The organism is Comamonas faecalis (assembly GCF_039538025.1).
GTDB lineage: Bacteria > Pseudomonadota > Gammaproteobacteria > Burkholderiales > Burkholderiaceae_C > Comamonas_C > Comamonas_C faecalis.
This window is the reverse complement of sequence record NZ_BAABBP010000002.1, coordinates 1-111741: the sequence shown is the minus strand read 5'-3', so window position 1 is coordinate 111741 and position 111741 is coordinate 1. Positions and strand designations below refer to the sequence as shown.

Annotated in this window: 106 protein-coding genes, 2 tRNA genes, 3 pseudogenes and 1 riboswitch (1 of these 112 only partly in view); of the genes and pseudogenes, 58 read left to right on the top strand and 53 right to left on the bottom strand. The window is 68.3% G+C overall.

The window, feature by feature from the left end; all coding sequences use genetic code 11:
* From cysD to ABD767_RS01660, 5 genes are all read right to left on the bottom strand, one after another.
* On the bottom strand, positions 1 to 629 hold the 5' portion of the coding sequence (gene cysD / locus ABD767_RS01680) for a sulfate adenylyltransferase subunit CysD (RefSeq protein WP_103043635.1). Its footprint begins 304 nt before the window's first position; the window shows 629 of its 933 coding nt (coding positions 1–629); the start codon lies at positions 627 to 629; its stop codon lies beyond the left edge, outside the window.
* Positions 630 to 744: 115 nt separating this feature from the next.
* On the bottom strand, positions 745 to 1593 hold the full coding sequence (locus ABD767_RS01675) for a phosphoadenylyl-sulfate reductase (protein ID WP_103043636.1): 849 nt from the start codon (positions 1591 to 1593) through the stop codon (positions 745 to 747).
* On the bottom strand, positions 1590 to 2009 hold the full coding sequence (locus tag ABD767_RS01670) for a DUF934 domain-containing protein (protein WP_103043637.1): 420 nt from the start codon (positions 2007 to 2009) through the stop codon (positions 1590 to 1592). Before ABD767_RS01670 ends, ABD767_RS01675 begins: the two co-directional genes overlap by 4 nt.
* An 11-nt stretch (positions 2010 to 2020) precedes the next feature.
* Positions 2021 to 3805 carry a nitrite/sulfite reductase gene (locus tag ABD767_RS01665; protein ID WP_103043638.1) on the bottom strand — a complete coding sequence of 595 codons (1785 nt, stop codon included), beginning with the start codon at positions 3803 to 3805 and terminating at the stop codon, positions 2021 to 2023.
* 191 nt (positions 3806 to 3996) lie between these two features.
* Entirely contained in the window at positions 3997 to 5625 is a 1629-nt protein-coding gene (locus tag ABD767_RS01660) for a peptide chain release factor 3 (RefSeq protein ID WP_103043639.1), read from the bottom strand.
* Between the two features lie 136 nt (positions 5626 to 5761).
* Positions 5762 to 5843: riboswitch (S-adenosyl-L-homocysteine riboswitch) on the top strand.
* A gap of 77 nt (positions 5844 to 5920) precedes the next feature.
* On the opposite strand from ABD767_RS01660, the gene ahcY reads away from it, so the two are divergent.
* From ahcY to ABD767_RS01640, 4 genes are all read left to right on the top strand, one after another.
* On the top strand, positions 5921 to 7348 hold the full coding sequence (ahcY, locus tag ABD767_RS01655; RefSeq protein WP_103043640.1) for an adenosylhomocysteinase: 1428 nt from the start codon (positions 5921 to 5923) through the stop codon (positions 7346 to 7348).
* Positions 7349 to 7519: 171 nt separating this feature from the next.
* Positions 7520 to 8521: an SAM-dependent methyltransferase gene (locus ABD767_RS01650; RefSeq protein WP_103043641.1), complete on the top strand. Its 1002-nt coding sequence runs from the start codon at positions 7520 to 7522 to the stop codon at positions 8519 to 8521.
* The gene (metF, locus tag ABD767_RS01645; protein ID WP_103043642.1) at positions 8518 to 9351 is read left to right on the top strand and encodes a methylenetetrahydrofolate reductase [NAD(P)H]; all 834 of its coding nucleotides are present in this window, start codon (positions 8518 to 8520) and stop codon (positions 9349 to 9351) included. The genes ABD767_RS01650 and metF overlap by 4 nt, the downstream gene beginning before the upstream one ends.
* A 70-nt stretch (positions 9352 to 9421) precedes the next feature.
* Complete coding sequence (locus tag ABD767_RS01640; RefSeq protein ID WP_344867855.1) at positions 9422 to 10726, top strand: type III PLP-dependent enzyme domain-containing protein; 1305 nt, start codon at positions 9422 to 9424, stop codon at positions 10724 to 10726.
* A 19-nt stretch (positions 10727 to 10745) separates the two neighbouring features.
* Here ABD767_RS01640 and miaB read toward each other — a convergent pair whose 3' ends face one another.
* Positions 10746 to 12074 (bottom strand): tRNA (N6-isopentenyl adenosine(37)-C2)-methylthiotransferase MiaB, encoded by a 1329-nt coding sequence (miaB, locus tag ABD767_RS01635; protein ID WP_103043643.1) that lies wholly within the window; start codon positions 12072 to 12074, stop codon positions 10746 to 10748.
* A gap of 107 nt (positions 12075 to 12181) precedes the next feature.
* Positions 12182 to 12562, bottom strand: a complete 381-nt coding sequence (locus ABD767_RS01630) for a hypothetical protein (protein WP_103043684.1) — start codon at positions 12560 to 12562, stop codon at positions 12182 to 12184.
* 195 nt (positions 12563 to 12757) lie between these two features.
* Between ABD767_RS01630 and ABD767_RS01625 the strand changes: the two genes are divergently transcribed.
* Complete coding sequence (locus tag ABD767_RS01625) at positions 12758 to 13654, top strand: pirin family protein (protein ID WP_103043644.1); 897 nt, start codon at positions 12758 to 12760, stop codon at positions 13652 to 13654.
* A gap of 50 nt (positions 13655 to 13704) precedes the next feature.
* Here ABD767_RS01625 and ABD767_RS01620 read toward each other — a convergent pair.
* The 5 genes from ABD767_RS01620 to ABD767_RS01600 all read right to left on the bottom strand — a co-directional run bounded on the left by ABD767_RS01620 (position 13705) and on the right by ABD767_RS01600 (position 18397).
* Positions 13705 to 13781, bottom strand: a tRNA-Met gene (locus tag ABD767_RS01620).
* A 41-nt stretch (positions 13782 to 13822) separates the two neighbouring features.
* On the bottom strand, positions 13823 to 14602 hold the full coding sequence (locus tag ABD767_RS01615) for an enoyl-CoA hydratase (protein ID WP_103043645.1): 780 nt from the start codon (positions 14600 to 14602) through the stop codon (positions 13823 to 13825).
* A gap of 40 nt (positions 14603 to 14642) precedes the next feature.
* Complete coding sequence (locus tag ABD767_RS01610; protein ID WP_103043646.1) at positions 14643 to 16427, bottom strand: M61 family metallopeptidase; 1785 nt, start codon at positions 16425 to 16427, stop codon at positions 14643 to 14645.
* 82 nt (positions 16428 to 16509) lie between these two features.
* Positions 16510 to 17232 (bottom strand): thioredoxin fold domain-containing protein, encoded by a 723-nt coding sequence (locus tag ABD767_RS01605; protein ID WP_103043647.1) that lies wholly within the window; start codon positions 17230 to 17232, stop codon positions 16510 to 16512.
* A 40-nt stretch (positions 17233 to 17272) separates the two neighbouring features.
* The gene (locus tag ABD767_RS01600; protein WP_103043648.1) at positions 17273 to 18397 is read right to left on the bottom strand and encodes an FAD-dependent monooxygenase; all 1125 of its coding nucleotides are present in this window, start codon (positions 18395 to 18397) and stop codon (positions 17273 to 17275) included.
* Between the two features lie 97 nt (positions 18398 to 18494).
* Between ABD767_RS01600 and ABD767_RS01595 the strand changes: the two genes are divergently transcribed.
* Positions 18495 to 19355: an MOSC N-terminal beta barrel domain-containing protein gene (locus ABD767_RS01595; protein ID WP_103043685.1), complete on the top strand. Its 861-nt coding sequence runs from the start codon at positions 18495 to 18497 to the stop codon at positions 19353 to 19355.
* Between the two features lie 47 nt (positions 19356 to 19402).
* Entirely contained in the window at positions 19403 to 20497 is a 1095-nt protein-coding gene (gene ychF, locus ABD767_RS01590) for a redox-regulated ATPase YchF (RefSeq protein WP_103043649.1), read from the top strand.
* A 29-nt stretch (positions 20498 to 20526) separates the two neighbouring features.
* Here ychF and ABD767_RS01585 read toward each other — a convergent pair.
* Positions 20527 to 21249, bottom strand: a pseudogene (locus tag ABD767_RS01585) (hypothetical protein).
* A gap of 126 nt (positions 21250 to 21375) precedes the next feature.
* Between ABD767_RS01585 and rarD the strand changes: the two are divergent.
* Positions 21376 to 22272 carry an EamA family transporter RarD gene (gene rarD, locus ABD767_RS01580; protein WP_103043686.1) on the top strand — a complete coding sequence of 299 codons (897 nt, stop codon included), beginning with the start codon at positions 21376 to 21378 and terminating at the stop codon, positions 22270 to 22272.
* Between the two features lie 51 nt (positions 22273 to 22323).
* Here the strand turns inward: rarD and ABD767_RS01575 are convergent, their stop codons facing one another.
* Entirely contained in the window at positions 22324 to 22848 is a 525-nt protein-coding gene (locus ABD767_RS01575) for a YqaA family protein (RefSeq protein ID WP_344867842.1), read from the bottom strand.
* Between the two features lie 109 nt (positions 22849 to 22957).
* Here ABD767_RS01575 and dusB point away from each other — a divergent pair, with 109 nt between their 5' ends.
* From dusB to purH, 3 genes are all read left to right on the top strand, one after another.
* Positions 22958 to 24019, top strand: a complete 1062-nt coding sequence (gene dusB, locus ABD767_RS01570; protein ID WP_103043650.1) for a tRNA dihydrouridine synthase DusB — start codon at positions 22958 to 22960, stop codon at positions 24017 to 24019.
* Positions 24016 to 24255, top strand: a complete 240-nt coding sequence (locus ABD767_RS01565; protein WP_103043651.1) for a helix-turn-helix domain-containing protein — start codon at positions 24016 to 24018, stop codon at positions 24253 to 24255. The genes dusB and ABD767_RS01565 overlap by 4 nt, the downstream gene beginning before the upstream one ends.
* 97 nt (positions 24256 to 24352) lie before the next feature.
* Positions 24353 to 25954 carry a bifunctional phosphoribosylaminoimidazolecarboxamide formyltransferase/IMP cyclohydrolase gene (purH, locus tag ABD767_RS01560; RefSeq protein ID WP_103043688.1) on the top strand — a complete coding sequence of 534 codons (1602 nt, stop codon included), beginning with the start codon at positions 24353 to 24355 and terminating at the stop codon, positions 25952 to 25954.
* A gap of 98 nt (positions 25955 to 26052) precedes the next feature.
* Here the strand turns inward: purH and hemL are convergent, their stop codons facing one another.
* Together hemL and thiD are read right to left on the bottom strand one after the other, a co-directional pair.
* Complete coding sequence (gene hemL, locus ABD767_RS01555; RefSeq protein WP_103043652.1) at positions 26053 to 27366, bottom strand: glutamate-1-semialdehyde 2,1-aminomutase; 1314 nt, start codon at positions 27364 to 27366, stop codon at positions 26053 to 26055.
* Complete coding sequence (gene thiD / locus ABD767_RS01550; protein ID WP_103043653.1) at positions 27350 to 28264, bottom strand: bifunctional hydroxymethylpyrimidine kinase/phosphomethylpyrimidine kinase; 915 nt, start codon at positions 28262 to 28264, stop codon at positions 27350 to 27352. Before thiD ends, hemL begins: the two co-directional genes overlap by 17 nt.
* A 221-nt stretch (positions 28265 to 28485) precedes the next feature.
* On the opposite strand from thiD, the gene ABD767_RS01545 reads away from it, so the two are divergent.
* The 12 genes from ABD767_RS01545 (at position 28486) to ABD767_RS01490 (ending at position 43086) form a co-directional block, all read left to right on the top strand.
* Positions 28486 to 28890: a response regulator gene (locus ABD767_RS01545; RefSeq protein ID WP_425549880.1), complete on the top strand. Its 405-nt coding sequence runs from the start codon at positions 28486 to 28488 to the stop codon at positions 28888 to 28890.
* Positions 28890 to 29255 (top strand): response regulator, encoded by a 366-nt coding sequence (locus tag ABD767_RS01540; protein WP_103043655.1) that lies wholly within the window; start codon positions 28890 to 28892, stop codon positions 29253 to 29255. Before ABD767_RS01545 ends, ABD767_RS01540 begins: the two co-directional genes overlap by 1 nt.
* A gap of 103 nt (positions 29256 to 29358) precedes the next feature.
* A complete protein-coding gene (locus ABD767_RS01535) occupies positions 29359 to 29886 on the top strand; it encodes a chemotaxis protein CheW (RefSeq protein WP_103043656.1) in 528 nt (175 codons plus the stop codon).
* Positions 29887 to 29959: 73 nt separating this feature from the next.
* Positions 29960 to 32227, top strand: coding sequence for a methyl-accepting chemotaxis protein (locus ABD767_RS01530; protein WP_103043657.1), 2268 nt, complete (start codon positions 29960 to 29962; stop codon positions 32225 to 32227).
* A gap of 30 nt (positions 32228 to 32257) precedes the next feature.
* Positions 32258 to 38089, top strand: a complete 5832-nt coding sequence (locus ABD767_RS01525; protein ID WP_103043658.1) for a hybrid sensor histidine kinase/response regulator — start codon at positions 32258 to 32260, stop codon at positions 38087 to 38089.
* Between the two features lie 95 nt (positions 38090 to 38184).
* Positions 38185 to 38808, top strand: coding sequence for a YqgE/AlgH family protein (locus tag ABD767_RS01520; RefSeq protein WP_103043659.1), 624 nt, complete (start codon positions 38185 to 38187; stop codon positions 38806 to 38808).
* Positions 38805 to 39218, top strand: coding sequence for a Holliday junction resolvase RuvX (ruvX, locus tag ABD767_RS01515; RefSeq protein WP_103043660.1), 414 nt, complete (start codon positions 38805 to 38807; stop codon positions 39216 to 39218). The genes ABD767_RS01520 and ruvX overlap by 4 nt, the downstream gene beginning before the upstream one ends.
* Positions 39218 to 39745 (top strand): bifunctional pyr operon transcriptional regulator/uracil phosphoribosyltransferase PyrR, encoded by a 528-nt coding sequence (pyrR, locus tag ABD767_RS01510; RefSeq protein ID WP_103043661.1) that lies wholly within the window; start codon positions 39218 to 39220, stop codon positions 39743 to 39745. The genes ruvX and pyrR overlap by 1 nt, the downstream gene beginning before the upstream one ends.
* Before the next feature lie 2 nt (positions 39746 to 39747).
* The gene (locus ABD767_RS01505) at positions 39748 to 40710 is read left to right on the top strand and encodes an aspartate carbamoyltransferase catalytic subunit (RefSeq protein WP_103043689.1); all 963 of its coding nucleotides are present in this window, start codon (positions 39748 to 39750) and stop codon (positions 40708 to 40710) included.
* Between the two features lie 31 nt (positions 40711 to 40741).
* A complete protein-coding gene (locus ABD767_RS01500) occupies positions 40742 to 42040 on the top strand; it encodes a dihydroorotase (protein WP_103043662.1) in 1299 nt (432 codons plus the stop codon).
* Positions 42041 to 42088: 48 nt separating this feature from the next.
* Positions 42089 to 42448, top strand: coding sequence for an arsenate reductase (glutaredoxin) (arsC, locus tag ABD767_RS01495; RefSeq protein WP_103043663.1), 360 nt, complete (start codon positions 42089 to 42091; stop codon positions 42446 to 42448).
* A 5-nt stretch (positions 42449 to 42453) separates the two neighbouring features.
* Positions 42454 to 43086: a glutathione S-transferase N-terminal domain-containing protein gene (locus tag ABD767_RS01490; RefSeq protein WP_103043664.1), complete on the top strand. Its 633-nt coding sequence runs from the start codon at positions 42454 to 42456 to the stop codon at positions 43084 to 43086.
* On the opposite strand, the gene lhpI is transcribed toward ABD767_RS01490, so the two are convergent.
* The 8 genes from lhpI to ABD767_RS01450 all read right to left on the bottom strand — a co-directional run bounded on the left by lhpI (position 43087) and on the right by ABD767_RS01450 (position 49958).
* Positions 43087 to 44028: a bifunctional Delta(1)-pyrroline-2-carboxylate/Delta(1)-piperideine-2-carboxylate reductase gene (gene lhpI / locus ABD767_RS01485; RefSeq protein WP_103043665.1), complete on the bottom strand. Its 942-nt coding sequence runs from the start codon at positions 44026 to 44028 to the stop codon at positions 43087 to 43089.
* Between the two features lie 24 nt (positions 44029 to 44052).
* Positions 44053 to 44757 carry an amino acid ABC transporter ATP-binding protein gene (locus ABD767_RS01480; RefSeq protein WP_344867992.1) on the bottom strand — a complete coding sequence of 235 codons (705 nt, stop codon included), beginning with the start codon at positions 44755 to 44757 and terminating at the stop codon, positions 44053 to 44055.
* 102 nt (positions 44758 to 44859) lie between these two features.
* Positions 44860 to 46137, bottom strand: coding sequence for an FAD-dependent oxidoreductase (locus ABD767_RS01475; protein WP_103043667.1), 1278 nt, complete (start codon positions 46135 to 46137; stop codon positions 44860 to 44862).
* 21 nt (positions 46138 to 46158) lie between these two features.
* Entirely contained in the window at positions 46159 to 46878 is a 720-nt protein-coding gene (locus ABD767_RS01470; protein WP_344867826.1) for an ABC transporter permease, read from the bottom strand.
* Positions 46878 to 47594 carry an ABC transporter permease subunit gene (locus ABD767_RS01465; RefSeq protein WP_103043668.1) on the bottom strand — a complete coding sequence of 239 codons (717 nt, stop codon included), beginning with the start codon at positions 47592 to 47594 and terminating at the stop codon, positions 46878 to 46880. Before ABD767_RS01465 ends, ABD767_RS01470 begins: the two co-directional genes overlap by 1 nt.
* A 35-nt stretch (positions 47595 to 47629) precedes the next feature.
* Positions 47630 to 48385, bottom strand: coding sequence for a transporter substrate-binding domain-containing protein (locus tag ABD767_RS01460; protein ID WP_103043669.1), 756 nt, complete (start codon positions 48383 to 48385; stop codon positions 47630 to 47632).
* Positions 48386 to 48477: 92 nt separating this feature from the next.
* The gene (locus ABD767_RS01455) at positions 48478 to 49392 is read right to left on the bottom strand and encodes a MurR/RpiR family transcriptional regulator (protein WP_103043670.1); all 915 of its coding nucleotides are present in this window, start codon (positions 49390 to 49392) and stop codon (positions 48478 to 48480) included.
* 143 nt (positions 49393 to 49535) lie between these two features.
* Positions 49536 to 49958: a winged helix-turn-helix transcriptional regulator gene (locus ABD767_RS01450; RefSeq protein WP_103043671.1), complete on the bottom strand. Its 423-nt coding sequence runs from the start codon at positions 49956 to 49958 to the stop codon at positions 49536 to 49538.
* A 167-nt stretch (positions 49959 to 50125) separates the two neighbouring features.
* On the opposite strand from ABD767_RS01450, the gene ABD767_RS01445 reads away from it, so the two are divergent.
* The 5 genes from ABD767_RS01445 (at position 50126) to ABD767_RS01425 (ending at position 56359) form a co-directional block, all read left to right on the top strand.
* A complete protein-coding gene (locus ABD767_RS01445) occupies positions 50126 to 51187 on the top strand; it encodes an ornithine cyclodeaminase (protein WP_103043691.1) in 1062 nt (353 codons plus the stop codon).
* 152 nt (positions 51188 to 51339) lie between these two features.
* Positions 51340 to 52833 (top strand): Do family serine endopeptidase, encoded by a 1494-nt coding sequence (locus ABD767_RS01440; protein WP_103043692.1) that lies wholly within the window; start codon positions 51340 to 51342, stop codon positions 52831 to 52833.
* Between the two features lie 90 nt (positions 52834 to 52923).
* A complete protein-coding gene (locus tag ABD767_RS01435) occupies positions 52924 to 53586 on the top strand; it encodes a response regulator (RefSeq protein ID WP_103043672.1) in 663 nt (220 codons plus the stop codon).
* Positions 53583 to 54968: an ATP-binding protein gene (locus ABD767_RS01430; protein WP_103043673.1), complete on the top strand. Its 1386-nt coding sequence runs from the start codon at positions 53583 to 53585 to the stop codon at positions 54966 to 54968. The genes ABD767_RS01435 and ABD767_RS01430 overlap by 4 nt, the downstream gene beginning before the upstream one ends.
* Positions 54965 to 56359, top strand: coding sequence for a phospholipase D-like domain-containing protein (locus ABD767_RS01425; RefSeq protein WP_103043674.1), 1395 nt, complete (start codon positions 54965 to 54967; stop codon positions 56357 to 56359). Before ABD767_RS01430 ends, ABD767_RS01425 begins: the two co-directional genes overlap by 4 nt.
* Here ABD767_RS01425 and ABD767_RS01420 read toward each other — a convergent pair.
* Positions 56356 to 57153, bottom strand: coding sequence for an IclR family transcriptional regulator domain-containing protein (locus ABD767_RS01420; protein ID WP_103043675.1), 798 nt, complete (start codon positions 57151 to 57153; stop codon positions 56356 to 56358). The genes ABD767_RS01425 and ABD767_RS01420 overlap by 4 nt on opposite strands.
* A 92-nt stretch (positions 57154 to 57245) precedes the next feature.
* Here ABD767_RS01420 and ABD767_RS01415 point away from each other — a divergent pair, with 92 nt between their 5' ends.
* From ABD767_RS01415 to ABD767_RS01395, 5 genes are all read left to right on the top strand, one after another.
* On the top strand, positions 57246 to 57941 hold the full coding sequence (locus ABD767_RS01415; RefSeq protein ID WP_103043676.1) for a 3-oxoacid CoA-transferase subunit A: 696 nt from the start codon (positions 57246 to 57248) through the stop codon (positions 57939 to 57941).
* Between the two features lie 21 nt (positions 57942 to 57962).
* On the top strand, positions 57963 to 58607 hold the full coding sequence (locus ABD767_RS01410; protein ID WP_103043677.1) for a 3-oxoacid CoA-transferase subunit B: 645 nt from the start codon (positions 57963 to 57965) through the stop codon (positions 58605 to 58607).
* Positions 58608 to 58668: 61 nt separating this feature from the next.
* Positions 58669 to 59871 carry a 3-oxoadipyl-CoA thiolase gene (pcaF, locus tag ABD767_RS01405; protein ID WP_103043693.1) on the top strand — a complete coding sequence of 401 codons (1203 nt, stop codon included), beginning with the start codon at positions 58669 to 58671 and terminating at the stop codon, positions 59869 to 59871.
* Positions 59868 to 60581: an SDR family oxidoreductase gene (locus ABD767_RS01400; protein ID WP_103043678.1), complete on the top strand. Its 714-nt coding sequence runs from the start codon at positions 59868 to 59870 to the stop codon at positions 60579 to 60581. The genes pcaF and ABD767_RS01400 overlap by 4 nt, the downstream gene beginning before the upstream one ends.
* Positions 60582 to 60651: 70 nt before the next feature.
* Positions 60652 to 61656 carry a tripartite tricarboxylate transporter substrate-binding protein gene (locus ABD767_RS01395; protein WP_103043679.1) on the top strand — a complete coding sequence of 335 codons (1005 nt, stop codon included), beginning with the start codon at positions 60652 to 60654 and terminating at the stop codon, positions 61654 to 61656.
* Between the two features lie 80 nt (positions 61657 to 61736).
* On the opposite strand, the gene ABD767_RS01390 is transcribed toward ABD767_RS01395, so the two are convergent.
* Positions 61737 to 61811 (bottom strand) — tRNA-Arg (locus tag ABD767_RS01390).
* Between the two features lie 127 nt (positions 61812 to 61938).
* Here ABD767_RS01390 and ABD767_RS01385 point away from each other — a divergent pair.
* The gene (locus tag ABD767_RS01385) at positions 61939 to 62301 is read left to right on the top strand and encodes a PilZ domain-containing protein (RefSeq protein WP_344867815.1); all 363 of its coding nucleotides are present in this window, start codon (positions 61939 to 61941) and stop codon (positions 62299 to 62301) included.
* Between the two features lie 31 nt (positions 62302 to 62332).
* Here ABD767_RS01385 and ABD767_RS01380 read toward each other — a convergent pair.
* Both ABD767_RS01380 and ABD767_RS01375 read right to left on the bottom strand, forming a co-directional pair.
* Positions 62333 to 62543: pseudogene (locus ABD767_RS01380) on the bottom strand (TOBE domain-containing protein); the annotation flags it as partial.
* Positions 62538 to 62942, bottom strand: a pseudogene (locus tag ABD767_RS01375) (TonB-dependent receptor); the annotation flags it as partial. The pseudogenes ABD767_RS01380 and ABD767_RS01375, both read right to left, overlap by 6 nt.
* A 96-nt stretch (positions 62943 to 63038) precedes the next feature.
* On the opposite strand from ABD767_RS01375, the gene ABD767_RS01370 reads away from it, so the two are divergent.
* Complete coding sequence (locus tag ABD767_RS01370) at positions 63039 to 63503, top strand: hemerythrin domain-containing protein (protein ID WP_344867813.1); 465 nt, start codon at positions 63039 to 63041, stop codon at positions 63501 to 63503.
* Between the two features lie 114 nt (positions 63504 to 63617).
* Here ABD767_RS01370 and ABD767_RS01365 read toward each other — a convergent pair whose 3' ends face one another.
* The 8 genes from ABD767_RS01365 to ABD767_RS01330 are packed head-to-tail and all read right to left on the bottom strand — an operon-like array spanning position 63618 to position 73096.
* The gene (locus tag ABD767_RS01365) at positions 63618 to 64019 is read right to left on the bottom strand and encodes a pyridoxamine 5'-phosphate oxidase family protein (protein ID WP_146031486.1); all 402 of its coding nucleotides are present in this window, start codon (positions 64017 to 64019) and stop codon (positions 63618 to 63620) included.
* A gap of 33 nt (positions 64020 to 64052) precedes the next feature.
* Complete coding sequence (locus ABD767_RS01360; protein WP_103045643.1) at positions 64053 to 68009, bottom strand: translocation/assembly module TamB domain-containing protein; 3957 nt, start codon at positions 68007 to 68009, stop codon at positions 64053 to 64055.
* 5 nt (positions 68010 to 68014) lie between these two features.
* Complete coding sequence (locus ABD767_RS01355; RefSeq protein ID WP_103045639.1) at positions 68015 to 69892, bottom strand: BamA/TamA family outer membrane protein; 1878 nt, start codon at positions 69890 to 69892, stop codon at positions 68015 to 68017.
* Between the two features lie 29 nt (positions 69893 to 69921).
* Entirely contained in the window at positions 69922 to 71109 is a 1188-nt protein-coding gene (locus ABD767_RS01350; RefSeq protein WP_103045638.1) for a VWA domain-containing protein, read from the bottom strand.
* A 6-nt stretch (positions 71110 to 71115) separates the two neighbouring features.
* Positions 71116 to 71409 carry a hypothetical protein gene (locus ABD767_RS01345; protein WP_103045637.1) on the bottom strand — a complete coding sequence of 98 codons (294 nt, stop codon included), beginning with the start codon at positions 71407 to 71409 and terminating at the stop codon, positions 71116 to 71118.
* Positions 71406 to 71624, bottom strand: a complete 219-nt coding sequence (locus tag ABD767_RS01340) for an addiction module protein (RefSeq protein WP_103045636.1) — start codon at positions 71622 to 71624, stop codon at positions 71406 to 71408. Before ABD767_RS01340 ends, ABD767_RS01345 begins: the two co-directional genes overlap by 4 nt.
* 24 nt (positions 71625 to 71648) lie before the next feature.
* The gene (locus tag ABD767_RS01335) at positions 71649 to 72248 is read right to left on the bottom strand and encodes a GNAT family N-acetyltransferase (RefSeq protein ID WP_103045642.1); all 600 of its coding nucleotides are present in this window, start codon (positions 72246 to 72248) and stop codon (positions 71649 to 71651) included.
* A gap of 5 nt (positions 72249 to 72253) precedes the next feature.
* Positions 72254 to 73096, bottom strand: coding sequence for an AAA family ATPase (locus ABD767_RS01330; protein WP_103045635.1), 843 nt, complete (start codon positions 73094 to 73096; stop codon positions 72254 to 72256).
* 105 nt (positions 73097 to 73201) lie between these two features.
* On the opposite strand from ABD767_RS01330, the gene ABD767_RS01325 reads away from it, so the two are divergent.
* Positions 73202 to 73861 carry a c-type cytochrome gene (locus tag ABD767_RS01325; protein ID WP_103045634.1) on the top strand — a complete coding sequence of 220 codons (660 nt, stop codon included), beginning with the start codon at positions 73202 to 73204 and terminating at the stop codon, positions 73859 to 73861.
* Positions 73862 to 74033: 172 nt separating this feature from the next.
* On the opposite strand, the gene ABD767_RS01320 is transcribed toward ABD767_RS01325, so the two are convergent.
* The 13 genes from ABD767_RS01320 to ABD767_RS01260 all read right to left on the bottom strand — a co-directional run bounded on the left by ABD767_RS01320 (position 74034) and on the right by ABD767_RS01260 (position 88310).
* The gene (locus tag ABD767_RS01320; protein WP_103045633.1) at positions 74034 to 74678 is read right to left on the bottom strand and encodes a protein phosphatase CheZ; all 645 of its coding nucleotides are present in this window, start codon (positions 74676 to 74678) and stop codon (positions 74034 to 74036) included.
* Between the two features lie 2 nt (positions 74679 to 74680).
* The gene (cheY, locus tag ABD767_RS01315; protein ID WP_103045632.1) at positions 74681 to 75067 is read right to left on the bottom strand and encodes a chemotaxis response regulator CheY; all 387 of its coding nucleotides are present in this window, start codon (positions 75065 to 75067) and stop codon (positions 74681 to 74683) included.
* Positions 75068 to 75151: 84 nt separating this feature from the next.
* Positions 75152 to 76090 carry a flagellar motor protein MotB gene (motB, locus tag ABD767_RS01310; protein WP_103045631.1) on the bottom strand — a complete coding sequence of 313 codons (939 nt, stop codon included), beginning with the start codon at positions 76088 to 76090 and terminating at the stop codon, positions 75152 to 75154.
* Positions 76091 to 76107: 17 nt separating this feature from the next.
* Complete coding sequence (motA, locus tag ABD767_RS01305; protein ID WP_103045630.1) at positions 76108 to 76968, bottom strand: flagellar motor stator protein MotA; 861 nt, start codon at positions 76966 to 76968, stop codon at positions 76108 to 76110.
* A gap of 153 nt (positions 76969 to 77121) precedes the next feature.
* The gene (locus ABD767_RS01300) at positions 77122 to 77844 is read right to left on the bottom strand and encodes an RES family NAD+ phosphorylase (protein ID WP_344867798.1); all 723 of its coding nucleotides are present in this window, start codon (positions 77842 to 77844) and stop codon (positions 77122 to 77124) included.
* Positions 77841 to 78215, bottom strand: a complete 375-nt coding sequence (locus tag ABD767_RS01295) for an antitoxin Xre-like helix-turn-helix domain-containing protein (RefSeq protein ID WP_344867796.1) — start codon at positions 78213 to 78215, stop codon at positions 77841 to 77843. Before ABD767_RS01295 ends, ABD767_RS01300 begins: the two co-directional genes overlap by 4 nt.
* A 101-nt stretch (positions 78216 to 78316) precedes the next feature.
* Positions 78317 to 78919 carry a methyltransferase domain-containing protein gene (locus ABD767_RS01290; RefSeq protein ID WP_103045629.1) on the bottom strand — a complete coding sequence of 201 codons (603 nt, stop codon included), beginning with the start codon at positions 78917 to 78919 and terminating at the stop codon, positions 78317 to 78319.
* A 41-nt stretch (positions 78920 to 78960) separates the two neighbouring features.
* Entirely contained in the window at positions 78961 to 79758 is a 798-nt protein-coding gene (locus ABD767_RS01285) for a TylF/MycF/NovP-related O-methyltransferase (protein ID WP_103045628.1), read from the bottom strand.
* Positions 79759 to 79763: 5 nt separating this feature from the next.
* Entirely contained in the window at positions 79764 to 83414 is a 3651-nt protein-coding gene (locus ABD767_RS01280; protein WP_103045627.1) for a glycosyltransferase, read from the bottom strand.
* A 285-nt stretch (positions 83415 to 83699) separates the two neighbouring features.
* On the bottom strand, positions 83700 to 84548 hold the full coding sequence (locus tag ABD767_RS01275) for a flagellin N-terminal helical domain-containing protein (protein WP_344867791.1): 849 nt from the start codon (positions 84546 to 84548) through the stop codon (positions 83700 to 83702).
* A gap of 181 nt (positions 84549 to 84729) precedes the next feature.
* Complete coding sequence (gene fliD / locus ABD767_RS01270; protein WP_344867789.1) at positions 84730 to 86115, bottom strand: flagellar filament capping protein FliD; 1386 nt, start codon at positions 86113 to 86115, stop codon at positions 84730 to 84732.
* A gap of 90 nt (positions 86116 to 86205) precedes the next feature.
* On the bottom strand, positions 86206 to 87054 hold the full coding sequence (locus tag ABD767_RS01265; protein ID WP_344867787.1) for a flagellin N-terminal helical domain-containing protein: 849 nt from the start codon (positions 87052 to 87054) through the stop codon (positions 86206 to 86208).
* A 410-nt stretch (positions 87055 to 87464) separates the two neighbouring features.
* Positions 87465 to 88310, bottom strand: coding sequence for a flagellin N-terminal helical domain-containing protein (locus tag ABD767_RS01260; protein WP_344867785.1), 846 nt, complete (start codon positions 88308 to 88310; stop codon positions 87465 to 87467).
* 366 nt (positions 88311 to 88676) lie between these two features.
* On the opposite strand from ABD767_RS01260, the gene fliS reads away from it, so the two are divergent.
* Both fliS and ABD767_RS01250 read left to right on the top strand, forming a co-directional pair.
* Positions 88677 to 89078 carry a flagellar export chaperone FliS gene (gene fliS, locus ABD767_RS01255; protein ID WP_103046463.1) on the top strand — a complete coding sequence of 134 codons (402 nt, stop codon included), beginning with the start codon at positions 88677 to 88679 and terminating at the stop codon, positions 89076 to 89078.
* 50 nt (positions 89079 to 89128) lie between these two features.
* The gene (locus ABD767_RS01250; protein ID WP_103046462.1) at positions 89129 to 89452 is read left to right on the top strand and encodes a flagellar protein FliT; all 324 of its coding nucleotides are present in this window, start codon (positions 89129 to 89131) and stop codon (positions 89450 to 89452) included.
* Between the two features lie 197 nt (positions 89453 to 89649).
* Here the strand turns inward: ABD767_RS01250 and fliE are convergent, their stop codons facing one another.
* A complete protein-coding gene (fliE, locus tag ABD767_RS01245; protein ID WP_103046461.1) occupies positions 89650 to 89964 on the bottom strand; it encodes a flagellar hook-basal body complex protein FliE in 315 nt (104 codons plus the stop codon).
* A gap of 202 nt (positions 89965 to 90166) precedes the next feature.
* Between fliE and fliF the strand changes: the two genes are divergently transcribed.
* The 13 genes from fliF to fliR all read left to right on the top strand — a co-directional run bounded on the left by fliF (position 90167) and on the right by fliR (position 101335).
* On the top strand, positions 90167 to 91912 hold the full coding sequence (fliF, locus tag ABD767_RS01240) for a flagellar basal-body MS-ring/collar protein FliF (protein WP_344867779.1): 1746 nt from the start codon (positions 90167 to 90169) through the stop codon (positions 91910 to 91912).
* Positions 91913 to 91945: 33 nt separating this feature from the next.
* Positions 91946 to 92941, top strand: a complete 996-nt coding sequence (gene fliG / locus ABD767_RS01235) for a flagellar motor switch protein FliG (protein ID WP_103046460.1) — start codon at positions 91946 to 91948, stop codon at positions 92939 to 92941.
* Positions 92942 to 92953: 12 nt separating this feature from the next.
* Positions 92954 to 93715 (top strand): FliH/SctL family protein, encoded by a 762-nt coding sequence (locus ABD767_RS01230; RefSeq protein ID WP_103046459.1) that lies wholly within the window; start codon positions 92954 to 92956, stop codon positions 93713 to 93715.
* The gene (gene fliI, locus ABD767_RS01225) at positions 93705 to 95117 is read left to right on the top strand and encodes a flagellar protein export ATPase FliI (protein WP_103046458.1); all 1413 of its coding nucleotides are present in this window, start codon (positions 93705 to 93707) and stop codon (positions 95115 to 95117) included. The genes ABD767_RS01230 and fliI overlap by 11 nt, the downstream gene beginning before the upstream one ends.
* An 11-nt stretch (positions 95118 to 95128) precedes the next feature.
* Positions 95129 to 95596 carry a flagellar FliJ family protein gene (locus ABD767_RS01220; protein ID WP_103046457.1) on the top strand — a complete coding sequence of 156 codons (468 nt, stop codon included), beginning with the start codon at positions 95129 to 95131 and terminating at the stop codon, positions 95594 to 95596.
* A 628-nt stretch (positions 95597 to 96224) separates the two neighbouring features.
* On the top strand, positions 96225 to 96806 hold the full coding sequence (locus ABD767_RS01215; protein WP_344867775.1) for a flagellar hook-length control protein FliK: 582 nt from the start codon (positions 96225 to 96227) through the stop codon (positions 96804 to 96806).
* Between the two features lie 227 nt (positions 96807 to 97033).
* A complete protein-coding gene (locus ABD767_RS01210) occupies positions 97034 to 97609 on the top strand; it encodes a flagellar basal body-associated FliL family protein (protein ID WP_103045968.1) in 576 nt (191 codons plus the stop codon).
* Between the two features lie 38 nt (positions 97610 to 97647).
* Positions 97648 to 98652 carry a flagellar motor switch protein FliM gene (gene fliM / locus ABD767_RS01205; protein WP_103045955.1) on the top strand — a complete coding sequence of 335 codons (1005 nt, stop codon included), beginning with the start codon at positions 97648 to 97650 and terminating at the stop codon, positions 98650 to 98652.
* Positions 98653 to 98680: 28 nt separating this feature from the next.
* Positions 98681 to 99127 carry a flagellar motor switch protein FliN gene (fliN, locus tag ABD767_RS01200; RefSeq protein WP_425549883.1) on the top strand — a complete coding sequence of 149 codons (447 nt, stop codon included), beginning with the start codon at positions 98681 to 98683 and terminating at the stop codon, positions 99125 to 99127.
* On the top strand, positions 99111 to 99485 hold the full coding sequence (locus ABD767_RS01195) for a flagellar biosynthetic protein FliO (RefSeq protein ID WP_103045956.1): 375 nt from the start codon (positions 99111 to 99113) through the stop codon (positions 99483 to 99485). Before fliN ends, ABD767_RS01195 begins: the two co-directional genes overlap by 17 nt.
* Before the next feature lie 16 nt (positions 99486 to 99501).
* A complete protein-coding gene (gene fliP / locus ABD767_RS01190; protein WP_103045970.1) occupies positions 99502 to 100284 on the top strand; it encodes a flagellar type III secretion system pore protein FliP in 783 nt (260 codons plus the stop codon).
* Complete coding sequence (gene fliQ / locus ABD767_RS01185; RefSeq protein WP_103045957.1) at positions 100281 to 100550, top strand: flagellar biosynthesis protein FliQ; 270 nt, start codon at positions 100281 to 100283, stop codon at positions 100548 to 100550. The genes fliP and fliQ overlap by 4 nt, the downstream gene beginning before the upstream one ends.
* A gap of 20 nt (positions 100551 to 100570) precedes the next feature.
* Positions 100571 to 101335, top strand: coding sequence for a flagellar biosynthetic protein FliR (fliR, locus tag ABD767_RS01180; protein WP_103045958.1), 765 nt, complete (start codon positions 100571 to 100573; stop codon positions 101333 to 101335).
* An 11-nt stretch (positions 101336 to 101346) separates the two neighbouring features.
* Here the strand turns inward: fliR and ABD767_RS01175 are convergent, their stop codons facing one another.
* The gene (locus ABD767_RS01175) at positions 101347 to 101985 is read right to left on the bottom strand and encodes a response regulator (RefSeq protein WP_103045959.1); all 639 of its coding nucleotides are present in this window, start codon (positions 101983 to 101985) and stop codon (positions 101347 to 101349) included.
* Complete coding sequence (locus ABD767_RS01170; protein WP_103045960.1) at positions 101982 to 103133, bottom strand: hybrid sensor histidine kinase/response regulator; 1152 nt, start codon at positions 103131 to 103133, stop codon at positions 101982 to 101984. The genes ABD767_RS01175 and ABD767_RS01170 overlap by 4 nt, the downstream gene beginning before the upstream one ends.
* A 100-nt stretch (positions 103134 to 103233) precedes the next feature.
* Between ABD767_RS01170 and ABD767_RS01165 the strand changes: the two genes are divergently transcribed.
* From ABD767_RS01165 to ABD767_RS01135, 7 genes are all read left to right on the top strand, one after another.
* Positions 103234 to 103683, top strand: coding sequence for a hypothetical protein (locus tag ABD767_RS01165; protein ID WP_103045961.1), 450 nt, complete (start codon positions 103234 to 103236; stop codon positions 103681 to 103683).
* 55 nt (positions 103684 to 103738) lie between these two features.
* Positions 103739 to 104101, top strand: a complete 363-nt coding sequence (locus ABD767_RS01160; RefSeq protein WP_103045962.1) for a response regulator — start codon at positions 103739 to 103741, stop codon at positions 104099 to 104101.
* A gap of 41 nt (positions 104102 to 104142) precedes the next feature.
* Positions 104143 to 106281 carry a chemotaxis protein CheW gene (locus ABD767_RS01155; protein ID WP_103045963.1) on the top strand — a complete coding sequence of 713 codons (2139 nt, stop codon included), beginning with the start codon at positions 104143 to 104145 and terminating at the stop codon, positions 106279 to 106281.
* A 25-nt stretch (positions 106282 to 106306) separates the two neighbouring features.
* Positions 106307 to 106792 carry a chemotaxis protein CheW gene (locus ABD767_RS01150; protein WP_103045964.1) on the top strand — a complete coding sequence of 162 codons (486 nt, stop codon included), beginning with the start codon at positions 106307 to 106309 and terminating at the stop codon, positions 106790 to 106792.
* Positions 106793 to 106889: 97 nt separating this feature from the next.
* On the top strand, positions 106890 to 107744 hold the full coding sequence (locus ABD767_RS01145) for a CheR family methyltransferase (RefSeq protein WP_103045971.1): 855 nt from the start codon (positions 106890 to 106892) through the stop codon (positions 107742 to 107744).
* 9 nt (positions 107745 to 107753) lie between these two features.
* On the top strand, positions 107754 to 108491 hold the full coding sequence (gene cheD / locus ABD767_RS01140; RefSeq protein ID WP_103045965.1) for a chemoreceptor glutamine deamidase CheD: 738 nt from the start codon (positions 107754 to 107756) through the stop codon (positions 108489 to 108491).
* A 28-nt stretch (positions 108492 to 108519) separates the two neighbouring features.
* Positions 108520 to 109626, top strand: a complete 1107-nt coding sequence (locus ABD767_RS01135) for a chemotaxis-specific protein-glutamate methyltransferase CheB (RefSeq protein WP_103045966.1) — start codon at positions 108520 to 108522, stop codon at positions 109624 to 109626.
* Here ABD767_RS01135 and ABD767_RS01130 read toward each other — a convergent pair whose 3' ends face one another.
* Positions 109627 to 111516, bottom strand: coding sequence for an ATP-binding cassette domain-containing protein (locus ABD767_RS01130; protein WP_103045967.1), 1890 nt, complete (start codon positions 111514 to 111516; stop codon positions 109627 to 109629).
* Positions 111517 to 111741 lie beyond the last annotated feature (225 nt).

The window sequence follows — 111741 nt, the reverse complement described above, 5'->3', positions numbered from 1 at the left end:
CGCTCGCGCTCGATGTACTGCCACACGTCCAGCTCGGTCCAGTTGCTGATCGGGAAGACGCGAAAGTGCTCGCCCGGGGCGATGCGGGTGTTGAACAGCGTCCACAGCTCGGGGCGCTGCGCCTTGGGCTGCCACTGGCCGAAGCCGTCGCGGTGGCTGAAGATGCGCTCCTTGGCGCGCGCCTTCTCCTCGTCGCGGCGCGCGCCGCCGATCAGCGCGTCAAAGCGCAGCTCCTCGACGGCTTCGAGCAGCGTGACCGACTGGTGGGCGTTGCGCGGCTCGTCCTCGCGCGCCAGGCGCACCGTGCCGCGCGCCATCGAGTCCTCGACGCTGCGCACGATCAGCTCGGCGCCCAGCTCGGCGGCGCGCCGGTCGCGAAAGGCCAGCACTTCGGGGAAGTTGTGGCCGGTGTCGATCATCAGCAGCGGAAACGGCAGGCGGCCGGCGCCAAAGGCCTTTTCGGCGCAGCGCAGCATGACGAGCGAGTCCTTGCCGCCGGAGAACAGCAGTGCCGGGCGCTCGAAGCTGGCGGCGACCTCGCGCAGGATGAAGATGGTCTCTTCCTCCAGCGCGTCCAGGTGGTGGTTGCTGACGGTGGCCAGCAGATGGGGCTCGGTGCGGGCGTTCATAAAGTGTTGTCCGTGATCGATGGCGAAGGTGTGGCTGCGGCATGTGCCTGCGGCTTGGCTTGCCGCTTGACGTGCAAGCCGCATTCGCGAAGGTTGTTGGTTTGGCTGCGGCCGGTCACTGCGTGCCCTTCACGCCGCCTGCGGCGGCATGAGCCTGCGCCGAAACAATGCCCTCGGTCGCTGCGCTGCGCGCATCGCCTGCGCCTTGCGGCGCCGAACGCCGCTTGACGTGCAAGCCGCATTCGCGAAGGTCATTGTTTTCCCACCACCAGCGGCCTGAGCGGGGGTCTTCGCCCAGCGTGACCGGGCGGGTGCAGGGGGCGCAGCCGATGCTGGGGTAGAACTGGTCGTGCAGCGGGTTGGTGTCCACCTTGTGCCCGGCCACGTAGTGCCAGACGTCGCCCTGCGTCCAGTGCGCCAGCGGGTTGAACTTGGTGCGCGCCTCGCTGGTGTCGACCAGGGGCGCGGCGCCGCGTGCGGTGGACTGCTCGCGGCGCAGGCCGGTGATCCAGCCCTTCTTGCCGTCGAGCGCGCGCGCCAGCGGCTCCATCTTGCGGATGTCGCAGCACAGGTGGCGCAGTTGCACGCTTTCGTAGAACGCGTCCTGGCCGTGCGTGCGGATGTAGTCGCGCACCGCGTCGGGGCGGGGGTGGTAGACGGTGACCTGCACGCCGTCCTGCGCCTGCAGGCGTTCGAGCAGCGCCAGCGTCTCGGTGTGCAGCCGCCCGGTATCGAGCACGAAGACGGGGATCTGCAGACCCAGCTGCTGCGCGATGTGGGTGATCACCATGTCTTCCACGCCCAGGCTGTTGGCCTGCACGACGGTGCCCAGCGCCGCGGCCTGGCGCAGCGTGTCCTGGGCTTGCTGCAGTTTGCGGCCGTAGTCGCTGCTGGCCTTGGCAAACAGCGCAACAGCCGAGATCTGCACCAGGCGGTCGAGCGTGCTGGCAAAGGCGGCGTTCATGCCGCCTCCCACAGCGCGGCCTCGGCTGCCTGGCGGGCGAACAGCGGGCGCGGCTCGCTCACGTCGCCCTGGTAGAAGCTGGCGTAGCGCGCAAACTGGCGCTGCGCGGCACTGGCCTGAACGCCCTCGGCGAGCACCGCGCTGGAGAAGCCGCTGCGCTGCATGTGCACCAGCTGGTCGATCAGCACGTCACCGGTGGCGCGGATGTCGCCGGCGAAGTGGTAGCGCCGGCGCAGCAGCACGGCCTGGGTGTAGGCGCGCCCGTCGGTGAACTTGGGGAAGTGCAGCTCGACGCGCTGCACGCCGTCCAGCGCGCCGCTGGCCACCAGCTCGGCGATGTCCGCGTCGTTGGCGATCGGCAGGGTGTGTGGTGCGTCCGGCTCGGCGCTGACTTCGTCGTTGGCGATGATGTGCATGGCGATTCCTCTCAGATTTCCAGGGCTTCTTCCCGGGGATGGCGTGCGGCGTTGGCCGCTTCCTTGAATGGCTGGTGGCCGATGCGGCGCAGCGCGTCGATGAACGACTCGCCGCTCTCGCGCAGCTGGCGGTAGGTGGCGAGCAGCGCCTCGACGACGTCGGGCACCTCGGCGGCGGTGAACGCCGGGCCGACGACCTTGCCGCCGACGGCGGGGCCGGACTGCGTGCTGCCGTCGGCGCCGCCGAGCGTGACCTGGTACCACTCCTTGCCGTCCTTGTCGACGCCGAGCACGCCGATGTGGCCGCTGTGGTGGTGGCCGCAGCTGTTGATGCAGCCGCTCATGTGCAGGTCGATGGGGCCTATGTCCAGCTGCTCGTCCAGGTCCTGGTAGCGCTCGAGCACGGCTGCCGCGATGTGCAGCGTGCGCGCGTTGGCCAGCGAGCAGAAGTCGCCGCCGGGGCAGGCGATCATGTCGCTGATCAGGCCGATGTTGGGCGTGGCCAGGCCCAGCTTGTACGCCGCCTGGTACAGCGCCGGCAGGTCGGCCTCGAACACCCAGGGCAGAAGAAGGTTCTGCTCGTGCGTCAGGCGCGCCTCGCCGGCGGAGAACTGCTCGGCCAGGTCGGCCAGCGCCTCCATCGTCTGCGCGTCGGCGTCGCCCGGCGCAAAGCCGGGGCGCTTGAAGGACAGCATCACGGTCTTCATGCCCGCCAGCTTGTGGCCGCGCACGTTCTGCGCCAGCCAGCGCAGGAACAGGGAGCCTTTGGGGTCGATGTTGCTGACCACATTGGCCGGCGCCAGCGGCGGCACGACGAAGTGGCGCGCCACGCGGTCGAGCTCGGCCTGGGTGATGGTGTGCGGCGCGCCGTCCAGCTCGGTGATTGCCTGGAACTCTTTTTCGACCGCATCGATGAAGGCCTGGCCCTCGGCCTTGACCAGGATCTTGATGCGCGCCTTCCACTTGTTGTCGCGCCGGCCATAGGCGTTGTAGGTGCGCACGATGGCCTCGATGTAGTTGAGCAGCTGCGGCCAGGGCAGGAAGTCGCGCACCACGGTGCCGGTGATCGGCGTGCGCCCCATGCCGCCGCCGACCAGCACGGTGAAGCCCGTCTCGCCAGCGTCGTTCAGCCTGCCTTGCAGGCCGATGTCGTACCAGCGCAGCGCGGCGCGGTCTTCCTGCGCGCCGTTGAACGAGATCTTGAACTTGCGCGGCAGGTAGCTGAACTCGGGGTGCAGCGAGCTCCATTGGCGGGTGATCTCGGCGAATGGGCGGCAGTCGACGATGCTGTCGGCGGCAATGCCCTCCCAGGCGTCGCAGTTGATGTTGCGAATGTCGTTGCCGCTGGTCTGGATGCCGTGCATCTGCACGCTGGCCAGCAGCTCCATCACGTCGGCGGCCTTGGACAGCGGGATCCAGTTGAACTGGCAGTTGGTGCGCGTGGTGAAGTGGCCGTAGCCGTAGCGCAGCTTGGGCGCGGCAAGCGTGGCGCCCGGCTGCGACGCTTCCAGCGCGTCCTGCGTGGCCTGGGCGTGGGCCAGCAGCTCGGGATCGGGCCGGTCGTATTCACGGGCGATGCGCGCGAGCATGCGCAATTGCGTGCTGCTGATCTCGCCATAGGGCACGGCGATGCGCGCCATCGGCGCGTAACGCTGGATGTACCAGCCGTTTTGCAGGCGCAGCGGCAGCAGCTGGTCTTCACTCAGCTGGCCCTGCTCCCAGCGCTGTAGCTGGTCGCGGAATTGCTGGGCACGCAGCGTGACGAACTGCTGGTCGAATTCTGTGTATTGGTACATGGCGGAAATCCCTGGGCAAGGCCGCTTTTGTACCTGGGATGCTTTTAAGAATCCAAGATTAAATGCTCATATTGATATAACGATTGCCGAAAATGCCCTCCGGTCATCACTGGTGCGCCCAGCAAAAAACGGCCCGTGCGGGCCGTGGGTTGTGGCGCAAAGCAGACGCGGGTGCCTGCTGCCGTATGCGCTCAATGCATGTTGCCCAGCGCCAGCCCCGCATGCTCGCGCAGCGGATGGAAGTGGATCTTCGGAAAGCGCTCCTGCGCCAGGCGCACGTCATACGGGCTGGTGCACAGATAGGCCAGGGTGCCCGCCGCGTCGTGCGCCAGGCGCAGCGGGTAGGCGTTCTCGAATTCGCGCAGCTCGGCCGGCGTGTCGGCGGTGATCCAGCGCGCGCCGGTGTACTGGCAGCCTTCCAGGCGGATGTCGCAGTCGTATTCGGTCTTCAGGCGGTGCTGCACCACCTCGAACTGCAGCTGGCCCACGGCGCCAAGCAGCATGTTGCCGCCGGCGTCGGGCTTGAAGACCTGGATCGCGCCTTCCTCGCCCAGCTCCATCAGGCCTTGCTGCAGCTGCTTGGAGCGCAGCGGGTTCTTCAGCACCACGGTCATGAACATCTCGGGCGCGAAGAAGGGCAGGCCGGTGAATTGCAGGCTGGGGCCGTCGGTGATCGAGTCGCCCAGCTGCACGCCGCCGTGGATGGTGAAGCCGATGATGTCGCCGGCGTAGGCCTCGTCGACCGCCTCGCGCCGCTGGCTCATGAAGGTGACGACGGAAGTCGGGCGCAACTCCTTGCCGGTGCGCTGCACGCGCATCTTCATGCCCGGGGTGTATTTGCCGCTGGCCACGCGCACGAAGGCGATGCGGTCGCGGTGGTTGGCGTCCATGTTGGCCTGCACCTTGAAGACCACGCCGGCAAAGCCTTTGTCCTCGGGGTGGATCGTGACCTGCTGGCGCTCGCGGTTGACCTCCTGGAAGGCAATGCGCGGGCCGGGCGGCGGCGACATGTCGACCACGGCGTTGAGCACTTCCTGCACGCCAAAGTTGTTCACGCCCGAGCCGAAGAACACCGGCGTGAGCTTGGCGGCCAGGAATTGCTCATGGCTCCATTCGCTTGATGCGCCGACGGCCAGCTCCATGCTCTCCAGCGCCTCGTCGAACGTGCGGCCAAAGCGCGCGCGCAGCGTGTCGGTTTCGCTCAAGGGGATGACCTCGAAGTCCTGCGGACGCTTTTCGCTGCCGGCCTCGAACACCGTCATGCTCTGCGTGCGCAGGTCGATGATGCCGCCGAACTGCTTGCCCTGGCCCACGGGCCAGGTCATGGGGCAGCAGGGCATGCCGAGCTCGCGCTCCACCTCGTCCAGGATGTCCAGCGGGTCGCGCACCTCGCGATCCATCTTGTTGACGAAGCTGATGATGGGCGTATCGCGCTGGCGGCAGACCTCGATCAGGCGGCGGGTCATTTCCTCCACGCCGTTGGCGGCGTCGATCACCATCAGCGCCGAGTCGACCGCGGTGAGCACGCGGTAGGTGTCCTCGGAAAAATCCTTGTGGCCGGGCGTGTCCAGCAGGTTGATGACGTGGTCGCGGTAGCTCATCTGCATCACGCTGGACGCGACCGAGATGCCGCGCTGCTTCTCGATCTCCATCCAGTCGGAGGTGGCGTGGCGGCTGGCCTTGCGGCCCTTGACGGCGCCGGCGATCTGGATGGCGCCCGAGAACAGCAGCAGCTTTTCCGTCAGCGTGGTCTTGCCGGCGTCGGGGTGGGAGATGATGGCAAAGGTGCGGCGGCGCCGGGTCTCGGAAGCGTAGGACACGATCGGTTCAGTGGGGCTGTGCCGGGGTGCGATGGCGACACGCGGCAAAAATGAAAAGCGGGGCGGCGGCCCCGGCGGTGGGGCATGATTTTACGGTGCCGGGCCCGGCGTGGGGCGCGCCGGTATAATCCACGGCTTTTCCGAGGAGCGTTGCAGCGTCCCCAGTTTCGGCGGGGCGTGAGGCTCGGAACCCATTCTTGCAACGACGCTCACCCACGCCAGTCCTGTGCGGTGAGCGGTATCTTCCATTTCCCCAGGCGCGTGGTTTTTCCATTCTTCGCAGAAGGACGCCACCATGAGCGCAGCATTCAAAGCCCACGACTCGGCCATTGCCGACATCACCCTGGCCGACTGGGGCCGCAAGGAAATTCGCATCGCCGAAACCGAAATGCCCGGCCTGATGGCAGTGCGCGAGGAATTTGCCGCAGCGCAGCCCCTCAAGGGCGCGCGCATCACCGGCAGCCTGCACATGACGATCCAGACCGCCGTGCTGATCGAGACGCTCAAAGCGCTGGGCGCCGACGTGCGCTGGGCCTCGTGCAACATCTTCTCCACGCAGGATCACGCCGCCGCCGCGATTGCCGCCACCGGCGTGCCGGTGTTCGCCATCAAGGGCGAATCGCTGAAAGACTACTGGGACTACACGCACGCCATCTTTGAATTCGGCCCCAAGGGCGCTGAGGGCGAAGGCCCGAACATGATCCTGGACGATGGCGGCGACGCCACCATGCTGATGCACCTGGGCCAGCGCGCCGAGAAGGATCTGTCGGTGCTGGCCAACCCGGGCAGCGAGGAAGAAAAAATCGTCTTCGCCGCGATCCGCGCCAAGCTTGCCCAGGACCCCACTTGGTACAGCCGCAAGAGCGCGCAGATCATGGGCGTGACCGAGGAGACGACGACGGGCGTGCACCGTCTGAACGAGATGTCGGCCAAGGGCCAGCTCCTGTTCCGCGCGATCAACGTCAACGACTCGGTCACCAAGAGCAAGTTTGACAACCTCTACGGCTGCCGCGAATCGCTGGTGGACGGCATCAAGCGCGCCACCGACGTGATGATTGCCGGCAAGGTGGCCTGCGTGGCGGGCTATGGCGACGTGGGCAAGGGCTCGGCCCAGGCGCTGCGGGCACTTTCCGCCCAGGTCTGGGTGACCGAGGTCGATCCCATCAACGCGCTGCAGGCGGCGATGGAGGGCTACCGCGTGGTGACCATGGAATACGCGGCCGACAAGTGCGACATCTTCGTGACCACCACGGGCAACCGCGACGTCATCACCTTCGAGCACATGCAGGCCATGAAGAACGAGGCCATCGTCTGCAACATCGGCCACTTCGACAACGAGATCCAGGTTGCGCAGCTGGAAGAACACTGCCAGTGGGAGGAGATCAAGCCCCAGGTCGATCACGTCATCTTCCCGTCTGGCCGCCGCATCATCCTGCTGGCCAAGGGCCGCCTGGTGAACCTGGGCTGCGCCACCGGCCACCCGAGCTTCGTGATGAGCAACTCGTTTGCCAACCAGACGCTGGCGCAGATCGAGCTGTACACGCGCCCGGATGCGTACCAGGCCGGCAAGGTCTACGTGCTGCCAAAGATCCTCGACGAGAAGGTGGCGCGTCTGCACCTCAAGAAGGTCGGCGCGCAACTGACCGAGCTGACCGACGCGCAGGCCGCCTATATCGGTGTGAGCAAGGCTGGGCCGTACAAGAGCGAGACCTACCGCTATTGAGGTACTGCTCCCTCCCCCGCTGGGGGAGGGTTGGGGTGGGGGCTGGCGGCGTTGACCGGGCTGGCCCATCCCGGCCTTCCCTCAAAAGGGGAAGGGGTGAATGCAAAACCATGGCTGCTTGTGCTTGCTGGACAAGCGCTGCGGCCCATTTGATTCATAAAGGACAGCGCCATGCGCGCCGATGTTTTCCTGGTCGAAGGCGGCCACGCCGCGACCCGCTCGCAGGCCCAGCGCCTGATTGCCGCCGGCGTGCAGTGGCGCCTGGCCGAGGGCCTGCCCTGGAACAAGGTTGCCAAGAACGGCGACGACATTCCCCGGGGCGCCCAGCTGCAGTTGCTCGATGATTCCGAAACCCGCTACCTCTCGCGCGGCGGGCTCAAGCTTGAAGGTGCGCTGGCCGCCTGCGGCCTGCAAGTGACAGGCCTGCACTGCCTGGATCTGGGCCAGAGCACCGGCGGCTTCACCGACTGCCTGCTGCAGGCGGGCGCCGCCCAGGTCGTGGGCGTCGATGTCGGCCAGGGCCAGCTGCACGACAGGCTGCGCCAGGACGTGCGCGTGGTTGCTGTCGAAGGGCTGAACGCGCGCCACCTGACGCTGGACGCGCTGCTCGACGCCTGCGAGGAAGCGCTGGGCGAGCGCGTCGAGCTCGACCCCGACGACAACGACACCCTGCCCGAGGCGCCCTATGCATGGATGCGCAACGGCGGCATGGTCGACGACGACTACGACGACAGCCGCGACGCCAAGGAGCACGAGATCGAGGCCTTCAAGGCCGAACGATCCGCCAAGGCCCAGGCGCGCGCCGAGGGCCAATTGCCCACGCAGCGTCGGCGCCGTGCGGATCGCCGCGAAGTGCAACTGCCTATGGCCTTCGACCTGGTCACCGGCGACCTGTCCTTCATCTCGCTGACCCTGGTGCTGCCGGCGCTGGTGCCGCTGCTGGCGCCGGGCGGTGACCTGCTGATGCTGGTCAAGCCTCAGTTCGAGTTGCAGCCGGGCCAGGTCGGCAAGGGCGGCATCGTGCGCGACGCAAGCCTCTACCCGCAGGTCGAGCAGCGCATCCGCAGCGCTTGCGCGCAGTCCGGCCTGCAGGTCGTCGGCTGGCACGACAGCGCCATTGTTGGCGGCGACGGCAACCGCGAATTCTTCATACACGCCAGGAGGGCCGCATGAGCCTGCCGATCAGTTTCGAGTTCTTTCCCCCCAAGACCCCCGAAGGCGCCGACAAGCTGGGCGTCGTGCGCCAGCAGTTGTATGCGCTTTCGCCGCAGTTCTGCTCGGTCACCTATGGCGCCGGCGGCTCCACGCAGGAGGGCACGTTCGCCACGGTGCGCGCCATCCTGGCCGAGGGGCAGGATGGCGCGTCGCACTTCTCGTGCATCGGCGCCACGCAGGACGGCGTGCGTGCGCAGCTGGCCGAGCTCAAGGCCATGGGCGTCAAGCGCCTGGTGGCGCTGCGCGGCGACCTGCCCAGCGGCTATGGGATGGGTGGCCACTTCCAGTACGCCAGCGATCTGGTGGCCTTCATCCGCGCCGAGACCGGCGACGACTTCCACATCGAAGTGGCCGCCTACCCCGAGGTGCACCCCCAGGCGCGCTCGGCCGACAGCGACCTGCAGGCCTTTGCCACCAAGGTGCGCGCGGGCGCCAGCTCTGCCATCACCCAGTATTTCTTCAACGCCGATGCGTACTTCCGCTTCGTCGACGACGCGCGCCGCCTGGGGCTGGACGTACCGGTCGTGCCCGGCATCATGCCCATCCTGGGCGCCACGCAGCTGCTGCGCTTCTCAGACGCCTGCGGCGCCGAGGTGCCGCGCTGGATCCGCCTGCGCCTGCAGGGCTTTGGCGATGACGTGGCCAGCATCCGCGCCTTCGGCCTGGACGTGGTTACCCAGCTGTGCGAGCGCCTGCGCGCGGGCGGTGCGCCGGCGCTGCACTTCTACACGATGAACCAGAGCGGCGCGACGCAGGCGCTGTGCCAGCGCCTGGGACTGGGCGCGTAGCAGCGATCGGGCCCGGCGCTGCGCAGCGGCGATGCACAATGGCCGGCTCATCCTGATGGAGAGCCTTTTCATGACCGCCGCCGACGCCACACTGCCCATTCAGCCGCTGACCGACCGCCTCAAGGGCTACCCGCTGGGCGCATCGCCTTGCGCGCCGGCGGACATCGGCGCGCGCGGCTGGAACGTGCTGGCCGGCGACCTGCCGCTGCCGCTGGCCGTCCTCAGGCGCAGCGCGCTGGAGCACAACCTGGCCTGGATGCAGGACTGGGCCAGCCGGCGCGGCCTGTGGCTGGCGCCGCACGGCAAGACGACGATGTCGCCCCAGCTGTTTGCGCTGCAGCTGCAGGCCGGCGCGTGGGGCCTCACCTTTGCCACGGTCGCGCAAGTCGCCATTGGCGTGCAGGCGGGCGCGCGCCGCATCGTGATCGCCAACCAGGTGCTGCAGGCGGCCGACCTGGACGGCCTGGCGCGGCTGCGCGCGGCGCACGCCGACCTGCGCGTGTGGTTTCTGGTCGATTCGCTGGCGCAGCTGGCGCTGATCGAACAATGGGCCGCGCAGCGCGGCGCGCGCGGCCTGGCTGCACCGGTGTGGGACGTGCTGCTGGAGGTGGGCGTTGCCGGCCGGCGCACCGGCTGCCGCAGCCAGGACGAAGCACTGGCGCTGGCGCGCGCGCTGCATGCGAGTGGTGCGGTGTGGCTGGCCGGCATCGAGTGCTACGAGGGCGTTGCCGCGCACGGCGACAGCGCGCACGACAGCGCGGCGGTCACCGACCTGGTGCGGCGCTGCCTGGCGCTGGCGCACGCCTGCGACGCCGAAAACCTGTGGGATGGCGACGCGACCGACCCGGTGCTGCTGTCGGCTGGCGGCTCGGCCGTGTTCGACCTGGTGCTTCCGCTGCTGCAGGCGCGCGGCCTGTCGCGCACGGTGCAGGGCGTGCTGCGCTCGGGCTGCTATGTCACGCACGACCACGGCAACTACCACCGCTACCTGGGTCTGCTGCAGCAGCGCCAGGGCCTGGCCAGCAGCCTGCAGCCGGCGCTGACCGTGTGGGCCATGGTGCAGTCGGTGCCCGAGCCCGGCCTTGCGCTGCTGGCCTGCGGCAAGCGCGACCTGTCCTACGACCTGGATCTGCCGGTGCCAGTGCGCCGCGCGGCGCCGGGCAGCCTGCAGCCGCAGCCAGCGCCAGCGCACTGGCGCATCACCGCGCTCAATGACCAGCACGCCTATCTGCACTTTGACGCCGCCGCGCCGCAAGTGGGCGAGCGCGTGGAGCTGGGTATCTCCCATCCCTGCACCACTTTCGACAAATGGCGCTGGATGCCCATCGTCGAGGACGACGGGCTTGTGAGCGCCGCGGTGCAGACCTGGTTTTGACCCTGATGCGCAGTGCGCTTCAGTGGGGAGCCAGCAGCTCCCCGCGCAGCGTATAGGTGCGCGCTTCGGTGATCCTTACGTCGGTCATCTGGCCGATCAGCGCCGCGTCGCCAGGGAAGTTGACCACGCGGTTGCACTCGGTGCGGCCCATCAGCTCGCCCGCGTCGCGCTTGGAGTGGCCCTCGACCAGGATGCGCTGCACCGTGCCCACGCGCTCCTGGCTGATCTCCAGGATGTTGCGGTTGATGACGGCCTGCACCTCCTGCAGGCGGCGCAGCTTCACCTCCTGCGGCGTTTTGTCGCTGAGGTTGGCCGCGGGGGTGCCCGGGCGCGGGCTGAAGATGAAGCTGAACGAGTTGTCGAAGCGCACGTCCTCGATCAGCCGCATCAGCTTGGCGAAGTCTTCGTCGGTCTCGCTCGGAAAGCCGACGATGAAGTCGCTGCTCATCGCCAGATCCGGGCGGATGGCGCGCAGTTGGCGAATCGTGCTCTTGTATTGCAGCGTGGTGTAGCCGCGCTTCATCAGCGACAGGATGCGGTCGCTGCCGTGCTGCACCGGCAGGTGCAGGTGGTTGGCCAGCTTGGGGATGCGCGCATACGCCTCGATCAGGCGCTGTGTGAACTCGTTGGGGTGGCTGGTGGTGTAGCGCAGGCGCTCGATTCCGGGGATTTCGGCGACGTACTCCAGCAGCAGCGCAAAGTCGGCAATCTCGCTCGTGCCGCCCATCGGGCCGCGGTAGGCGTTGACGTTCTGGCCCAGCAGGGTCACTTCCTTGACGCCCTGGTCGGCCAGGCCCGCCACCTCGGTGAGCACGTCCTCGAACGGGCGGCTCACCTCCTCGCCGCGCGTGTAGGGAACGACGCAATAGCTGCAGTACTTGGAGCAGCCTTCCATGATCGAGACGAAGGCCGTCGCACCCTCCACGCGCGCCGGCGGCAGGTGGTCGAACTTCTCGATCTCGGGAAACGAGATGTCCACCTGCGGGCGGTGGTTGATCGTGCGCTTTTTCAGCAGGTCGGGCAGGCGGTGCAGCGTCTGCGGGCCAAACACCACGTCGACGAAGGGCGCGCGCTTGATGATCTCCTCGCCCTCCTGGCTGGCCACGCACCCGCCCACGCCAATCATCACGCCGCGCTCCTTGAGGTGCTTGACCCGGCCCAGGTCGGAGAACACCTTCTCCTGCGCCTTCTCGCGCACCGAGCAGGTGTTGAACAGCACCAGGTCGGCGGCCTCGGGGTCGTCGGTGGGCTCATAGCCCTCGGCCATGTGCAGCACGTCGGCCATCTTCTGCGAGTCGTACTCGTTCATCTGGCAGCCAAAGGTTTTGATGAAGACTTTCTTGGTCATGTGGGGGCTTTCGACAAAAGGGGGAGTGGCCGCCAGCGCGGTCGCAAAGCGCCGGCGCGCCGCATGGCGGCGCACCTGTGTTCGCGGGTGGCGGGCCGGCCGCGCGTTCAGCGCTGCTGCTGCTCGGAGGAGAAGCGGAAGTTGCGCTCGACCATGCCCGGCGCGCTGCGCGGCTGGCGCGCCTCGGCGCGCGTCAGGATCCAGACGGTCTGCAGCATGCCGGTGGACGGCTCGATCAGGTAGTGCACCAAAAGCTTCTGGTCGCGCAGCGTGGTGGGTGTGACCAGGTGGTTGCGGGCGTCGAACACGCGCAGGCCGGGCGCGACGCGCACGTCGTTGCCGTTGAGCTGCGCGCTGCGCAGGCCCGAGAAGCTGACATGGCCGCGCAGCGCCGCAGGCGGGAAGGTGCGCGCCTGCACGCCGTTCTCTGGCGGGGCGACCTGCGCCTGGGCGCCGGCCAGCGGCAGCAACAGGCCAAGCGCCAGCATGCCGGCACGCAATATTGCGGCAGGGCGGGGTGAGGATGGCAAACAGCGGTGCATGGTTTTTATCCAGAGGCTGAAGCAAAGCACGAAGGGGCGTATTGTGCCCAAAGCACACGTAGTGCGGCCAAAACCGGCGCGCTTGCATGCCATTGCCGGCGTGCCGGTTTGGCGCAACCTGGTTTGAAAGGAGAGTTCGCAATGAGCACGACTGCCGCCCCCGAGCGCCTGCACAGCCGAGAAGCCGTCATCGGCGAGGACACGCGCATCACCCGCGCCCTGCCGCATCGCGTGCGGCGCACCGTCGGCGCCTGGTGCTTCATGGATCACCTCGGCCCGGTGCAATTCGCCCCCGGCAAGGGCATGCATGTGGGTGCCCATCCGCACATCGGCCTGCAGACCTTTACCTGGATGATCGAGGGCGAGGTGGTGCACCGCGACAGCCTGGGCAATGAACAGGTGATACGCCCCGGCCAGGTCAACCTGATGACCGCCGGACGCGGCATTGCGCACACCGAAGACTCGGCGCTGGACGGCGCGCGCATGCACGCCGCCCAGCTGTGGATCGCCCTGCCGCACGAGCAGGCCCAGTGCGAGCCGGCCTTCGACCACTACGGCGTGCTGCCCGTCGTGGAAAGCGGGGGCTTCACCATCACGCTGCTCGCCGGTAGCGCCCTGGATCAGAACGCACCCACCCGCATCCATACACCACTGGTGGGCATGGATCTGGCGGCCGACGCCGCCGCGCAGACCGCACTGCCACTGCAGGCCGATTTTGAATACGCCGCCATGGTGCTGCGCGGCGCGGCCCAGGTGGAAGACGAGCCGCTGGCCCCGGGCGAGTGGCTGTACTTTGCGCCTGGGCGCACCGTGCTTGCGCTGCAGTGCGACGCCCCCATGCAGTTGCTCTTGATCGGCGGCGCGCCGATGGATGAGCCGCCGATCATCTGGTGGAACCTCGTGGCGCGCAGCCAGGCCGAGATCGAGGCCGCGCTGGCCGATTGGAACGCCGGCCGCTTTGCCCCGGTGCGCCCGGGCAGCGCCGCGCAGCCGCTGGCAGCGCCCAGCCTGGATGGGGTGCAGCTGCGGGCGCGGTAGCCGCGGCGTGCAAACAAAAACGCCCAGCCGGCGAGGCTGGGCGTTGTGTCTGGTGGTGGTACCGGGACTTGAACCTGGGACATCAGCATTATGAATGCTGCGCTCTAACCAACTGAGCTATACCACCGAAGCCGCGCATTGTAGCTGAAAAATGGCGGCTCGCACAAATCACTGGTGGGTGAATTGGGGCGCGCGCTTGTTGACGAAGGCGTCCATGCCTTCCTTCTGATCCTGGGTGGCGAACAGGGCGTGGAACAGGCGGCGCTCGAACATCACGCCGTCGGTCAAAGAGCCCTCGAACGCGCGGTTGACCGACTCCTTGGCGGCCATGGTGGCGATCTGCGAGAAGCCGCTGATGGTGATGGCGGCGGCCAGGGCTTCTTCCATCAGCTTGTCCAGCGCGACGACGCGGCTGACCAGGCCGGCGCGCTCGGCTTCCGATGCGTCCATCATGCGGGCGGTGAGCGCCATGTCCATGGCCTTGGACTTGCCCACGGCGCGCGGCAGGCGCTGTGTGCCGCCGGCGCCGGGGATGACGCCCAGCTTGATCTCGGGCTGGCCGAACCTGGCGTTGTCGGCAGCGATGATGAAGTCGCACATCATCGCCAGCTCGCAGCCGCCGCCCAGCGCGTAGCCGCTCACGGCGGCAATCACGGGCTTGCGGATCATGCGGATGGTCTCCCAGTTGCGCGTGATGTAGTCGCCCTTGTAGGCGTCGGCAAAGCTGTACTTGGCCATGGCGCCGATGTCGGCGCCGGCGGCAAAGGCTTTCTCGCTGCCGGTGACGATCATGCAGCCGATTTTCTCGTCGGCGTCAAACGCCTTGAGCGCCGCGCCCAGCTCGTCCATCAGCTGGTCGTTGAGGGCGTTGAGCTGCTTGGGGCGGTTGAGCGTGATGATGCCGACCTTGTCGGCTTCGGTGCGCACGGTGATGCATTCGTAGGCCATGAATGGGTTCTCCTTGGATGGCGGGTGTGTAACCGGTCAACTATAGCGAAGCGCCGGCCAGCCAAGCCTGCGCGCGGGCGCCATCGGCCACTTCCAGCACGATGGTGTCCGCGCCTGCCGTGGCCGGGGGCAGGGCCAGCGCCAGGTGCAGCAGGCGGGCGTCGCGCGCCACCAGCGCGGTGACTTCGCGCGCACTGCCGGCGACCAGGGCCAGGTCGGCGAGCGTGCGCAATCGCCAGCCCTGGCTGTCAAGTTCCACGCCCAGCCATTCGTCGCCAGCCATCAGTCCGGCCTGCTCGGCAGCGCCGCCGGCCAGCACATGGGTGACGTGGATGCCGCCGTGCTCGCGCACGCGCAGGCCCAGGCGCTGGGCGGGCTGGGGCGTGTCGGCCTTTAGTGCAACGCCTTGCGCGGCCAGCACGGTCGCCAGCGGCAGCTCGCCGGTGCCGTGCACCCAGTCGGCAATCTCCTGCTGCCAGCCGCGCCCGGTCAGCGCCTGCAGCACGGCCAGCAGGTCGGCCTCGGTCATCGGGCCGCCGCTGCAGCGCTGCCATAGCGCGCGCATCACGTCGTCCAGCGTCGCCGCGCCTTCGCTGCGCAGGCTCAGATCCAGGCACAGCGCAACCAGCGCGCCCTTGGTGTAGTAGCTGACCGTGGTGTTGGGCGTGCTGGCGTCGGGGCGGTAGTAGCGTATCCAGGCATCAAAGCTGGCCTGCGCCACGCTTTGCACGCGCCGCCCGGGTGTTTGCAGCACCTGGTTGGCAGTCTTGGCCAGCAGCTTCAGGTAAGCGGCGTCGCCAATCAGGCGCGCGCGGCGCAGCAGCAGGTCGTCGTAGTAGCTGGTGAAGCCCTCGAAGAACCACAGCAGCTCGGTGTAGTTCTCGCGCTGCCAGTCGTAGCGCGCAAATTCCTGCGGGCGCAGGCGCTTGACGTTCCAGGTGTGGAAGTATTCATGGCTGATCAGGCCCAGCAGCTGGATGTAGCCGTCGCCGGTGCCGGCCTCGCCCAGGCGCGGCAGGTCGCGCCGGTTGGCAATCAGCGCGGTGCTGTAGCGGTGCTCCAGCCCGCCGTAGCCGTCGTCAGTCGCGTTGAGCAGAAACAGGTAGTGGCCGAACGGCGGGGCCTCGCCGTCCGGGTGCCACAGGTCGATGGCGGCCTCGCAGATCGCGCGGGTGTCGGCCACCAGGCGCTGCAGATCCAGCGTGGGCGCGGCGCCGCTGATGACCAGGCGGTGGGGCACGCCGCGGGCCTCGAAGTCGGCGCTGATGAAGGGCGCCATCTCCACCGGGCTGTCGGCCAGCTGGTCGTAGTCGTCGGCGCGGTAGCGGCCAAAGCCGCGCGTGTCCACCGCCAGCGGCTGCAGCGCCGTGGCGCACTGCCAGGCGGCGGCTGCGGCGGCCTGGGGCGGCGCAATGTCTACGGTGCAGGGCTGGCCATCCGTGCCCTCGGCCTGCAGGCAGACGCTGGTGGCGTTGAAGAAGCCGCGCTGCGCGTCCAGCCACGCGGTGCGCACCGAGGCGTCCTGCGCGCAGACCCTGTAGTGCAGCACCAGCGGGCTGCCCGCGCTGCAGTCCGCCTGCCAGTGGTTTTTGTCGAGCTGGCGCATGGGCACGGTGGCGCCGTCCTGCGTGGCGCCCAGCTGCAGCAGGTGGCGCGAGAACTCGCGCACCAGGTAGCTGCCGGCAATCCACACCGGCAGCGTGACGCGCTGGCTCGCGGTGGGCCGGGCGATGGTGAAGCTGACCTGGTAGTAGTGGGCGTGCAGGTCGGCCGCCTCGATGCGGTAGTGCAGGTCGGCCGTGGTGGCGGGGGAGTGTGTGGTCATGGCAGCTCTTGCAAAAAAGCCAGGCCTGCGGTCGCGGGCCTGGCGTGGCGGGTGGTGCGCGGCCGTGCGGGCCGCGAGCGATTCAGGGCCTGGCCGCGGCGGCCGCCTTGGCCAGGCGCTGCTCGATGTCGCTGGTGCCCAGCGCGCCGGGCACGCGGGTGTTGTCGGCAAAGATCAGCGTGGGCGTGCCGGTGATCTTGTGCTTGCGCCCCAGCGCCAGGTTGCGCTTGAGCGCGGCAATGTCGCAGCTGGCCGCGGCGGGCACCTTGTCGCGCAGCATCAGGTCGCTCCAGGCGGCGGCGGGATCCTTGGCGCACCAGATGTTGCGCGACTTCTCGGCCGAGTCGGGGCTGAGGATGGGGTAGAGGAACAGGTGGACCGTGACGTTGTCCACCTTCTGCATGTCTTTCTCGAAGCGCTTGCAGTAGCCGCAGTTCGGGTCTTCGAAGACGACGAGCTTGCGCTCGCCCTTGCCGCGCACGATGGTGATTGCGTCGTCCAGCGACAGCGTCTTGACGTCGAGTGCGGTCAGCGCGTTGATGCGATCCTCGGTCAGGTTGCGCCGCGCCTCGGTGTCGATCAGCTCGCCCTGGATCAGGAAGTGGCCGGTCGCGTCGGTGTAGAACAGGTCGGTGCCCACGCGCACCTCGTACAGGCCCTGCATCGGCGTGCTGCGCACCTCGTCGATCTGGGTGAGCTGCGGAATGCGCTCGGCCAGCGTCTTGCGGATCGCGCCCTCTTGCGCATGGGCGCTCAGCCCCAGGGTCAATGCTGCTGCGGCCAGCAGCACGGAGATGATTTTCATGACGTTCCTGTGAAACAAACCGATGGAAAAACGACCGTGGTCACGCCTGGCCCATGGCCTGGCGGGCCACCCAGGCCTTGAGCAGCGGGCTGCGCTCGAAGCAGTCCATGCCCCAGTTGCGCAGGTTTTGCAGCGGCTGCTCGCGCCGGGTGAACAGCTGCTGCAGCCCGTCCATGGCCAGCTGCGCGGGCAGCACCGCCGCCTTGCGTGCGCGCTCGTAGCGGCGCAGCAGGCGCAGGTCGCCCACGCCGCGCCAGGACGCACGGCCGCGCAGCACCTGCGCCAGCGCCTGCACGTCGGCCAGGCCCAGGTTCAGCCCCTGGCCGGCCAGCGGGTGCACGTTGTGCGCTGCGTCGCCCGCCAGCACCCAGGCGTTTTGCGGCTGGCCGGGCAGGGCGCCGCACCACTGGCGCGCAAAAGCCTGCTGCAGCGGCCAGCGCGCGCGCGGGCCGCTCAGGCGCAGAGCGCAGAGTGCGCCGCTGCTGATCTCGCTCAGTCGGTCGGTGAACATGGTCTCGTCGCAGTCCAGCCAATGCTGGGCATCCTCCTGGCCTACAGACCAGACAACGGCGACCGAGTTCCCCCGGGCGCCGTCCAGCGGCAGAAAGGCGAGGATGGAGCCGTCCTGGTCGAACCACTGGCGCGCGACCTGGCCGTGCGGCTTTTCGCACTGCACGCGCGTGGCGATGGCGTGCTGGGCGTAGGGCGTGACGTCGAAGGTCACGCCGAATTCCGACCGTGTGCGGCTGGCGCGCCCTTCGCAGACGATGGTGAGCGGTGCGTCGACCGGCGCGTCCACGCGCTCGACCAGCGGCTGGAATTTGAGCGCGTCGCCCAGCCGCGCCAGCAGCGCCGGCACGTCGACGATCCAGGTCAGCGCGTCGCAGCGCTGCGCAGCAGCGTCGAACTGCACCTGGTGGCCGGCGCCGGCAAATACCTCCATGCGCTGTACTGCGGTGGCGTGCTCGGCGTCGGGCCAGCCGCGCACCGACAGCAGCAGCTCGCGCGAGGCGGCGTTGAGCGCGTAGGCGCGCACGTCGGGCGCGGCAGGCGCCGCCTGCGGATCGACCAGTGCGGTGCGCAGGCCGCCTTGGGCCAGCAACAGGGCCAGCGTGCGGCCCACCACGCCCGCGCCGCGGATACATATGTCAAAGGATTGCGCCATGGCGGCGATTGTAGGAGGCGGGTATGAGCCCTTGGCCGTCGGGGGCAGCGCACATGCCGTTGGCGCACAATCGGCCGCTTTGAGCCTGGACTGCACCATGCCCACCGACTTCACGCCCGACATCACCGGCCGCATCGCCCGCCTGTTCATCCACCCCATCAAGTCCTGCGCCGGCACCGAACTGCGCGAGGCAGAGTTGACGCCGACCGGCCTGGCGTGGGATCGCAGCTGGATGGTGGTCGACGACCAGGGCATGTTCATGACCCAGCGCGAATGGCCGCGCATGGCGCTGATCCACCCGGTAGTGGGCACTGACACACTCACGCTGCGCGCCAGCGGCATGGCCGATCTGGAGCTGCCGCTGGCTGCTGCAGGCCGGCCGTGCGAGGTGCAGGTCTGGCGCGACCGCGTGCAGGCGCTTGACGCCAGCCCAGAGGCGGCGCGCTGGCTCAGCGAATTTCTGCAAACGCCCTGCCGCCTGGTGCGCTTTGACGACACCGGCCAGCGCCTGGCCGACGCTGACTGGACGCAGGGCGCGGCCGCGTCGGTGCGCTTTCCCGACGGGTTTCCGCTGCTCGTCGTCAGCCAGGCGGCGTTGGACGAACTGAACGAGCGCCTGCGCGCGGCGGGCCACGCTGGCGTCGGCATGGAGCGCTTTCGCCCCAACATCGTGATCGACGGCTTTGCCGCGCACGACGAAGACCATGCCGAGCTGCTGCACGTCAGCGGCGGTGCCGTTGCGCTGCGCCCGGTCAAGCCCTGCGCGCGTTGCCCGATTCCCGACGTCGACCCGGCCACCGCCCAGCGCGGTACGGCCGTGACCGAGCAGTTGCGCGCCTACCGCCAGGACGCGCGCGTCGGCGGCGGGCTGACCTTCGGCATGAACGCCATCATTGCCGCCGGCGCGGGGCAGACGCTGCGCGTGGGCCAGCAGGTGGCGGCGCAGTTCAGTTTTTAGCCCGCCTCTTACAATCCCCGGTTTCCCCAAGACCAGAGAACCCTGCCATGAGCCTCAAATGCGGCATCGTGGGCCTGCCCAACGTCGGCAAGTCCACCCTGTTCAACGCCTTGACCAAGGCCGGCATTGCCGCCGAGAACTACCCTTTCTGCACCATCGAGCCCAACACCGGCGTGGTCGAGGTGCCCGACCCGCGCCTGAGCCAGCTGGCCGAGATCGTCGTGCCCGAGCGCACCGTGCCCGCCATCGTCGAGTTCGTCGACATCGCCGGCCTGGTGGCTGGTGCGAGCAAGGGCGAAGGCCTGGGCAACCAGTTCCTGGCGCACATCCGCGAGACCGACGCCATCGTCAACGTGGTGCGCTGCTTTGAAGACCCGAACGTCATCCACGTCGCCGGCCGCGTCGACCCGATCTCCGACATCGAAGTCATCCAGACCGAGCTGTGCCTGGCGGATCTCGCCACCGTCGAAAAGGCGCTGAACCGCTACAGCAAGGCCGCCAAGAGCGGCAACGACAAGGAGGCAGCCAAGCTGGTGCAACTGCTCACGCCCATCCAGGCTGCGCTCGACGAGGGCCGGCCCGCGCGCACGGTCGAGGTCAGCAAGGAAGACGCGCCGCTGCTCAAGCCCTTCTGCCTGATCACCGCCAAGCCGGCCATGTTCGTCGCCAACGTGGCCGAGGACGGGTTTGACGACAACCCGCTGCTGGACAAACTCAAGGACTACGCCCGCGTGCAGGGCGCGCCGGTGGTCGCCATCTGCGCCAAGATCGAGGCCGAGCTGGCCGAGATGGACGACGCCGACCGCCTGGAATTCCTGCACGAGCTGGGCCAGGACGAGCCCGGCCTGAACCGCCTGATCCGCGCCGGCTACGACCTGCTGGGCCTGCAGACCTATTTCACCGCCGGCGTCAAGGAAGTGCGCGCCTGGACCATCCACAAGGGCGACACCGCGCCCAAGGCCGCCGGCGTGATCCACGGCGACTTCGAGCGCGGCTTCATCCGTGCCCAGACCATCGCCTTCGATGACTTCCTCCAGTACAAGGGCGAGGCCGGCGCCAAGGAGGCCGGCAAGATGCGCGCCGAGGGCAAGGAATATGTCGTCAGGGATGGCGATGTGATGAACTTTTTGTTCAACGTCTGACCAATCGGGGGCCGGGCGGCCTTCGGCGGCTACTGCGCCGCGTCGGCGTCCCGCGCCGCGTGGCCCATGCCGGCGCCGTGTCCCATACCGCCGCTGCCAGCCCCACCACCACCACCGCTGCCGCTGCCGCCACCGCTGCTGCCACCGCCACCTTTAGACCGGCCGGCAGCGCCCGCACCGCCACCTCGTCCTCCGGCCGTCGCGCCGCGCAACGGGCCTTGCTTGGGGATGGGCAGGTCGGTGGGGATGGCGTCGAGTTCCAGCACTTCGCGGATGAAGCTGCGCAGCGAGACCACCAGCGCCGCGGTCTCGATCCGGCGCCCGGCTGCCATGTCGTTGGCGGCCTGCACCGCCAGCCGCACCTGCTCGGCCGTGCCCAGCAGGATCACGTCCGAAAGCGCCGCCTCGACCGCGTCGCGGATGCGGCGCCGGCGTTCGGAGTTTTCTCCTTCATGTCCTGCGTCGTTCAGTACATCCGACACGTCTTGCGCCGCGGCGGCGCGCATGCGCAGGTCGCGCAGGTGGCTGGGGTCGACGGCCAGGTTGCCGGTGAACGAGCCGCCCAGCGTCTTGTAGGCGGCGATCAAGGTCTTGAGCCGCTCGTTGATCTGGCGGTTCTAGCGCTCGCGCTTTTGCTGCAGGCGCTGCATGACCAGCAGCCGCAGGCCTACGGCCACCAGGGTGACCAGTACCAGCCCCAGCAGCGTGGACAGCAGGCCCTGCCAGGAGCTGAAGTCGATCATGTTGCGCATGGGCGCCCAGCGTAGCAGAGGCCGCGTGCGCGGGCCTGGGCGCGCGTGCGGCTTTTCTGGTCTACTTCGGGGTTTCCCCGGGCGGCGCCGATGGTGCGCGCCGCCGCGGCGCAACCCCCATCGTCTATGCAACCCGGCATCGTCTATGCGGCTCTGGCCTTTGTCGGCTGGGGCCTCTTCCCCGTGTATTTCCGCCAGCTCGAGCAGGTGCCCGCGCTGGAGATCATCATGCACCGCACGCTGTGGTCCATGCTGTTCGTCGCGCTGCTGCTGCTCGTGCGCCGGCGCTGGGAGTGGCTGGCGCAGTTGCGCCAGAACCCGCGCACGGTGGGGGTGTTTGCGCTGTCGGCGCTGCTGCTGTCGGGCAATTGGCTGATCTATGTCTGGGCCGTGAACAACGGCCATGTGGTCGACGCCAGCCTGGGCTATTTCATCCAGCCGCTGCTCAACGTGGCGCTGGGCACGGTCTTTCTGCACGAGCGTCCGCGCAGCGGCCAGTGGGCCGCGGTGGCGCTGGCGGCGGCGGGCGTGGCCTGGCTGACCTGGCAGGCCGGGCATCTGCCGTGGATCGGCCTGTCGCTGGCGCTCACCTTCGGCATCTACGGCCTGATGCGCAAGGTGGCGGTGCTGGGCGCGCTGGAGGGGCTGGCGGTGGAGACCGCGCTGCTCACCCCGCTGGCGCTGGCGGCGCTGGCCTGGTGGGGTTGGCGCGGCGAGGCGGCCTGGGTGCATGCCGACGCGCCGCTGTGGGGCTGGTTGCTGGCGGCCGGGCCATTCACCGCCATTCCGCTGCTGCTGTTTGCCGCCGGGGCGCGGCGCATCACGCTGACGACGCTGGGTGTGTTGCAGTACATCGGCCCCACGCTGCAGTTCATGCTGGGCGTGTGGCTGTACGGCGAATCGCTCACGCCGGCGCGCCTGATTGGCTTCGTGCTGATCTGGGCGGCGCTGGTGCTGTTCACGCTCGAAGGTGCGTGGCGGCAGCGGCGCGGCGCCTCGCGCGTGGCGCGCACGCCAGCATAGTGTGTCCAGCCCCGCTTTGGATTGCGGGCCTGTTTTGCACCATTGTGTTGGTCAGGCGCTGCTTGCCAGGCGCAGCAGCGCCCAGGTCATCACCAGATAGCGGCCAAGCTTGCCGACTGCCATGTAGGCCAGGCAAGGCCAGAACGGCAGACGTAGCCAGCCGGCCACGGCGCACAGCGGGTCGCCGACGACGGGCAGCCAGGACAGCAGACAGGCGCGTGCGCCCCAGCGGCGCAGCCAGATGCGCGCGCGCCGCTGGTGGCGTGACAGTGGCCGCGTGGCAGCCGGCGGGCTTGCGCCCTCGCCGCCGCGGCGCAGGCGGCGTGCTGCGTCCCAGGCGCGGTGGGCGCCGCGGCCCATCCACCAGCTGATGGCGCCGCCCAGCGTGTTGCCCAGCGTGGCCACGGCAATGGCGGGCCAGAACAGTTCTGGGTTGAGCTTGACCAGGCCGAACACCGCCGGCTCCGAGCCCAGCGGCAGCAGCGTGGCCGACACCAGCGCGATGACGAACACCGCGCCCAGGCCGATCTCCGGCAGCGCCAGCCAGTGCAGCAGTTGATCGATCCATGCTTGCATGGGTGCGAGTGTAGGCGGGCGGCAGCGCACATTTCGGCTGCTGAAATTTTGGGCAGGTACAATCGCCGCTCTTTCGCGCCAGCGCCTCGCCTTCTGAATTCCATCCCCCATGTCCGCCTTGCACATCGGCCCGTTCGCCCTGGCCAACCGCCTGTTTGTCGCGCCGATGGCAGGCGTGACCGACCGGCCGTTTCGCCGCCTGTGCAAGCAGCTGGGCGCGGGCTACGCGGTCAGCGAGATGGTGACCTCGCGCCGCGACCTGTGGGACAGCCTCAAGAGCAGCCGCCGCGCCAACCACGACGGCGAGGCGGGGCCGATTGCGGTGCAGATTGCCGGAACCGACGCGGCGATGATGGCCGAGGCCGCGGTCTACAACGTCGAGCGCGGCGCGCAGATCATCGACATCAACATGGGTTGCCCGGCCAAGAAGGTCTGCAACAAATGGGCCGGCTCGGCGCTGATGCAGAACGAGGCGCTGGCCGGCGGGATCGCCGCCGCCGTCGTTGCTGCCTGCGCTCCGCTGGGCGTGCCGGTGACGCTGAAGATGCGCACCGGCTGGTGCGATGCACACAAGAACGCGGTGGCGCTGGCACGGCGCTTTGAAGACGCGGGCGTGCAGATGCTGACGGTGCACGGGCGCACGCGCGAGCAGGGCTACCGCGGCCAGGCCGAGTACGACACGATTGCCGCGGTGAAGGCCGCGGTGGGCGTGCCGGTCGTGGCCAACGGCGACATTGACAGCCCTGAAAAAGCGCGCCAGGTGCTGGCCGCCACTGGCGCCGACGCGCTGATGATCGGCCGTGCCGCGCAGGGACGGCCCTGGATTTTTCGCGAGATCGCGCACTACCTGGCGACCGGCCAGCACCTGGCGCCGCCGCTGGTGGCCGAGGTGCGCCGCCTGCTGCTCGACCACCTGCAGGATCACTGCCAGCTGTATGGCGAGTACATCGGCGTGCGCAGCGCGCGCAAGCACATCGCCTGGTATGTGCACGGCCTGCCTGGCGGCGACGTGCTGCGCCGGCGCATCAACGTGGAGCAGGGCGCCGCCGAGCAGCACCAGGCCGTTGCGGACTATTTCGATCAGCTGGCGCAGCGCATGGATCGCCTGCCCGCGCCTGCCGCCGCGGCAGGCGCGGGCACGGCACTACCCGCAGAGGAATTGGGCGCATGAGCGCAAAAGAGACCAATATCGAGGAGTGCGTGCGCCATAACCTGCTGCGCTACTTCGAGGATCTGGGCGGCGAAGCCCCCGACGGCATGTACGACATGCTGGTGCGCGTGGTCGAAAAACCGCTGCTGGAGGTGGTGATGCAGCAGGCCGGCGGCAACCAGTCGCGTGCCGCCGAGTGGCTGGGCCTGAACCGCAACACACTGCGTAAAAAATTGGTGCAGCACCGTTTGATTTGACCGCCGCCCGCGGGTGCGCCGCGCCGGGTGTCGCCCCGCGGCCTGCCGCGGGCCGCAATCGTTTTGAAACTTGAAGGCCGAGATTGCCATGACTGCCATGAATGCATTGATTTCCGTCTCCGACAAGAGCGGCATCGTCGACTTTGCCCGCGCGCTGCACGCGCTGGGCGTGCGCCTGCTGTCTACCGGCGGCACCGCCCAGCTGCTGGCCAAGGAGGGTCTGCCCGTTACCGAGGTGGCCGAGGTCACACAGTTCCCCGAGATGCTCGACGGACGCGTCAAGACGCTGCACCCCAAGATCCATGGCGGCCTGCTCGCGCGCCGCGACCTGCCGGCGCACATGGCTGCGTTGGCCGAGCACGGCATCGACACCATCGACCTGCTGGTCGTCAACCTCTACCCCTTCGAGGCCACCGTGGCCAAGGCCGGCTGCACGCTGGCCGACGCCATCGAGAACATCGACATCGGCGGCCCGGCCATGGTGAGGAGCGCCGCCAAGAACTGGAAGGACGTGGGCGTCGTGACGGCTGCCGACCAGTACGACGCGGTGCTGGCCGAGCTGAAGGCGCACGGCAAGCTGAGTGACAAGCTGCGCTTTGCGCTGTCGGTGGCCGCATTCAACCGCGTTGCACAGTACGACGGCGCGATCAGCGACTACCTCTCTTCCGTGCAGTTCGAGGCCGAGAAACTCTCCGAGGCCTACGTACCCGAGCGCAGCCTGTTCCCCGGCCAGAGCAACGGCCATTTCATCAAGGTGCAGGATCTGCGCTACGGCGAGAACAGCCACCAGAGCGCCGCCTGGTACCGCGACCTGTATCCCGCGCCCGGCTCGATTGCCACCGGTGTGCAGTTGCAGGGCAAGGAACTGTCCTACAACAACATCGCCGACGCCGACGCCGCCTGGGAATGCGTCAAGAGCTTCAAGCTGCCCGCCTGCGTCATCGTCAAGCACGCCAATCCCTGCGGCGTGGCCGTGGGCACGAATGCGCTGGAGGCCTACGGCAAGGCCTTCCAGACCGACCCGACCAGCGCCTTTGGCGGCATCATCGCGCTGAATCGCGCGGTCGACGGCGCGGCGGCGCAGCAGATTTCCAAACAGTTCGTCGAGGTGCTGATGGCGCCCGACTTCACGCCCGAGGCGCTGGAGGTCTTCAAGGCCAAGGCCAACGTGCGCCTGATGAAGATCACGCTGCCGGCCACCGGCGGCGAAACGCCGTGGGCGCAGGGCCGCAACGCCATCGACGCCAAGCGCGTGGGCTCGGGCCTGCTCCTGCAGACGGCCGACAACCATGAGCTGCAACTGCCCGACCTGAAGGTGGTCACCACGTTGCAACCCACGCAGGAGCAGGTGCAGGACCTGATGTTCGCCTGGAAGGTCGCCAAGTACGTCAAGAGCAACGCCATCGTGTTCTGCAAGGGCGGCATGACCATGGGCGTGGGCGCGGGCCAGATGAGCCGGCTCGATTCGGCGCGCATCGCCAGCATCAAGGCCCAGGCCGCGGGCCTGAGCCTGCAGGGCACGGTGGTCGCGAGCGACGCCTTCTTCCCCTTCCGCGACGGCCTGGACGTGGTCGTCGATGCCGGCGCGACCTGCATCGCCCAGCCGGGCGGCTCGATGCGCGACCAGGAGGTCATCGACGCTGCCAACGAGCGCGGCGTGGCCATGGTCTTTACCGGCGTGCGCCACTTCCGCCACTGATACATCGCTGGATCGGTGCATGCGCACGTGAAAACGCCCGGCCTGCAGCCGGGCGTTTTTGATGGTGACGCGAACCCGTCGCCGGGACAGCGCCAGCCTTATTTGCGGCCCAGCGCGGCAAACGCCGCGCGGGCAGCGGCGACGGTCTCCTCGATGTCGGCCGCGCTGTGTGCGGCGCTCACGAATCCCGCTTCGTACAGCGCTGGCGCAATGTACACGCCGCGATCAAGCAGGCCGTGGAACAGCGCGTTGAAGCGTTCGCGGTCGGTCTCCATCACGGCCGGGTAGTTCTGCGGCAGCTCGGGCAGCAGGAAGAAGCCGAACATGCCGCCCTCGCTGTCGGCGCAGAAATCCACACCGGCTTCCTTGGCCGCGCCGGCCAGGCCAGCCGTCAGCGCGCGCGTGCTGCCCGCCAGCCGGTCGTAGAAGCCGGGTTGGGACACCTGCGCCAGCGTCGCCAGGCCGCAGGCCGTGGCCACCGGATTGCCCGACAGCGTACCCGCCTGGTAGACCGGGCCCAACGGCGCCAGTTGCTCCATCACCGCCCGTTTGCCGCCAAAGGCCGCCAGCGGCATGCCTCCGCCGATCACTTTGCCCAGCACCGTGATGTCGGGCGCAAAGCCCGGGATCTGCTGTGCGTACACGCTTTGCGCGCCGCCCAGCGCAACGCGAAAGCCGGTCATCACCTCGTCGAGGATGAGCAGCGCGCCGTGCAGCGTGCACAGCTCGCGCGCACGCTGCATGAAGGGCACGCTCGCGCGCACGAAGTTCATGTTGCCGGCAATCGGTTCCATGATCACGCAGGCCAGGTTGTCGCCATGCAACGCAAAGGCTTCTTCGAGCTGCGCCACGTCGTTGTATTCCAGCACCAGCGTGTGCTGCACCACCTCGGGCGGCACGCCGGCGCTGGTGGCGTGGCCAAAGGTGGCCAGGCCCGAGCCGGCCTTGACCAGCAGCGAGTCGGCGTGGCCGTGGTAGCAGCCGTTGAACTTGATGATCTTGCTGCGCCCGGTGGCACCGCGCGCCAGTCGGATGGCGCTCATGCCGGCCTCGGTGCCCGAGCTGACCAGGCGCACCATCTCCATCGACGGCACGTAGCGGATGATTTCCTCGGCCAGCTGCACCTCGCGCTCGGTCGGCGCGCCGAAGGAAAAGCCGTCCAGCAGCGCCTGCTGCACCGCTTCGACCACCGCCGGGTGGCCGTGGCCCAGGATCATCGGGCCCCAGGAGCCGATGTAGTCGATGTGGCGCTTGCCGTTGGCGTCCCAGAAATAGGCGCCCTGGGCGCGCTGCACGAAGCGCGGCGTGCCGCCGACGGCCTGAAAGGCGCGTACCGGCGAGTTCACGCCGCCGGGAATCACACGGCGGGCGCGCTGGAACAGGGTGTCGTTGAGGTCAGTGGGTCGTGTCATCGCGGGTCAGGTCCAAAGAGGCAGAAGAAGAGGTGTCGTCGTCCGGGGCGTCGTCGCCTGGTTCGGCCCAGTACATGCGGTCGGGAATGGCGTGGCCCATGCCCAGGTGCAGCGCGGCGCCCAGGCTGGCGTCCAGGTAGGCCAGCGCTTCGGGCACTGCCTGCTCCAGCGAGCAGCCGCTGGCCAGCAGCGCGCACAGCGCGGCCGACAGCGTGTCGCCGCAGCCGATGAAGCGCCCCGGCAGCCGCGCCACCTTGTGGCTGGCGATCACCGTCTCGGCGCTGGCCAGCTGGTTGTCCAGCACCGCGTCGGGCTGGGGCATGCCGGTGACCAGCACATAGGGCGTGCCGTGCTGCTGCGCGGCGGCGGCCAGGTCGCGCGCGCTGGGGCTGCGCGCGCTGTCGTGCTGCGGCAACAGCCAGCGCCACAGCGTGCTGTGGTTTCCAACCAACACCGAGGCCAGCGGCAGCACCAGCTCGCTCATCGCGTCGTGGTAGTCGTCGATCTCCTCGGACGTGCACCAGGGCAGGTCGGGCATGTGCACGATCAGCGGCAGGCTGTCGTAGTCGCTGGCAATGGCTGCCACGGCCGCCAGGTTGTCGGTATTGGCGGCAAAGCCGAGCTTGATCGCGCGCACTGGCAGGTCTTCGAGCACGGCGGCCGCCTGCTCGGCCACCAGCTCGGCGCTCAGCGCGTGGTGGGCCAGCACGGCGCTGCTGTCGCGCACCAGAATGCCGGTGGCCACCGGCGCCGGGTAGCCGCCGATGGTGGCAATCGTGGTGATGTCGGCGGCCAGGCCGCCAGCGCCGCAGGGGTCGTTGGCGTTGAAGCTGAGCACGCACGCCGGCTGCAGGCCGCCGGGGGCCGCAAGAGGGGTCTCGCTGGGGGGAAGATTCATCGGGAGCGCCTGCGCAGCAGGGGGCTTGAAAGCCGCATGGGTGCCAAAACCGTTGGCTACAATCGTTGCATTCTAAGTGCTTGCCCCTTAAGCTGGGTTGACGTAGCGGCTTTGCAGCGCTACGGCAAACGCGGCCAACCAGGGAGGGCGGCTATAAGGCGACGCGAGGCATGCATTCGTGCGTGCAGACGTTGCGTGAAACCGGCAGGAGTGGCAATCAATTGACAGCAACAACGACCGGCTCCACCTACAGGGTGCTCGTGGTGGACGACAGCAACACCATTCGGCGCAGCGCCGAGATTTTTCTCAAGCAGGGCGGCCACGAGGTGCTGCTGGCCGACGATGGCTTTGACGCGCTGTCCAAGGTCAACGACTACGCGCCGCAGCTGATCTTCTGCGACATCCTGATGCCCAAGCTCGACGGCTACCAGACGGTGGCCATCATCAAGCGCAACCCCCGTTTTGCCGATACACCGGTGGTGATGCTGTCCTCCAAGGACGGCGTGTTCGACAAGGCGCGCGGGCGCATGGTGGGCTGCCAGGAATACCTCACCAAACCATTTACCAAAGACCAGCTGCTGCAGACGGTGCAGCAGTTTGGCCTGGCGCGACAAGGAGCGATGTGATGCCGGTTCGCAAAGTGCTGGTGGTCGATGACTCCAGAACCGAATTGATGTACCTGACCGACCTGCTGCAGAAAAAAGGCATGCAGGTGCGCACCGCGCAGAATGCGCAGGAGGCGTTTGCGCGCCTGGCCGAGGAAAAGCCCGACCTGATCTTGATGGACGTGGTGATGCCGGGGCAGAACGGTTTCCAGCTCACCCGCACCATCGCGCGCGACCCGCAGTACGCCGACGTGCCCATCATCATGTGCACCAGCAAAAATCAGGAGACCGACCGCGTCTGGGGCTTGCGCCAGGGCGCGCGCGACTACATCACCAAGCCCGTCGACCCGGCGCAGCTGCAAAGCAAGATCGAGGCGCTGGGCTGAATGGCGCTCCAGGCGGCCCGCGGCCGCAACCCTTTCTCCATGCGCAGGCAGACCCGGGCGCCGGCCGCCAAGGCCTGCGCGGCAACCGCATAAAGCTCATCCCATGGCCAACCGCACCGCATTGAAGGAGTTGCAGACCCGTCTCGCGGCGCGGCTGCAGGCCGCCCGCACCGAGGCGGTGTCCGTTGCATCCTGGCTGGCGCTGGAATGCGCCGGCCGCCACTGGCTGGTGCCGCTGGAGCAGGCCGGTGAAATCTTCGCCTGGACCGACGTGGTCGCCGTCCCCTACGCCCAGCCCTGGTTTCTGGGCGTTGCCAACCTGCGCGGTGCGCTGGTGGGCGTGATCGACCTGGCCCGCCTGCTGGATCTGCCCGCAGCGCGCAGCGAGCAGGCGCTGGCCGAGTCCCGCCTGCTGCAGCTGGGCGGCGCGCTGCAGGTCAACGCCGCGTTGCTGGTCGACCGCCTGGCGGGGCTGCGCAGCGCGCAGGACTTTGCCGGCGAGCAGCCGCCCCCAGCCGGGCAGGCGGCCTATCTCGGCTCCATTCACACCGACGCGCAGGGCGTGCCCTGGCAGGTGATCGACATGCAGGCGCTGGCGGGCGATGCCCGCTTTCTGCGCATCGGGCTGTGAGAGTCCTCGCCACGGCCCGGCAGATGCGCAGACCGCGCTCCCGATAACCCCTTTCACCATTGCAAGGCCCACCATGTCCGTCGTTCCTTTCTTTGGCAGCCTGTTCCAACGCAGAACCCCTCCGTCCAAAGGGATGGAGGCAGACCCGCTGGTGTTGCGCGCCGACGGGGACGCGTTGTCTCCGACCTACAGCGGCGACGGCCACACCGTCTACACAGAGCTGGGCGCCGCCACGCAGATCCCGGCCGAGGTCGACGGACTGCCCGCCAGCAGCGACGCGGTGCGCCTGCCGCTGCTGGGCAACGCGCCGGCTGCGCGCCACCAGCGCCGCCTGCTGGTGCTGCTGGGCGTGGGCCTGGTGGTGCTGGCGCTGCTCACCGCCTGGGTGCTGCAGCAGGCCAACCGCACCGGCCAGCAGCTGAGCGCCGCGGGCCAGGCGCTGATGCAGTCGCAGCGGCTGGCCAAGTCGGTCACGCAGGCGCTGGTGGGCGCGCCCAACGCGTTTGCCGACGTGCGCGACAGCTCCGGCGTGCTGGCGCGCAACATGCGTGCGCTGGCCCAGGGCGACGACGTGCTGGGCGTGCAGGCGCTGGACGCGTCGTTTGCCCCCGAGATCGACGACCTCACCCCGCTGGTCGAGCGCGCCGCGCGCGAGGCGGGCACGGTGCTCAAGCAGGAACAAGCGCTGATCAACGTCGGCCAGGCGCTGCGCGCGGTCAACCGCGGCTCGTCTGGCCTGCTGGAGCAGGCCGAGACCGTGGCCGCGCTCAAGCTGCAGCAGCGCGCGCCCACGCCCGAGATCGCCGCAGCCAGCCGCCTGGCCATGCTCACGCAGCGCATCGGCAAATCGGTCAACGAGCTGCAGACCCCCGAGGGCGTGAACCCCGAGGCGGTGTTCCTGCTGGGCAAGGATCTGGGCAGCTTCACCGAGCTGGCGCAGGGGCTGCTGGACGGCAACGCCGAGTTGCACCTGGGCGCGGCCGGCGACGACAAGACGCGCCAGCAGCTGCAGGCGCTGATCGCCGGCTTTGACGCCACGCGCACCCAGGCCAGCGCCATCCTGGGCAACCTGCAGGATCTGGTGTCGGCGCGCGAGGCGCAGGACTACATCGTCTCGGACAGCGAGCTGCTGCGCCGCCACCTGCAGACGCTGCAGGCAAAGCTGACCGCACGCTCGGGCATGGGCGTGGGGCAGCTTGCGGCGCTGGTGGCCGCGGCGCTGTTCGTCGTGCTGTGCGGCGTGGGCATTGCCCGCGTGCAACTGCTCGACAGCCGCAACCGCCAGGCCGCGGCCGAGGTGCTGCAGCGCGACGCGCGCCGCCAGGAGAAAGAGGCCAAGCGCGTCAACGACGCCAACCAGGCCGCCATCCTGCGCCTGATGAACGAGCTGCAGTCGGTCGCCGAGGGCGACCTGACGCAGGAGGCGACGGTGACCGAGGACATCACCGGCGCCATCGCCGACTCGGTGAACTACACGGTCGAGGAGCTGCGCGCGCTGGTGGGCAGCGTGCAGAACACCGCCACGCGCGTGTTGCAGACCTCGGCACGGGTGGACAACACCTCCACCGAGCTGCTGGCCGCATCGACCGAGCAGCTGCGCGAGATCCGCGAGACCGGCCGCTCGGTGCTGGAGATGGCCGGGCGCATCAACGAGGTCTCGGGCCAGGCGCAGGAGTCGGCCAGCGTGGCGCGCCAGTCGCTGCAGGCGGCCGACACCGGCCTGCAGTCGGTGCAGAACGCGATCGGCGGCATGAACACTCTGCGCGACCAGATCCAGGAGACCTCCAAGCGCATCAAGCGCCTGGGCGAGTCGTCGCAGGAGATTGGCGAGATCACCGAGCTGATCTCCGACATCACCGAGCAGACCAACGTGCTGGCGCTCAACGCCGCCATCCAGGCCGCGTCCGCCGGCGAGGCTGGGCGCGGCTTCTCGGTCGTGGCCGAGGAAGTGCAGCGCCTGGCCGAGCGCTCGGCCGACGCCACGCGCCAGATCGCCGCACTGGTCAAGGCGATCCAGGGCGACACCCAGGACGCGGTGGCGGCGATGGAGCGCTCGACCCAGGGCGTGGTCGAGGGCGCGCGCCTGTCGGACGCGGCGGGCAGCGCGCTGACCGAGATAGACAGCGTCTCGCGCCGCCTGGCCGAGCTGATCGAGCAAATCTCCAGCGCCTCTCAGCGCGAGGCAGGTCTGGCCAACGAAGTGGCCGAGAACATCCAGCACATCTTTGCCGTGACCGAACAGACCAGCGAGGGCACGCGCTCGACGGCGCAGCAGGTGCGCGCGCTCTCGCAGGTGGCCGAGGAGCTGCGCCAGTCGGTGGCGCGGTTCAAGATCGCCTGACCCCCGCCCGACCGCAGCAGGAACGCATTCATGGCAGCAGCAACAATGGACAACGCCCTCGCCACCGCGCCCGAGCCGGCCCTGGCGCACCACGACTTGGCGCCGCTGGCCTGGGTGCTCGACGAACTGCGCAAGGCGCTGGAGTCCTCGGTCAAGCAGTTGCGCCGCTTCGTGCGCGAGAGCGACGCGGCGCGCGAGTCCGACCTGGCCGCGCTCGACGGGGCGCCGCTGCGCGCGGCGCGCCAGCAGCTGCACCAGGCGGGCGGCGCGCTGCAGATGATCGGCATGCAGCCGCCGGCGCTGCTGCTCTCCGCGATGGAGGCGGCGGTGCAGCGCTTCGTGCTCAAGCCCGAGCTGTGCACGCGCGAGGCGGCCGCACTGCTCGAACGCGCCAGCTTCGCGCTGATCGAATACCTGCAAAAAGTGCTGGCGGGCAAGAGCGCGCCGGCCGTCGGCCTGTTTGCCCAGTACCGCGACGTGCTGGCGCTGGCCGGCGACGCCAGCGCCCACCCGAGCGACTTGTGGGAGCACGACCAGCCGCTGCGCAATGTCGAGCTGCCCGGCGTGCAGCCGCTCGTCTACGGCCCCGAGGCACGCACGCTGCTCGACCGCGCGGTGCTGCGCCTGGTCAAGAACGCGCAGGACGCACAGGCCGCACGTGACCTGGTGCAGGCCAGCCTGGGCTTTGCCAGCGCGCAGGCCGAGCCCGGCGCGCGCGCCTTCTGGCAGGCCAGCGCCGGCTTCTTCGATGCGCTGGCGCACGGGCTGCTGGCGCCCGACGTCTACGTCAAGCGCATGGCCTCGCGCGTGCTGCTGCAGTACGCAGCCTTTGCCAAGGGCGGCGCAGAGGTGGCTGACCGCCTGGTGCAGGATCTGCTGTTCTTCTGCGCCCAGGCAGGCGACGCCGCTGCTGCGCCCGTGCTGCAGGCGGTGCGCCGCGCCGCCGGCCTGGAGCAGGCGCAGCCGGTCGCCTACGGCCAGCCGCTGTACGGCCTGTTCGACCCGGCGGTGCTGGTGCAGGCGCGCAAGCGCATCGCCGTGGCGACCGACACCTGGTCGGCGCTGTCGGGCGGCGACGCGCACAAGCTCAAGGCCGCGGCCGACCACTTCAGCCTGGTGTGCGACTCGCTGCGCAAGCTGCACCCGGGCAGCGAGCCGCTGGCGCAGGCGTTGACCCAGGCGGTGGAGGCCACGCTGCGCTCGGGCCAGCCGCCCGACGCGGCGCTGGCGATGGAAGTGGCCACTGCGGTGCTCTACCTGCAGGCCGCGTTCGAGGAGCTGGACGCCGCGCAGCAGCACATGGACGCGCGCGCCACCCACCTGGCCCAGCGCTTGCAGGGCGTGATCGCCGGCGGAGAGCCCGAACCGCTGCAGCCCTGGATGGAGGAGCTGTACCGGCGCGTGAGCGACCACCAGACCATGGGCAGCGTCGTCGGCGAGTTGCGCGCCACGCTGGCCGAGGCTGAAAAGTCCATGGACCAGTATTTCCGCGACCACAGCGACATGGTCGCGCTGTCCAGCGTGCCTGGCAGCCTGCAGCAGATGCGCGGCGTACTGTCGGTGCTGGGCATGGACGAGGCATCGCGCGCCGTCGTCGGCATGCGCGAGACCGTGGAGCGCCTGCTCGGCGCAGAGGTGTCGGAGCAGGAGCAGCCGCGCGTCTTCGAGCAATTGGGCGGCAACCTGGGCGCGCTCGGCTTTCTGATCGACATGCTCAGCTACCAGCGCGCCATGGCGCGCAAGCTGTTTGCCTACGACGAGGCAAGTGGCGAGCTGCGCAGCCTGATGGGGCGCAGCAGCGCGCCCGCCGTTGTGCCCGCAGCGCCCGCGGCAATGCCGGAGGCTGCCGCTGCCCTGCCGGGCTTGCCGGCTACCGATGCCGGTGCGCCGGCAACTCCGCCCGCGTCCGCGCATGAAGAGGAAGACGACGGCGAAGAAGAGCTGCTGGACATCTTCCTGGAGGAGGCGCGCGAGGTGGTTGCCAACGGCCTGGCCGCGGCCGATGCGCTGCAGCGCGAAGCCGCCGATCTGAGCGAGCAGACCACGCTGCGCCGCGCCTTTCACACGCTCAAGGGCAGCTCGCGCATGGTGGGTCTGGCCGCGTTTGGCGACGCTGCCTGGGCGATGGAGCAGGTGCTCAACGCCTGGCTGGCCGAGCAGAAACCCATTCACGCGCCGTTGCTCGAACTCTCGCGCCAGGCGCTGGCCGCGTTTGGCCGCTGGGGCCAGGCCATCGCCGACGGCGACGCCACCGCCTGGCAGGCCCAGCCCTTCATCGACGCGGCGCAGGCCATGCGCAGCGAAGGCCGGCTGGTGGCGCTGGCCGTGCCGGGGCAGGAGCAGGAGTTGGTGCAACCGGTGCCGTCGGAGCGGGAAGAACCCGCGCCGCCGGCCGTGCAGGACGAGCCCGCCGAGGCGCTGGATGCCGGCCTGCCGGCGTTGGACGCCGACCTGGACGACGACGCATTCGCGCTGCCCGACTTTGCCGACACGACGATCGACGAGGTGCGCCCGATCGACGACGCCGCGCTGCAGGCGTTCGAGCTGGCGCCCGACGCGCCCGAACTGGCGCAGTTCGACTTTGCCGCCTTTGCCGACGCGGCGGCCAGCCCTGCCGCCGAGCCCGAAGAACCCGCCGAAGACTTGCTGGACGGCCCGTCGGAAGACGTTGTAGATGCAGAGGCCGGTTCGGCCTCTGTGATGGACCTGGCACAGGATGAGCCGCCGGCAGAGGAGGGCGCGCCGCCGCCGCATGAAGCCGCCAGTGAAGGCCACCAGCACCCGGACGAGGGCCAGGCGGGCGGCAGGGACGAGGAGGACGACGCGGCCGAAATAACCGATGCCGCAGCGCAGGCCGAGTCACCGCAGCGGCCGTCGGCGCGCATCATCGAGCTGCACCCGCCGGTGCTGCCCGAGGAGGAGGCGGTCAAGCTCATCGGGTCGCTGCGCATCCCGCTGCCGCTGTTCAATGTCTATCTGAACGAGGCCGACGAATGGTCGCGCCGCCTGGTCACCGCGCTGCAGGAGTGGGCGCTGGAGCTGCATCGGCCGGTGCCCGACGACGCGATCGCCTTTGCCCACGCGCTGGCCGGCAGCTCGGCCACCGTCGGCTTTGACGTGCTGTCGCGCCTGGCGCGGCTGCTGGAGCACACGCTGCAGCATGTGCAGCCGCAGGTGAGTGGCACGCCCGCGCAGGCGCAGGTGTTCAGCGCGGCGGCCGACGAGATCCGGCGCCTGCTGCACCAGTTCGCCGCGGGCTTTCTGAAGGATGCCGACGCACGCATCGGCCAGCAGCTGCAACAGGTGCTGGACGCCGAGGTGCTCGGCGCGCTGGGCAGCCCGGCGCCGGCCGATGCGCAGGCGCTCGCCGACGCCGATATCGATGCCGATGCCGATGCCGACTTTGTCGACGCGGCGCTGGCGCAGGGCGGCCCCGAGCGCAGCACCGCGGATGCCGCACCGGCCGAGGACGCGGCAGCGCTGCAGGCGCGCCTGGCGCGCGAGCAGGAGGTGGATGCGCGCATTGCCGCTGCCGCTGCCAGCCACCTGGTGCACGAGGACGACATCGACCTGCTAGACGTCATCGACCCCGATCTGTTCCCCATCTTCGAGGAAGAGGCGCTGGAGCTGCTGCCGGCCACGGCCGCGGCGCTGCGCCAGTGGGCGCGGCGCATTGGCGACACGGCAGCGCGCAGCAGCCTGCTGCGCGCGCTGCACACGCTCAAGGGAAGCGCGCGCCTGGCCGGCGCGATGCGCCTGGGCGAGATGGCGCACCGGCTGGAGTCGGCCGTGGAGCGCATCGACCTGGACAGCGCCAGCGAGCGCGACGTCGAGCCGCTGCTGGTGCACCTGGACGACCTGCAGGCCAACTTCGACGCGCTGCGCACCATCGGCGCGCAGCCGCTGAGCGAGGCGGTCACCGTCGCGCCGGCGCCGGACGGCGTGCCCGCCGCATCTGCTCCCGTGCCCGTGCCTGCACCCGCTGCCGCACCCTTGCACGGCGGCGGCCCGATGGTGCGCGTGCGCGCGCAGCTGCTCGACCGCCTGGTGGGCGAGGCCGGCGAGGTGATGATCGCGCGCTCGCGCCTGGACGCCCGCATGGGCCAGCTGCGCGGCTCGCTGGCCGACCTGACCGGCAACCTCGACCGCCTGCGCCAGCAGCTGCGCGACATCGAGGTGCAGTCCGAGTCGCAGATGCAGTCGCGCCTGGCGCTGTCCAAGGACACGGCCGCGGGGTTCGACCCGCTGGAGTTCGACCGTTTCACGCGCGTGCAGGAGCTCACGCGCATGATGGCCGAGTCGGTCAACGACATCGCCACGGTGCAGCGCAACATGCAGCGCGTCATGGCTGGCGCCGAGGACGACCTGGTCGCCCAGGCGCGCCAGGCGCGCGAACTGCAGCGCGACCTGCTGCGCACGCGCATGGTCGAGTTCGAGAGCATTGCCGAGCGGCTGTACGCCGTCGTGCGCCAGGTGTCCAAGGAGACGGGCAAGTCGATCAAGCTGGACATCGAAGGCGGCTCGATCGAAATGGACCGCGGCGTGCTCGAACGCATGGCGCCCGCCTTCGAGCATCTGCTGCGCAACTGCGCCGACCATGGCATCGAAATGCCCGAGCAGCGCGCAGCCGCGGGCAAGAGCGCCGCCGGCACCATCCACATCGCGCTGCGCCAGGAGGGCAACGACGTTGCGGTGCAATTCAGCGACGACGGTGCAGGGCTGGATCTTGAGCGCATTCGCGCCAAGGCGGTCGAGCGCGGCCTGCTGGCGCCGGACGCGCAGCTGGATGCGGACCAAGCGTTCGAGCTGATCTTCTCGCCGGGCTTCTCGACGGCCAGCGCGCTGACCGGGCTGTCCGGTCGCGGCATCGGCATGGACGTGGTGCGCACCGAGGTCAACGCACTGGGCGGGCGCATCGAGACGCAATCCACACCCGGGCAGGGCACCTCGTTCCGCCTGGTGCTGCCGCTGACCACCGCGGTCACCCAGGTTGTGATGCTGCGCGCCGGCGAGCGCACCTTTGGCGTGCCCGCCAGCCTGATCGAGATCGTGCGCCGTGTGCCGCTGGCCGCGCTGGAGCAGGCATACGCGCAGCAGCAGTTCGACGAGGGCGGCACGCCGCTGGCGCTGTACTGGGCCGGCGCGCTCCTGCAGGCCAGCGGCGCCAGCCAGGAGGCGGGCGCCGCGAAGACGCGCCCGGTCGTCATCGTGCGCAGCGCGCAGCAGCGCCTGGCGCTGCACGTCGACGAGGTGCTGGGCAACCAGGAAGTGGTGGTCAAGAACCTGGGGCCGCAGCTGTCGCGCCTGCCGGGGCTGGCCGGCATGTCGGTGCTGGCCTCGGGCGCGGTCGTGCTGATCTACAACCCGGTGGCGCTGGCCACCGTCTACGGCGAGCAGGCGCGCGCGCTGATGCAGCAGGCGGGCGCGGATACCGCGCAGCCCCAGGCGCCGTCGACCGGCGCGGACGGCGCAGCCAGCCAGGTGCCACTGGTGCTGGTGGTCGACGACTCGATCACCGTGCGCCGCGTCACCCAGCGCATGCTGCGCCGCGAGGGCTACCGCGTCGCGCTGGCCAACGACGGCCTGCAGGCGCTCGAACAATTGCAGCACGAGCGCCCGGCGCTGGTGCTGTCGGACATCGAGATGCCGCGCATGGACGGCTTCGACCTGCTGCGCCAGATCCGCGGCCACGCGCAGTGGGCCGATCTGCCCGTGGTGATGATCACCTCGCGCATCGCGCAAAAGCACCGCGACCTGGCGCTGGAGCTGGGCGCCAACCACTACCTGGGCAAGCCCTATTCCGACGACGAGCTGCTGGGACTGGCGCAGCTGTACACGCAGGCCAGCGCGGTGCCGGCGTAGCGCGGGCGCCGGATAGGCGCCGGTGCGCGGCATTCGCCGCCACCGCGCCGGGCAAGCGGCCCACGGGAGGATTGCCCGGCCGTAAAATCGGCGCCATGCCTGTTGCCACCGCCGACGCCACCAACCTGACGAACCACTTCCTGATCGCCATGCCGGGCATGGAGGACAGGGCGTTTGCCCGCAGCGTCGTCTACCTGTGTGAACACAACGCACACGGGGCGCTCGGGCTGATCATCAACAAGCCGACCGACATCGATCTGCAGGGCCTGTTCGACAAGGTCGACCTGTCGCTGGGGCGCGCCGACCTGACGCACGAGCCGGTCTTCATCGGCGGGCCGGTGCAGACCGAGCGCGGCTTCGTGCTGCACGACGCGATGAGCCCGCCGCCCACGGCGGGCGGCGACGATGCCGAGGCGCAGGACACCAGCCCCTACGCGTCGACGCTGGTGATTGCCGGCGGCCTGGAGATGACCACCTCGCGCGACGTGCTGGAGGCGCTGTCGCACGGCGTGGGGCCGCGGCGCGTGCTGATCACGCTGGGCTATTCGGCCTGGGGCGAGGGCCAGCTCGAATCGGAGCTGGCCGAGAACGCCTGGCTGACCGTGGACGCCGACGCAGCGGTGATCTTCGAGACGCCGGCGGACGAGCGCTACGACCGTGCGCTGGCGCTGCTGGGCCTGCAGGCCTGGATGCTCTCTCCCGAGGCAGGGCGGGCATGACCGCGCCTGCCGCCGAGCCCGTGCCCGCCCATCTGCAAAGCTTTCTGGCGTTCGACTTCGGCCTCAAGCGCACCGGCGTCGCCGTCGGCACGCGGCTGCTGGGCACGGCCAGCGGGCAGCCGACGATACGCGCCGAGGGCGACGCGCGCTGGGTGCAGGTCGCCGAGCGCCTGCGCGAGTGGCAGCCCGACGCGCTGGTCGTTGGCGTGCCGTTTCACCCCGACGGCGCGGCGCACGAGAACACGGCGCGCGCGCTCAAGTTCGCGCGCCAGCTGCGCGGGCGCTACGGCCTGCCGGTCTATGAAGTGGATGAGCGCTACAGCACGACCGAGGCGCTGGCCGCGGGCGCGCGCGACGCCGACGCGGCGTCGGCCTGCATCATCCTGGAGCAATTCTTGAGGAGTCTGTGATGAACCCCCCTGTTTCCGCCACCGGCCACCTGGCGCTGGACGCCGAGTTGCTCTACGGTGAGCTGCTGCGCGGCGTGCGCACGCTGGTGCAGCCGGGCACACGGCTGGCGGGCATTGCCTCGGGCGGCATGTGGCTGGCCGAGCGCCTGCAGCGCGACCTGGGCCTGGAGGGCGAGCACGGCGTGCTGTCCTCGGCCATGCACCGCGACGACTTTGCCCGCCGGGGCCTGGCCGCCAGCGTGCAGACGCAGCTGCCGTTCGAGGTGAACGGCGCCGACATCCTGGTGCTGGACGACGTGCTCTACACCGGGCGCACCATCCGCGCGGTGCTCAACGAGCTGTTCGACTTTGGCCGCCCGCAGCGCGTTCGTCTGGCGGTGCTGGTCGACCGCGGCGGGCGCCAGCTGCCGATCGCGCCCGACTTTGCCGCCGCGCGCGTGGTGCTGGCTCCCACGCAGTCGCTGTCGCTGGCGCGGGCCGAGGGCGGCCACCTGCAGTTCGACATCAAAGAGATCCAGGAGGTGTGACGGTGCTCTCCCAGCGCAACCCCCAACTCAACGCCAACGGCGAGCTGATCCACCTGCTGTCCATCGAAGGGCTGCCGCGCGCCATCCTCACGCACATCCTGGACACGGCGGCCAGCTTCGTGAGCGTCAGCGACCGCGAGGTCAAGAAAGTGCCGCTGCTGCGCGGCAAGAGCGTGTTCAACCTGTTCTTCGAGAACAGCACGCGCACGCGCACCACCTTCGACATCGCCGCCAAGCGGCTGTCGGCCGACGTGTTCACGCTCGATATCGGGCGCAGCTCGACGGCCAAGGGCGAGTCGCTGCTCGATACGGTGGACAACCTGTCGGCCATGGCGGCCGACCTGTTCGTCGTGCGCCACAGCCAGTCGGGCGCGCCCTACCTGATCGCGCAGCACGTGGCGCCGCACGTGCACGTGGTCAACGCCGGCGACGGGCGCCACGCCCACCCGACGCAGGCCATGCTCGACATGTACACCATCCGCCACTACAAGCAGGATTTCTCCAACCTGACGGTGGCCATCGTCGGCGACGTGCTGCACTCGCGCGTGGCGCGCTCTGACATCCACGCGCTGACCACGCTGGGCGCGGCCGAGGTGCGCGTAGTCGGCCCGCGCACACTGGTGCCCGGCGACATGGCAGACATGGGCGTGCGGGTGTTCCACGACCTGGAGGAGGGCATCCGCGGCTGCGACGTGATCATCATGCTGCGGCTGCAGAACGAGCGCATGACCGGCGCGCTGCTGCCGTCGAGCCAGGAGTATTTCAAGAGCTTCGGCCTGACCGAGGACAAGCTGCGCCTGGCAAAGCCCGACGCCATCGTCATGCACCCCGGGCCGATCAACCGCGGAGTGGAGATCGACTCGGCCGTCGTCGACGGGCCGCAGGCGGTCATCCTCTCGCAGGTCACGTTCGGCATTGCGGTGCGCATGGCCGTCATGTCCATCGTCGCAGGCAACGTCGCCTGAGCCGGCAGCAGGCGCAGAGCAGGACACAAGCATGAAGATATTGATTGAAAACGGCCGCGTGATCGACCCGGCCAGCGGGCTGGACAAGGTCTGCAGCCTGGCGATTGCCGCCGGGCGCGTCATCGGCGTCGACGCCATCCCGCAGGACTTCGCGCCCAGCCGCGTGATCGACGCGCGCGGCTGCCTGGTGCTGCCCGGCCTGGTCGATCTGGCCGCGCGCCTGCGCGAGCCGGGTCACGAGCACGAGGGCATGCTCGAATCCGAGATGGCCGCGGCCGTGGCCGGCGGCGTGACCAGCCTGGTCTGCCCGCCCGACACCGACCCGGTGCTCGACGAGCCTGGCCTGGTCGAGATGCTGAAGTTCCGCGCAGAAAAACTGCACCAGGCGCGCCTGTTCCCGCTGGGTGCGCTCACCCGCGGCCTGGCCGGCGAGGTGCTCACCGAGATGGCCGAGCTGACCGACTCGGGCTGCGTCGGCTTCTCGCAGGCCGACGTGGCACTGGCCAGCACCCAGGTGACGCAGCGCGCGCTGCAGTACGCGGCCACGTTTGGCTACACCGTCTGGCTGCGCCCGCAGGAGCTGCACCTGGGCCGCGGCGTGGCCGCCAGCGGCCCGCTGGCCACGCGCCTGGGCCTGGCCGGCGTGCCGGTGGCGGCCGAGACGATTGCGCTGCACACCATCTTCGAGCTGATGAAGACCACCGGCGTGCGCGTGCACCTGTGCCGGCTGTCCAGCGGTGCGGGCGTGGCGCTGGTGCGCGCCGCCAAGGCGCAGGGGCTGCCGGTGACCTGCGACGTGAGCATCAACTCGCTGCTGCTGACCGACATGGACATCGGCTACTTCGACAGCCGCGCGCGGCTGATCCCGCCGCTGCGCCAGGAGCGCGACCGCGCGGCGCTGGCTGCGGGCCTGGCCGACGGCACCATCGACGCGCTGGTCTCGGACCACACGCCGGTCGACGAGGACGCCAAGCACCTGCCGTTCGCCGAGGCCGAGCCCGGCGCGACGGGGCTGGAGCTGCTGCTGTCGATTGCGCTGAAATGGTCGCGCGACGCGCGCGTGCCGCTGCCCCGCGCGCTGGCCACGGTCACCAGCGCGCCGGCCGGCGTACTCGGCGGCGCGCTGGGCACGTTTGCCGCCAGCTGCGGGCGCATCACCGCCGGCGGCGTGGCCGACCTGGCCATCGTCGACCCCGAGGCCTGGTGGATCGTCGAGCCGAAGGCGCTGGCCAGCCAGGGCAAGCACACGCCGTTTGGCGGGCTGGAGCTGCCCGGGCGCGTGCGCATGACGCTGGTGGGCGGGCAGATCGCGTTCGAGGCACAGGGTTGACGCGCCGGCCCGAGGCAGGGCGCCAACGGTGGTGCTAGTCTTGCGCCCATGACCGAACGCAACGACATCACCATCTACCACAACCCCCATTGCAGCAACTCGCGCGGCGCGCTGGCACTGCTGCGCGAGCGCGGCATCGAGCCGCGCATCGTTGAATACGTGAAAGACCCGTTGACCGCGGCGCAGCTGCGCGCGCTGGTCGCGCAGGTGGGCACTCCGGTGCGCGAGCTGATGCGCAGCAAGGAAGACGCCTACCAGCAGCTGGGCCTGGGCGACGCGTCGGTGGGCGACGAGGCGCTGATTGCGGCGATTGCCGAGCACCCCAAGCTGCTCAACCGTCCCATCGTCGTCACCCCCAAGGGCGCGGCGCTGTGCCGCCCGCCCGAGCGCGTGCTTGATCTGCTGTAACCGCCATGCTGCTCTACGACGCACACAGCCCGGCACCGCGCTGCCTGCGCATGTTCTTGCTGGAAAAAGACCTGCAGCTGCCCGCCACCCTGGTCGATGTGTTTGCCGGCGACAACCGCGCTCCCGCCTACCTGGCGCGCAACCCGGCCGGGCAGACGCCGGCGCTGCAGCTGGACGACGGCACCGTGCTGGCCGAGGCGGTGGCGATAGCCGAATACCTCGAAGAGCTGCACCCCGAGCCCGCGCTGATCGGCCGCACCGCGGCAGAGCGCGCGTTCACCCGCCAGTGGTGGCGCCGCGTCGAGCTCAACATTACCGAATTCATCCACAACGCCTACCACTACGCCGAGGGTCTGGAGCGCTTTGCGCCGCGCATCCCCGTCGTGCCCGAGGGCGCGGCCGGGCTCAAGCGCGTGGTGCAAGATCGGCTGAAGTGGCTCGACGCGATGATGGGAGACAACCCCTGGCTGTGCGGCCAGCGTTTCACCTGCGCCGACATCTGGCTCTACGTCTGGCTCGATTTTGCCGACGGCGTGGGCCAGCCCTGGGATCGCAGTCTGCCGCGCATCGCCCCCTGGTTCGAGCGCGTCGCTGCGCGGCCTAGCGCCGCGGCCAGCAAGGCCTTGATGGCGGGTTGATCAGTCTGTCGGCAGGTGGGCGCGCCACACCAGCGTCGCCGCCGTCAAATCTTCCAGCGCGCTGCCCACGGCCTTGAACACGGTGACGGCGTCCTCACTCGTGCGCCCGGGGCGCTCGCCGCGCGTGAGCTGCTGCAAATTGGCGCGGATGTCGCTTGCCGCAAAGCGCCCGCTGGCAAAGGCGTCGAGCAGCTCACCGGCCTTGAGCGGCGCCTCGTCGGTGTCCACATACACCTCGCGGCCGGCAAAGCAGTCCACGTCGGCCTCTTTCATCTGCGGGGCAAAGCTGCCGATCAAGTCCAGGTGCACGCCGGGCTGCAGCCAGGCGCCGCGGATCAGCGGCGTGTGCGCCAGCGTGGCGCAGCTGATGATGTCGGCGCTACGCGCCGCCTGTTCCAGGTCGGTGGTGTAGCGGGCATCAAACCCTTCGGTGCGCAGCGCGTCGGCCAGCGCCTGGCCGCGCTCGGCGTTGGGGTTCCAGACGTCGACCTCGCGTATGCCCCGCACGGCGCGCAGCGCGCGCGGCACCAGCGCGCCGACGCGGCCTGCGCCCAGCAGCAGCAGGCGCCGCGCGTCTTGGCGCGCCAGATAGTCGGCGCCCAGCGCGGCGGCTGCTGCGGTGCGCCGCGAGGTGATCTCGTTGCCGTCGATCAGCGCCAGCGGCACGCCCGTCGTCGCGTCGTGCAGCAGGTAGGTGGAATGCAGCCCGGGCAGGCCGCGCGCGCCGTTGCCCGGAAAGATGTTGACCGTCTTGAGACCGTAGAAGCCCGCCTCGCTCCACGCCGGCATGATGAGGGTGGTGCCCTTTGCGCCCTGGCATTCGATGGCGTGGTTGTGGCGCAGCGGCACGCTGGCGCCCTGCGCAAAGGCGGCGCGCAGCGCGGCGATCAGGCGGTCAAAAGGCAGGGCGTCGCGGGTCTGCTGGGCGGTGAAGTGGTGCATGGGGGCGCTTTCTTCGCGTGCGGGTCAAAGAATTTGCTTGAGGAAGGCCCGGGCGCGCTCGGTGCGCGGCGCGGCAAAAAAATCCTGCGGCGGCGTGTCTTCCAAAATCACGCCCTGGTCGAGAAACAGCACGCGCTCGGCCATTTGCCTGGCAAAACCCATTTCATGCGTGACGCACAGCATGGTGATGCCGGTGTTGGCCAGCCGCACCATGACATCGAGCACTTCCTTGACCATCTCGGGGTCGAGCGCCGCCGTGGGCTCGTCAAACAAAATGATTTTTGGATCCATGCACAGCGTGCGGGCGATGGCCACGCGCTGCTGCTGTCCGCCCGACAGCTGTGTGGGAAATTGGCCGGTGAGGTGGGCCATACCCACTTTTTCCAGTCGCTCGCGCGCGCTTTCCTCGGCCTGGCGGCGGCTCATGCCCTTGACGCTCATGGGCGCGAGCGTGCAGTTGTCGAGCACCGTCATGTGCGGAAACAGGTTGAAATGCTGGAACACCATGCCCACGTCGCGCAGCGCCACCTGGGCGGGTTTGTCCTGGCGCGTTACGTCGGCGCCGTGAATGTGGATGCTGCCTTGCTCGATCTGCTCGAGTTGGTTGATGCAGCGGATCAGCGTGGATTTGCCCGAGCCCGAGGGGCCGCACAGGATGATGCGTTCGCCCTGGCGCACGTCCAGATCGATGTCGTGCAGCGCGTGGTAGCTGCCATACCACTTGTTCATGCCGCGGATCTGGATGACGACGGGCCGGTCGTCGCCGTGGGCGTCGGCACGGGGGCCGTGGTTCTGCTCGGTTGCAAGGGCGTCGGTAACGGACATGGTGGCTCACAGAAAACGCTGTGCCGCATACGGCACGGGGTTGCAGAAAGTTGGCTCGCCGCAGATGAGCTCGGCCAGCAGCCGTGCGCAGGCCGGGCCGAGCGTCAGGCCGTGGTGTGCGTGGCCAAAGTTGAACCACAGCCCCTGGTGGCGCGGAGCGGCGCCCACGATGGGGCGCATGTCGGGCGTGCAGGGGCGCCGGCCCATCCAGGGCTCGGCCTCGACGCGCTCGCCCAGCGGCCAGTAGCGGCGGGCGATGCGCTCGGCACGGTCGATCTGCACGTGGTTAGGCGGCGCATCGGGCAGCGCCAGCTCGACACCGGTCGTCAGGCGCAAGCCCTGCTCCATTGCGGCGAGGACAAAGCCCGCGCGCGAGTCGCACAGCGGATGCTCTGGCGCGGGTGTTTCGGGCGTGATGCGGTAGTGCAGGTGGTAGCCGCGTTTGTGCGCAAGCGGTAGGCGGTAGCCCAAGCGCCGGCACAGTGCACCGGCGTCGGGGCCCAACGCGATCACCACGTGCCGGGCGCGTAGTGTGGCGGCAGGCGTGTTCAGGCACCAAGCGCCGTCCTCGCTCTGGCGCAGGCCGCTGGCGTCGGCGCGCAGCACCGTGCCGCCGCGCCGTGCAAAGAGCTCGGCGTAGCCCTGCACCAGGCGAGCGGGGGCGCTTACCGTCCAGGGGTCGCGCCAGTGCAGTCCGCCAGCCATGGCCGCGCCGGGCGCAAAGCCGCTTTCGCGCGCCTTGAGCGCCGTGCCGTCGAGCACGTCGAGCTGCAGCTGGTGGCGCGCGGCCAGCGCCCGGCCTTCGGCCGCGGCTTGGGCAAACGCGCGCGGGGCGCGGTAGATGTCGATCCAGCCCTGCGTGCGCACCAGGTGCGCCAGGTGTGCCGCCTCGATCAGGGGCTGGTGCTCGCTCACGCAGCGCTCGATGAGCGGCAGCATGTCGTGCGCCGCGCGCTCGAGCGGTGCGGGTGCCGATTCGCGCCAATAGCGCCACAGCCAGGGTGTAAGCGCGGGCAGTGCGCGCCACTGGAAGTGCACGTCAGCGCGCAGATTGCTGGCATAGCGCAACAGCGCCAGCGGCGATTGTGGAAACGCATAGGGCACGACCGAAGCGCGCTCGATCAGCCCGGCGTTGCCGCTGCTGGTGCCGGTACCGGGATCCTGGCGATCGACCAGGCAGACCGACAGACCGCGCTGCTGCAGATGCAGCGCCGTACAGGTGCCGACGATGCCGGCGCCCAGCACCAGAGCGTCGTGCGAAGAGAAAGAGGTGATGGGGGGCATGGTCAATCGCCTCTTACCCGCTCAAGGCACTACGTGGCGCGACAGCCGCGCTTCGATGCGCTTGAGCGCGCGCCGGATGATCTCGACGATGATCAAATAAAGCACGGCAGCCCACAGATAGACCTCGAAGTCGAAGCTGCGCGAAAACGCCAGACGCGCCACGCCCATCACGTCGTACACGGTCACCAGCGAGGCAATCGCGCTGGCCTTGATCATCAAAATCAACTCGTTGCCCAGGGGGCCGAGTGCGACCAGCATGGACTGCGGCAGCACTACGCGCACCATCGTCGTGAAGCGGCTCAGGCCGAGCGCGCGGCAGGCCTCGTACTGCCCCTTGGGTATGGCCAGCAGGCTGCCGCGGAAAATTTCCGCCTGGTAGGCAGCGGTGTTGAGCGTGAAGGCGAGCACCGAGCAATACCAGGCATCGCGAAAAAACCACCACAGGCCCACGTCCTGCCAAAACCCGCGCAGCGACCCCAGGCCGTAATAGAGCAAAAACAGCTGGGCGAGCAGGGGTGAGCCACGAAAGAAGTAGATGTAGGCGCGGCAGGGAAGCTGCACGGCCTTGTTGCCGCTCATACGGCCCAGCGCCAGCATCCAGCCGAGCAGCAGGCCGAGAAAATAGGACAGCGCGACCAGCTTGATGGTGATGCCCAGGCCTTCGAGCATGCGTGCGCCGTAGCGCTCGAGCAGCTCAGGGTCGATGACATATCCGAGCAGGCTCATGACCAGTTCGCTCATCAGCGCGCTCCCTGTACGTGGCGCCCGAAGCGGCGCTCGGCGCGGTTGAAAACGACACCCGACAGCGCCGACAGCAGCAGGTACAGCAGGCAGCAGACGAAGTAAAAAAGCATGGGCTGTTTGGTGGCCGAGACGGCCAGGTTGGTCTGGCGCATCAGGTCGACGAGCGAGATCGTCGACACCAGCGACGAGTCCTTGAGCAGCGTCAGCCAGTTGTTGGACAGACCGGGCAGGGCGACGCGCATGAGCTGGGGCAGGATGATGCGCACAAACGTCGTGCGCCGTGACAGGCCCAGCGAGCGCGCCGCCTCGTACTGGCCCTTGGGGATGGTCTTGAATGCGCCCAGCCACACCTCGCTGGAGAAGGCCGCCAGCACCAGGCTGAAGGCGACGACGGCGGCAAAAAAGGCGTTGATGTGGAATTCGCCGGCGTAGCCCATGCGTTCGAGCAGGTGCTGGATGGCGATTTGCGCGCCGTAGTACACCAGCAGCAGCGTCAAAAGCTCGGGCAGACCGCGAAAGACGGTGGAAAACACAGTGGCGGCGGCGCGCGGCAGACGGCGCTTGGAGCGAGCGCCGACTGCCACTAGCAGGCCGAGCGGCAGGCCGATGGGCACGCAGGTGAGCGCCAGCGCTATGGTGACCAGCGTGCCCAGCAGCAGCGCGTTGCCCCATCCGCCTTGGCCAAAGGAAAGCAGGCTTAGCAGGTCAAGCATGTCGTCGTCCGGTCAATCGCGCGCGCTGGCGCTATTCAGTAGATATCGGCGCCGAAGTACTTGAGGGAAATTTTCTGGTAAGTGCCGTCGGCACGGATGTCCTTGATCGCCTGGTTGAAGCGCTGCTTGAGCGCGTCATCGCCCTTGCGCAGCGCAATGCTGGTGTCGCCCTCGGTGCCGGGGATTTCTCCCAGCAGCTTGCAGCAGCCCTCACTGTTTTTTTGCAGCCACTCAAGCAGCGGGAATTTGTCGTGCACCATGGCGTCAAGGCGCCCGGCAATCAGGTCAGCGCCGGCCTCGTCGGGCGTGGGGTACAGGCGCACGTCGGCGCCGGCCTTGCCGTAGACGTCCTCGGCGTACATGCCCTGCGTGGACGAAGACTGCGCGCCCACCGTCTTGCCTTTCATGTATTTGGCGTCTACGCCGGGGATTTTGGAGTCTTTGGGCACGGCGACGGCCAGGCGTGTGCGGTAGTAGGGGTCGGTGAAGTCGACGCGGCGCGAGCGCTCCTCGGTGTTCACCATCGACGAGACGACGGCGTCGAATTTGCGCGCCACCAGCGCCGGGATCATGCCATCCCAGTCTTGCGCGACCAGTGTGCACTTGGCCTTCATCGCGGCGCACAGGGCGTTGGCGATGTCAACGTCAAAGCCGTAGAGCTGACCCTTGGCATCGACGGCGTTGAACGGAGGGTAGGCACCTTCGATGCCGATGCGAATGGCGTCCTGGGCCTGCGCCGACAGCGCGCACAGCGCGGCAGCGGCGAACATGGTTTTGAGCGAAGTCTTCATGGTCTGGGTTCTCTTAGAGCGTTGAGGAGGTGGAGATGTCGGGCCAGCAGCGCTCGTGGCGCGCTGGCGGGTAAAAAGTTGGTCAAAGGCCGTCAGGTCAAAGCGTCGCGCGCCGAGGTGTAGCCGATGAAGGCGTGGTTCAGGCCGGCAATCTGCTCCAGGCGCTGTTCGGCGCTTTGGCCCAGGCGCACAAAGACTTCGTTGACCATCAGGTGCGCCAGCACCTGCATGGGCGCCGTGCATTCCCAGAATAGATCCAGCCCTGTGGGTACGCGAAACACCTCGGTGGCGCTGCTGTCGGCCCAGTCGCAATACATGTCGGTGACCAGCGTCACCGGCAGCCCCTCGTCGCGCGCCTTGCGGCACAGCAGCAGTGCGTGGCGCGAATAGCGCCGGGCATCAAAGACGATGAGCGCCGTCTCTTCGGGATCGGCCAGCAGCGCGTCGCTGTAGTGGCCCGCCCCGTTGTCTATCAGGTGCACGCCGGCGCGGATGTATTGCAGCAAATGCGCCATGCAGGCCGCCACGCCACGTTCGGTCTGAAAGCCTGCTACCAAGATGGTCTTGTAGAGCGCTAGGCGCTCGACCACGGGCTGCCACTGCGGCGAGCGTGTGAGCTCGTAGACGGCCACCTGAGCGGCAATGCTCAGTTCCAGGCTACGGCTATAGTCGCGCCCCTCCTGGCTGCGTCTTTGCAGGAAATCCTGCAGACGATCGCCCATCAACCAAGGGCTATCGCCCAGGTCGTCGCGCAGGTTGTGCTTGAGATCCTTGAAATGGCGAAAGCCCAAATGGCGGCAAAAACGCCCTACAGTGGTCTCGCTCAGCCCCAGCTTGGCCGCCAAGCTGGCCGATGTCTCGAAAGGCAGGCTGGCGAGATTGCCCAGCATGTAGCTGGCCACGTTGCGTTGCGACGCCGTGCCTTGTGCACGAAAGCGCTCCAGCCGCTGCATCACGCTGGTGGTGCCTGCTGGTTTTTCTACGCTGCCATGCAAGTTTTGTGTCATTTTTTTAATTTACGACGCAAAACTGGCATTGCGCACCCGGGGAATTCCCTAGATTTTTCTGCGACCAGGGGTAAGAACTTCTGGCAGGCCAAGAGTCGGTCGCGCCAGCGCCATGTTTCTGTGCAGCAAAGCTGGACAGCGGCTCAAAACTTCAGGCTCTTGAGGTGAATGCTGGTTTCGGTCGCTGCAATGCCTTTGATCAGGCGGATGCGCTCAAGCGCCTCGGCGAGCTCGGCCATGGTGAGCACGCGCAGCTGCGCGAGCATGTCCCAGCGGCCGTTGGTGTCGTGCAGCTCCGAGACGGCGGGCTCTCCCGACAGGGCGGCAATGATGCGCTGCGTCTCGTGTCCTTCGATGGCGATGCTGGTCCAGGCGACGATTTCCTCGGGCCGCGAGTCGGGCCGCACGCGGATGCTGTAGCCCAGGATGACGCCGCTTTGCTCCATGCGGGCGATGCGGTTGTTGACGGTGCCGCGCGAGACACCGAGCTTTTTCGCCAGTGTCGCCACCGAGGCGCGAGCGTCGCCGCGCAGCAGCGCCAGGATCTGGTGATCCAGGCTATCCATTGACAGTTTGTTCATCAAATAATGTCATTTAGTCAATAAATTGAGATTTTATAGATAATTTTGCCGCTATGAATTGATCTGCTCCGAGGGAACAATGGAGTTGTGACGCCGCATGCGAATTTTTTGCAGCGCGTCCGTAATCAAAAGCCATGAAAAAGGAGCGAAAAATGACCACATTCCTGTCCACCCACGACGTCAGCGCGCTGGTGCGCCGCCTGGGTATTGGCCAGACGCTGCGCCAGCTGGAGTCTTTCATCCACGCAGATTTTTTGCGCTGGGAGGCGTTCGACAAGGTGGCCCGCGTGGCCAGCCATTCCGATGTCGGCGTCATCGAGCTGATGCCGGCGGCCGACGACAGTTTGTACGCATTCAAGTTCGTCAACGGCCACCCGCTCAACCCGCGTGTGGGTCTGCCCACGGTGATGGCGTTCGGCGCGCTGGCCGAGGTATCCACCGGCCGGCCGCTGCTGCTCAGCGAGCTGACGCTGACCACGGCGCTGCGCACGGCGGCCACCTCGGTGATGGCGGCGCGCGTGCTGGCGCGCAAGAATTCGCGCGTGATGGCGCTGATTGGCAACGGCGCGCAAAGCGAGTTCCAGGCGCTCGCTTTTCACCACCTGCTGGGCATTGACACGCTGCGGCTGTACGACGTCGACCCCGGCGCCACGGCCAAGTTGCGCGCCAACCTGGCCGGTGTGGCGGGGCTTACGCTGATTGGCTGCGCCAGCGCCGCCGAGGCCGCGCGTGGCGCCGACATCGTCACCACCATCACCGCCGACAAGACCAACGCCATCATCGTCAACGAGGCCATGGTTGCGCCCGGCATGCACCTGAACGCCGTGGGCGGCGACTGCCCGGGCAAGACCGAGCTGGCGGCGGGTGTGCTGCAGCGCGCCAGCACTTTTGTCGAGTTCGAGCCGCAGTCGCGCATCGAGGGCGAGATCCAGCACATGCCGGCCGACTACGCCGTGCAGCCGCTGTGGCAGGTGCTTGCCGGCAAGCGCGCCGGCCGCAAGAGCGACGATGAAATCACCGTGTTCGACTCGGTCGGCTTTGCGCTGGAGGACTTCTCGGCTCTGCGCTTTTTGCACGCGCAGGCGCAGCAGCTGAAACTGGGGACGCAGGTTGAAGTCGTTCCCGCCATGGCCGATCCGAAGAATTTGTTTGGCGAGGCGCTGGGCGCGGCGCTGGCCAGCGGCGCAGGCAAGGTGGATTGCGTGCCGGTTTGAAACTTGCCTTCGTGATCCACATGCGCGCCCCGTACCGCGGGGCGTTTTGCTTTTCTCGATTTTTTGGAGCGTGCGCACGCTCCTAAGCGTGCCCTAAGCCTGGGCTTTCACACTGCCTACCCATCAGAGCAAACCTGTTGGAAAGGCAGACCATGAACACCCTCATCTCCACCCCCCGCAAGCTGGTCATTGCGCTGGTTGCCGCGGGCGCGCTGGGCGCTACCGGCGCCGGCCTCGTCAGCCACCGCATTGCGCATGCCGACGGCACCGCGCCGGTGGCGGCCACGGCCAGCGCGCCGGCGCCGCTGGTGGCCACGCAGTCGCTGCCCAGCTTCGCCGCCATCACGCAGAAATACGGTCCGGCCGTGGTCAACATCAGCGTGACCGGCACGCGCCATGAAGGCGGCGCGGCCGACGACGGCGGCGACGATGACGACCCCAACGCCCAGCTGTTCGAGTTCTTCAAGCGCTTCGGCATGATTCCGCCCGGTGCCATGCAGGCGCCGCGCGACGTTCCGGTGCGCGCGCTGGGCTCGGGCTTCATCGTCAGCCCCGACGGCGTGGTGCTGACCAATGCCCACGTGGTCAAGGGCGCGGACGAGGTCACCGTCAAGCTGACCGACCGACGCGAGTTCCGCGCCAAGGTGCTGGGCGCCGACGCCAAGACCGACGTGGCGGTGCTCAAGATCGACGCGCACGATCTGCCCACGGTGCGCCTGGGCAGCACCAGGGCCTTGAACGTGGGCGACTGGGTGCTGGCGATCGGCTCGCCGTTCGGGTTCGAGAACAGCGTCACCGCCGGCGTGGTCAGCGCCAAGGGACGCGCGCTGCCCGACGACAGCGCCGTGCCCTTCATCCAGACCGACGTGGCGGTCAACCCCGGCAACTCGGGCGGGCCGCTGTTCAACGCCCAGGGCGAGGTCGTGGGCATCAACTCGCAGATCTACAGCCGCTCGGGCGGCTACCAGGGCGTGTCGTTCGCCATCCCGATCGAGGTGGCCACGCGCGTGCAGCACGACATCCAGACCACCGGCAAGGTACAGCACGCGCGCCTGGGAGTGACGATCCAGGACGTCAACCAGACGCTGGCCGACTCCTTTGGCCTTGACAAGCCCGAGGGCGCGCTGGTGGCCGACGTGCAAAAGGGCAGCCCGGCCGACAAGGCGGGACTGAAATCGGGTGACGTGATCCGCAGCGTCGACGGCCAGCCCATCGTCGCCTCCAGCGACCTGCCGGCCATCGTCAGCCAGTCGCGCCCTGGCACCAGGATGGAGCTGGGCGTATGGCGCCATGGCCGCAGCGAGACGCTGAGCGCCACGCTGGGCAATGCCGCCGACAAGGCGCAGGCCGGCGCGGACAAGGACAAGGCGCAGTCCGACCACGGCCGCCTGGGCCTGGCGCTGCGCCCGCTGCAGCCCGACGAGGCGGCGCAGGTGGGCGTGAGCGACGGCCTGGTGATCCAGGGCGTCAACGGCCCGGCCGCGCGCGCTGGAGTGCAGCCCGGCGACGTGCTGCTGGCCATCAATGGCACGCCCGCGCGCGATCTGGCGCAGGTGCGCGCCATGGTGGCCAAGGCGGGCAAGTCGGTGGCGCTGCTGATCTGGCGTGACGGCGAGCGCATCTTCGTGCCGGTACGCCTGGGCTGACGGTCTGCTGCAGGCCCTTGCGCCTGCAGCGACGAAGGGGCGCAAGCCGCTATGCTTGCGCCCATGTTTTTTCTGGGGGTGGTTTGAGCCATGCGCCTGCTGCTGGTCGAGGACGACGCGATGATCGGCGAGGCCGTGCAGGATTTGCTGCGCGGCGAGCACCACGCGGTCGACTGGGCGCGCGACGGCCTGCAGGCCGACACCGCGCTGCGCGCCCAGGCCTATGACCTGGTGCTGCTCGACCTGGGCCTGCCCGGGCGCGACGGCCTGCAGGTGCTGCGCGACCTGCGCGCGAGAAAAGACCGCACGCCCGTCTTGATTGCCACAGCGCGCGACGCCGTGGCCGACCGCGTGCAGGGGCTGGACGCCGGCGCCGACGACTACCTGCTCAAGCCCTACGACCTGGACGAGCTGCTGGCCCGCATCCGCGCGCTGGCGCGGCGCGCCGCCGGCGGCGCCATGGCCTACGAGCACGCCGGCGTGCGCCTGTGCCCCGCGACGCGCGAGGCCAGCGTCGACGGCCGCAGCGTGCAGCTGTCGGCGCGCGAGTGGGCGGTGCTCGACCCGCTGCTGGCGCGCCCGGGCGCGGTGCTCTCGCGCGCGCAGCTCGAAGACAAGCTCTACGGCTGGGGCGAGGAGATCAGCAGCAACGCGGTCGAGGTCTACATCCACGGCCTGCGCAAAAAACTGGGTGCGGGCGCCGTGCTCAATGTGCGCGGCCTGGGCTACATGGTGCCCAGGGAGGCAGCGTGACGGCCCAGCCCGCCCCCCGCTCGCTGCGCACCCGCCTGCTGGCGCTGCTGCTGCTGGCCATTGCCGGCGTGGCGCTGGTGCAGGTGGCGCTGGGCTACCGCACCGCGCTGGCCGAGGCCGACGCGCTGTTCGACTACCAGATGCAGCAGATGGCCCAGGTGCTGCGCCCGGGCCTGCCGTCGCTGCCACCGGGCGAATACGGCCCGCTGGTGCAGGGGCAGGAGAGCCGCGAGTTCGTCGTGCAGGTCTGGTCGGCCGACGGGCTGCGCGTGTACGAGTCCAACTTCGGCCTGGCGCTGCCGCAGCGCGCGGTGCTCGGGTTTTCCAACGTGCGCGTGGGCGCCACCACCTACCGCGTGCTGTCGGTGCAGACTCCGCTGCAGGTCATCCAGGTGGCGCAGGATCTGGACGTGCGCCGTGCCATGGCGCGCCAGCTGGCGCTGCGCACTGCGCTGCCCACGGTGCTGCTGGCGCCGCTGCTGGGCTTTGTCGCCTGGCGCGGCGTGGGCGGTGTGCTTGCGCCTGTCGAGCGCGTGCGCCGCCAGGTGGCGCAGCGGCGCGCCGACGCGCTGGCGCCGCTGGACGGCGCCGGCCTGCCGTCCGAGGTGCGTCCGCTGGTCGACGAGTTCAACGCGCTGCTGGCGCGCGTGGGTCAGGCCTTCGAGGCGCAGCAGCACTTTGTTGCCGACGCCGCGCACGAGCTGCGCTCGCCGCTGGCGGCGCTCAAGCTGCAGGTGCAGGCACTGTCGCGTGCGCAGGACGACGCCGCGCGCCAGCGCGCCGGCGAGCGCCTGGGCGCCGGTATCGACCGCGCCACGCGCCTGGTCGAGCAACTGCTGGCGCTGGCGCGCCAGGAGGCGCAGATCGCCCAGGGCGAGCCGGCAGAGCCGCTGGTGCTGGCCGACCTGGTGCGCCAGTGCGTGGCAGACGCGGTGCACGCCGCGCAGCTGCGCAGCATCGACCTGGGGCTGGCGCAGCTGGCCGGCGACGCCGCGCAGGCTCGGGTTGCCGGCCATGTGCAGGCGCTGGCCATCCTGCTGCGCAACCTGCTGGACAACGCCATCAAGTACACGCCCGAGGGCGGGCGCATCGACGTGCAGTTGCGCGCCGAGGGTGCGCAGTTGCTGCTTACCGTGGACGACAGCGGCCCTGGCATTGCGCCGGCGCAGCGCGAGCGCGTGCTGCGGCGCTTTCACCGCGCGGCGGGCGCGCAGGGCGCCGAAGGCAGCGGCCTGGGCTTGGCGATTGCCGAGACCATCGCCCGCCTGCACGGCAGCGCGCTGGTGCTGGGCGACGCGCCGCAACTGGGCGGGCTGCGCGTGCAGCTGGCGCTGGCACGGCTGGCGGACGGCATGGATGGCACCGACGAGGGCGGAGCGTGATCCGCTGGATCGTCCTCTCGGGCCTGGGCCACGCCATCGTCGTGGCGCTGGGCCTGCTGCTGTATGTGCTGGGCACGCGCATCGGCCACCAGCGGCGCCATCCGTCGGCGGCGCTGGGCTGGGTGCTGGGCATGCTGACGCTGCCCTATCTGACCATTCCGCTGTTCCTGTTCTTCGGCTCGCGCAAGCTGGTGCGCCCGCGCCACCGCGCGCCTGTACCGGCGCACCACCCGGTGGCCGGCGCGCCCGCATGGGCCACGCAGCTGCTGGCGGGTCTGGAGCTGCCGCCGGCGCAGCCCAACGTGCGCATCGCGCTGCATGAGGATGGCGGCCAGGCGCTGGCCGGCCTGCTGGCGACCATCGATGGCGCGGTGCACCAGCTCGACGTCTGCACCTATGTGCTGGCCAGCGACGCCACCGGCCGCCAGGTGGCGCAAGCGCTGGCCGCCGCCGCCGCGCGCGGCGTGCAGGTGCACCTGCTGATCGACGCCATGGGCAGCCTGCTGGTCGGGCGGCGCCTGCTGCGCGAGCTGCGCGCAGCCGGCGTGCATGTGCGCCGCTTCATGCCGCTGCTGCACAACCCGCTGCACGGGCGCACCAATCTGCGCAACCACCGCAAGCTGGTCGTCGCCGACGGCAGGCGCCTGTGGAGCGGCGGGCGCAACCTGGCCTGCGAATACTTCGTCGACCGCCCGAATCGGCCTGCCTGGGTGGATCTGAGCTTCGAGATCGACGGCCCCGTTGCGCGCCAGGCGCATGTGCAGTTTCTGACCGACTGGCGCACCGCCCGCGGCCTGATGCTGCGGCGCATGCGCCGCGTCGACCAACTGCCGGACGCGGGTGCGCCGCGCACCGGCGCGCTGGCGCAGTGGCTGCCCAGCGGCCCCGACCACGCCGACGACACGCTGCACGCGCTGCTGCTGGCCGGCGCCTGGCATGCGCAGCGGCGCATCTGGCTGGTCACGCCGTACTTCGTGCCCGACGACGCGCTGCTGGACGCCTGGTGCCTGGCGTGCCGGCGCGGCGTCGATCTGCAGCTGGTGCTGCCGCGGCGCTCCAACCACCGCCTGGCCGACATGGCGCGCGAGCGGGCGCTGCGCCAACTGGCCTCCGCCGGCGCGCGGGTCTGGCTGTCGCCGGCCATGGTGCACGCCAAGGCGGTGCTGATCGACGACCAGCTGGCGCTTTGCGGCTCGCTCAACCTGGACGCGCGCAGCCTGTTTCTGAACTACGAGGCGATGACCGCGTTCTACGGCCCGGCGCAGGTCGGCTGGCTGGCCGGCTGGATCGACGCGCTGCGCACCGGCGCCCAGCCCTACGAGGCGCGCCGCCCGTCATGGTCGCGCGACATCGCCGAGGGAGTGGTGCGGGCGGTGGGGTTTCAGCTCTAACGCGCCCCCAGCGTGCGCGAGATGTCCTGTGCGGTGCGCAGCAGCTCGGGCAGCAGCTGCTCGCGCAGCGCCTCGGGGCTGGTGCGGCTGGCCTGGCCGCTGATGTTGAGCGCGGCGACCACTTGGCCGGTGGCGTTTCTCAAAGGCGCGGCGACCGAGATCAGGCCTTCTTCCAGCTCCTGGTCGACCACGCACCAGCCCTGCTGGCGCGCCTGGGTGATGCGCGCTAGCAGCGCCGCGTCGTCCAGCGCGGTGTGGGCGGTGAAGCGCTCGCGCGGCGCGGCGGCCAGGCGCGCGTGCAGTTCATCGTCGGGCAGGGCGGCCAGCAGCACGCGGCCCATCGACGTCCAGAACGCCGGCAGGCGCGAGCCCACGGCCAGGTTGGTGCTGATGATTTTGTGCGTGTGCACGCGCAGCACGTAGACCACGTCCAGGCCGTCGAGCACGGCGGCAGAGCAGGACTCGCGCACGCGGTCGGTCAGCGCCTCCATCATCGGCTCGGCCAGGTTCCAGATCGGGATCGAGCTCAGGTAGGCAAAACCCAGGTCGAGGATGCGCGGGGTGAGGCGAAACAGCCGGCCGTCGTTTTCCAGGTAGCCCAGGGTCTGCAGCGTCAGCAGGATGCGCCGCGCGCCGGCGCGCGTGAGGCCGGTGCGCGCGGCCACGTCGCTGAGCGTCTGCTGCGGCGCACTGGCGCTGAACGAGCGGATCACCTCCAGTCCGCGGGCGAACGATTGCACGTAGTTGTCGCCGGGCTTGTGGCTATTACTTACGGGTAAAGAGGTGTCATTCATGGTGATTTGTCCTAAAATTCATTATACGAACATTTGTTCTATATACGAACATTTGGGCTCAATCATTTTCGGCATCCAGGAGACGGCAGCACATGATCAACAAGATTGCAGATTCGGTCGCCCAGGCGCTGGAGGGCGTGCAGGACGGCGCCACGGTGCTCATCGGCGGCTTTGGCACCTCGGGCAACCCCATCGAGCTGATCGACGGGCTGATCGCCCAGGGGGCGCGTGAGCTCACCGTGGTCAACAACAACGCTGGCAATGGCGATGCGGGCCTGGCGGCGCTGCTGAAAAGCGGCCAGGTGCGCAAGATCATCTGCAGCTTTCCGCGCCAGGCCGACAGCTGGGTGTTCGACGAGTTGTACCGCACCGGAAAGATTGAGCTGGAACTGGTGCCACAGGGCAACCTGGCCGAACGCATGCGCGCCGCTGGCGCCGGCATTGGCGCCTTCTTCTGCCCCACGGGCTACGGCACCGAGCTTGCCAAGGGCAAGGAAACGCGCGAGATCAACGGCAAGCACTATGTGCTGGAGTACCCCATCTACGGCGACGTGGCGCTGGTCAAGGCCGAACGCGGCGACCGCTGGGGCAACCTGACCTACCGCATGTCGGCGCGCAACTTCGGCCCGGTGTGCGCGATGGCCGCCAAGCACACGGTGGCCACGGTGCACGAGCTGGTGGAACTGGGCGAGATGGATCCCGAGGCCGTGGTCACGCCCGGCATCTTCGTGAGCCGCGTGGTCAAGGTGCCGCGCGTGGCCACCCAGGCCGGCGGCATCCGCAAATAAGAGAACTCAGGAGATACCAGCGTGAGCAACTACCAAAAACGCAGCAAGACCGAACTCGCCCAGCGCGTGGCGCAGGATATTTTCGACGGCGCCTACGTCAACCTGGGCATAGGCCAGCCCACCCTGGTGGCCAACCACCTGCCCGCCGGCCGCGAGGTGGTGCTGCATTCCGAGAACGGCATCCTGGGCATGGGCCCGGCGCCCGCCGCGGGGCATGAGGACTACGACCTGACCAACGCCGGCAAGCAGCCGGTGACGCTGCTGCCCGGCGGCAGCTTTTTTCACCATGCCGACAGCTTCGCGATGATGCGCGGCGGCCATCTGGACATCTGCGTGCTCGGCGCCTTCCAGGTCAGCAGCACCGGCGACCTGGCCAACTGGAGCACGGGCGAGCCCGGCGCCATTCCCGCCGTGGGCGGCGCCATGGATCTGGCCGTGGGCGCCAAGTCCACCTGGGTGATGATGGATTTGCTGACCAAGACCGGCGAGTGCAAGGTGGTCAGGGAATGCAGCTACCCGCTCACGGGCCTGGCCTGCGTCAAGCGCATCTACACCGACCTGTGCACGCTGGAGTGCACGCAGGGCGGCCTGCGCCTGATCGACACCGTCGACGGCCTGACGCACGCCGAGCTGGAGCGCATCGTCGGCCTGCCCATCCGACAGTAGACGAATGCGCGGGCTGCAGCGCCGCAATCATTTTTTTTGCAACTTCGACCCTGGAGACACCATGACCCAAGCCCTGATCTGCGACGCGGTTCGCACCCCCTTTGGCCGCTACGGCGGCGCCTTGAGCAGTGTGCGCGCCGACGACCTGGGCGCCGTGCCCATCCACGCGCTGATGGAGCGCAACCCCGGCGTGGACTGGAAGGCCGTCGACGACGTGCTCTACGGCTGCGCCAACCAGGCCGGCGAGGACAACCGCAACGTCGCGCGCATGTCGGCGCTGCTGGCCGGCTTGCCCATCGACGTGCCCGGCGCCACCATCAATCGCCTGTGCGGCTCGGGCCTGGACGCGGTGGGCTCGGCGGCGCGCGCGATCAAGGCGGGCGAGGCGCGCCTGATGATTGCCGGCGGCGTGGAGAGCATGAGCCGTGCGCCCTTCGTCATGCCCAAGGCGGAAAGCGCCTTCAGCCGCGCCAACGCGGTCTACGACACCACGATCGGCTGGCGCTTCGTCAATCGGCTGATGAAGGCGCAATACGGCATCGACTCGATGCCCGAGACCGCCGAGAACGTGGCGGATGATTTCAAGATTGAGCGCGCCGCGCAGGATCGCATGGCGCTGGCCAGCCAGCAAAAGGCCGCCGCCGCGATTGCCGCCGGCCACCTGGCGCGCGAGATCGTCGCGGTGACGATCCCGCGACGCAAGGGCGATCCAATCGTCGTCGACCAGGACGAGCACCCGCGCGCCACCTCGATCGAGGCGCTTGCCGGGCTCAAGCCCATCGTGCGCGAGGGCGGCACGGTGACCGCCGGCAACGCCAGCGGCGTGAACGACGGCGCCTGCGCGCTGCTGCTGGCGAACGAAGAGGCGGCCAGGCAATACGGCTTGACGCCGCGCGCCCGGGTCGTCGGCATGGCCACGGCCGGCGTCGCCCCGCGCATCATGGGCTTTGGCCCGGCCCCGGCCGTGCGCAAGGTGCTGCAGCAGACAGGCCTGACGCTTGCGCAGATGGACATCATCGAACTCAACGAAGCCTTTGCCGCCCAGGGCCTGGCCGTGCTGCGCGACCTGGGCCTGAAGGACGACGACGCCCGCGTCAACCCCTGGGGCGGCGCGATTGCGCTGGGCCACCCGCTCGGCGCCTCTGGCGCGCGCCTGGCCACCACCGCGGTCAACCAGCTGCACGCGCTGGGCGGGCGCTATGCGCTGTGCACCATGTGCATCGGCGTGGGCCAGGGCATCGCCGTGGTGCTGGAACGCGTATGAGCGGCGAGCGCGTCCTCATCACTGGCGGCGGCGCCGGCATTGGCGCGGCCACGGCCGCGCGCTGCCGCGCCGACGGCTACGAGCCCGTGGTCATCGACCGCGACGTCAGCCACGCACCGGGCGGCATCGCGGCCGACCTGAGCGACGAGCAGGAGACGGCGCGCGCGCTGCAGCAGGCGCTGGAGGGCGGGCCCATCACCCGGCTGGTCAACAACGTCGGAGTCGTGCTGCCCGCCATCGCGCAGGAGCAGACGCTGGCGCAGTTCGACATGGCCTATGCGCTGAACCTGCGCTGCGCGCTGCAATGCCTGCAGGCGCTGCTGCCGGGCATGCAGGCGGCGGGTTTTGGGCGTGTCGTCAACATGTCCTCGCGCGCCGCGCTGGGCAAGGAGCTGCGCAGCGCCTACGCGGCAACCAAGGCCGGCCTGATCGGCATGACGCGCGTATGGGCGCTGGAGCTGGGGCGCCACGGCATCACCGCCAACGCCATCGGCCCCGGGCCCATCCGCACCGAACTGTTCGACCGCGCCAACCCGCCGGATGCGCCGCGCACGCGCGCCATCATCGACGCCGTCCCCGTCAGGCGCGTGGGAGAGCCCGAGGACGTGGCCCACGCCGTGTCCTACCTGCTGGACGCGCGCAGCGGCTTCGTCACCGGCCAGGTGCTCTACGTCTGCGGCGGCATGACCGTTGGCGTCGCCGGCGTGTAGCCACCGTCTTTTTTCGTTCTTCATTCTTTCTTGATGCCTGGCGACCTTGCCGGGCGGACACAACCACACCATGACCTTCCCGCACGACTCCCGCTTCCTGGCCCGCCGCACCGTCCTGGCCTGCCTGGCCGCCACCGCCGCAGCCACCCTGCCGCTGGGCGCGCTGGCGCAGAAAAGCTATCCGGCCAAGCCCATCACCATCGTCGTGCCGTTCGCCCCGGGCGGCACCACCGACATCCTGGCGCGCGTCGTCGGCCAGGCGCTGTCCAACGAGCTGGGCCAGCCCGTGCTGGTCGACAACCGCGCCGGCGCGGGCGGCAACATCGGCGCCGCGCTGGTGGCCAAGGCGCCGGCAGACGGCTACACGCTACTCATGGGCACCGTCGGCACGCACGCAATCAACCAGGCGCTGTACAAGAAACTGTCGTTCGATCCGATCAAGGACTTCGCTCCGCTGTCGCGCGTGGCCAACGTGCCCAACCTGCTGGTGGCCAACCCGCAGCGGCCGTACAAGACCGTCAAGGAGCTGATCGCCTACGCCAAGGAGCACCCGGGTCAGGTGGACTTCGGCTCCTCGGGCAGCGGCAGCTCCATCCATCTGTCGGGCGAGCTGTTCAAAACCATGGCCGGCGTGGACATGGTGCACGTGCCCTACAAGGGCAGCGCCCCGGCCGTCACCGACTTGCTGGGCAACCAGATCGGCATCATGTTCGACAACATGCCCTCGGCCATCCAGCACGTGCGCTCGGGCAAGCTGCGCCCCATCGCGGTCACGACGGCCAAGCGCTCGCCCGAGCTGCCCGACGTGCCGACGATTGCCGAGGCCGGCGTACCCGGCTACGAGGCCACCTCCTGGTTCGGCCTGTTCACCGTGGCCGGCACGCCCCAGCCCGTGGTGGACAGGCTCAGCAGCGCGCTGCAGAAAGTGCTGGGCGAAGACGCGGTCAAGGCCAAGATCGAGGAGCAGGGCGGCGAGCCGGTGAGCGAAACCCCCGCGCATTTCACGGAGTTCATCCGCACCGAGAACATCAAGTGGAGCAAGGTGGTCAAGGAGTCGGGCGCCACCGCCGGCTGATGCGCCGTGGCCTGCGGTAAGCAGGCGGGGCAGATCAGGCCCAAAAAAGCCGCAGCGTCTTGCGACCTGCGGCTTTTGTCTGGTCCCTCCGACAGGAATCGAACCTGTATCTGACGCTTAGGAGGCGTCCGTTCTATCCATTGAACTACGGAGAGCGAAACCCGGCATTGTAAAGGCTGGGTTGGCAACTTCCCGATGCGCAGGCTGCGTCCGCGGATCAACGGCTGTGCGGCGCCCGGGGGTAGCATGGTGGCTGTTTTCAGCCAAGCACAGGATCTCGCCATGTCCCAAGAGCGCCGCCATTTCGTCCGGGTTCCGTTTGTTGCGCCGGCGCTGCTGAGCGCTGCGACGCAGGAACTGCAGGTGCGCGTGCTCGACCTGTCGCTCAAGGGCGCGCTGGTGCAGGCCTTGGGGCCGGTGCAAGTGACCGCCGGGGCGCACTGCCAGCTGATGGTGCCGCTGGGTGGCGACGAGCACATTGGCATGGCGGTCGAGGTGGCGCACCTGGAAGGCGACACGCTGGGCCTGCATTGCCTGGACATCGACCTGGACAGCGTCACGCACCTGCGCCGCCTGATCGAGCTGCAGCTGGGCGATGCACAGCTGCTCGAGCGTGACCTGGCGCAACTGAGCGCGGCGCCCTGACGCTGCATGACGCGGCCCGTCCGAGGCAAGCTCAGGCCGGGACGCCCACGATCACGCTGGAGGCATTTGAACAGTGCAGCGGCCGGTGTACCGGCGGCCAGGCCCAGCGTGTCGGCGCTCTCGTTGGTGATGATGGCCGCGCCCGCCGCGCCGCCGGGCAGGCCGATGACCACCTCGGTGTTGACTGCGCCCTTGTGCACGCGCGCGACCTGGCCCTGCAGGTGGTTGCGTGCCGAGAACCGCACGCGCTTGTCGATGCGGTCGGCGTTCTCGCGGTAGTTGTCTGTGTCGGTGGGCACTTTCTTGGCGTCGCGGAAACCCTTGGGCAACGAAAAGCTGTCGGCCTTCAGGTACGACGCACCGATCCGGTAGTACCAGCTGCCCTGGTTGCCGCCCAGGTTCACCGCCGCCTTGCGCGCCTGGCCCGCGCCCAGGCCCAGAAGCGCGTCGCCCTCGAAAGGTTTGACCGGCTTGCGCGTGACCAGGTTGATCGCACCGCCCGGGGTGTTCGGGCCGTACAGCAGCGAGGCATCGGCCTTGGCGACGCGGATCTCGGCCAGGTCGAAGGTGGTGAAGCGGCCAAAGTCCACATAGCCGTCGTAAGGCACGTAGAGCGGCACGCCGTCGACGAACACAGGCACCTACCGGCTGGCGCCCATGACGCCAGCATCGTCTTTGCCCACCCGAGACACTGGCCGTGCCATATTGGTGCGATCGGTTTGCGCAAGGAGATATTCATGAGCGACGCCAGCCCCAGCGAGCTGCTGGAACGACAACACCGCGACATCGACGCCGGCATACAGGCCGTGGCCGAGGGCGGCGGCGACCTGCGGGCGCTGGGCGCGTCGCTGGATCTGCTGCGCCTGCATTTGTATATCGAGGAGGACATCTTGTTTCCGCCGCTGGAGCGCTCGGGCCTGACCATGCCGGTCTTCGTGATGCAGCGCGAGCACGGCCAGATGTGGCTGTTGCTTGAGCAACTGGCGGCAGCCTGCGGCGCGGGCGCGGATCCGGCCGCGCTCAAGGGCGACTGCGCCGAGCTGTTGCATCTGCTGCAGGTGCACAACCCGAAGGAGGAGCAGATCCTCTATACCGCCGCCGACCGCCTGGCCGCCCAGGCTGGAGACGGTACGCTGGCCAGCGACATCGGCCAAGCCGGGCTGCCCGGCGGCTGGGCCTGCAGGATGGCGCCCAAGGGGTGAGGGCGGCGCCTTATTCCATTTCTATATCGATCGAGTACGCGAAGGCGAAGCGCAGACAGTGCTGTAGCACGACAAGCGAAGCCGACAAAGTAATCGGTTGATATAGAAATGGAATTAAAACCGCAATTCGACGCAATCGCTGGTGCAGTTGCCCGCCTGCTGCGCGCCCTCTGGCAGCGGCGCCGCGCGGTGCAGCACGGCGCGCGTGGGCGCCAGGCGGGCGCCGTCGACATCGAGCTGCGCCTGCACGTCCACCATCAATGAATAACCGCCGGCCTGCGCCGGCGGCCACAGCAGCGCCGCGGCGCCGTGGCGTGCCAGGTTGGCGCGCGTGTGCCTGCCCAGGCCATCGATGCGCAGAGCGCCGTCCGTCTGCAGCCGCACCCGCACCGGCGCTGCATGGGGCGGGCCGTCGCCGCCGTGGCTCAGCAGGTAGGCCAGTGTCCGCCCTTGCAGCGCCTGGGCCAGCGTGGCGGGGCGCGGTGCGGCCGCGGCGGTGTCGGGGGTGGTGGTCATCGGGCAAACCTTTGCTGGGCAGGGCATGGGCCGTCAGTCATAGCGCAGCGTGAAGATCAGGTCAACCGCGCTTTGCTCGCCGGTCTGCCCGCGCAGCGTCAGCTTGCGCGACAGGTCATAGAAGATGTAGAGCACGCCCATGGCGCCCGACAGGCTGTGCTCGTAGCTGATGTAGAGCTTGCTGGAGATGCGTTTGCCCAGCGTCAGCGCCGCGCCGTCCAGGCCTTCGTCGCTGCCCGGTCCCTTGATGCCAATTTCATCGAGTCCCAGGCGCTGCGCGATTGCACCGCTGTTGTCGGTGCCGCCCGACAGCAGCGCCAGCGCCGCCTGCTGCAGCACTGCGGCCTGGGCGCCGTCGCCGCTGCTGCTGCGCCCGAGCACCACCCAGGCGAGTTTTTCGGCGTCGGGCAGATCGGGCTCGGAGTACAGCTGCACGCGCGGCCTGCGCGCCGTGCCCGTGACCTGCACGCCCGCGCGCATGCTGATCTGCGGGCGCAGCGCCAGAATGTCCAGCGCCGGGTTGTCGTAGGCGCCCGAGAAGCGAATCAGCCCATGTTCGATGTCCAGCATCTGGCCCCAGGCGCGGTAGCGGCCCTTCACGGTCGTGATCTCACCGGTGATCTGCGGCTGGCCCTGCGTCGCGGCATTGCTGACGATGCGCAGCTGGCCGGCCAGCCGCGTGGTCAGGCCGCTGCCCTGCAGCGCGAAGTCGCGCCCCAGATCCAGCGTCAGGTCGATGTCGGGTGGCAGCGCCGGCTGCACCCGCGCGCCGCGCTCGCTGGCGTCGGCGTCGCCGGCGCGCACCACGTGTACGTCGTCGCCCAGCGTGGGCGCGCCCGCTTCGGGCAGCAGCAGCGTGGCCCGGTCGGTGGTCAGCGCGCCGCGCAGCGTCAGCTGGCGCTGGCGCAGCTGGGCGCGCAGGTCGCCCGACACGCTCATCTGCCGGTCGGCGCGCACCAGCACCTGCAGCGCCTGCGCCTGGGCGCGCAAGTCCATGCTCAATCCGTCCGCGCCCCAGGCCAGCGCGCCGCTGGCGGTCAAGGTGCCGCCGTCCTGCGGCGACGGCGTCAGGTTGCCGCTGGGCCCGGCGATGTAGGCGCCGCTGGCGCTGCCGCCATGCAGGCGCAGCTCCTGGATCACCAGGCGCTCGCCCTGCCACTGCGCGCGAAGGCGCCCGCGCTGCAGGTCGACGCCGTCGAGCAGCGAGCGCAGCGCCAGGTCGTCGGCGGCGATCTCGCCCTGCCACTGCGGGGCAGCGCGCGTGCCGGTGATGCGCGCCTTGGCCTGCACGCTGCCCTGGATGCGCCAGCCCGGCGGCGCCAGCAGCGACAGCACGCCCACGTTGGGCAGCTGCGCCTGCAGCTGGCCGTTCAGGGGCGCGTCCTCGCTCCACTGCCAGCCGTCGGCATTGCGGCTCAGGCGGGTGCTGGCCTGGGCGTCGACCTGGCCGGCGCTGGTGCTGTCCCACTGCAGGCGGGCGTTGATCTGCTCGCCCTCGGCGTTCAGTTGCAGCTGTGCCCGCTGGACGCCGGCGTCCAGCGGCGTGTCGGTGTCGGTTTGCAGCTGCAGGTCGCCGCCGGCCCGGGCCAGCTGCAGCGTTGCCTGCACGGTGCTGCCCAGCTGCACGTCCCAGTGGCCGTCCAGGCGCAGGCTGCTTTGCACGCCCAGGCCGGCCAGCAGGCCCTGGCCGTCCCGGTGGATGGCGTCGGCCCAGGCCAGCGGCAGGCCCAGCAGCTCGCCGCGGGTTTGCAGCTGCAGCGCCGCGCCCTGGCGGCTCTGGGCCAGTTGCAGCGGCTGCCAGCGCAGCAGCGTGGGTGCGTCCTGCGGCTGGCTGGACGGGGCGTTCAGCCGCAGCTCGCCCGCGCCCAGGTCGAGCTTGAGCGGCGCACCCTGCAGCGCCACGGCGACCGGCTGTTGCAGCGCCAGCTGCCACGGGCCGGGGTCGGCCCGGCCGGCCAGCCGGCTGCCCAGCGTGGCGTCGATCTGCAGCTGCTGCAGCCGGGCCTGCCAGGCGTCGGAGGGCAGGGCGCCGCCGCTGGCCTGCAGCTGCAGCCGCGCGCGCGGGTCGGCGCCCGGGCAGCCCTGCTGCAGCGTGGCGTCCAGCGCCAGTTCCAGCTGCTGCAGGCTGCCGTTCAGGCGCATGCTGCTGCCCTGCACGGCCAGCGCCGGCGCGTCGCCGGCCTGCCAGCGCAGCTGGGGCAGGTCCAGCTGCGCCTGCAGCGTGGCCCGGCCGGCCTGGGTGCGGCCCTGCAGCGCCTGTGCCCAGGCCTGCCAGCCGCCGCTGGCGCTGGCCTCCAGGTGGGCGTTGCCGCTGAGCTGGCCGGCAAGCAGTGGCGCCAGCGTATCGGCCGGCATGCCGGGCAGTTTGGCCAGTTGCGCCAGCCAGCGCTGGGTGGCGGCGGCGTCACGCCACTGCGCATCGACCCGGGCCTGGCCCTGGGTGGGGGCGAGCTTGCCGTCCAGCTGTGCCTGCAGGCCGGGCAGTTGCAGATCGAGCTTGCCGCTGCCCTGCTGCGCGCCTTCGGCCAGGTCGATGTGCAGCGCGCTGGCGCTTGCGTTGACCTGCAGCGCCTGCAGCTTCAGCTGCTCGACCAGCCATTGCGTGCCCTGCCAGCGGCCCTGGGCCTGCAGCTGCAGCGCGCGGTGGGCTGGTGCGCCGGCGGCGGTCTGCAGGCGGGCGCCAAAACCCAGGTTCTTGCCCGGCACGCCGCTGGCGCTGGCCTGGCCGCTGATGGCGGCCAGCGGTACGGCGGTGTGCAGCTGATCGGGGGCAATGCCGCGCAGGCTGGCCTGGGCGTCGAGCGCGCCGCCGTCGCTGTCGTAGCTGCCCTGCAGCTGCAGCCGGCCGCCGCCCAGCTCGGCGTCCAGCTGCTGCAGCGTCCATTGCGTGCCGGCCAGTTGCGCGCGCGCCTGCAGCGCGGCCAGCGGCAGGCGGGCGCTGTCCCAGGGGCCGGGGGCGCGGTTGTGCAGCTCGGCCTGCAGTTGCCAGCCGTCGTCGCCGGTGGGTTGCACCCGCGCCGTGCCGTTGAGGAGCGTGGCCGGCGCCTGTGGCCACAGCGCGGCCAGGTCCAGCGCCTGCAGCCGGGCGCTGGCCTGGTGCAGCGGCATGGCGGCCCAGGGGGCGATGTCGGCCTCGATGTCTGCCTGCAGCGGCGTGCCGGCTGCCGTGTCTGTGGGCGTTCCTGCGGGCGCGTCGCCCTGCGCATGGGCCTGCAGCTGCAGCCGCGCATTTGCACCGGCCAGCGTGCCTTCGAGCTGCGCCTGCAGCCGCGCGGTGAGCGGCTCGCTGCGCTCGGGCACTGGCGCCGTCAGCTGGCCCTGGAGCGTGGCGGTGAGCGCCATCGGCGCGCTGCCCTGCAGTTGCGCGTGCAGTTGGTAGCTGCCCTGGGCCAGCGCCAGCGCGTCGATGTCCAGCCGGTGCTGGTCTTCCTCGTAGCGGTAGCGCGCGGCCAGGCCGTCGATGGTGACGGGGCTGTTTGCGGCCCAGGTGATGCGCTCGACGCGCAGCGCGTCGACGGCGATGTCCAGCGGCAGCGGCAGTTGCTGCAGCGGCTCGGCGGGCTCGTCCGGAGCGTCGTGCGCCAGCGGGGTGAGCGTGAGTGTGCGGGCGGCGAGTGCATCGACCTGCAGGCGGCGCGACAGCAGCGCGCGCGGCTGCCAGCGCAGCTGTGCGTCTTCGGCCAGCACGTCCAGCGCGGGGCTGCTCCAGTGCAGGCGGTCGAGCTGCGCGCTGCCCAGCAGTGCGCCGTGGGCGCCTTCATAGTCCAGCGTCTGCTCCGCGGGCAGCCAGCGCTGGGCCCAGTGCAGCGCGGTGGCCAGCGACCCGTCGGAGCTGGCCCAGCCCAGCAGGCCGGCCAGCAGCAGCACCAGCGCCAGCATCAGGGCCGCCAGCGTGCCCAGCAGCCAGCGCACCAGGCGCAGTGGCCAGGCGCGGCGCGGCGCGGCGGCCGCCGGGGGCGGGGGGGGAGGTGGTGTTGCTGTCTTGGCCATGGCCATCAGAAGGTATAGCCCAGGCGCAGGTGCAGGCGCAGGCGGCGGTCGTGCACGCTCCAGGCCAGGTCGGTCTGCAGCGGGCCGACGGGGCTGTTCCAGCGCAGGCCTGCGCCCAGGCCGACGCGGTTCTGCACCTCGGTCGCGCTGTTGGAGACGCTGCCCGCGTCGATGAACAGCGCGCTTTCAAAGTCGGTGCGGTTGCCGCGCAGCTCGATGGGGCGCTGCCACTCGACGCTGGCCACGCGCAGGTAGCGTCCGCCGTAGACGGTGCCGCTGTCGGTGCGCGCGCCAATGCTGCGCCAGGCGTAGCCGCGCACGCTGGTATCGCCGCCGGTGACGAACAGCTGGGTGACCGGAACGCTGGCGTTCTTGCGCACCCACACGCCGCCGCCCTCCAGGCGCAGTGCCAGGCGGCTGCTGCGGTGCACGTTCTCGCCCAGGTCGACGCGGCCCAGCGGGACAAAGCCCTGCCAGCGCGCAAGCAGGCGGATGAAGGGCTCGCTGCTGGGGTGCAGCGTCTGTCCGATGCCGGCGTCCAGCGCCAGGCCCCAGCCGCGCGTGGGGTTGGTGCGGCGGTTGAAGTACTGCCCGCTCCAGCCCCAGTGCGCGCTGACTGACGAGCTGCCCTCGGGCGCGTCCACGCCCTGGCTGCTGGCGCTGTCGCCCTGCAGGTACAGGCTGCGGCTGATGTGGCCGTCGTCCTTCTGGCGCCCGGCGCGCAGCTGGCCGCTGCGCACCATGTAGCTGCCGGTGGTCTCGCGCAGCAGCTGCGCGCCGGTGAACCAGCGCCAGCCGTCCTCGCCGGGCAGCGCCAGCCAGTCGGTGGCCGCGCGCTGGTGGTTGCGCTCCAGCTCGATGGTGCTGCGCGCTTGCCAGCCCAGGCCGGGCAGGCGGTTGTGCGTGTGCTGCAGCGACAGGCGCGGGCCGCTGTCGGTCGTCAGGCCCACGCCAAGCACCAGCTTGTTCTGCGGCGCCTCGGTGGCCTGGGCGACGACGGGCGCGCTGCGCTCGCCCTGCGCGTCGGTGGCCGTCGCATGGCTGGTGTCCAGCTTCAGGAAGACGGTGTCGAAATAGCCGCTGGCGGCCAGGCGCTGCTGGGCGTCGAGCAACGCTGTCTCGCTGTAGGGCTGGCCGGCGGGCAGGCGCGCCAGGTTGGCCAGGCCCTCGGCGTCGTAGCGCTGCAGGCCCTGCAGCTGCAGCGCGCCCAGGCGGTAGGCGGGGCCGCTGTCGTAGGTGACGGCCAGCTGCGCGCGGGCGTGGTCGGCGTCGATGCGCGCGCTGCTGTCGGCGATGCGCGCCGTGGGGTAGCGGCGCGCCTGCAGGCGGCGCAGGCCCTGGGCCTTGGCGTCGTCCCAGCCGGCCTGGGTGAAGGGCTGGCCCACGGCCAGCGGCCACTGGCGCTGCAACTGCTCGCGCCGGCGCGCCAGCTGGGCGTCGGCTGCCTCGCCGTTCACGTCAATGTCCACCGCGGCAACTTCGGTGCGCACGCCCGGGCGCACCTGCACGGTGACGGTGGGGTGGGCGCCGTCGCCGGCATCGACCGTTACCGCGGGGCTGAAATAGCCTTGCGTGGCCAGCAGCTGGGCCGCGTCACCCCCGGCGGTGCCCAGCAGGCGGCGCAGCTCGCCGGGCTGCAGGTCGGGCAGGTGGGCAAAGCGCTGCAGCTGCAGGTGGCGCGCCAGCAGCGCCTTCAGCGTGCCGTCGGCGTCACCGTCGACCTGCACGGCCAGCGTGAACGCGGCCGCGCGCGTGGTCGCGCCGGCCTCGGTGGTGTCCTCAGCGGCGCTGGACGGCGCACTGGCGCAGCCGGCCAGCCAGGCCGGAAGCAGCATCAGAAAAAGCACCGCCGGCCATCGGGCCGGCGGTTGCAGCACAGGCATGTCGTTGGGCGAGAGTCTGGAGGGGGAGCTTATTTTGACAGCAGCCGCATCGCGTCTTCCAGCCCCTTGAGCGACAGCGGGTACATCCGGCCGCCCATCAGCTGTTCGATGATGGCAATGCTCTGGCGGTACTGCCATACGCCCTGGGGCTCGGGGTTGATCCACGCGTGTTGCGGAAAGGCGTGGGTCAGGCGCGTGATCCACTCGGCGCCGGGCTCCTCGTTCATGTATTCGACGCTGCCACCGGGCTGCAGGATCTCGTAGGGGCTCATCGTTGCGTCGCCGACGAAGATCAGCTTGTAGTCCTTGTTGTACTTGCGGATGATGTCCCAGGTCGGGAATTTCTCGGCAAAGCGGCGCCGGTTGTTCTTCCACATGAAGTCGTAGACGCAGTTGTGGAAGTAATAGAACTCCAGGTGCTTGAACTCGCTCTTGACCGCGCTGAACAGCTCCTCGACGCGCTGGATGTGGTCGTCCATCGTGCCGCCCACGTCCATCAGCAGCAGCACCTTCACGTTGTTGTGGCGCTCGGGCACCATCTTGATGTCCAGCCACCCGGCGTTGGCGGCGGTGCTGCGGATGGTGCCCTGCAGGTCCAGCTCTAGCTCGTTGCCCTCGCGCGCGAACTTGCGCAGGCGCCGCAGCGCGACCTTGATGTTGCGCGTGCCCAGCTCCTGGCTGTCGTCGTAGTCGCGGTAGGCGCGCTGCTCCCACACTTTGACCGCGCTCCTGTTCTTGCCCGGCCCGCCGATGCGCACGCCCGCCGGGTTGTAGCCGCCGTGGCCAAACGGGCTGGTGCCGCCCGTGCCAATCCACTTGCTGCCGCCCTGGTGGCGCTCTTTCTGCTCCTCCAGGCGCTTCTTGAGCGTCTCCATCAGCTCGTCCCAGCCCATGGCCTCGATGGCAGCCTTCTCCTCGGGCGAGAGCTCTTTTTCGAGCATCTTGCGCAGCCAGTCGGCGGGAATCTCCTTGGTGAAGTCCGCCAGCATCTCCACGCCCTTGAAGTAGGCGGCAAACGCGCGGTCGAATTTGTCGAAATGCTTCTCGTCCTTGACCAGCGCGCAGCGCGCCAGGTAGTAGAAGTCGTCCAGGCTCCAGGCGTCCTCGCTCTTGGGGCCGACGACGCCAGCGGCCAGCGCCTGCAGCAGGCCCAGGAATTCCTTGACGGATACCGGCAGCTTGGCGGCGCGCAGGGTGTAGAAAAAATCGATCAGCATGGTGGATCAGGCTCCGGGCCAGCGCGCAGGGCTTTGGCGGAAGTGCACGCAGGCGAGAATGCGCACCGTGCGGCCTTCCACCTGGAAATGAAACGCATAAGGAAAACGATCCAAAAAGGTACGGCGGACGTCGGCGTATTCGACCGCGTGGATCAAGGGATTGCGCGCCAGCCGGTCTTTTTGCAGCATGGCCCGGCGCAAAAATTCCGTGCCCAAGCCTTCGGACTGCTTTTCGTACCAGAAATACGCGTCTGCCAAGTCGTCTTCGGCCCCTGGGTCGAACTCCACCACATAGGTCACAGCCGCACACCCAGGGTCTGGATGATTTCTTCCAGCGATTTTCCCTGGCCGGGATGGCTTTGCCGCCAGGCGGCGCGGCGCAGCACCTCTTTTTCCGTTGCCTCAGGGATCGGAACCTGCGCACGCGTGCGCGCAATGTCGTCCCACAAGGCCTCCACCAAGTCCAGCTTTTCTGCGGGAGTCAGTTTTTCGATTTCCTGGTAGATGGCATTCATAAGGATCCCCTGGGGTTCGTTCAATCAGGTTCCATTGTGGCGCGTCAGCAAATACAACAGCTGCGCCCGGGCCTCGGGCCATTCGCCGGCGCGCATGCTGTACATCACGGTGTCGCGTATCGTTGCGTCGCGGCGCAGCGCGTGGCCGCGGATCACTCCATCCTTTTTCGCACCCAGGCGCTCGATGGCACGCTGCGACGCAAAGTTGTAGTTGTCGGTGCGCCAGCCCACTACGTGGCACTGCAGGGTGTCGAAAGCGTGGCCCATCATCAACAGCTTGGCGGTGGTGTTGACGTGGGTGCGTTGCACGCTTTTGGCGTACCAGGTGTAGCCAATCTCCACGCGGCGCACCGCGGGCATGATGTCGTGGTAGCTGGTGCTGCCAAGCACCCGGCCCGTCGCCTCGTCGACCACGGCAAATGCAAAGCGGCTGCCCGCCTCGCGCATGGCCAGCGCCTGCTCGATGTAGGCACGCGTCTCGCCGGGCCCGGGCACGCTGGTCACGCGGATGCGCCACAGCTGGCCGTCGGCCGCGGCGGCGGCGAGGCCAGCCTCGTGCGCCAGCGCCAGCGGCTCAAGTCGCAGGCCGCCCTGGATCAGGGTGACGGGTTCGACAAAGGCCACGGAGGTCACCGGTTCCTCTGGTTCATGTAGACCAGCTTCTCGAACAGGCTCACGTCCTGCTCGTTCTTGAGCAGCGCGCCCACCAGCGGAGGCACGACCACCTTGCTGTCGCCGCTGTGCAGCACCGACGGCGGAATGTCCTCGGCCACCAGCAGCTTGAGCCAGTCCAGCAGCTCGCTGGTCGAGGGCTTTTTCTTCAGGCCGGGCAGGCCGCGCACGTCGTAGAAGGTCTTCATCGCCGCGCCCAGCAGCTCGCTCTTGAGCGTGGGGAAATGCACGTCGACGATTTGTTTCATCGTCTCGGCCTCGGGGAACTTGATGTAGTGGAAGAAGCAGCGGCGCAGAAAGGCGTCGGGCAGCTCTTTTTCGTTGTTCGAGGTGATGAACACCAGCGGGCGGTGCTTGGCACGAACCATCTCGCGCGTCTCGTAGCAGTAGAACTCCATGCGGTCGAGCTCGCGCAGCAGGTCGTTGGGAAACTCGATGTCGGCCTTGTCGATCTCGTCGATCAAAAGCGCCACCGGCTGCTCGGCCGTGAAGGCCTGCCACAGCACGCCACGGACGATGTAGTTGTGGATGTCCTTGACGCGCTCGTCGCCCAGCTGCGAGTCGCGCAGGCGGCTGACCGCGTCGTACTCGTACAGGCCCTGCTGCGCCTTGGTGGTGCTCTTGATGTGCCACTGCAGCAGCGGCATGTTCAGCGCCTGCGCCACCTCCTCGGCCAGCATGGTCTTGCCCGTGCCGGGCTCGCCCTTGACCAGCAACGGGCGCTGCAGCGTGATGGCGGCGTTGACGGCCAGCATCAAATCCTGCGTGGCTACATAATTCTCGGAACCTTGAAACTTCATGGGGAGCGAATAGGGAAATCGTTGATAAAAAGACTTGACAGCAGCTACCTATAATGGCCTGCAGACAAGGCGGAGACAACCAATCACCATGATTGTGCACACAAAATGAACAAAGCATTGACCACTCTTTTTGCCCTGGTTGTCGCAAGTGCGACCGGCGCGCTGCAGGCGCAGGAAATCCAGGGCAATGCGCAGGCAGGCGCGCAGAAAAACGCCATGTGCATCGGCTGCCACGGCATCGTGGGCTACCAGGCCAACTTTCCCGAGGTCTACAAGGTGCCGATGATCTCGGGCCAGAACGCGGCCTACATTGCCGCGGCGCTGGAGGAATACAAGAAGGGCGGGCGCAAGCATCCGACGATGCGCGGCGTGGCCGAGAGCCTGAGCGAGCAGGACATTGCCGACCTGGCCGCCTACTACGCCAGCCAGGGCAAGAGTGGCGATCTGCCCGCGCCGCCGACGCGCCAGCCCAGCGCACAGGTGGCGCAGCTGCTGCAAAAAGGCGCTTGCGTGTCCTGCCACGGCGACAACTTCGCCAAGCCCATCGACCCCAGCTACCCGGAGATTGCCGGCCAGCAGGCCGACTACCTGTTTGCCGCGCTCAAGGCCTACAAGGACGACAGCCGCCAGTACGTCGGGCGCTCCAACGCGGTGATGGCGGGCGTCGCCACGCAGTTCTCCAACGCCGAGCTCAAGGCCCTGGCCGGCTACATCGGCTCGCTGGACACCCACCTGCAGGTCGTGCCGCAGTCGCGCTTTCGCTGATTGCATCGCCTGAATGCAAAAACCGCCGAAGGCGGTTTTTTTGTTGGATCGACCTACAACTCAATTGGTGCATCCATCGCGGCGAGGGCGCCGCTCCCACGCAATGTTGGGCAATCGCCACCTGCGAGGTGCCAAACCCTGTTGTGGGAGCGGCGCCCTCGCCGCGATGCGGTCAAAAACCCAGGCTGGCCAGCAGGTCGTCCACCTGCGACTGGCTGGTCACGACGTCGGCGGCATTCTCGGGATTGACCACCGGGCCTTGCAGATGCTCGTCGCGCGGGGCGGGCGCAGATGCAGATGCGGGCGGGACTGCGTTTGGCGGCGCGGTCTGGATCAAGAGCTGCACCAGCTGCTCCTCGATGGTGGCCGCCAGGCTGACCACGCGGGCGATCACCTGGCCGGTCAGGTCGTGAAAGTCCTGCGCCATCATGATCTCGGTCAGGTGCACGTCGGCCTCGCGCGAGGCGACCTGCATGTCCTGCAGGTAGTTGTACAGCTGGCCCTTGGCCACGGTAGCCACCGGGTTGGCCACCAGCTGCCGCTGCACCTGTTCGGTCTCGCTGGTGATGCGGTCGTGTAGCGTCTTGGCCATCTCCACGCGGCCCAGTACCTTCTCGGCGGCCTCGCCGGTCAGGCGGGCAATGTAGGACAGGCGGCTTTGTGCGTCGGGCAGTTCGCCCATGGTGCCGCGCAGCTGGTCGGCGTAGCCCAATTCAGTCAGAGCGCCGTGCAGCTGGCGCGTGAGCAGGCCCAGGCGCTGGTGCACGTCGTCGGTGGCCAGAGGCTGCGCCGAGAGTGCGGGTTCGGAATCCTGCATGCTCACAACCCCATCTTTTTCAGGATCAGCGTGACTTTTTCTTCCAGCGTTGCCTTGGTGAAGGGCTTGACGATGTAGCCGGCGGCGCCGCCCTGCGCGGCGGCGACGATGTCCTCCTTGCGCGCCTCGGCGGTCACCATCAGCACCGGCAGGTGCTTGAGCTTGTCGTCCTTCTTGATCTCGGCCAGCAGCTGAAAGCCGTTCATGTTGGGCATGTTGATGTCGGTCACGACGAAGTCGAACTTGCCGTTGCGCAGCTTGTTGAGCGCGGCCACGCCGTCCTCGGCCTCGTCGGCGTCGGCAAAACCGCTCTCTTTGAGCAGGTTGCGCACGATGCGGCGCATGGTGGAGAAGTCGTCAACGATCAGAAAACGAAGGGCAGTGGACACAAAAGACCCTTTCGGTCAGGAAGTCGGGGCGGTGGAAGGCGAAAGCAGGCTATTGTCGTTGGCGCCAATGATAGTGACAAGACGTTACTGACTCGTCGCCGCGGGGGAATTGTCTTGCGTGGGCTGGGTTGGCAGCGTGAGGGTGGGCATCTGGGCGCTGCGCATGCCCATCAGCCGCTCCTCGGCCTCATGCGTCAGCACGGTGATGGTGATGCGCCGGTTCACGGCGGCGCGCGGCTCCTGCGGCTCCAGCGGGTCGCTGGCGGCCAGGCCCACGACGCGCGCCAGCTTGTCGTCGGGCATGCCGCCGGCCACCAGCTCGCGGCGCGAGGCGTTGGCCCGGTCGGCCGACAGCTCCCAGTTGCCGTAGCCCCGGTCGCCGTTGCCGTAGGGCGTGGCGTCGGTATGGCCGGCCAGGCTCAGGTGGTTTTCCACGCCGCCCAGCGCCGCACCAATCGATTGCAGGATCTCGCGCATATAGGGTTTGACCAGCGCGCTGCCGCTGTCGAACATCGGGCGGTTCTGCTCGTCGACGATCTGGATCTGCAGCCCGTCGGGCGTCACGTCGATGCGGATTTGCGAGCGGTACTCATTGAGCCGCACGTTCTCGGTGATCATCGCGTCGATCTTGGCCTGCAGCGCGCGGATGCGCTGCGCATCCAGCCGCGCCTGCTGCGCGCGCCGATCCAGGTCCAGGCGCTTTTGCGTGTCGTCGGGCGAGTCGGAGCGGCGCACCTGGCCGTGCACCTTGGCCAGGTCGGTGCCGCCGCCGGGAATGATGCTGGAGCTGTTGCCCGCACCGTCGCCGCCTTGCATCGCCACCTTCAGCGGCGAGGCAAAGTAGGCGGCAATGCCTTGCAGGTCGCCCTTGGCCGTCGAGCCCAGCAGCCACATCAGCAGGAAGAACGCCATCATCGCGGTCACGAAGTCGGCGTAGGCGATCTTCCAGGCGCCGCCGTGCGGCTTGTGGCGCTGCTTCTTGCCGCGCTTGATGATGATGGGCTGGAGCTTTTTCTCGGCCATGGCGCACGCCTACACGTTCACTTCTTGCCCTTGACGTGGTTTTCCAGCTCGGCAAAGTCCGGCCGGTCGCCCGAGAACAGCACCTTGCGGCCAAACTCGATGGCCGTCGCCGGGTTATAGCCCTGCATGCTGGCCAGCAGCGTGCTCTTGATGCATTCGTACTGCTTGGCCGCGTCGTCGGCCTTCTGCTCCAGCAGGCCGGCCAGCGGCTCGGCCACGCCATAGGCCAGGAAGATGCCCAGAAAAGTGCCCACCAGCGCCGACGCAATCATGCCGCCCAGCACCGCCGGCGGCTGGCCCACCGAGCCCATGGTGTTGACCACCCCCAGCACGGCGGCCACGATGCCGAACGCCGGCAGCGCCCCGGCCAGCCGCGTGAGCGCCGCCACTGGCGCATGCGCCTCCTGGTGGTGGGTCTCGATCTCGCTGTCCATCAGCGCCTCGATCTCGTGCGCGTTCAGGTTGCCCGAAACCATCATGCGCAGGTAGTCGGTGGTGAACTCCAGCACGTGGTGGTCGCTGCCGACGGTTGGGAATTTCTTGAACAGCTCGGAGTTGTGCGGCTCCTCCACATCCGCCTCGATCGCCATCAACCCCTCCTTGCGCGCCTTCTGCAGGATCTCGTACAGCATGGACAGCAGCTCCATGTAGCGCGCCTTGTCGTACTTGCTGCCCTTGAGCGCCGAGGGCAGCGCCGACATCGTGGCCTTGAGCACCTTGGGCTGGTTGTTGACCAGGAAGGCGCCAGCGGCCGCGCCGCCGATCGTGATGATCTCGAATGGCAGCGCCTCCAGCAGCACGTTGATGTTGCCGCCGTGAGCGACGAACACGCCGAAGACGCAGCCGAAGGTGACGATGAAGCCGAGGATGACGAACATGAATGCAGGGGTGCGTGGGGCCGGCGAAAGTGAAGACGTGAGAGAAGCTTATCAAAGGTATCGGAATGTATTGACCACACTTGAGCCGTGATTGCCGGCCATTTGCCGGGTTTGGGCATGACCTGATGGGCTACCAGACGGGCTGAAGCAAGGCTATTCCTGCCATTCAAAACGCTGCCCGCCGCTCTTGCCCAGCATCGTCACGCGGTCGCTGCTGGCCTTGCAAACCCATTCCTGGCGTGAGCGTTCCAGTGCCTGTGCATCGGCAAAAAGAGCATCTGGTGTGAGCGCGACGGCGAGCGCGCAGCGGGGTGCGCGTACCGACTCATACCGAATCCACTCGATACCCGCTTGCTCGGCAGCAGCGGCCAGCGCATGGGTGGCGCCGTAGTCGCTTGGGTGCTTCCACAGGTGGGAAAACGCAACCCACGGCGGTGCCATCAGGTCGATGGCGTGGCCGCGCACAGAGGCCTGGTAGAACGTGTGCTCGGTGATCAGTGCGTCGCCGGTGGTCAGCCCGGCGCTGTCCAGAACAAAGCGCATGCGCCAGTACGCCACTTCCGAGCAGGCCCCCTGCAGCGTCGATGCGCCATACCACAGGCCGCCATGCCCGGCGGGGCGAAAACGCGAGCTGTGCTGCGGAAAGTAGCGGAACGGGCTGAGCAGCAAATAATGCTTGGCCGTGGCGCTGTGCACGGCGGGTGGCTTGCTGGCTTCCAGCAATTGCTCAAGCAGTTCCTGCTCCTGCGCCGTGTCCACGAGTTTCATCGACGCTGCAATGTGCTGTGTCTCCACGCCACGCCAGGCGCCTTCCATGCACAGGCGGCTGGCGTGTGTGCTCAGCCAGGCACTGTCCCACCAAAGAGGCTGCGTCATGCGGCGGCGCGCATCCCGTCAAGATAGGCAAGCGTGCGCACCAGGCCGTCAGCCTTGCGAATGAGCTCGCGCGGCACGCCCAGCAAGGCCTTGTTGTAGCTGCCCATCCAGCGCTGGCACTGCGCCGGGTCACCGCCGACCAGTGGGTCGAGCGAGCGAAACACCCGCACCAGCATCAGCGCCAGCTCGCCTTCTTTGGTTTGCGGATCGATGGGCCTGGCGCTGGTCTTGAGCCGTGAGACCGTCGCTTCGCTCACCCCCAGTGCTGCACCCAGATCGGCGGGGGACAGGCCCAGGCGCTCGGCCGCGCTGAGCGTCGCTTTGGTCAGCACGGCCGATGCCTGCGGATGCATGCGTGGATGGGCCGACATGGCGAGTCCTTCAGATTTGCTATCGAGGAACTCAATGGTACACAAACAGTCGCGAAAGCGTTTCTATTGAAATATTTTATTGTTTTTGTTTCGAAAGAAAATCATCGAAAGAAATACTCGGAACCCAGACGTTTGATGTCGTCTTGTGTGAGTGACGCTTTGCTGGCCACGGCCCACAAGTCGTAGCACTCTGGACGGGCCAGGGTGCCGACGCCGTTGAACCCGGCTCCGAGCAGGGTGGCGCGCAACACATCCTCGGTGAATCCGCAGCGGTGCGCCATAAACAGGTTGCCGTTCGCCATGGGCGCACGCCAGCCGTACAGGATGTCGATGGGGGCAATTGGTATGCTTTGCGCCGTGTGGTAGGCCGGTTCCACCAATTTGCCCTGTGCAACGAGGGAGCAGACGGATTGCAGATCGGGGCAGGTGATGATGGCAAAGCCATCGGGCTTCAAGACGCGCAAAAATTCGCTCAGGGCCACAGGCACCTCATGTGCATAAAGATGCTCGATGTTGTGGCTGGAGAAGATGGCGTCGACGGAGGCATCGGCGACACCCGACATATCGGTCATCGTGCCGACGATGTCGGGTGCGACACTTTCATCGATGTCCAGACGCAGCTCCTGCCAGGCATCGGTGTTGAAACCACGGGTGGTGCTGTCCTTGCGCTGCGCCCCGCAGCCGACGTGAAGAAGGGTTTTCATGGCTTGTACTGATTGGATGTGTGGCAATTCAAGTTGGGCGATCACCGTTTGATGACCAGACCTTGGCCGGTGGGCAGCGGCATGACGCGGTAGCCGCGCGCCTGAAACCAAAGGTCTTCTGCGCGTTTTTGCGCACGGTAGATGCCGGCCCATTCGTAATCGTCGAGGATGAGCAGGCCGCCGGGGACGATGCGCTCCCACAAGTGCTCCAGGCTGGCGATCTCTCCCTCCGCGTTGTTCAGGTCGATGTGCAGAAAGGCGATTTTGTCCGGGCAACCCTGAGCAAAGGCGTGAGGCAGAAAGCCTTTGACTAGTCGCACCATGGGGTAGTCCGCAAAGCGCAACTGCACTTTGCCGAACAGAGCGCTGTTCTGCTCGGGCAGGCCGTGGTTGGTCGTGGGGTGGTAGTCGAACGTGTCATAACCCCAGAAGCGCTGGTGAAAGTGCTGCTTGCCGAAATAGTCAATGACCGTCTTGATGCCACTGCCCATGTAGACACCGCACTCGACGAAGTCGCCTGCCAGATGCACGGCATGGCAGGCGCTGCTGACGAGCAGGTAGCGGCGCCAGGCGATGGCCTGGTCGGAAGGATTAAGGGCATTGCTGCTCAGCGCATGCACAAAAGCGTTGTCTTCAAACGCCGAGTTGTTGCGCCCCCAGGTAAAGAGGTTGTCGCCCAGGTAGTAGCCTGGTTCGACCAGGGTTTTGGCCTCCTCCATCAGCTCCTGAAAACGTCGTGGATTGGAAATACCCCAGAACGCGGGACTAGAGAAGCTTTGCATTCTGTCCATGGATAGTTCAGGCAGTTCAGGCAGGGGCGGAGGCTTGATCACAGTCATGGCGGTCAATCAAAAATGGCATGGAACCAGGCGTCCACATGCTGTTGCACCTGGTAGTACCGCTGCTGCCAGTCGTGCAGAGCCTGGCCTTGGTGCTGGCGCAGCGCGGTGTCTTGCAGCAGCGAGCGCAGCGCGTCCATCCAGGCCTGGTGCTGGTTGGGCACGCGCAGCACGGGCGGGTCGTCGGTGCGAAACGGATAGACGTCCGAGCACACCACCGGCCAGCCCATGGCACCAAACTCCAGCAGGCGCAGGTTGCTCTTGCAGGCGTTGAACAAGTGGTCTTCCAGCGGTGCGATGGCGATGTCCAGATCCAGGCTGGCCAGCTTGGCCGGATAGTCCCTGTACGAGACGAAGTGGTGAAACTCTTTGACGTAGGGGCGCAGCTCGTCCGGGCACATGCCCATGAAGATCCAGTCCACCTCGTCGGCAAGCTCTTTGACGACGCTTTGCACCAGGCGCAGGTCGCCCAGGTGTTGCCCCGCCCCGGCCCAGCCCACGCGCAGGCGTTGGCGCGATGTCGGTGTGCGCTGCAACTGGCCCCAAAAGCGCGGGTCGAGGGCGTTGGGCACCAGGCGGATGTCGGGGCAGTCGCCAGCGTAATAGTCGGCCAGCGGCTTGGTCGAGACGATCAGCCGGTCGCACAGCGCCAGCGCCTGCAGCGTGCGCACATGGCCTTCGCGTTGCCCAAACTGGTGGTTGGGGTGGGTGGCGGGCAGCTCTGAGCTGAGGTCGTCCATCAGCTGCACGATGAAGGCCTTGGGGCAGGCCTGGCGAATGGCGCGCAGGTAGGCAATGTCCTGATCCGAGATGGAGTGCTGCACCAGAATGCGCTCGGGCTGCCAGCGCGCCACGTCCAGCGGCGTGAGCACGCGCCGCTCGGTCAGGCCGCTCACCTCGGGCAGCACGACACAGGTTTGCGCCAGGCCGGCTTGCTGCACGGCGTTGAGCGGTTCGATGACACGGTACTGCCCTGCGCCGCTTTTGAGTGGGGTTGCCAACACAGTGGGGCGTTGGTGGTGGTGGGCACTCCAGCTGGCGACGACGCGGGTTTCCAGCTGGTAGGGCTTGTTGCTTCTCCAGTGCCTGCTGTACAGCGGGTGCTGGCCGGCAAACTCAGTCCAGCGGTTTTGCAGATGGTGTGCTTCATCCATGCACGTCTGCTCCAGCGCCAGCGCCAGCGTAGGCTGCTGGCGCAGCGCTTTGAGTGTGGCGCCGCCGGCGTGCAGGGCGCTGGCGTGCGGCGTCCAGACCAGGCGCCACTGTGCTTGTTGCAGGCGATACCCCAGGTCGGCAACGGCCAGGCGCAGCGGCGTGTTGACTTCGTCTAGCCCACCCACGGCAAGCAGCGCCGAGCGGCGCGCCAGCCAGCAGGCGCCGTGCACACCGGCCACGTCCTGCGCCATCTGCAGGCGGTTGAACAGGCCGCGCTCATCGAGCCAGTTGTGCTCGCCGCAGTAGTTGAGCAGCTGCGCGCTTTCGCCTGCGACGTGGGGGCCGGCCAGCAGAAGCGGGCGCTCGCCCACCTGCAGCACCAGGCGCGGCGCGGCAATTGCCAGCCGCTCCTGCGCCAGCAGGCGGCGCAACTGGGGCAGGGCGTGGCTGTCCAGCCACTCCACGTCGTCGTCGCAGACGAGGACGGCTTCGGTGCTCGCCGCGCGCAAGCCCAGGTTGATGCTGCGCGCGTGGTTGTAGGCGCCGCCGCCGCTGGCGACGATGCGCAGCGCCAGCTGGTCTGCGTGCTCCCATTGCCGCACCCATTGCTCGGTGGCGGCAAGGTCTTCGTCCTGCACGATCAAGAGGGCTTCGTGCAGGTCTTGCGCGTAATAGCGCACGCACGAGGTCAGCAGCGCGCGCAGATAGCCCAGCTGCTTGCCGGTGGGCACGATCAGCGTGACGGCATGATCGGGCGCCGGGTAGAGCACGCGCCAGCAGCCAAGCTGCTCGGTTGCCAGCACCTGGGCGCCGGGGTGCAGGCGCACAACCTCCTGCTCGGCGACGGCAAATTCCTGCGCTTCCTGGCCCGTGGCCAACTGCGCCGCGCCGTGCGAGAGCAGCTGGTCGACATAGCGCACGCTGGCTGGCCCGTGCTCTGCACTGGCGCGCAGCGCCAGGCGGTAGGCGCTGCTGTAGCGCCCGGCGTCGGGCAGCTGCGCCCAGGCGCTGGCGCGCACGGCCACCAGCCCGCCTAGGTAGTTGGTGGCGCGCAGCCATTCAATGTTGCAGCCGCCGGGAAAGTGCGGCAGCTGCTTGTCGCCCCAGGGCGCGTCGTGCGCTGCATATACCAGTTGGGTATTGCCCGGCTGGTGCGCTGCAGCCAGCAGCTCGATCAAGGCATAGGGTTCGGGCCGGGTGCCGGCGTCCAGCAGCACCAGCCAGTCGCCACCAGCCGCCGTGGGCTGGGCTGCCCAGTCATCTGCCGGGCCCACCCATTGCACGTCGTCGCCCAGCTCTTGCACGGGAACGGGTGCGGGCATGTCGGCGTGAATCACGATGCGTGCGGGCTTGAGCCAGCATTGCGCCAGCGCGTCCATGGTGTCGGCCAGTTCGTTGCCGTCGCGCCCGTGGCCGTAGACGTGTACGGTGGGCGCTTGCACCTGGCCGCCGGCTACCAACTCGGCGCAAATGTCGCCATAGACCTCGGCCGGGTTGGCGCGCTCCTTCCATATCGGGTAGTCGGCGCACAGGCGCTCGGCCGCCATCGTGTCGGCACGCGCCGCGCGCTGCTTGGGTGAGGCAGGGATCAAATCGTCGAGCGCCTGAATTTGCGCCGTGTTCCAGGCCTGCTCCCAGGACAGGGCGGCAGCGGCCGCCTGCGTGGTCTGCACCAGGCGCTGCAGCAGCTGCGGCGCCTCCTGCTCCAGCGTAGCCAGCTGTGCGCACAGGGTCTGGGGGGTGCAACTGGCGTCTTGCAGTGGGTGGGCTGTGCTGTTCAGGTAGGCGCCAGCCCGCTGCAGCGGGTGTTCGGGCAGGGTGGGCAGCTGATGGTCGTTGGTCACGTAAATCACGCTGCAGCCTAGCAGCTGCGCCTCGGTCACCAAGCTGCCGGCGGCGTAGGCGTAGAGCACCTCGGCCTGCGCCAGGCGTTGCCAGCGCTCGGCGGCGCTGAGCGGCGTTTCGGCGCAGGGGGAGATGTCGGTCAGCGCGGCATGCTCGGCGCGCAGGGTAAATTGTTTGTCCGGTATGCGGCCCGAATACACCAGTGCACCGCTGCGCACGCCGCCAGGCAGCGGTTGTTGCCACAGCGCCGAATCCACCCAGGGCAGAGCGGCACGAATCTTGAAATCTTGTGCTATCCCTGGCATGGCGCCGGACTGGGTGAATTGCAGCTCGGCATAGGCATGGCCGCTCTTGGGTGCGGCGCAGGCCGCCAGCAGCCGCACTTGCAGGCCGGGGCGGCTGCGTTCGTGGGCGCCCTGGCCTTCGACGGTGATGGGGGTGAGCCCTGCCACGTGGTGGGCGGCCATCAGTGCAGGTGTGAGCGGCGGCGTCCACCAGTGTCCGTACAGCTTGGGCGCGTCGACCAGGTAGGCCGGGTAGCCGGCGCGGTTGAGTTGGTGGCACAGCTGGTGCAGCTGCACGGTGCGCAGGCTGCCATCGTCGAGCGACTGCGCTGCGTGGATGTAATAGGGCGAGGCAGTGGTGTGCGCGGTCATGCCAGACAGGTGAAGGAGTGAGGGCCAGCCAAAGACTTATTGATCCGGCCCTTTGAATTTTTGATGCCCTGTCATTGCGGCGAAAGCCGCAATCCAGGGTGCGCTACTGCCCGGTGCACTGGATCCCGGCTTTCGCCGGGACGACGAATTCAAACATCACAGGGCCGAATCAATCGAGACGGAAAACGCAGTGCAATAGCGCGGGCCATGGCGAGTATTTGCAGCGAAGAGTGGCGGTGTTTTGGCTTGCAAGGCGGGCATGGGGGATGATGGCCTCTCAAGCTCTTAGCCCTGCAGCAGCTGCAACACGCTTTGCGGCAGCTGGTTAGCTTGGGCAATCATGGCCGTGCCGGCTTGCTGCAGGATTTGCGTTCGGCTCAGGTTGGCGGTTTCGGCGGCAAAGTCGGCGTCCATGATGCGACCGCGTGCGGCAGATTGGTTCTCTACCGCCGTGCGCAGGTAGGAGATGGTGTTCTCAAAACGGCTTTGCACGGCGCCCAGGTTGGCGCGGGTGTCGTTGACCACGGTCAGCGCATCGTCTAGCGCGGCGATAGCCGCAGTGTTTGCTGAAGCCGCCGAGGCCAGCGCCGAAGCGCTGCCGCCACTGACCACCGCCGTGAGGTTGGCCACGTTGACGTTCATAGCCGCCGAGCCGACGACGATCTGGTTGGCCGAATCCGTATTGGCGCCCACCTGAAAGGTAAAGCCTGCCGTCGACTTCAAAATCGACTCGCCGTTGAACTGGGTCGCATCCATCATGCGAATGACCTCCTTGCCCAGCTCCTGGTACTCCTTGTCGAGCTTGGAGATGTCGCTGCTCTGGTTGGTGGAGTTGGACGCCTGCACCGCCAGCTCGCGCATGCGCTGCAGCATGTCGTTGATGCCAGCCAAGCCGCCCTCGGCCACTTGCGCCATCGAGATACCGTCGCTGGCGTTGCGAATGGCCACCGTCATGCCGCGCACCTGGGTGTTCATGCGGTCGGCAATGGCAAGACCTGCGGCGTCGTCCTTGGCGCTGTTGACGCGCAGGCCGGACGACAGGCGCTGCATCGTCGTCGACAGACTGGCGCTGTTGAGTGCGGTGTTGCGCTGCGCATTGAGCGAAGCGGTGTTGGTGTTGATGGTCATGGCCATGATCGGAGTCCTTCAAGAGCGTTGCTGTGACGTTCCACTCGGGCGGCGGTGGGTCGAAAGAGCGCTCCTGCGCTCCATGGCTACCGGGTGTTGAAGGCAATTTTGGCCAAGGCGCAAAAAACAAAAGCCCCGATGAACGGGGCTTTTGGGTGCTAATTGCGGTGCGTTGATCGCTGGCGCGTCACTTGCTGCTGTTCCACTGCGCAATCTGCGACTGCATGAAGGAGCTCAGCGAGCCGAGCGTGCCCATATTGGCGTCCAGCGTCTGGTACTGCTTGAGCAGGGCTTTCTGGCGCATCTCGAGCAGCAGGTTCATGCGTTCCTGGTCGGACTCATTGCGCTTGAGCGAGTCCTGCAGCGACTGGGCGCGGGTGGTGATGTTGCCCTCCACGCCGGTGGCCTGAAAGGCGAAGTCGCGCACGCGCGTGGCCAGGCCGTTGGTGGTGTCCGTGAGGGTTTGCTCGAGTGTCGGCAAGTCCTTGAGCGCCGCGGTCAGCTTTTTCTCGTTGATCGAAAGCGAGCCGTCACGCTGCAACTCCAGGCCGATATTGCTGAAGTATTCGCCGGCGCCGTTGGCGTTGCCGATCAGGCCACGCAGCGTGCTTTGCAGCGCGACGATGGTGCCGTCGCCCTGCAGCGGTTGCGACGTCTTGCTCGCCGCGTCGTAGCGCGTGAGGTCGGCAATCATCGCGTTGAGCTTGTTGTACGCGTCCTTGAAAGCCTCGATTTTTTCCTTGACCAGCGCGCTGTCGTCGCTGACGTTGATGTCGACCGTCTTGTCGGTGGTCTTGAGTAGCTCAAGCGTCACGCCCGGCACCACGTCTTCGACGCTGTTGCTGGCCGACAGCAGGTCGATGCCGTTGAGCGTGAAGCTGGCGTCGCCCGCAGCCTGGGTGCGCATGGCGCCATTGCCAGAGGCCACCGACGCCGGGTCGTGCGCCAGCGCGTTCAGGCCAGGGTTGGAGACCGACAGCGCAAAGCCGTTTTCTTCGCCCGTCTTGCTGCCGCGCAGCAGCAACTGTTCGCCGGCTGCGCTCTTGACGACGACGGCTGAGACGCCGGCATCGGCCTGGTTGATCTTGCCGGCAATCGTTGCCAGTGTGTCGCCGGCGTCGATGGCGATGTTGAGGGCCGAGCCATTGCCGGTAAAGCCGCTTTGGTCGGCGCTCCAGCGGCCGGTCTCGATCGTCAGCGTGCCGCCCGTGCCGATGGCCGCGCCGCTGGCCAGAGCGCCCGAGGGCACGGACTGCGCCTGCGCCAGTGCGTTGACTTGCACCGAAAATTGCGCCGCCTGCGCCGCACTGGTGGCCGAGCCTTTGAGTGCCGCTGCGTCGGTGCTGGCAAATTGCTTGCCGCGCCAGGTGTCGACGTTGGTCAGGCCCTTGGCCGCGTCGTACAGCGCCGACATGGCCGATTTGATCTGGCCGTAGGAGGAGATCTTGGTCTCGATGCCGCTGGCCTTGGTCTGCAGCAGCTGCAGCGGGCGCTGCTCGAGCTTCATCATCTGGCTGACGATGGAGTTCACATCCAGGCCGCTGCCAACGCCGGGGGAAGAAATGGTTGCCATGGACAGCTCCTGAAAAATGACGGTGAAATGTTGCGGCAAAAGCCGAGGGTTCAATCCTCGGCTTTTGTCATGGCGTGGGCGCTGGCGCGATCAGCGCAGCAGGCTCAGCACGCCCTGGGGCAGCTGGTTGGCCTGGGCAATCATGGCCGTGCCGGCTTGCTGCAGAATTTGCGCGCGGCTCAGGTTGGCGGTCTCGGCGGCAAAGTCGGCATCCATGATGCGCCCGCGGGCGGCAGACTGGTTCTCCACCGCCGTGCGCAGGTAGGAGACGGTGTTCTCAAAGCGGTTTTGCACGGCGCCCAGGTTGGCGCGGGTGTCGTTGACCACGGTCAGTGCTTTGTCCAGTGCGCCAATGATGGCGACGTTGCCGGACGCCGCCGTCGTGTTCAGGCTTGCGCTGGCGCCACCGCTGGCAACAGCCGTCAAGTCGGCAGTATTCACACTCACGCTCGAAGCGGCCACCGTGATTTGGTTTTCGGTGCCCGTATTGGCGCCTATCTGGAAGGTAAAGCCTGCCGTTGTTTTCAGAATCGACTCGCCATTGAACTGGGTGGCGTCGATCATGCGTGTGACTTCCTTGCCCAGCTCCTGGAATTCCTTGTTGAGCTTGGAGATGTCGCTGCTCTGGTTGGTGGAGTTGGACGCTTGCACCGCCAGCTCGCGCATGCGCTGCAGCATGTCGTTGATGCCCGACAGGCCGCCTTCGGCGATCTGCGCCATCGAGATGCCGTCGCCGGCGTTGCGGATGGCGACGTTCATGCCGCGCACCTGGGTGTTCATGCGGTCGGCAATGGCCAGGCCGGCGGCGTCGTCCTTGGCGCTGTTGACGCGCAGACCCGAGGACAGGCGCTGCATGGTGGTCGACAGGCTGCCGGAAGTCAGTGCGGTGTTGCGCTGGGCGTTGAGCGAAGCGGTATTGGTATTGATGGTCATGGCCATGGTGAAACTCCTTTGGGAGAAAAAGAGAGGGACTCCAAGCCAGTGACCTCTCATTGCCTCTGGCGGCAGGTCTGTGATCAGACCCGTTGAGCTTGTTATCGAACGCTGCGCAAAAAACTTGAGGGCGCGTGGTATCGGCAATGTCAACCGAGTGTCACCGGACAGCGGGCGAGGCGTTGCGTGGACTTGAACGGGGTTTGCCCGGCTTATTGCGTCATCGGCCCGGGCTGCGTCGCTTGCCCTGTTTTGTTGCGCATGAATGGCGCGCGGTTCATGCGGGCAGGGCCGAACCGTGGAAAAAAGCCAATAAATGCAGTAATGGGTGCAGTCACGGATGCAGTGACGAATGCAATGAAACAAGCCGAGGGACTCAATCCTCGGCTTGTGTCATGGGGCGGGCGTCAGCGTGCTCAGCGCAGCAGGCTCAGCACGCCCTGGGGCAGCTGGTTGGCCTGGGCAATCATGGCCGTGCCGGCCTGCTGCAGAATTTGCGCGCGGCTCAGGTTGGCGGTTTCGGCGGCAAAGTCGGCGTCCATGATGCGCCCGCGTGCGGCGGACTGGTTCTCTACCGCGGTGCGCAGGTAGGAGACGGTGTTCTCGAAGCGGTTTTGCACAGCGCCCAGGTTGGCGCGGGTGTCGTTGACCACGGTCAGCGCTTTGTCCAGCGCATCGATTTGCGCCGTGTTGCTGGCTGCGGCGGCGGTCGACAGCGCTGAGTTGGCGCCAGTGGTGACGAGTGCCAAATTACCTGTAGCGACGTTGACGGTTGCCGAATCGACCTTGATTTGGTTCTCTGTACCCGTATTGGCACCGATCTGAAAGGTAAAGCCAGCCGTTGTTTTCAGAATTGACTCGCCGTTGAACTGGGTGGCGTCGATCATGCGCGTGACTTCCTTGCCCAACTCCTGGTACTCCTTGTCGAGCTTGGAGATGTCGCTGCTCTGGTTGGTGGAGTTGGACGCTTGCACCGCCAGCTCGCGCATGCGCTGCAGCATGTCGTTGATGCCCGACAGGCCGCCTTCGGCGATCTGCGCCATCGAGATGCCGTCGCCGGCGTTGCGGATGGCGACGTTCATGCCGCGCACCTGGGTGTTCATGCGGTCGGCAATGGCCAGGCCGGCGGCGTCGTCCTTGGCGCTGTTGACGCGCAGACCCGAGGACAGGCGCTGCATGGTGGTCGACAGGCTGCCGGAAGTCAGTGCGGTGTTGCGCTGGGCGTTGAGCGAAGCGGTATTGGTGTTGATGGTCATGGCCATGGTGAAACTCCTTTGGGAGAAAAAGAGAGGGACTCCAAGCCAGTGACCTCTCATTGCCTCTGGCGGCAGGTCTGTGATCAGACCCGTTGAGCTTGTTATCGAACGCTGCGCAAAAAACTTGAGGGCGCGTGGTATCGGCAATGTCAACCGAGTGTCATCGTGCAGGCAGAGAGGGTTGCGGCGACTTGCGGGTGATTTGCCGCACTTATCGCGCCACTGGTGCATGCGTGGTGGTGCCATCATGAAAGACATGCTTTATTCATCTGTGGCTGCCGCAGGCGTTCTGTTTTTATCGAATCACCAGGCCTTTATTTGTCTGGCTGCTGGCCGATAACAGCGGGGAGAGACACGATGAAAGGATTGCATATGTACACCCCCCCAAGCGCTCGGGCGTCGGCGGCTGCTTATCGGCAGGTGGGCGTCGACTCGCAGGTGCTCAGCGCATCGCCCCACGGTTTGATTGGCCTGCTGTTCAATGAGCTGCTCGTCTGCCTGCAGGGGGCGGCCACGGCCATCGAGCGGCGTGACGTGGCGACCAAGGTGCGCCTGATGGCCAAGGCGTCGCGCCTGATCGATGAAGGGCTGATGTCCAGCCTGGACGTCCAGGCGGGCGGCGAGGTGGCGGCCAATTTGCAGCAGCTGTACGCCTACTGCCTGCTGCGCTTGGCGCAGGCCAATGCGGCCAACGACGCGGCCCAGGTTAGGGACGTGCAGGCGCTGCTTGAGCCAGTGATCGATGGCTGGCGCCAGATTGGTGGGCGTGCCTGAGGTTTGGGCGTGTCGTTGGTGTGTTGAACAATGTTTTTTTGAGCTGAACCATGCAGATCCAGATAAATACCCACAATCCCGACCGCTTGATCGACTTCTACAAAGCCATTGAAACCAGCAGCGCCAAGATGCTCGAAGCCGCACGCCTGAGCGACTGGGACGGCGTGGCGCGCTACGAGGGCACTTGCGCCGTGCTGATCGAGCAACTGCGCCACCAGGCCCGCAACGAGCAGCTGGCGCCCGAGCAGCGCAAGGAGAAGGCGCGCATCATGCAGCGCATCCTGCGCAACGACGCGCAGATCCGCGTGCTGGCCGAGCCGTGGATCGCGCAGTTCGAGCATTTGTTCGACGGGCAGCCGCAGGTGATGCACTGACAAACAAGCCGCGGCGTGGTGGGCGCCAGCGGCATAAAAAAGCTCAGGGGGAATGCCGGCACCGAAAGGTGACCGGCTTTTTTGATGCTGCCGCGGCGCCTGTCCCGTTCCCACGGGATGCTCAACGCTGAATGCCGCTCAATGTGGGAGCGGCGCCCTCGCCGCGATTGCCGCGGTGAAAGCCTGCGCGCAGATGCTCACACCTGCATGTTCATGATGTCGGTATAGGCCTGCACCATGCGGTTGCGCACGTTCAGCGTGGCCTGAAAGCCGATTTGCGCCTTTTGCATCGCAACCATGGTCTCCTCGATGCTGACGCTGGGGTTGTCCAGCTGCACTTCGCGCTGCAGTGCGCTGGCCTGGTTTTGCGCGCCGCTCACCTCCTGCAGCGCGTTCTTGAAGGCGGTGCCAAAGCCCACGCCCGGGGTGTTGTCGCGGTCGGCGGTGATGCGGCGCGCCACCTGCGTGCCGGTCAGCGGCGTCGTGAGGGAGCTGTTGATGCGCATGTCCATGGCGGTCTCGTCGGTGGCGGGTGGGGGCGTTGCGGGGCGGTGGGGGGAAGGTGGCGCAATCGTAGGCGCGCGGGCGGTGGCGCAGCGCGGTGAATAAATGGCCAAAGCCGCGGCTTATCGGGGCACCGGCGGCGCGGCACGCCTTCAATAATCGCTGCACCGCCGCCTTGTTGCCTGGCGTTTGCCGACCATGGAAGAACCGATGTCCACCGCCGTTGCCGAAGTCACTGTTGCCCCGCCCGCCGCTGCCGCTGCGCCGACGCTGCAGCAGCGCCTTGCCGCCATGGACCGCGCGACGCGCCTGCGCTGGGGGGCGATGCTGGCGCTGGTGGTGGCCGGTGTTGCCGCGGCGTTCTTCTTCACGCGCCAGCCCGACTACCGCGTGCTGTTTGCCGGGCTGGGCGACAAGGACGGCGGCGCCATCGTCGCGCAGCTGGCGCAGATGGGCGTGCCCTACAAGTACACCGAGGGCGGCGGCGCGATTCTGGTGCCGGCCGCGCGCGTGCACGACGTGCGCCTGCGCCTGGCCACGCAGGGCCTGCCCAAGGGGTCGGTGGCGGGGTTCGAGCTGACCGAGAACCCCAAGTTCGGCGTGACGCAGTTCCAGGAGCGGCTGAACTTCCAGCGCGGGCTGGAGGGTGAGCTGACGCGCTCGATCATGGAGCTGGCGTCGGTGCAGAGCGCGCGCGTGCACCTGGCGCTGCCCAACCAGAACGGGTTTTTCCGCGAGCAGCAAAAGCCCTCGGCGTCGGTGCTGCTCAGCCTGTATCCGGGCCGCATGCTCGATGGCGCGCAGCTGGCGGGCATCGTGCACCTGGTGGCGTCCAGCGTGCCCGAGATGGTGCCGTCGGCGGTCAGCGTGCTCGACGACACGGGCAAGCTGCTGTCGCAATCGCCGAATGGCGGCAGTGGCGACGGCGAGGTCGATCTCAAGCAGCGCGCCTATGTCGAGCACCTGGAGCAGGAGTATGCGCGGCGCATTCTCGCGCTGCTCGAACCGGTGGTGGGCAAGAACAACGTCAAGGCGCAGGTCAGCGCCGAGGTGGACTTCAGCCAGAGCGAGCAGACGCAGGAGCAGCACCGCCCCAACCTGGCGCCCGACGCGAGCGCGGTGCGCAGCCAGCAAATCGTCGAGACCGGCGCGCAGGCCGGCAGCCAGCCGCCGGCGGGCGTGCCCGGCGCGGTGAGCAACCAGCCGCCGCAGCTGTCCAGCGCACCGATCAACGGCGCCAATCCGCCACCGGGCGCGGTCAATGGCCAACAGGTGCAGGGCGCGGGCGGGCGCGCCGGCGGGCGCGAGATGGTGACCAATTACGAGGTGGACAAGACCACGCGCGTGACGCGCGGCGGCAGCCCGGCGGTCAAGCGCATGACGGCGGCGGTGCTGGTCAACTACCTGCCCGGTGTGGCCGAGGAGGGCAAGCCCGCCGCGCCGCAGGCGCTGTCGGCTGCGCAGATCGAGCAGATGACCGCGCTGGTGCGCGAGACGATCGGCTTCAACGCCGAGCGCGGCGACTCGGTCAACCTGATGAACACGCCCTTCCTGGTCGAGCACGTGCCCACGCCGGTCGAGGAGCTGCCGCTGTGGAAGCAGCCCGAGGTGCTGGAAATGTCGCGCACGCTGGGCTGGCCGGTGGGGGTGTCGCTGGCGGTGGCGCTGCTGCTGCTGGGCCTGGCGCGGCCCGCGCTCAAGGCGCGCAACCTGCGCAGGGCCGAGCGCGTGGCGCAGGCCGAGGCGGCAGCGGCCGCCGGCCTGCCGCTGCCCGGCGCCACGCTCAGCGCCATCGAGTCCGAAGACCTGCAGCGCCCGGGCCTGCCCGCGCCGCAGCAGGCGCAGGACCTGCAGCCCACGACCGAGCAGATGCGCCTGGAGGACGCGCGCAAGCTGGCGCGCGAGAACCCGCTGGCCGTGGCCAACATCCTGAAAACCTGGGTCAACGGCGAATGAGCCCGGCCCCCAACCACCGCGTACGAGCCTGCCATGGATGAACAAGGCCTGAAAGACGCCGCCATCTTTCTCATGTCGCTGGGCGAGCAGGAGGCCGCCGAGGTCTTCAAGCACTTCTCGCCCAAGGAGGTGCAAAAGCTGGGCGAGACGATTGCGCGCATGCGCACCGTCTCCAAGGGGGAGGTCGACGAGATCGTGCAGCGCTTCACCGACGTGGCCGCGGCGCAAAGCCTGCTGGTGTCCGACACCAGCAACTACGTGCGCTCGGTGCTCAAGCTGGCGCTGGGCGACGACAAGGCGGCGCTGCTCATCGACCGCATCCTGCAGGGCGGCGACGTCTCGGGCATCGAGAGCCTGAAATGGATGGACCCGCTGTCGGTGGCCGAGCTGCTGCGCAACGAGCACCCGCAAATCGTCGCGGCCATCCTGGTGCACCTGGATGCGGACCAGGCCTCGGGCATTCTGTCGCACCTCACCGACCGCCAGCGCAGCGAGATCTTGCTGCGCATCGCCACGCTGGAGGGCATACAGCCGACGGCGCTCAAGGACTTGAACGAGGTGCTGTTCAAGGTGCTGGCCGGCGGCGACAAGATCCGCAAGAGCTCGCTGGGCGGCGTCAAGTCGGCGGCCGAGATCATCAACCTGCTGGGCGGCGGCATGGATGCGGTGGTGCTGGACAACATCCGCAACTTCGACGTCGACCTGGCGCAGAAGATCATGGACAAGATGTTCGTATTCGACGACGTGATGAAGCTCGACGACCGCTCCATCCAGACCGTGTTGCGCGAGGTGGCCAGCGAGACGCTGGTCATTGCGCTCAAGGCCGCGCAGCCCGAGCTGCGCGAGAAATTCCTGGGCAACATGTCCACCCGAGCGGCCGATGCGCTGCGCGAAGACCTGGAGTCGCGCGGGCCGATCCGCCTGTCCGAGGTCGAGGCGCAGCAAAAGGAAATCTTGAAGACCGTGCGCCGCCTGGCCGACGAGGGCCAGATTGCGCTGTCGGGAGGCGGAGACGATGCGTTCGTTTGATAGCGACCGGCCATGAGCAACTCCTCCACGCGCTACTACACCCGCTTCATTCCGAGCGAGGAGATCGCCGAGGTCACGCGCTGGGAATTCGGCGCGGTGGGCACCGGCGGCGACGCCGGCCTGGGCGGCCCCGTCATCACGCCGCCCGAGCCGCAGCCCATGCCCGAGCCCGAACCCGTCGCCGAGGCCGCCCCCCCCGCGATCAGCGACGCGCAGCTGCAGCAGCTGCTGGCGCAGGCGCGCGCGCAGGGCCACGCCGACGGCCTGGCCGAGGGCATCGCCCAGGCCGAGCAGCAGTGGCGCCAGCGCCTGGACGATCACGTGGCCGGCCAGGGGCGCGAGAGCGCGCAACAGCTGGCGCAGCTGGTGCAGCAGCTCGAAGAAAGCTTTGCCGGCCTGCAACAGCGCATGGCGGGCGACCTGCTCGACCTGGCGCTGGACATTGCCCGCCAGGTGGTGCGCCAGCAGGTGCAGGGCAACCCCCAGGCCGTGCTGCCCGTGGTGCGCGAGGCGCTGGACATGCTGGTGGGCGAGTCGCGCCCGGCCGCGGTGCGCCTGAACCCGCAGGACTGGGAGGTGCTGGAGCCCGCGCTGCGCGCGCAGTTCGGCGGCAGCCGCATCCAGTGGCTGGCCGACGCCGAGGTGGCGCCCGGCGACTGCCACGTCGAGTCGGCCGGCATGCGCATCGATGGCACGCTGGCCCAGCGCTGGCGCCGCGCGATTGCCGCGCTGGGCCTGAGCTCGGTCTGGAAGGAGGCGGGCAATGGCCATTGAAGACGCCGCCGCCTGGAGCACGCTGGTGGCGCAGGCGCGCCAGCGCGTGGCGCGCGACCTGCCGCTGCCGGCGCACGGCACGCTGTCGCGCCTGACCGGGCTGGTGCTGCAGGCGCAGGGCCTGCGCGCGCCGGTGGGTGCCCAGTGCCAGGTGCGCATGGCGGGCGAGGAGCCGGTGCTGGCCGAGGTGGTCGGCTTTGCCGGCGACCAGGCCTACCTGATGCCCGCGGGCGACATCCAGGGCCTGTCCAGCGGCGCCAGCGTCACCCAGGCCGAGGCCTATGTGCCGCCGCTGCGCCTGGGCGAGCCGCAGGACGTGGATGCGGACGAGGGCGCCGCTGCCGGCGTGCTGCGCCTGCCGATTGGCGACGGCCTGCTCGGGCGCGTGGTCGACGCGCAGGGCCAGCCGCTGGACCACGCCGGCGCGCTGCAGGGCGTCGCCGCGCGGCCTTTGAGCCGCGAGCCGATCAACGCCATGGAGCGCGAGCCGGTGCGCCAGGCCATGGACACCGGCGTGCGCGCCATCAATGCGCTGCTCACCGTCGGGCGCGGCCAGCGGCTGGGGCTGTTCGCCGGCTCGGGCGTGGGCAAGTCGGTGCTGCTCGGCATGATGGCGCGCTACACCCAGGCGGACGTCATCGTCGTCGGCCTGATCGGCGAGCGCGGGCGCGAGGTCAAGGAGTTCGTCGAGGACATCCTGGGTGCGCAGGACCGCGGGCGCGCCGTCGTCGTCGCGGCGCCGGCCGACGCGCCGCCGCTCTTGCGCATGCAGGGCGCCAACTACGCCACCGCGGTGGCCGAATACTTTCGCGACCAGGGCCGGCACGTGCTGTTGCTGATGGATTCGCTCACCCGCTACGCGATGGCGCAGCGCGAGATTGCGCTGGCCATTGGCGAGCCGCCGGCCACCAAGGGCTATCCGCCCAGCTGCTTTGCCAAGCTGCCGGCGCTGGTCGAGAGGAGCGGCAACGGCCTGAACGGCGTCGGCTCGATCACCGCCTTCTATACCGTGCTGTCCGAGGGCGACGACCAGCAGGATCCGATCGCCGACAACGCGCGCGCCATCCTGGACGGCCACATCGTGCTGTCGCGCGCGCTGGCCGAGGGCGGGCATTACCCGGCCATCGACATCGAGCAGTCGGCCTCGCGCGTGATGTTCAACGTCGTCTCGCCCGAGCATTTCGACCTGGCGCGGCGTTTTCGCGCGCTGTACTCGCGTTACCAGAAAAGCCGCGACCTGATCCAGGTCGGCGCCTATATGAGCGGCTCCGACCCGCAGCTCGACGAAGCCATTGCGCTGCAGCCCGGCCTGCAGGCATTCTTGCAGCAGGGCATGCGCGAGGCCGCACCGCTGGCCGGCTGCGTCTCCCAGATGGCCAGCGTGCTGCAGGCGCCGCAGTAGGGGCTTGAGCCATGGCATCGCTGCACGCCTTCGAAGTCGCGGTCGACCTGGCCGGGCGCCAGCGCGACGGCGCGCGCCAGCAGCTGCATGGCCAGCAGGGCCTGCTGCAGGCGGCGCAGGCGCAGTTCGAGCAGCTGCAGGGCTATGCGCAAGAGACCGAGCGGCGCTGGGGCCTGCACGAGAACGCCCGCGTGCAGCCCGAGGTGATGCGCCACCACTACGCCTTCATGGCGCGGCTGGAGCACGCCATGGGCCTGCAGGCCAAGGTGGTGCAGAACCAGGAGCTGCGCGTGATGCAGGCGCAGGCAGCGCTGCGCGCCGCCGAGCTGCGCCTGGCCAGCCTGCGCAAGGTGCTGGAGCAGCGGCGCAAGGATGGGGAACGCGCGCAGCAACGGCGCGAGCAGAAGGAAACCGACGAGCGCGCCAGCGCGCTCTTTGCGCGGCGGGACAACGACCCGCTGCACCTGATGGAGGATTGACCATGGCCGACACCGCCCGCATCAGCAGCCCCGCACCGCGCGAGGCACAGCCCCCGCGCAGCGAGCGCAGCCAGGGCACGCGCAGCGCCCAGGCGCGCGACGACCAGGCGGGCGCCGCCGCGCCGCAGGGCGGCTTTGCCCAATTGCTGGCCGCGCTGGGCGCCGGCGCGGACGACGGCGTTGGCATGGCCTGGCAGGCAGGCAGCGAGGACGCCGTTGTGGGTGGCGCATCGCCTTTTGCGCCGCAGTTGCCGGCCGATGCCTCGGGGCCGGACGCCGGCCTGGCCGCCACGCTGGCGGCGCTGGCAGGCTGGGGGCGGCACGCCGAAGGCTCGCTGCAGGCGCAGACCGCGCAGATCGACGGCGCTGCCGATGTGGCCGACGGCCCGGGCAACAGCGCTGCGGCCCGGCGCCCGGCGGGCGGGCGCGGCACGGCCGCCGGCTGCCCGCCCCGGCGCAGGGCGCGACGGTCCAGGCCACCAATGCCGCCGATGCCGGCAACGCAGCCACCGCAGCCGCACCGGCGGGTGGCGCAGCCGGCCTGGGCGCGGGCGCGCGCTCCCAGGAGCACGCAGCCCTACCGGCCGCCGATGCGGCCGAGGCACCGCCCCCGCTGGCCACGGCCGATATGGCCAATGCCGCCGGCCTGCCCGCGGCGCGCCCGGCCGGCCAGGGCGGCATGGGTGCGGCGGGCGAGGCCGGCGCCGCGCCCGTGGTGGCCGGTGCGCAAACGCACGAAGGCACCGAGGCCAGCGCCGAGCCCACGCCGGCTGGCGCGCCCGACGAGGCCTTTGCCGACCAACTGGCCGACCAACTGGCGCAGCAGGCGACCTTCTGGGTGCACCAGAAGCTGCAGAACGCCGAGCTGACGCTGGGGCGCGACGCGCAGGCGCTGCAAATCAAGGTGACGCTGGACGGCGACGCCGCGCATGTGCGCTTTCTGAGCGACGACGCCGGCGCGCGCGACGCCCTGCAGGCCAGCGCCGCCGAGCTGCGCGCCTTGCTGCAGGGCCAGGGGCTGGAGCTGGCAGGCCTGTCGGTGGGCGCGCAGGCGCAGCAGGGCCGGGGTGATGCGCAGGGCGGGCGCGGCGCGGACGGCGCGCCGCAGCGCCAGACGCTGCGCGTGGCGCCGGCCGGCGTTGACGATGCCGGTGTGCCGCCGACACGGCGTGCGGTGACGGGCGAGCGGCGCGTCGACCTGTTCGTCTGATCGGAGGATCGCGGCGAGGCTGTGGGAGCGGCGCCCTCGCCGCGATGAATCCACTTTCAGCGCTGGGCGGCCGGAGTGCCGGAATGCGCGGGTTTTGCCGTTTTATTCTTGCGATTGCCGACCGCCGGCGCGGCCAATAATGGCCCAACAGCGCAAACGTCCGGATGGTTTCCGGGCGTGTGGCCCACCGGTTGCCGCGCATCTCTGTCCCACTGGAAAGCACCAACGTGTCAGATCCCAAACCCGCGCCTGCCAAGAACAAGAAGCTCTTCATCGTCCTGGTGGTCTTTGCCGTGCTGCTGGTGGCGGTGCTGGGCGCGGCCTGGTTCTTCCTGGCGCAGCGCAACGCCTACGGCGACGAGGACGCGCCCCAGCGCCCGGCGGCCGCGGCGGCGGCCAAGCAGCCGCCCACTTACTTGCCGATGGACAACATGGTGGTCAACCTGGCCGACCCGGGCGGCGACCGCTTTGCGCAGATCGGCATCACGCTGGAGCTGGCCGACGCCAAGACGGCCGAGCAGGTCAAGAATTTCATGCCCACGATCCGCTCCGGCGTGCTGATGCTGGTGTCGCAGCGCACCGCCGACGAACTGCTCACGCGCGAGGGCAAGGAGGCGCTGGCGCTGGAGGTGCGCCGCGCGGTCTCGCAGCCGCTGGGTTACCGCGTTTCAAAGCCACGCAAGGCCAAGGCGCGCCAGGACGAGGACGACTTCGACGATGACGATGACTTCGACGCGCCGCGCGCGCGCCGCGACAGCAATCCGGTGATTGCCGTGCTGTTCTCCAGTTTCATCATCCAGTGAGCGCGCCGTGACGGATCAGCAGCCAGGAGACTTGCACCATGAGTGAAGCCTTTTTGTCGCAGGAAGAGGTCGACGCCCTGCTGGAGGGCGTGACCGGCGAGAGCCAGAAGCGCGTGCAGGAGGAGATCGAAGCGGGCTCGGTGCGCGACTACGACATCTCCAGCCAGGAGCGCATCGTGCGTGGGCGCATGCCGACGATGGAGATCGTCAACGAGCGCTTTGCCCGCAACTTCCGCGTCGGCCTGTTCAACTTCATCCGCCGCAGCCCCGAGATTTCGGTGGGCGCGGTATCGGTGCAGCGCTACAGCGCGTTTCTGCGCGAGCTGGTGGTGCCGACCAATTTCAACATCGTCGCGATCCGCCCGCTGCGCGGCAGCGGCCTGATCGTGTGCGAGCCCTCGCTGGTGTTCGGCATCATCGACACGCTGTACGGCGGCGTGGGCAAGTTCCAGACGCGCATCGAGGGGCGCGACTTCTCGGCCACCGAGCAGCGCGTGATCAAGCGCCTGATCGACGTGATCACCGAGGAATACAAGAAGGCCTGGCAGGGCATTTATCCGCTGGAGCTGTCCTACCAGCGCTCGGAGATGCAGCCGCAGTTCGCCAACATCGCCACGCCCAGCGAGATCGTGGTTTCCACGGCGTTTCAGCTGGAGATCGGCGACCTGGCCGGCGCCATCCACATCTGCATGCCGTACGCGACGCTGGAGCCGATCCGCGACGTGCTGTATTCGGCCATGCAGGGCGACGCGATCGAGGTCGACCGCCGCTGGGTCAAGGTGCTGACGCGCGAGATCCAGGCCGCCGAGGTGACGCTGGTGGCGGAGCTGGCGCGCGCGGACGCCACCGTCGAGCAGCTGCTGGCGATGCGCCCGGGCGACTTCATCGAGCTGGAGCGCCCGCAGCGCGTGCGCGCGGCGATCGGCGGCGTGCCGGTCTTCGAGTGCCAGTACGGCACCCACAATTCCAAATACGCCTTGCGCGTTGAACAGTGCCTGCGCAAGAACGACGCGGGCTGGTTGGGAGAAAACCATGGCCAATGAAACCGACGAGCAAATGCCCGAGGACGCGATGGCGGATGCAGGGCAGGAGGGCGCCAGCGCCGCGGCGGACGACCCGTTTGCCGACTGGGCCGAGGCGCTGGAGGAGCAGAAAAGCGCCGACGGCGCGGGCGACGCCTTCGAGGCCGAGCAGGGCGGGCCGCTGTCGGGCGCGCACGTGCCGCCGTCGTCGGCCGCGCACGACCCGGGCGTGCATGACATCAACATGGTGCTGGACATTCCGGTGCAGCTGTCGGTGGAGCTGGGGCGCACCAAGGTGCCGATCAAATACATCCTGCAGCTGGCGCAGGGCTCGATCGTCGAGCTCGACGCGCTGGCCGGCGAGCCGATGGACGTGCTGGTCAACGGCTACCTGATCGCTCAGGGCGAGGTGGTCGTGGTCAACGACAAGTTCGGCATCCGCCTGACCGACGTGGTCACCCCTTCGGAGCGCCTGCGCCGTGTCAGCCGAGGGTAATGCCGTGTGGGGCCAGACGCTGGCGCTGGTGGCGCTGTTCATTGCCGCGCTGGCGGCGCTGCCCTGGCTGATCCGCCGGCTGCAGCAGCGTGGCCTGGTGCGCCAGGGCGGGGCTGCGGCGGCTGACCTGCGCGTGCTCTCGGGCGTGGCCGTCGGCGCGCAGCAACGCGTGGTCACCGTCGAGGTGGGCGTTGCGGGCCAGCGCACCGTGCTGGTGCTGGGCGTGACCGCGCAGCAGGTCAGCTGCCTGCATGTGCTGTCTGCGCCGTCGTTTGCCGACGCGATGAGCGGGCAGCAGCAGCCGCCGCAGATGCAGCAGGCGGCGCAGGCGCAGGGCGTCTCGGCGTCCTTGGTGTGAGCCGGTCATGACCGTCATGACGAGAAATTTCTGGCGGCGCTGCGCGCTGGCCGGCGCGGGCGCCGCGCTGGCGCTGCTGGCCGCGCCCGCGGCGCTGGCGCAGTCGCAGGCAGCGGCCGCAGCGGGGGCGTCGCTGCCGCTGGTGATTGGCGCGGGGCCGCAGGGCACCAGCTATTCGGTGCCCATCCAGACGTTGCTGTTCTTCACCGCGTTGTCGTTCCTGCCGGCGGTGCTGCTTTTGATGACCAGCTTCACGCGCATCGTCATCGTGCTGTCGCTGATCCGCCAGGCGCTGGGCACGCAGTCGGCGCCGCCCAACCAGGTGATCATCGGCCTGTCGCTGTTTCTCACGCTGTTCGTCATGGGGCCGACGCTGGACAAGGTTTATCAGGATGCCTACCAGCCCTATAGCGCCAACACGATCACTTTCGAGCAGGCGCTGGACCGGGCCGAGGTGCCGATGCGCGGCTTCATGCTCAAGCAGACGCGCCAGAGCGACTTCATGCTGTTTGCCCGCCTGGCGCGGCTGCCCGCCGAGCAGACCGCCGAGACCGCGCCGCTGCGCGTGCTGGTGCCGGCCTTCGTCACCAGCGAGCTCAAGAGCGCGTTCCAGATTGGCTTCATGGTCTTCATTCCGTTCCTGGTCATCGACATGGTGGTCGCCTCCATCCTGATGTCGCTGGGGATGATGATGCTGTCTCCGGTGCTGGTGGCGCTGCCGTTCAAGCTGATGCTGTTCGTGCTGGCCGACGGCTGGAACCTGTTGATCGGCTCGCTGGCGGCGAGTTTCTCCCTATGACGGCCCAGTTCGTTCTGACGCAGGGGCGCGACGCGCTGGCGCTGCTGTTGATGGTGGCGCTGCCCATCCTCGGCACGGTGCTGGTCGTGGGCCTGGCGGTGAGCATCTTCCAGGCCGTGACGCAGATCCACGAGGCGACGCTGGCCTTCGTGCCCAAGCTGGTCGCCGCCGTCGTGGTGTTCGCGATTGCCGGGCCGTGGATCGTCACGACGCTGGTCGACTACCTGCGCCGCACGCTCGAAGCCATTCCGGCGGTGGTCAGCTGAGAAACGGGGAAGCGCGGCACATGCTCACCTTCACCGAAGCGCAGCTGATGGCCTGGGTCTCGCCGGTGCTGTGGCCGTTTCTGCGCGTGCTGGCCATGTTCAGCGCGGCGCCGGTGTTCTCCACCCGCGCCATTCCGCTGCGCACGCGGGTCGGGCTGGCGTTTCTGGTGGCCCTGAGCGCCCAGGCGGCGCTGCCCGAGCAGCCGGTCATTGGCATGAACAGCCGCGAGGCCTATGGCGTGGTGGTGCAGCAGGTGGGCGTGGGCCTGGCGATCGGCTTTGCGGTGCGCCTGGTGTTCGTCGCCATCGAGATGGCGGGCGAGACCGTCGGCCTGCAGATGGGCCTGAACTTCGCATCGTTCTTCGACCCGATGAGCAATTCGCAGAAAAGCACGGTGGCGCGCTTCTTCGGCAACCTGGCGATGCTGCTGTTCGTCGTGATCAACGGCCATCTGATGGTGCTGCTGGCCGTGATCGAGAGCTTCAGGCGCTTTCCGCTGGACGGGCATTTCATCGACGCCGTCATGCACATGCGCCTGCACGAGCTGGGCGGCGCGCTGTTCGCCAGCGCGCTGTGGATTGCGTTGCCGATGATTGCGCTGCTCTTGTTCGTCAACCTGACGCTGGGTTTCATCTCGCGCGTGGCGCCGCAGATGAACATCTTTGCCGTGGGCTTTCCGGTGACGATCAGCGTCGGCCTGCTGGGCATTGCCGCCACGCTGCCGCTGCTCGAACAACCGCTGATGGCGCTGCTGGAGCGCGCCATCGACATTTTTCAGGGGTGATGGCGATGCGCTTACACCAGCTGGTTGCGTATGGCGTACACCGTCAGCTCGGCGTTGTTCGACAGCTTGAGCTTCTCCAGCACGCGGGCGCGGTACACGCTCACGGTCTTGGGGCTGAGCATCAGCTCCTCGGCAATGTCGGACAGGCGCCTGCCCGAGGCGATCTTCACCAGCGTCTGCAGCTCGCGTTCGGACAGCTGCTCGTGCGGCAGCTCGGCCACTGGCTGCGCCAGGCTGTCGGCCAGCAGCTGCGCGACCTCGGGCGTCAGGTATTTGCGCCCCTGCATCAGCGTGTGCACCGCGTCGATCAGCAGCAGCGGGTCGCCCGCCTTGTTGGCGTAGCCCTGCGCGCCGGCGCGGATGCAGCGCAGCGCGTACTGGTCTTCGGGGTACATCGAGACGATCAGCACCTTGATGGCCGGGTGTGTCTCCTTGAGGCTGGCCAGCACCTCCAGGCCGCTGCGCCCGGGCAGGTTCAGGTCCAGCAGCAGCACGTCGCAGGCGGCGGTGCGCAGCACCTCGCGCAGCTCGGGGTAGCTGCCGGCCTCGCCGGTCACCTCGACGTCGGGTGCGTCGCTGAGCGTGTCGCGGATGCCGCGGCGCAGCACCGCGTGGTCGTCGCACAGCACGACGCGAATGGTCTCGCTCATGGCGCGGCCTCCAGTTCTTCGATTGATCCCGCGCCCAGCGGCCCGGCGGTGAGCGGCAGCGACACGATGATGCTCGTGCCCCGGCCCGGCTGGCTGCTCACGTCCAGCCAGCCGCCGGCGCGGCGTGCGCGCTCGGCCAGGCCCAGCAGGCCGAAGGAGCGGGGCTTTTTCAGCGTCCCGGGGGCGATGCCGCGGCCGTCGTCGCTCACCTCCAGCGTCAGCACGCCCTCGTGGTCGGACAGCTCGATGCGCACCTGGCGGGCCTGCGCATGCTTGTGAACATTGGTCAGCGCCTCTTGCGCGGTGCGGTAGGCCACCAGCTGCAGCGCCGGTGCCAGTGGCTGCGACAGCGCGGCGCAGTGCAGCTGCACCGCCATGCCGGTGCGCCGCTCGAACGACTGCGCCAGCCACTGCACCGCGGCGGCCAGCCCCTGGTCGAGCACCGGCGGGCGCAGGTTGAGCATGATGCGCTGGCTGGCATCGATGGCGTGCTGCAGCATCTCGTTGGCCGTGCCGGCGTGGCTGTCCAGCCCGCTGCCTGCGGGTGCGTGGCGCGCAATCCAGGCCAGGTCGAAGCGCACCGCGGCCAGCGCGCCGCCGATGTCGTCGTGCACCTCGCGCGCCATCGCCGCACGCTCTTCCTCGATGCTGGTCTGCAGGTGCTCGGCCAGTTCGGCCAGGCGCTGCTCGGACGCGGCCAGCTCGGCCGCCGCCAGCTCGCGCGCGCGCCGCGCCTCGTGCACCTCGATGGCGCGTTCGAGCACGTGCGGCAGGCGCGCCATGTCGTCCTTGAGCAGGTAGTCGGCAAAACCCAGGCGCATCGCGTCCACTGCGGCGGCCTCGCCAATGGCGCCCGACAGCAACACCATCGGCGGATGCTGCGCGCGCTCTTGCACCAGTGTCCAGGCGTCCAGCGCGGTGAAGCCGGGCAGGCGGTAGTCGGCCAGCACCACGTCGCAGGGCTCGCTGTCCAGCCCCTGCTGCAGCTGGGCCAGGCTGTCGACCTGGCGCAATACAAAAGCGCGCCCCCAGCGGCGCAGGGTCAACGCAACGAGCCGGTGGTCGGCGGGCGAATCCTCCAGGTGCAGGATTCGCACAGGGGGCGTCATGGGGTTTCCATCATGAGAAACAATAGGAATTGGTATCATAGGATACATATTGGAACAAATAGGCCGATTGGACTGCGCAGTCGCCCAGGCCGCCTATCTTGGCCGATCTCGTATTGACAGTGGCAAGGACGGAGAAACCATGGAGCCAGAGCACGACACGCCGCATGCGCCGCCTACGGTGGCGCTGCCCGTCATGGTCGCTGCCGAGCTGCAGGATGCGCTGCTGACGGCCATGCACGACCTGCACCGGCTGCAAGGGCTGCTCAACCATGCCACGGACAACCTGATCGCACGCTTTGGCGAGGCCGACGGCGCGCTGCCCGACGCCCTGGTCGACGCCGATCCGGCGCTGGCCATGCTGCGCTTGGCGCTGCGCGATGCGGTGACCGAGTTGCAGTTTCACGACATGGCAACCCAGCTGGTGACGCACACCGGCAAGGTGCTGCAGGCTTGTGCGATGCAGCTGGGTGAGCAGGTGCTGGGCCTGGACGAGGGCGAGCAGGGCGCCGACCTGGACGACCTGGCGCCCAATCGGCCCAACCCGGTAACGCAAAGCGAGATGCAGGCCGGCTCGATCGAGCTGTTCTGACGCGGTGACGATGAGCGCACCACCTTGGCAGATTTGAAGAAATTGGAGCTTTTACATGCAGTCCATTCTTGCAGTCGATGACTCTCCGTCCATGCGGAAGATGGTCACGTTCACGCTGTCGAGCGCCGGCTACCACGTGGTGGAGGCGGTCGATGGCCAGGATGCCTACGAGAAGGCGCAGACGCACGACATCAACCTGGTGCTGGCCGACCAGAACATGCCGCGCCTGGACGGCATCGGCCTGACGCGCAAGCTGCGCGAGCACCCGCGCTACAAAAGCACGCCCATCCTGATTCTGACGACCGAGTCCAGCGACCAGATGAAGCAGGCCGGGCGCAGCGCCGGAGCCACCGGCTGGCTGGTCAAGCCCTTCGATCCGGTGCGGCTGATCGAGGTCATCCAGAAAGTCATTCGCTGAACGCAGCGACAACACACTATTTATCAAAGGGAAGCCAGACCATGGCGATGACCGATCAAGAGAGTGCGGCAGCGGACTTCGACCTGAGCCAGTTCTACGGCATCTTCTTCGAGGAAGCGGCCGAGAACCTGGATCAGATGGAGCAGACCCTGCTCAGCCTGGACGTGCAGGCGCCCAGCGACGAGGATCTCAACGCGATTTTTCGCTGCGCGCACTCGATCAAAGGCGGCTCGGCCACCTTTGGCTTTGCCGACGTGGCCGAGCTGACGCACAAGATGGAGTCGCTGCTCGACCGCCTGCGCCGCCATGAGCTGCAGATGCTCCCCGAGATGGTTGACGTGCTGCTGGAGTCGGCCGACGCCTCGCGCAGCCTGCTGGCGCGCCACCAGGCCGGCGGAGAGGGCGAGGCCCTGCCCACGGCCGATCTGGTGCAGCGCATTGCGGTGCTGGCCGCCGGCCCGCTGGCGGACGCGATGGCCGCGGGCCAGCCCATGATGGCCGAGCCGCAGGCCGAGCCGGCACCCGCCGCAACGCCGCAGCCGCAGCCGCAGCCGCAGCCCGCGCCCCAGGCCGCAGCGCCGGCGCAGCCCGGCGGCGAGCGCGCGCTGGAAATCCACGTCGGCCCGCTGGCCCAGCCCGAGGTGGCCGACGCGATCAAGGAGCTGTTTCGCGATATTCCCGGCCTGGGGACGATTGACGACTTGCCCGACGCGTGCGCCGGCATGCGCCGCTTTGCGGTGAGCACGACGTCGTCGGACGCGGATCTGCTCGACCTGTTCGTCTTCCACGTCGCCAAGGAGCAGGTGGCCATTCATGCAGCGGGCGCCGGGCCCGCGGCGGATGTGGTGCAGCCGCTGCCGGTGCCAACCTCGCCACCCGCAGCGCCAGCACCCGAGGGCGCCGAGCCCTACGGCTTCTTCCAGGGCGCGCCCGGCGCGCCTCAGGAATCAGCTGGCGCTCCGGCACCGGTCGCAGCGGCAACGCGTGCGCCCGCACGGGGGGCGGCAGCCGCGTCGATGGAGTCGACCACGCTGCGCGTGTCGGTCAGCAAGGTCGACCAGCTGATCAACCTGGTCGGCGAGCTCGTCATCACCCAGGCCATGCTGGCGCAGAACAGCCGCGACCTGGATCCCGGCCTCTACCAACAACTGCTCGCCGGCCTGGCCGACCTGGATCGCAACACGCGCGACCTGCAGGAGTCGGTCATGTCGATCCGCATGATTCCGATGTCCACCGTGTTCAGCCGCTTCCCGCGCATGCTGCGCGACCTGGCGGGCAAGCTGGGCAAGAAGGTCGACTTCGTCACCTACGGCGAGGCGACCGAGCTGGACAAGAGCCTGGTCGAGAAGATCACCGACCCGCTCACCCACCTGGTGCGCAACAGCTGCGACCACGGCATCGAGTCGCCCGCCGAGCGCCTGGCCGCGGGCAAGAGCGAGCACGGCACGCTCACCCTGTCGGCCTCGCACCAGGGCGGCTCCATCGTCATCGAGGTGCGCGACGACGGCAAGGGCCTGTCGCGCGAGAAGATACTGAAGAAGGCGCGTGAGCGCGGACTGGAGGTGTCCGACGCCATGCCGGACAGCGAGGTCTGGAATCTGATCCTGGCGCCGGGCTTCTCCACGGCCGAGGTGGTCACCGACGTGTCGGGCCGCGGCGTGGGCATGGACGTGGTCAAGAAGAACATCGCCGCGCTCAACGGCTCGGTCGAGATCGATTCGGTCGAGGGCGTGGGCATGCGCGTGTCGGTGCGCCTGCCGCTGACGCTGGCCATCATGGACGGCATGTCGGTGTCGGTGGGCGACGAGGTCTACATCCTGCCGCTGTCCTCGGTGGTCGAGTCCTTCCAGGTCAACCCCGGCGACATCAACACCGTGGCGCAGGGCGCTCAGCTGGTGAAGGTGCGCGAGGAGTACATGCCAGTGGCTGCGCTGGAGAAAATCTTCCAGGTGCCGCGCCCGGACGCGCGGATCGACAGCACCATCATGGTCGTCGTCGAGGCCGAGGGCAGCCGCGTGGCGCTGCTGGTCGACGAGTTGCTGGGCCAGCACCAGGTGGTCGTCAAGAACCTGGAGTCGAACTACCGCAAGGTGCCCAACGTATCGGGCGCCACCATTCTGGGAGACGGCACCGTGGCGCTGATCCTGGACATCGGCGCACTGGTGCGCCGCACGCGTTGAACAACCCGCCACAAGGAGTGAGAGCATGAGTGCAGTGATTGACAGGGAAGCCGTGGCGGCCGGTGCGCGCGAGTACCTGACCTTCCGCCTGGGCGAGGAGGAATACGGCATCGATATCCTGAAGGTGCAGGAGATTCGCGGCTACGAGCCGCCCACGCGCATCGCGCACGCCCCGGCCTTCATCAAGGGCGTGACGAATTTGCGCGGCACCATCGTGCCCATCGTCGACATGCGGCTGCGCTTTGCCTGCGCCAAGGCCGAGTACGACAGCTTCACCGTGGTCATCATCCTGAACCTCAAGAGCCGCGTCGTCGGCATCGTGGTCGACTCGGTCAGCGACGTGCTGGAGCTATCCAGCGAGCAGGAGCGCAGCGCGCCCGACATCGAGAGCGCGATCGACCCGCATTGCATCCGCGGGCTGGGCTCGGTGGGCGAGCGCATGCTGATCCTGCTGGACATCGAAAAACTCATGTCGGGCGCCGACATGGGGCTGGCGGCGACCGATCTGTGACGCAGTGCCCACCCCTGTTGCCGCCGGCATGCGCCGCCGCGCCGCTGAACGGGAGGCCGGCGTGAGCGCCGCAGTCCGCCGTCCGGTGCGCCAGGCCATGGCGCGCGCCAGCGAAGAGCAGGGCAGTGCCGCAGCCGTGCAGGAGCGCGAGTTCGCCTGGTCAGGCGCCGACTTCTCGCGCGTGCAAAAGCTGATCTACCAGCGCGCGGGCATCAGCCTGCACGACGGCAAGCACGCTATGGTCTACAGCCGCCTGTCGCGCCGCCTGCGCGAGACCGGCTACACCAGCTTTCAGGACTATCTGGGCTGGCTGGAGGGCAGCGACGGGCCGGAGTGGCAGGAATTCATCAACGCGCTGACGACCAACCTGACCGCATTCTTTCGCGAGCATCACCACTTCGAGGTGTTTGCCGACCTGCTGCGCACGCGCCCGGCGGGGCCGTGGAGCGTGTGGTGCAACGCCGCGTCGACGGGCGAGGAGCCGTACTCCATCGTGATGACGGCGCTTGAATCACTGAACACCAGCGCCGCGTTCAAGCTGGCGGCCAGCGACATCGACTCGCGCGTGCTGGAGACCGCCGCGCGCGGCATCTACCGTGGCGACAACCTCAAGGGCCTGGGGCAGGATCGGCTCAAGCGTTTTTTTCTGCGAGGCAAGGGTGCCAACGCGGGGCTGGCGCGCGTGCGCCCCGAGCTGCGCAAGCCGATCGACTTTCTGCAAGTCAACCTGATCCGCGACGATTGGCCGTTTCGCGAGCCGTTTGACGTGGTGTTTTGCCGCAACGTGATGATTTACTTTGACGCGCCCACGCAGCGGCGCGTGCTCGAGCGCATTCACAAGGTGCTCAAGCCCGGCGGAATGCTGTTCGTCGGCCATGCCGAGAACTTCACCGACTCGCGCGACCTGTTCGTGCTGCGGGGCAAGACCGTGTACGAGCGCGTAGGAAGCTGAGGCAGAACGATGAGCACCGCATTCATCCCACCGAACGCGGCGCCGGCCGCAGGCCACGCGGCGGAGCGTCGGCGCGCGCCCCGCATTGCGCCCGTGAGCTGGGAGAGTGCGCAGCAGCTGCCGCCGGTGCGCGACATGACGCTGCAGGAGCTCAAGACCCAGCCGCGCCACCCGGGCGAGGCGTCGTTCTTTTTCTTTGACCACCACTTCCAGCACAACGCGGTCAAGATTTTGCCGGGCGAGTATTTCGTCGCCAACCAGAACATGGTGATCATGACGGTGCTCGGCTCGTGCATTGCCGCTTGCCTGTGGGACAGCCGCATGCGCGTGGGCGGCATGAACCACTTCATGCTGCCCGAGGGCGACAGCAGCGACACATCGGGGCGTTATGGCTCGTATGCGATGGAGCTGCTCATCAACGAAATGATGAAGTTGGGTGCGCGCCGCGAGACGTTGCAGGCCAAAATATTCGGTGGCGGCGCCGTCATGGCCAACTTCACGACGATGAACGTGGGCGAGCGCAACACGCGCTTCGTCCAGGACTACCTGGCGACCGAGCGCATTCCCATCATTGCCGAGGATGTGCTCGACATTCACCCACGCAAGGTCGTCTACTTTCCGGTGACGGGCAAGGCCATGGTCAAGCGCCTGGCCCACGCCCATCCGGAGACGATGGCGCAGGAGGCGCGTGGCAACGCGGCGACGGTGGCGCGCGCCACCAGCGGCGGGTCGGTCGATTTGTTCTGATGCACCTAGACAGAGGGAAACAAGCGATATGAAGGGCAAGATCCGGGTCATCGTGGTTGACGATTCGGCGCTGGTGCGCAGCCTGCTGGCCGAGATCATCAACCGCCAGGGCGACATGGAGTGCATCGGCACGGCCAACGATCCGTTGATCGCACGCGAGATGATCCGCGAGATGAATCCCGACGTGATCACGCTGGACGTGGAGATGCCGCGCATGGACGGCATCGACTTCCTCGGGCGCCTGATGCGTCTGCGGCCGATGCCGGTGGTGATGATCTCCACGCTGACCGAGCGCGGCGCCGAGGTGACGATGCGCGCGCTCGAACTCGGTGCGGTCGACTTCGTCGCCAAGCCCCGCGTCGGGCTGGCCAATGGCCTCAACGAGCTGGCGAGCCAGATCGTCGAGAAGATCCGCGTGGCAGCCAGCGCTCATGTGCGCCGCGTGCCGGTGCGCAGTGCCGCCGGCATCACGCACCCGGGCGCCGAGTCGCCCACGGCGCTGGCGCCCGCGCCCGTCGGGCTGATCGGGCGGTTGTCGACCGAGAAAATCATCTGCATCGGCGCGTCGACCGGCGGCACCGAGGCGATCCGCGAGGTTCTCACGCATTTGCCGGCCGATGCACCCGCTATCGTCATCACGCAGCACATGCCGCCCGGGTTCACCACCAGCTTTGCCGCGCGGCTGAACAGCCTGTGCCAGATCACGGTCAAGGAGGCTGTCAATGGCGAGCGCATCCTGCCGGGCCACGCCTACATCGCGCCCGGCGGCAAACAGTTCGCCATCGCGCGCAGCGGTGCCAACTATGTCGCGGTGGTGAACGACGACCCGCCGGTCAACCGTCACAAGCCCTCGGTCGAGGTACTGTTCAAGTCAGCTGCCGCGGTGATCGGGCGCAACGCCTACGGCGTCATGCTGACCGGCATGGGCGCCGACGGCGCGGCCGCGATGCTTGAGATGCGCAACGCTGGCAGCTACAACTACGTGCAGGACGAGGCCAGCTGCATCGTCTTCGGCATGCCACGCGAAGCCATCGCCCACGGCGCGGCCGACGAGGTGCTGCCGCTGGTTCAGATCGCGCCGGCTTTGCTGGGCCGGTTGCGCGCGGCTGGCGGTGAGGTGCGCCACCGCATCTGATCAGACGCTGCCGAGCTCTTCCCAGCGCTCCAGCGCGACCATCAGCGCTGCTTCGATCTCGGAGTCGCGTGCATGCAGCTGCAGCGCCCGGGCGTTGTCGCGTGCGTAGATCTGCGGGTCGGCCAGCTCCTCGCGCAGCTGCGCCTGCTCGCCCTCCAGCGCCTCGATCTGCGCGGGCAGTTGATCCAGTTCGCGCTGCTCCTTGTAGCTGAGCTTGCGCCGTGGCGCGCTGGCGGGCCTGTCCTCCCTGGGCTGCGCCGCGGTTTTGGCAGGCGGCGCTTTGGCTGTGGCCTGCTCTGCCTGCAGGGCCTGGCTGCGCTGCGACTGGGTGAGCCAGTCCTGCACGCTGCCTTCGTATTCGCGCCACAGGCCGTCGCCCTCGAAGGCAATGGTGCTGGTGACCACGTTGTCAAGAAAGGCGCGGTCGTGGCTGACCAGGAACACCGTGCCGTCGTACTGCTGCAGCAGGTCTTCGAGCAACTCCAGCGTGTCGATGTCCAGGTCGTTGGTCGGCTCGTCGAGCACCAGCACATTGGCCGGCCGGGCGAACAGGCGGGCCAGCAGCAGGCGGTTGCGTTCGCCACCCGACAGCGAGCGCACCGGCGAATGCGCCCGCGCCGGCGAGAAGAGGAAGTCCTGCAGATAGCTCTTGACGTGCTTCTTGCTGTTGCCGATTTCGATCCACTCGCTGCCCGGGCTGATGAAGTCCTCAAGCGTCGCATCCAGGTCGATCTGCGCGCGCATCTGGTCGAAATAGGCAATCTGCAGATTGCTGCCCAGGCGCACCTGGCCGCTGTCAGGCTGCAACTCGCCCAGGATCAGTTTGAGCAGCGTCGTCTTGCCCGCGCCGTTGGGGCCGATCAGCCCCACTTTGTCGCCGCGCAAAATCGTGGCGCTGAAGTCGCGCACGATGCAGCGCTCGCCAAAGAATTTGCTGACCTGCGTGAGCTCGGCAACGATCTTGCCCTGGTAGCTGCCCGACTTGCCCGAGGCAATCTCCATCTGCACGCTGCCCAGCGCCGCGCGCCGTGTCTCGCGGTCGGCCCGCAGCTGCTTGAGGCGCTCGATGCGGCTGACGCTGCGCGTGCGCCGGGCCTCAACACCCTTGCGGATCCAGACTTCTTCCTGTGCCAGCAGCTTGTCCGCCTTGGCGTTGATGACCGCCTCCTGCTGCAGCTGCTCGTCCTTGAGTTGCTGGTATTGCGAGAAATTGCCCGGGTAGGAGCGCAACTGCCCGCGGTCGAGCTCGATGATGCGCGTGGCGACGCGATCCAGAAAGACCCGGTCGTGCGTGATCGTCACCACGGAGCCTTTGAACGACAGCAACAACTCTTCCAGCCATTGGATCGAATCCAGATCCAGGTGGTTGGTCGGCTCGTCGAGCAGCAGCACGTCCGGCTTGGCCACCAGAGCCTGCGCCAGGGCCACGCGCTTCTTCGTGCCGCCCGACAGGCTGCCCACCAGCGCCTCGCCATCCAGGTGCAGCCGTTGCAAGGTCTCCTGCACGCGCTGCTCCCAGTTCCAGGCATCCAGCGCCTCGATGCGCGACTGCAGGGCATCCAGATCCAGCCCTGGTGCGCCTGACAAATACTGCTCGCGCAGAGTCGCCGCTTCGGTCAGTCCTTGCGACGCCGCCTGGAACACGGTGTGCGAGGCATCCAGGTCGGGCTCCTGCGCGACAAAGGCGATGCGCACGCCCGCTTGCAACTGCAGCGCACCATCGTCGGCATGGATCAGCCCGCCCAGAATCTTCAGCAGAGACGATTTGCCGGCGCCGTTGCGCCCAATCAGGCCGACGCGTTCATTGCTCTCCAGGGAAAAGTCGGCGTGGTCGAGCAGGGCAACATGACCAAAGGCCAGCTGCGCATTGAGTAGAGTGATCAAGGCCATGACTCAAATTATCGTGGCCTGCTGGTTGCACCCTGCAAGGCCGCAGATTTCTGCAACTTCTTCAGAATCAGTAAAAACCCTGTGTTATGATTCACCCTCTTCGCTGCTTGTGGCGCTTCTCTTTTGGGTAGCTGTTGCGGGTGGTTGAAGAGGAGGGCGAATAAAAAGTTCTTCGGTGGTTGCAAGAGGTGTAAAAGCTGATGTACACTACAAGGCTTCGCTGAT

Coding starts and splice junctions, on each gene's coding strand:
- ABD767_RS01675 (WP_103043636.1), bottom strand. CDS start 1,593: ATGAACGCCGCCTTTGCCAGCACGCTCGACCGCCTGGTGCAGATCTCG.
- ABD767_RS01670 (WP_103043637.1), bottom strand. CDS start 2,009: ATGCACATCATCGCCAACGACGAAGTCAGCGCCGAGCCGGACGCACCA.
- ABD767_RS01665 (WP_103043638.1), bottom strand. CDS start 3,805: ATGTACCAATACACAGAATTCGACCAGCAGTTCGTCACGCTGCGTGCC.
- ahcY (WP_103043640.1), top strand. CDS start 5,921: ATGAGCGCAGCATTCAAAGCCCACGACTCGGCCATTGCCGACATCACC.
- ABD767_RS01650 (WP_103043641.1), top strand. CDS start 7,520: ATGCGCGCCGATGTTTTCCTGGTCGAAGGCGGCCACGCCGCGACCCGC.
- metF (WP_103043642.1), top strand. CDS start 8,518: ATGAGCCTGCCGATCAGTTTCGAGTTCTTTCCCCCCAAGACCCCCGAA.
- ABD767_RS01640 (WP_344867855.1), top strand. CDS start 9,422: ATGACCGCCGCCGACGCCACACTGCCCATTCAGCCGCTGACCGACCGC.
- miaB (WP_103043643.1), bottom strand. CDS start 12,074: ATGACCAAGAAAGTCTTCATCAAAACCTTTGGCTGCCAGATGAACGAG.
- ABD767_RS01630 (WP_103043684.1), bottom strand. CDS start 12,562: ATGCTGGCGCTTGGCCTGTTGCTGCCGCTGGCCGGCGCCCAGGCGCAG.
- ABD767_RS01625 (WP_103043644.1), top strand. CDS start 12,758: ATGAGCACGACTGCCGCCCCCGAGCGCCTGCACAGCCGAGAAGCCGTC.
- ABD767_RS01615 (WP_103043645.1), bottom strand. CDS start 14,602: ATGGCCTACGAATGCATCACCGTGCGCACCGAAGCCGACAAGGTCGGC.
- ABD767_RS01610 (WP_103043646.1), bottom strand. CDS start 16,427: ATGACCACACACTCCCCCGCCACCACGGCCGACCTGCACTACCGCATC.
- ABD767_RS01605 (WP_103043647.1), bottom strand. CDS start 17,232: ATGAAAATCATCTCCGTGCTGCTGGCCGCAGCAGCATTGACCCTGGGG.
- ABD767_RS01600 (WP_103043648.1), bottom strand. CDS start 18,397: ATGGCGCAATCCTTTGACATATGTATCCGCGGCGCGGGCGTGGTGGGC.
- ABD767_RS01595 (WP_103043685.1), top strand. CDS start 18,495: ATGCCCACCGACTTCACGCCCGACATCACCGGCCGCATCGCCCGCCTG.
- ychF (WP_103043649.1), top strand. CDS start 19,403: ATGAGCCTCAAATGCGGCATCGTGGGCCTGCCCAACGTCGGCAAGTCC.
- rarD (WP_103043686.1), top strand. CDS start 21,376: ATGCAACCCGGCATCGTCTATGCGGCTCTGGCCTTTGTCGGCTGGGGC.
- ABD767_RS01575 (WP_344867842.1), bottom strand. CDS start 22,848: ATGCAAGCATGGATCGATCAACTGCTGCACTGGCTGGCGCTGCCGGAG.
- dusB (WP_103043650.1), top strand. CDS start 22,958: ATGTCCGCCTTGCACATCGGCCCGTTCGCCCTGGCCAACCGCCTGTTT.
- ABD767_RS01565 (WP_103043651.1), top strand. CDS start 24,016: ATGAGCGCAAAAGAGACCAATATCGAGGAGTGCGTGCGCCATAACCTG.
- purH (WP_103043688.1), top strand. CDS start 24,353: ATGAATGCATTGATTTCCGTCTCCGACAAGAGCGGCATCGTCGACTTT.
- hemL (WP_103043652.1), bottom strand. CDS start 27,366: ATGACACGACCCACTGACCTCAACGACACCCTGTTCCAGCGCGCCCGC.
- thiD (WP_103043653.1), bottom strand. CDS start 28,264: ATGAATCTTCCCCCCAGCGAGACCCCTCTTGCGGCCCCCGGCGGCCTG.
- ABD767_RS01540 (WP_103043655.1), top strand. CDS start 28,890: ATGCCGGTTCGCAAAGTGCTGGTGGTCGATGACTCCAGAACCGAATTG.
- ABD767_RS01535 (WP_103043656.1), top strand. CDS start 29,359: ATGGCCAACCGCACCGCATTGAAGGAGTTGCAGACCCGTCTCGCGGCG.
- ABD767_RS01530 (WP_103043657.1), top strand. CDS start 29,960: ATGTCCGTCGTTCCTTTCTTTGGCAGCCTGTTCCAACGCAGAACCCCT.
- ABD767_RS01525 (WP_103043658.1), top strand. CDS start 32,258: ATGGCAGCAGCAACAATGGACAACGCCCTCGCCACCGCGCCCGAGCCG.
- ABD767_RS01520 (WP_103043659.1), top strand. CDS start 38,185: ATGCCTGTTGCCACCGCCGACGCCACCAACCTGACGAACCACTTCCTG.
- ruvX (WP_103043660.1), top strand. CDS start 38,805: ATGACCGCGCCTGCCGCCGAGCCCGTGCCCGCCCATCTGCAAAGCTTT.
- pyrR (WP_103043661.1), top strand. CDS start 39,218: ATGAACCCCCCTGTTTCCGCCACCGGCCACCTGGCGCTGGACGCCGAG.
- ABD767_RS01500 (WP_103043662.1), top strand. CDS start 40,742: ATGAAGATATTGATTGAAAACGGCCGCGTGATCGACCCGGCCAGCGGG.
- arsC (WP_103043663.1), top strand. CDS start 42,089: ATGACCGAACGCAACGACATCACCATCTACCACAACCCCCATTGCAGC.
- ABD767_RS01490 (WP_103043664.1), top strand. CDS start 42,454: ATGCTGCTCTACGACGCACACAGCCCGGCACCGCGCTGCCTGCGCATG.
- lhpI (WP_103043665.1), bottom strand. CDS start 44,028: ATGCACCACTTCACCGCCCAGCAGACCCGCGACGCCCTGCCTTTTGAC.
- ABD767_RS01480 (WP_344867992.1), bottom strand. CDS start 44,757: ATGAACAAGTGGTATGGCAGCTACCACGCGCTGCACGACATCGATCTG.
- ABD767_RS01475 (WP_103043667.1), bottom strand. CDS start 46,137: ATGCCCCCCATCACCTCTTTCTCTTCGCACGACGCTCTGGTGCTGGGC.
- ABD767_RS01470 (WP_344867826.1), bottom strand. CDS start 46,878: ATGAGCGAACTGGTCATGAGCCTGCTCGGATATGTCATCGACCCTGAG.
- ABD767_RS01465 (WP_103043668.1), bottom strand. CDS start 47,594: ATGCTTGACCTGCTAAGCCTGCTTTCCTTTGGCCAAGGCGGATGGGGC.
- ABD767_RS01460 (WP_103043669.1), bottom strand. CDS start 48,385: ATGAAGACTTCGCTCAAAACCATGTTCGCCGCTGCCGCGCTGTGCGCG.
- ABD767_RS01455 (WP_103043670.1), bottom strand. CDS start 49,392: ATGACACAAAACTTGCATGGCAGCGTAGAAAAACCAGCAGGCACCACC.
- ABD767_RS01450 (WP_103043671.1), bottom strand. CDS start 49,958: ATGGATAGCCTGGATCACCAGATCCTGGCGCTGCTGCGCGGCGACGCT.
- ABD767_RS01445 (WP_103043691.1), top strand. CDS start 50,126: ATGACCACATTCCTGTCCACCCACGACGTCAGCGCGCTGGTGCGCCGC.
- ABD767_RS01440 (WP_103043692.1), top strand. CDS start 51,340: ATGAACACCCTCATCTCCACCCCCCGCAAGCTGGTCATTGCGCTGGTT.
- ABD767_RS01435 (WP_103043672.1), top strand. CDS start 52,924: ATGCGCCTGCTGCTGGTCGAGGACGACGCGATGATCGGCGAGGCCGTG.
- ABD767_RS01420 (WP_103043675.1), bottom strand. CDS start 57,153: ATGAATGACACCTCTTTACCCGTAAGTAATAGCCACAAGCCCGGCGAC.
- ABD767_RS01415 (WP_103043676.1), top strand. CDS start 57,246: ATGATCAACAAGATTGCAGATTCGGTCGCCCAGGCGCTGGAGGGCGTG.
- pcaF (WP_103043693.1), top strand. CDS start 58,669: ATGACCCAAGCCCTGATCTGCGACGCGGTTCGCACCCCCTTTGGCCGC.
- ABD767_RS01400 (WP_103043678.1), top strand. CDS start 59,868: ATGAGCGGCGAGCGCGTCCTCATCACTGGCGGCGGCGCCGGCATTGGC.
- ABD767_RS01395 (WP_103043679.1), top strand. CDS start 60,652: ATGACCTTCCCGCACGACTCCCGCTTCCTGGCCCGCCGCACCGTCCTG.
- ABD767_RS01385 (WP_344867815.1), top strand. CDS start 61,939: ATGTCCCAAGAGCGCCGCCATTTCGTCCGGGTTCCGTTTGTTGCGCCG.
- ABD767_RS01370 (WP_344867813.1), top strand. CDS start 63,039: ATGAGCGACGCCAGCCCCAGCGAGCTGCTGGAACGACAACACCGCGAC.
- ABD767_RS01365 (WP_146031486.1), bottom strand. CDS start 64,019: ATGACCACCACCCCCGACACCGCCGCGGCCGCACCGCGCCCCGCCACG.
- ABD767_RS01360 (WP_103045643.1), bottom strand. CDS start 68,009: ATGGCCAAGACAGCAACACCACCTCCCCCCCCGCCCCCGGCGGCCGCC.
- ABD767_RS01355 (WP_103045639.1), bottom strand. CDS start 69,892: ATGCCTGTGCTGCAACCGCCGGCCCGATGGCCGGCGGTGCTTTTTCTG.
- ABD767_RS01350 (WP_103045638.1), bottom strand. CDS start 71,109: ATGCTGATCGATTTTTTCTACACCCTGCGCGCCGCCAAGCTGCCGGTA.
- ABD767_RS01340 (WP_103045636.1), bottom strand. CDS start 71,624: ATGAATGCCATCTACCAGGAAATCGAAAAACTGACTCCCGCAGAAAAG.
- ABD767_RS01330 (WP_103045635.1), bottom strand. CDS start 73,096: ATGAAGTTTCAAGGTTCCGAGAATTATGTAGCCACGCAGGATTTGATG.
- ABD767_RS01325 (WP_103045634.1), top strand. CDS start 73,202: ATGAACAAAGCATTGACCACTCTTTTTGCCCTGGTTGTCGCAAGTGCG.
- ABD767_RS01320 (WP_103045633.1), bottom strand. CDS start 74,678: ATGCAGGATTCCGAACCCGCACTCTCGGCGCAGCCTCTGGCCACCGAC.
- motB (WP_103045631.1), bottom strand. CDS start 76,090: ATGGCCGAGAAAAAGCTCCAGCCCATCATCATCAAGCGCGGCAAGAAG.
- motA (WP_103045630.1), bottom strand. CDS start 76,968: ATGTTCGTCATCCTCGGCTTCATCGTCACCTTCGGCTGCGTCTTCGGC.
- ABD767_RS01300 (WP_344867798.1), bottom strand. CDS start 77,844: ATGACGCAGCCTCTTTGGTGGGACAGTGCCTGGCTGAGCACACACGCC.
- ABD767_RS01295 (WP_344867796.1), bottom strand. CDS start 78,215: ATGTCGGCCCATCCACGCATGCATCCGCAGGCATCGGCCGTGCTGACC.
- ABD767_RS01290 (WP_103045629.1), bottom strand. CDS start 78,919: ATGAAAACCCTTCTTCACGTCGGCTGCGGGGCGCAGCGCAAGGACAGC.
- ABD767_RS01285 (WP_103045628.1), bottom strand. CDS start 79,758: ATGACTGTGATCAAGCCTCCGCCCCTGCCTGAACTGCCTGAACTATCC.
- ABD767_RS01280 (WP_103045627.1), bottom strand. CDS start 83,414: ATGACCGCGCACACCACTGCCTCGCCCTATTACATCCACGCAGCGCAG.
- ABD767_RS01275 (WP_344867791.1), bottom strand. CDS start 84,548: ATGGCCATGACCATCAACACCAACACCGCTTCGCTCAATGCGCAGCGC.
- fliD (WP_344867789.1), bottom strand. CDS start 86,115: ATGGCAACCATTTCTTCCCCCGGCGTTGGCAGCGGCCTGGATGTGAAC.
- ABD767_RS01265 (WP_344867787.1), bottom strand. CDS start 87,054: ATGGCCATGACCATCAATACCAATACCGCTTCGCTCAACGCCCAGCGC.
- ABD767_RS01260 (WP_344867785.1), bottom strand. CDS start 88,310: ATGGCCATGACCATCAACACCAATACCGCTTCGCTCAACGCCCAGCGC.
- fliS (WP_103046463.1), top strand. CDS start 88,677: ATGTACACCCCCCCAAGCGCTCGGGCGTCGGCGGCTGCTTATCGGCAG.
- ABD767_RS01250 (WP_103046462.1), top strand. CDS start 89,129: ATGCAGATCCAGATAAATACCCACAATCCCGACCGCTTGATCGACTTC.
- fliE (WP_103046461.1), bottom strand. CDS start 89,964: ATGGACATGCGCATCAACAGCTCCCTCACGACGCCGCTGACCGGCACG.
- fliF (WP_344867779.1), top strand. CDS start 90,167: ATGTCCACCGCCGTTGCCGAAGTCACTGTTGCCCCGCCCGCCGCTGCC.
- fliG (WP_103046460.1), top strand. CDS start 91,946: ATGGATGAACAAGGCCTGAAAGACGCCGCCATCTTTCTCATGTCGCTG.
- ABD767_RS01230 (WP_103046459.1), top strand. CDS start 92,954: ATGAGCAACTCCTCCACGCGCTACTACACCCGCTTCATTCCGAGCGAG.
- fliI (WP_103046458.1), top strand. CDS start 93,705: ATGGCCATTGAAGACGCCGCCGCCTGGAGCACGCTGGTGGCGCAGGCG.
- ABD767_RS01220 (WP_103046457.1), top strand. CDS start 95,129: ATGGCATCGCTGCACGCCTTCGAAGTCGCGGTCGACCTGGCCGGGCGC.
- ABD767_RS01215 (WP_344867775.1), top strand. CDS start 96,225: ATGGCCAATGCCGCCGGCCTGCCCGCGGCGCGCCCGGCCGGCCAGGGC.
- fliM (WP_103045955.1), top strand. CDS start 97,648: ATGAGTGAAGCCTTTTTGTCGCAGGAAGAGGTCGACGCCCTGCTGGAG.
- fliN (WP_425549883.1), top strand. CDS start 98,681: ATGGCGGATGCAGGGCAGGAGGGCGCCAGCGCCGCGGCGGACGACCCG.
- fliP (WP_103045970.1), top strand. CDS start 99,502: ATGACGAGAAATTTCTGGCGGCGCTGCGCGCTGGCCGGCGCGGGCGCC.
- fliQ (WP_103045957.1), top strand. CDS start 100,281: ATGACGGCCCAGTTCGTTCTGACGCAGGGGCGCGACGCGCTGGCGCTG.
- fliR (WP_103045958.1), top strand. CDS start 100,571: ATGCTCACCTTCACCGAAGCGCAGCTGATGGCCTGGGTCTCGCCGGTG.
- ABD767_RS01175 (WP_103045959.1), bottom strand. CDS start 101,985: ATGAGCGAGACCATTCGCGTCGTGCTGTGCGACGACCACGCGGTGCTG.
- ABD767_RS01170 (WP_103045960.1), bottom strand. CDS start 103,133: ATGATACCAATTCCTATTGTTTCTCATGATGGAAACCCCATGACGCCC.
- ABD767_RS01165 (WP_103045961.1), top strand. CDS start 103,234: ATGGAGCCAGAGCACGACACGCCGCATGCGCCGCCTACGGTGGCGCTG.
- ABD767_RS01160 (WP_103045962.1), top strand. CDS start 103,739: ATGCAGTCCATTCTTGCAGTCGATGACTCTCCGTCCATGCGGAAGATG.
- ABD767_RS01155 (WP_103045963.1), top strand. CDS start 104,143: ATGGCGATGACCGATCAAGAGAGTGCGGCAGCGGACTTCGACCTGAGC.
- ABD767_RS01150 (WP_103045964.1), top strand. CDS start 106,307: ATGAGTGCAGTGATTGACAGGGAAGCCGTGGCGGCCGGTGCGCGCGAG.
- ABD767_RS01145 (WP_103045971.1), top strand. CDS start 106,890: ATGGCGCGCGCCAGCGAAGAGCAGGGCAGTGCCGCAGCCGTGCAGGAG.
- cheD (WP_103045965.1), top strand. CDS start 107,754: ATGAGCACCGCATTCATCCCACCGAACGCGGCGCCGGCCGCAGGCCAC.
- ABD767_RS01135 (WP_103045966.1), top strand. CDS start 108,520: ATGAAGGGCAAGATCCGGGTCATCGTGGTTGACGATTCGGCGCTGGTG.
- ABD767_RS01130 (WP_103045967.1), bottom strand. CDS start 111,516: ATGGCCTTGATCACTCTACTCAATGCGCAGCTGGCCTTTGGTCATGTT.